The sequence below is a fragment of the Nesterenkonia muleiensis genome (genome assembly GCF_003600155.1).
In the GTDB taxonomy this organism is placed as follows: Bacteria; Actinomycetota; Actinomycetes; order Actinomycetales; family Micrococcaceae; genus Nesterenkonia; species Nesterenkonia muleiensis.
The window spans coordinates 110,636-219,794 of the sequence record NZ_QWLD01000040.1 but is presented as its reverse complement, the minus strand read 5'-3'; the positions used below and the strand labels follow the sequence as shown (position 1 = coordinate 219,794).

Annotated in this window: 125 protein-coding genes and 1 pseudogene (2 of these 126 cut by a window edge); 52 read left to right on the top strand and 74 right to left on the bottom strand. The window is 63.6% G+C overall.

Going from position 1 to position 109,159, the window contains the following annotated elements; translation table 11 throughout:
- The 12 genes from DVO78_RS12205 to DVO78_RS12150 form a co-directional block, all read right to left on the bottom strand.
- On the bottom strand, positions 1-748 hold the 5' portion of the coding sequence (locus tag DVO78_RS12205; protein WP_157984023.1) for a glycosyltransferase family 2 protein. 191 nt of this gene lie to the left of the window's left edge; the window shows 748 of its 939 coding nt (coding positions 1-748); the start codon lies at positions 746-748; its stop codon lies off the left edge, out of view.
- Positions 738-1,949 (bottom strand): LCP family protein, encoded by a 1,212-nt coding sequence (locus DVO78_RS12200; protein WP_157984022.1) that lies wholly within the window; start codon positions 1,947-1,949, stop codon positions 738-740. The genes DVO78_RS12205 and DVO78_RS12200 overlap by 11 nt, the downstream gene beginning before the upstream one ends.
- 16 nt (positions 1,950-1,965) lie before the next feature.
- Complete coding sequence (gene rnc / locus DVO78_RS12195; protein WP_120005158.1) at positions 1,966-2,703, bottom strand: ribonuclease III; 738 nt, start codon at positions 2,701-2,703, stop codon at positions 1,966-1,968.
- Positions 2,704-2,722: 19 nt separating this feature from the next.
- Positions 2,723-2,926: a 50S ribosomal protein L32 gene (gene rpmF / locus DVO78_RS12190; RefSeq protein WP_044494594.1), complete on the bottom strand. Its 204-nt coding sequence runs from the start codon at positions 2,924-2,926 to the stop codon at positions 2,723-2,725.
- 36 nt (positions 2,927-2,962) lie between these two features.
- Positions 2,963-3,541, bottom strand: coding sequence for a YceD family protein (locus DVO78_RS12185; RefSeq protein WP_238385279.1), 579 nt, complete (start codon positions 3,539-3,541; stop codon positions 2,963-2,965).
- 48 nt (positions 3,542-3,589) lie between these two features.
- Positions 3,590-4,498, bottom strand: a complete 909-nt coding sequence (gene galU, locus DVO78_RS12180) for a UTP--glucose-1-phosphate uridylyltransferase GalU (RefSeq protein ID WP_120005157.1) — start codon at positions 4,496-4,498, stop codon at positions 3,590-3,592.
- A gap of 9 nt (positions 4,499-4,507) precedes the next feature.
- Positions 4,508-5,002 carry a pantetheine-phosphate adenylyltransferase gene (gene coaD, locus DVO78_RS12175; RefSeq protein WP_120005156.1) on the bottom strand — a complete coding sequence of 165 codons (495 nt, stop codon included), beginning with the start codon at positions 5,000-5,002 and terminating at the stop codon, positions 4,508-4,510.
- 2 nt (positions 5,003-5,004) lie between these two features.
- The gene (locus DVO78_RS12170; RefSeq protein WP_157984021.1) at positions 5,005-6,234 is read right to left on the bottom strand and encodes a glycosyltransferase family 4 protein; all 1,230 of its coding nucleotides are present in this window, start codon (positions 6,232-6,234) and stop codon (positions 5,005-5,007) included.
- A 74-nt stretch (positions 6,235-6,308) separates the two neighbouring features.
- Positions 6,309-6,857: a 16S rRNA (guanine(966)-N(2))-methyltransferase RsmD gene (rsmD, locus tag DVO78_RS12165; protein WP_120005154.1), complete on the bottom strand. Its 549-nt coding sequence runs from the start codon at positions 6,855-6,857 to the stop codon at positions 6,309-6,311.
- 9 nt (positions 6,858-6,866) lie between these two features.
- Positions 6,867-9,185: an ATP-dependent DNA helicase RecG gene (locus DVO78_RS12160; RefSeq protein ID WP_120005153.1), complete on the bottom strand. Its 2,319-nt coding sequence runs from the start codon at positions 9,183-9,185 to the stop codon at positions 6,867-6,869.
- Positions 9,182-10,189, bottom strand: a complete 1,008-nt coding sequence (locus DVO78_RS12155) for a DAK2 domain-containing protein (protein ID WP_120005152.1) — start codon at positions 10,187-10,189, stop codon at positions 9,182-9,184. The genes DVO78_RS12160 and DVO78_RS12155 overlap by 4 nt, the downstream gene beginning before the upstream one ends.
- Before the next feature lie 48 nt (positions 10,190-10,237).
- The gene (locus DVO78_RS12150; RefSeq protein WP_120005151.1) at positions 10,238-11,323 is read right to left on the bottom strand and encodes an LCP family protein; all 1,086 of its coding nucleotides are present in this window, start codon (positions 11,321-11,323) and stop codon (positions 10,238-10,240) included.
- A gap of 67 nt (positions 11,324-11,390) precedes the next feature.
- Here DVO78_RS12150 and DVO78_RS12145 point away from each other — a divergent pair, with 67 nt between their 5' ends.
- A complete protein-coding gene (locus DVO78_RS12145) occupies positions 11,391-11,906 on the top strand; it encodes a DUF3515 family protein (RefSeq protein ID WP_157984020.1) in 516 nt (171 codons plus the stop codon).
- A 1-nt stretch (position 11,907) separates the two neighbouring features.
- Here the strand turns inward: DVO78_RS12145 and DVO78_RS12140 are convergent, their stop codons facing one another.
- Both DVO78_RS12140 and DVO78_RS12135 read right to left on the bottom strand, forming a co-directional pair.
- Positions 11,908-12,840, bottom strand: a complete 933-nt coding sequence (locus tag DVO78_RS12140) for a tetratricopeptide repeat protein (RefSeq protein ID WP_120005149.1) — start codon at positions 12,838-12,840, stop codon at positions 11,908-11,910.
- 11 nt (positions 12,841-12,851) lie between these two features.
- Positions 12,852-15,170, bottom strand: coding sequence for an ICP22 family protein (locus tag DVO78_RS12135; RefSeq protein ID WP_120005148.1), 2,319 nt, complete (start codon positions 15,168-15,170; stop codon positions 12,852-12,854).
- A gap of 257 nt (positions 15,171-15,427) precedes the next feature.
- Here DVO78_RS12135 and DVO78_RS12130 point away from each other — a divergent pair, with 257 nt between their 5' ends.
- Positions 15,428-15,760, top strand: coding sequence for a hypothetical protein (locus tag DVO78_RS12130; protein ID WP_238385278.1), 333 nt, complete (start codon positions 15,428-15,430; stop codon positions 15,758-15,760).
- Between the two features lie 87 nt (positions 15,761-15,847).
- On the opposite strand, the gene DVO78_RS12125 is transcribed toward DVO78_RS12130, so the two are convergent.
- Positions 15,848-16,405, bottom strand: a complete 558-nt coding sequence (locus DVO78_RS12125) for a dihydrofolate reductase family protein (protein ID WP_120005147.1) — start codon at positions 16,403-16,405, stop codon at positions 15,848-15,850.
- A 131-nt stretch (positions 16,406-16,536) separates the two neighbouring features.
- Between DVO78_RS12125 and DVO78_RS12120 the strand changes: the two genes are divergently transcribed.
- The gene (locus DVO78_RS12120) at positions 16,537-17,166 is read left to right on the top strand and encodes a TetR/AcrR family transcriptional regulator (protein ID WP_120005146.1); all 630 of its coding nucleotides are present in this window, start codon (positions 16,537-16,539) and stop codon (positions 17,164-17,166) included.
- 155 nt (positions 17,167-17,321) lie between these two features.
- On the opposite strand, the gene nucS is transcribed toward DVO78_RS12120, so the two are convergent.
- The 21 genes from nucS to DVO78_RS12015 all read right to left on the bottom strand — a co-directional run bounded on the left by nucS (position 17,322) and on the right by DVO78_RS12015 (position 40,070).
- Positions 17,322-18,014 (bottom strand): endonuclease NucS, encoded by a 693-nt coding sequence (gene nucS, locus DVO78_RS12115; protein ID WP_120005145.1) that lies wholly within the window; start codon positions 18,012-18,014, stop codon positions 17,322-17,324.
- A 110-nt stretch (positions 18,015-18,124) separates the two neighbouring features.
- Positions 18,125-18,388 carry a F0F1 ATP synthase subunit epsilon gene (locus DVO78_RS12110; RefSeq protein WP_120005144.1) on the bottom strand — a complete coding sequence of 88 codons (264 nt, stop codon included), beginning with the start codon at positions 18,386-18,388 and terminating at the stop codon, positions 18,125-18,127.
- 6 nt (positions 18,389-18,394) lie between these two features.
- Complete coding sequence (gene atpD / locus DVO78_RS12105; protein ID WP_120005143.1) at positions 18,395-19,852, bottom strand: F0F1 ATP synthase subunit beta; 1,458 nt, start codon at positions 19,850-19,852, stop codon at positions 18,395-18,397.
- A gap of 15 nt (positions 19,853-19,867) precedes the next feature.
- Positions 19,868-20,755: a F0F1 ATP synthase subunit gamma gene (locus tag DVO78_RS12100; protein WP_120005142.1), complete on the bottom strand. Its 888-nt coding sequence runs from the start codon at positions 20,753-20,755 to the stop codon at positions 19,868-19,870.
- A 41-nt stretch (positions 20,756-20,796) separates the two neighbouring features.
- Positions 20,797-22,419 carry a F0F1 ATP synthase subunit alpha gene (gene atpA, locus DVO78_RS12095; RefSeq protein ID WP_120005141.1) on the bottom strand — a complete coding sequence of 541 codons (1,623 nt, stop codon included), beginning with the start codon at positions 22,417-22,419 and terminating at the stop codon, positions 20,797-20,799.
- A 79-nt stretch (positions 22,420-22,498) separates the two neighbouring features.
- Positions 22,499-23,326 carry a F0F1 ATP synthase subunit delta gene (locus DVO78_RS12090; RefSeq protein ID WP_120005140.1) on the bottom strand — a complete coding sequence of 276 codons (828 nt, stop codon included), beginning with the start codon at positions 23,324-23,326 and terminating at the stop codon, positions 22,499-22,501.
- Positions 23,326-23,883, bottom strand: a complete 558-nt coding sequence (locus tag DVO78_RS12085) for a F0F1 ATP synthase subunit B (RefSeq protein ID WP_120005139.1) — start codon at positions 23,881-23,883, stop codon at positions 23,326-23,328. The genes DVO78_RS12090 and DVO78_RS12085 overlap by 1 nt, the downstream gene beginning before the upstream one ends.
- A gap of 80 nt (positions 23,884-23,963) precedes the next feature.
- A complete protein-coding gene (gene atpE / locus DVO78_RS12080) occupies positions 23,964-24,167 on the bottom strand; it encodes an ATP synthase F0 subunit C (RefSeq protein ID WP_120005138.1) in 204 nt (67 codons plus the stop codon).
- Positions 24,168-24,253: 86 nt separating this feature from the next.
- A complete protein-coding gene (gene atpB / locus DVO78_RS12075) occupies positions 24,254-25,063 on the bottom strand; it encodes a F0F1 ATP synthase subunit A (RefSeq protein WP_238385277.1) in 810 nt (269 codons plus the stop codon).
- A gap of 178 nt (positions 25,064-25,241) precedes the next feature.
- On the bottom strand, positions 25,242-25,655 hold the full coding sequence (locus DVO78_RS12070; protein ID WP_120005136.1) for a hypothetical protein: 414 nt from the start codon (positions 25,653-25,655) through the stop codon (positions 25,242-25,244).
- Positions 25,649-26,875: an MraY family glycosyltransferase gene (locus DVO78_RS12065; protein ID WP_120005135.1), complete on the bottom strand. Its 1,227-nt coding sequence runs from the start codon at positions 26,873-26,875 to the stop codon at positions 25,649-25,651. The genes DVO78_RS12070 and DVO78_RS12065 overlap by 7 nt, the downstream gene beginning before the upstream one ends.
- The gene (locus DVO78_RS12060; protein WP_420799091.1) at positions 26,872-27,576 is read right to left on the bottom strand and encodes an L-threonylcarbamoyladenylate synthase; all 705 of its coding nucleotides are present in this window, start codon (positions 27,574-27,576) and stop codon (positions 26,872-26,874) included. Before DVO78_RS12060 ends, DVO78_RS12065 begins: the two co-directional genes overlap by 4 nt.
- Before the next feature lie 13 nt (positions 27,577-27,589).
- Positions 27,590-28,594 carry a peptide chain release factor N(5)-glutamine methyltransferase gene (prmC, locus tag DVO78_RS12055; protein ID WP_120005376.1) on the bottom strand — a complete coding sequence of 335 codons (1,005 nt, stop codon included), beginning with the start codon at positions 28,592-28,594 and terminating at the stop codon, positions 27,590-27,592.
- A gap of 43 nt (positions 28,595-28,637) precedes the next feature.
- The gene (gene prfA / locus DVO78_RS12050) at positions 28,638-29,714 is read right to left on the bottom strand and encodes a peptide chain release factor 1 (RefSeq protein ID WP_120005377.1); all 1,077 of its coding nucleotides are present in this window, start codon (positions 29,712-29,714) and stop codon (positions 28,638-28,640) included.
- A gap of 191 nt (positions 29,715-29,905) precedes the next feature.
- Positions 29,906-31,780: a transcription termination factor Rho gene (gene rho / locus DVO78_RS12045; RefSeq protein ID WP_120005375.1), complete on the bottom strand. Its 1,875-nt coding sequence runs from the start codon at positions 31,778-31,780 to the stop codon at positions 29,906-29,908.
- Positions 31,781-31,984: 204 nt separating this feature from the next.
- Positions 31,985-33,022: a homoserine kinase gene (thrB, locus tag DVO78_RS12040; RefSeq protein WP_157984019.1), complete on the bottom strand. Its 1,038-nt coding sequence runs from the start codon at positions 33,020-33,022 to the stop codon at positions 31,985-31,987.
- Between the two features lie 20 nt (positions 33,023-33,042).
- Positions 33,043-34,125, bottom strand: coding sequence for a threonine synthase (gene thrC / locus DVO78_RS12035; protein WP_120005133.1), 1,083 nt, complete (start codon positions 34,123-34,125; stop codon positions 33,043-33,045).
- 15 nt (positions 34,126-34,140) lie between these two features.
- Entirely contained in the window at positions 34,141-35,496 is a 1,356-nt protein-coding gene (locus tag DVO78_RS12030; RefSeq protein ID WP_238385297.1) for a homoserine dehydrogenase, read from the bottom strand.
- 42 nt (positions 35,497-35,538) lie between these two features.
- Positions 35,539-36,993 (bottom strand): diaminopimelate decarboxylase, encoded by a 1,455-nt coding sequence (gene lysA, locus DVO78_RS12025; protein WP_120005132.1) that lies wholly within the window; start codon positions 36,991-36,993, stop codon positions 35,539-35,541.
- A gap of 58 nt (positions 36,994-37,051) precedes the next feature.
- On the bottom strand, positions 37,052-38,725 hold the full coding sequence (gene argS / locus DVO78_RS12020) for an arginine--tRNA ligase (protein ID WP_120005131.1): 1,674 nt from the start codon (positions 38,723-38,725) through the stop codon (positions 37,052-37,054).
- A gap of 43 nt (positions 38,726-38,768) precedes the next feature.
- A complete protein-coding gene (locus DVO78_RS12015) occupies positions 38,769-40,070 on the bottom strand; it encodes an aspartate aminotransferase family protein (RefSeq protein ID WP_120005130.1) in 1,302 nt (433 codons plus the stop codon).
- 179 nt (positions 40,071-40,249) lie between these two features.
- On the opposite strand from DVO78_RS12015, the gene DVO78_RS12010 reads away from it, so the two are divergent.
- Together DVO78_RS12010 and DVO78_RS12005 are read left to right on the top strand one after the other, a co-directional pair.
- Positions 40,250-40,531, top strand: a complete 282-nt coding sequence (locus DVO78_RS12010; protein WP_120005129.1) for a hypothetical protein — start codon at positions 40,250-40,252, stop codon at positions 40,529-40,531.
- Positions 40,532-40,535: 4 nt separating this feature from the next.
- Positions 40,536-40,928, top strand: a complete 393-nt coding sequence (locus DVO78_RS12005) for a PIN domain-containing protein (protein WP_120005128.1) — start codon at positions 40,536-40,538, stop codon at positions 40,926-40,928.
- 180 nt (positions 40,929-41,108) lie between these two features.
- Here the strand turns inward: DVO78_RS12005 and DVO78_RS12000 are convergent, their stop codons facing one another.
- The gene (locus DVO78_RS12000) at positions 41,109-41,477 is read right to left on the bottom strand and encodes a winged helix-turn-helix transcriptional regulator (RefSeq protein ID WP_238385275.1); all 369 of its coding nucleotides are present in this window, start codon (positions 41,475-41,477) and stop codon (positions 41,109-41,111) included.
- Between the two features lie 93 nt (positions 41,478-41,570).
- Here DVO78_RS12000 and DVO78_RS11995 point away from each other — a divergent pair, with 93 nt between their 5' ends.
- From DVO78_RS11995 to DVO78_RS11985, 3 genes are all read left to right on the top strand, one after another.
- Positions 41,571-42,449: an NAD(P)-dependent oxidoreductase gene (locus DVO78_RS11995; protein ID WP_120005127.1), complete on the top strand. Its 879-nt coding sequence runs from the start codon at positions 41,571-41,573 to the stop codon at positions 42,447-42,449.
- 90 nt (positions 42,450-42,539) lie between these two features.
- Positions 42,540-43,022 carry a DinB family protein gene (locus tag DVO78_RS11990; protein ID WP_120005126.1) on the top strand — a complete coding sequence of 161 codons (483 nt, stop codon included), beginning with the start codon at positions 42,540-42,542 and terminating at the stop codon, positions 43,020-43,022.
- A gap of 74 nt (positions 43,023-43,096) precedes the next feature.
- Positions 43,097-43,510, top strand: a complete 414-nt coding sequence (locus DVO78_RS11985; protein ID WP_120005125.1) for a VOC family protein — start codon at positions 43,097-43,099, stop codon at positions 43,508-43,510.
- A gap of 9 nt (positions 43,511-43,519) precedes the next feature.
- On the opposite strand, the gene DVO78_RS11980 is transcribed toward DVO78_RS11985, so the two are convergent.
- The 5 genes from DVO78_RS11980 to soxR form a co-directional block, all read right to left on the bottom strand.
- Positions 43,520-44,224, bottom strand: a complete 705-nt coding sequence (locus DVO78_RS11980) for a class I SAM-dependent methyltransferase (RefSeq protein ID WP_120005124.1) — start codon at positions 44,222-44,224, stop codon at positions 43,520-43,522.
- Positions 44,225-44,271: 47 nt separating this feature from the next.
- Positions 44,272-44,748, bottom strand: a complete 477-nt coding sequence (locus tag DVO78_RS11975; RefSeq protein WP_238385274.1) for a DUF4260 domain-containing protein — start codon at positions 44,746-44,748, stop codon at positions 44,272-44,274.
- Between the two features lie 86 nt (positions 44,749-44,834).
- Positions 44,835-45,407, bottom strand: a complete 573-nt coding sequence (locus tag DVO78_RS11970) for a TetR/AcrR family transcriptional regulator (protein WP_120005123.1) — start codon at positions 45,405-45,407, stop codon at positions 44,835-44,837.
- Positions 45,404-45,793: a DUF4267 domain-containing protein gene (locus DVO78_RS11965; RefSeq protein ID WP_120005122.1), complete on the bottom strand. Its 390-nt coding sequence runs from the start codon at positions 45,791-45,793 to the stop codon at positions 45,404-45,406. Before DVO78_RS11965 ends, DVO78_RS11970 begins: the two co-directional genes overlap by 4 nt.
- Before the next feature lie 55 nt (positions 45,794-45,848).
- Positions 45,849-46,298, bottom strand: coding sequence for a redox-sensitive transcriptional activator SoxR (soxR, locus tag DVO78_RS11960; RefSeq protein WP_120005121.1), 450 nt, complete (start codon positions 46,296-46,298; stop codon positions 45,849-45,851).
- Positions 46,299-46,382: 84 nt separating this feature from the next.
- On the opposite strand from soxR, the gene DVO78_RS11955 reads away from it, so the two are divergent.
- Together DVO78_RS11955 and DVO78_RS11950 are read left to right on the top strand one after the other, a co-directional pair.
- Positions 46,383-47,390, top strand: coding sequence for an NADP-dependent oxidoreductase (locus DVO78_RS11955; RefSeq protein ID WP_238385273.1), 1,008 nt, complete (start codon positions 46,383-46,385; stop codon positions 47,388-47,390).
- The gene (locus DVO78_RS11950) at positions 47,387-48,745 is read left to right on the top strand and encodes an MFS transporter (protein ID WP_120005120.1); all 1,359 of its coding nucleotides are present in this window, start codon (positions 47,387-47,389) and stop codon (positions 48,743-48,745) included. The genes DVO78_RS11955 and DVO78_RS11950 overlap by 4 nt, the downstream gene beginning before the upstream one ends.
- Before the next feature lie 52 nt (positions 48,746-48,797).
- On the opposite strand, the gene DVO78_RS11945 is transcribed toward DVO78_RS11950, so the two are convergent.
- Positions 48,798-49,205, bottom strand: a complete 408-nt coding sequence (locus DVO78_RS11945; protein WP_120005119.1) for a VOC family protein — start codon at positions 49,203-49,205, stop codon at positions 48,798-48,800.
- Positions 49,206-49,280: 75 nt separating this feature from the next.
- Here DVO78_RS11945 and DVO78_RS11940 point away from each other — a divergent pair, with 75 nt between their 5' ends.
- Positions 49,281-49,856: a TetR/AcrR family transcriptional regulator gene (locus DVO78_RS11940; RefSeq protein WP_120005370.1), complete on the top strand. Its 576-nt coding sequence runs from the start codon at positions 49,281-49,283 to the stop codon at positions 49,854-49,856.
- Positions 49,857-50,205: 349 nt separating this feature from the next.
- Positions 50,206-51,489, top strand: coding sequence for an MFS transporter (locus tag DVO78_RS11935; protein WP_120005118.1), 1,284 nt, complete (start codon positions 50,206-50,208; stop codon positions 51,487-51,489).
- Between the two features lie 76 nt (positions 51,490-51,565).
- On the opposite strand, the gene DVO78_RS11930 is transcribed toward DVO78_RS11935, so the two are convergent.
- Entirely contained in the window at positions 51,566-52,066 is a 501-nt protein-coding gene (locus DVO78_RS11930; protein WP_238385272.1) for a winged helix-turn-helix transcriptional regulator, read from the bottom strand.
- A 111-nt stretch (positions 52,067-52,177) separates the two neighbouring features.
- Here DVO78_RS11930 and DVO78_RS17585 point away from each other — a divergent pair, with 111 nt between their 5' ends.
- From DVO78_RS17585 to DVO78_RS11865, 14 genes are all read left to right on the top strand, one after another.
- Positions 52,178-52,498: a hypothetical protein gene (locus tag DVO78_RS17585; RefSeq protein ID WP_157984018.1), complete on the top strand. Its 321-nt coding sequence runs from the start codon at positions 52,178-52,180 to the stop codon at positions 52,496-52,498.
- A 5-nt stretch (positions 52,499-52,503) separates the two neighbouring features.
- Positions 52,504-53,124: a dihydrofolate reductase family protein gene (locus tag DVO78_RS11925; protein WP_157984017.1), complete on the top strand. Its 621-nt coding sequence runs from the start codon at positions 52,504-52,506 to the stop codon at positions 53,122-53,124.
- Positions 53,121-53,696: a dihydrofolate reductase family protein gene (locus tag DVO78_RS11920; RefSeq protein WP_120005115.1), complete on the top strand. Its 576-nt coding sequence runs from the start codon at positions 53,121-53,123 to the stop codon at positions 53,694-53,696. Before DVO78_RS11925 ends, DVO78_RS11920 begins: the two co-directional genes overlap by 4 nt.
- A gap of 141 nt (positions 53,697-53,837) precedes the next feature.
- A complete protein-coding gene (locus tag DVO78_RS17785; protein ID WP_202912181.1) occupies positions 53,838-54,647 on the top strand; it encodes an ArsR/SmtB family transcription factor in 810 nt (269 codons plus the stop codon).
- A 4-nt stretch (positions 54,648-54,651) separates the two neighbouring features.
- A complete protein-coding gene (locus DVO78_RS11905) occupies positions 54,652-55,041 on the top strand; it encodes a VOC family protein (protein ID WP_120005114.1) in 390 nt (129 codons plus the stop codon).
- A gap of 124 nt (positions 55,042-55,165) precedes the next feature.
- Positions 55,166-55,513, top strand: a complete 348-nt coding sequence (locus DVO78_RS11900) for an ArsR/SmtB family transcription factor (protein WP_120005113.1) — start codon at positions 55,166-55,168, stop codon at positions 55,511-55,513.
- Between the two features lie 28 nt (positions 55,514-55,541).
- Positions 55,542-56,519 (top strand): SRPBCC family protein, encoded by a 978-nt coding sequence (locus DVO78_RS11895; RefSeq protein WP_120005112.1) that lies wholly within the window; start codon positions 55,542-55,544, stop codon positions 56,517-56,519.
- A gap of 54 nt (positions 56,520-56,573) precedes the next feature.
- Positions 56,574-57,161 (top strand): dihydrofolate reductase family protein, encoded by a 588-nt coding sequence (locus DVO78_RS11890; protein ID WP_120005111.1) that lies wholly within the window; start codon positions 56,574-56,576, stop codon positions 57,159-57,161.
- Complete coding sequence (locus DVO78_RS11885) at positions 57,158-57,763, top strand: dihydrofolate reductase family protein (RefSeq protein WP_120005110.1); 606 nt, start codon at positions 57,158-57,160, stop codon at positions 57,761-57,763. Before DVO78_RS11890 ends, DVO78_RS11885 begins: the two co-directional genes overlap by 4 nt.
- Complete coding sequence (locus DVO78_RS11880; protein ID WP_120005109.1) at positions 57,763-58,164, top strand: VOC family protein; 402 nt, start codon at positions 57,763-57,765, stop codon at positions 58,162-58,164. Before DVO78_RS11885 ends, DVO78_RS11880 begins: the two co-directional genes overlap by 1 nt.
- 17 nt (positions 58,165-58,181) lie before the next feature.
- Positions 58,182-58,877: a DNA alkylation repair protein gene (locus DVO78_RS11875; RefSeq protein ID WP_120005108.1), complete on the top strand. Its 696-nt coding sequence runs from the start codon at positions 58,182-58,184 to the stop codon at positions 58,875-58,877.
- Positions 58,878-58,886: 9 nt separating this feature from the next.
- Entirely contained in the window at positions 58,887-59,021 is a 135-nt protein-coding gene (locus DVO78_RS18180) for a VOC family protein (RefSeq protein ID WP_274380762.1), read from the top strand.
- Positions 59,018-59,911: an MBL fold metallo-hydrolase gene (locus DVO78_RS11870; RefSeq protein ID WP_202912180.1), complete on the top strand. Its 894-nt coding sequence runs from the start codon at positions 59,018-59,020 to the stop codon at positions 59,909-59,911. Before DVO78_RS18180 ends, DVO78_RS11870 begins: the two co-directional genes overlap by 4 nt.
- A gap of 45 nt (positions 59,912-59,956) precedes the next feature.
- A complete protein-coding gene (locus DVO78_RS11865) occupies positions 59,957-60,349 on the top strand; it encodes a VOC family protein (RefSeq protein ID WP_120005106.1) in 393 nt (130 codons plus the stop codon).
- Between the two features lie 50 nt (positions 60,350-60,399).
- Here DVO78_RS11865 and DVO78_RS11860 read toward each other — a convergent pair whose 3' ends face one another.
- The gene (locus tag DVO78_RS11860) at positions 60,400-60,972 is read right to left on the bottom strand and encodes a DUF1700 domain-containing protein (RefSeq protein ID WP_157984016.1); all 573 of its coding nucleotides are present in this window, start codon (positions 60,970-60,972) and stop codon (positions 60,400-60,402) included.
- Positions 60,973-60,984: 12 nt separating this feature from the next.
- Entirely contained in the window at positions 60,985-61,323 is a 339-nt protein-coding gene (locus tag DVO78_RS11855) for a PadR family transcriptional regulator (RefSeq protein ID WP_120005104.1), read from the bottom strand.
- Positions 61,324-61,433: 110 nt separating this feature from the next.
- Here DVO78_RS11855 and DVO78_RS11850 point away from each other — a divergent pair, with 110 nt between their 5' ends.
- Complete coding sequence (locus tag DVO78_RS11850) at positions 61,434-62,018, top strand: DinB family protein (RefSeq protein ID WP_120005103.1); 585 nt, start codon at positions 61,434-61,436, stop codon at positions 62,016-62,018.
- A 256-nt stretch (positions 62,019-62,274) separates the two neighbouring features.
- On the opposite strand, the gene DVO78_RS11845 is transcribed toward DVO78_RS11850, so the two are convergent.
- Positions 62,275-63,222 (bottom strand): helix-turn-helix transcriptional regulator, encoded by a 948-nt coding sequence (locus DVO78_RS11845; RefSeq protein WP_120005102.1) that lies wholly within the window; start codon positions 63,220-63,222, stop codon positions 62,275-62,277.
- A 61-nt stretch (positions 63,223-63,283) separates the two neighbouring features.
- Between DVO78_RS11845 and DVO78_RS11840 the strand changes: the two genes are divergently transcribed.
- Genes DVO78_RS11840 through DVO78_RS11830 form a run of 3 tightly spaced genes read left to right on the top strand, consistent with a single transcriptional unit; the run spans position 63,284 to position 64,571 of the window.
- Positions 63,284-63,868: a DinB family protein gene (locus DVO78_RS11840; RefSeq protein WP_120005101.1), complete on the top strand. Its 585-nt coding sequence runs from the start codon at positions 63,284-63,286 to the stop codon at positions 63,866-63,868.
- Positions 63,865-64,326: a VOC family protein gene (locus tag DVO78_RS11835; RefSeq protein WP_120005100.1), complete on the top strand. Its 462-nt coding sequence runs from the start codon at positions 63,865-63,867 to the stop codon at positions 64,324-64,326. The genes DVO78_RS11840 and DVO78_RS11835 overlap by 4 nt, the downstream gene beginning before the upstream one ends.
- A 26-nt stretch (positions 64,327-64,352) precedes the next feature.
- On the top strand, positions 64,353-64,571 hold the full coding sequence (locus DVO78_RS11830; protein WP_120005099.1) for a helix-hairpin-helix domain-containing protein: 219 nt from the start codon (positions 64,353-64,355) through the stop codon (positions 64,569-64,571).
- Here DVO78_RS11830 and DVO78_RS11825 read toward each other — a convergent pair.
- The gene (locus DVO78_RS11825; protein ID WP_202912179.1) at positions 64,562-65,320 is read right to left on the bottom strand and encodes a DUF3626 domain-containing protein; all 759 of its coding nucleotides are present in this window, start codon (positions 65,318-65,320) and stop codon (positions 64,562-64,564) included. The two genes, DVO78_RS11830 and DVO78_RS11825, sit on opposite strands and share 10 nt — an antisense overlap.
- Positions 65,321-65,579: 259 nt before the next feature.
- Between DVO78_RS11825 and DVO78_RS11820 the strand changes: the two genes are divergently transcribed.
- A complete protein-coding gene (locus tag DVO78_RS11820) occupies positions 65,580-65,954 on the top strand; it encodes a nuclear transport factor 2 family protein (protein ID WP_120005098.1) in 375 nt (124 codons plus the stop codon).
- 136 nt (positions 65,955-66,090) lie between these two features.
- Here DVO78_RS11820 and DVO78_RS11815 read toward each other — a convergent pair whose 3' ends face one another.
- Positions 66,091-66,768 (bottom strand): DUF998 domain-containing protein, encoded by a 678-nt coding sequence (locus tag DVO78_RS11815; protein WP_120005097.1) that lies wholly within the window; start codon positions 66,766-66,768, stop codon positions 66,091-66,093.
- A 78-nt stretch (positions 66,769-66,846) separates the two neighbouring features.
- On the opposite strand from DVO78_RS11815, the gene DVO78_RS11810 reads away from it, so the two are divergent.
- The gene (locus DVO78_RS11810; protein WP_120005096.1) at positions 66,847-67,497 is read left to right on the top strand and encodes a TetR/AcrR family transcriptional regulator; all 651 of its coding nucleotides are present in this window, start codon (positions 66,847-66,849) and stop codon (positions 67,495-67,497) included.
- 118 nt (positions 67,498-67,615) lie between these two features.
- Here the strand turns inward: DVO78_RS11810 and DVO78_RS11805 are convergent, their stop codons facing one another.
- Positions 67,616-68,242, bottom strand: coding sequence for a TetR/AcrR family transcriptional regulator (locus DVO78_RS11805; RefSeq protein WP_238385271.1), 627 nt, complete (start codon positions 68,240-68,242; stop codon positions 67,616-67,618).
- A 57-nt stretch (positions 68,243-68,299) separates the two neighbouring features.
- Between DVO78_RS11805 and DVO78_RS11800 the strand changes: the two genes are divergently transcribed.
- The gene (locus tag DVO78_RS11800; RefSeq protein ID WP_120005094.1) at positions 68,300-68,707 is read left to right on the top strand and encodes a RidA family protein; all 408 of its coding nucleotides are present in this window, start codon (positions 68,300-68,302) and stop codon (positions 68,705-68,707) included.
- Between the two features lie 186 nt (positions 68,708-68,893).
- On the opposite strand, the gene DVO78_RS17580 is transcribed toward DVO78_RS11800, so the two are convergent.
- From DVO78_RS17580 to DVO78_RS11790, 3 genes are all read right to left on the bottom strand, one after another.
- Positions 68,894-69,088, bottom strand: coding sequence for a hypothetical protein (locus DVO78_RS17580; protein ID WP_157984015.1), 195 nt, complete (start codon positions 69,086-69,088; stop codon positions 68,894-68,896).
- A gap of 106 nt (positions 69,089-69,194) precedes the next feature.
- Positions 69,195-69,623 carry a TA system VapC family ribonuclease toxin gene (locus DVO78_RS11795; RefSeq protein ID WP_120005093.1) on the bottom strand — a complete coding sequence of 143 codons (429 nt, stop codon included), beginning with the start codon at positions 69,621-69,623 and terminating at the stop codon, positions 69,195-69,197.
- Positions 69,620-69,862, bottom strand: coding sequence for a CopG family transcriptional regulator (locus DVO78_RS11790; protein ID WP_120005092.1), 243 nt, complete (start codon positions 69,860-69,862; stop codon positions 69,620-69,622). The genes DVO78_RS11795 and DVO78_RS11790 overlap by 4 nt, the downstream gene beginning before the upstream one ends.
- A 156-nt stretch (positions 69,863-70,018) precedes the next feature.
- Between DVO78_RS11790 and DVO78_RS11785 the strand changes: the two genes are divergently transcribed.
- From DVO78_RS11785 to DVO78_RS11775, 3 genes are read left to right on the top strand one after another with little or no spacing between them, the layout of a single operon-like run.
- Positions 70,019-70,630, top strand: a complete 612-nt coding sequence (locus tag DVO78_RS11785) for a winged helix-turn-helix domain-containing protein (protein WP_120005091.1) — start codon at positions 70,019-70,021, stop codon at positions 70,628-70,630.
- Positions 70,631-70,665: 35 nt separating this feature from the next.
- Positions 70,666-71,568 carry an SRPBCC family protein gene (locus tag DVO78_RS11780; RefSeq protein ID WP_120005090.1) on the top strand — a complete coding sequence of 301 codons (903 nt, stop codon included), beginning with the start codon at positions 70,666-70,668 and terminating at the stop codon, positions 71,566-71,568.
- Positions 71,569-71,615: 47 nt separating this feature from the next.
- Positions 71,616-71,966 carry a DUF2200 domain-containing protein gene (locus DVO78_RS11775; protein ID WP_120005089.1) on the top strand — a complete coding sequence of 117 codons (351 nt, stop codon included), beginning with the start codon at positions 71,616-71,618 and terminating at the stop codon, positions 71,964-71,966.
- Positions 71,967-72,103: 137 nt separating this feature from the next.
- Here DVO78_RS11775 and DVO78_RS11770 read toward each other — a convergent pair whose 3' ends face one another.
- Genes DVO78_RS11770 through DVO78_RS11755 form a run of 4 tightly spaced genes read right to left on the bottom strand, consistent with a single transcriptional unit; the run spans position 72,104 to position 75,176 of the window.
- Positions 72,104-73,264 (bottom strand): amidohydrolase family protein, encoded by a 1,161-nt coding sequence (locus tag DVO78_RS11770; RefSeq protein ID WP_120005088.1) that lies wholly within the window; start codon positions 73,262-73,264, stop codon positions 72,104-72,106.
- Positions 73,261-74,229, bottom strand: coding sequence for a squalene cyclase (locus DVO78_RS11765; protein ID WP_120005087.1), 969 nt, complete (start codon positions 74,227-74,229; stop codon positions 73,261-73,263). Before DVO78_RS11765 ends, DVO78_RS11770 begins: the two co-directional genes overlap by 4 nt.
- Entirely contained in the window at positions 74,226-74,804 is a 579-nt protein-coding gene (locus DVO78_RS11760) for an ATPase (RefSeq protein WP_120005086.1), read from the bottom strand. Before DVO78_RS11760 ends, DVO78_RS11765 begins: the two co-directional genes overlap by 4 nt.
- A gap of 15 nt (positions 74,805-74,819) precedes the next feature.
- Positions 74,820-75,176 carry a TA system antitoxin ParD family protein gene (locus DVO78_RS11755; protein WP_120005085.1) on the bottom strand — a complete coding sequence of 119 codons (357 nt, stop codon included), beginning with the start codon at positions 75,174-75,176 and terminating at the stop codon, positions 74,820-74,822.
- A 133-nt stretch (positions 75,177-75,309) separates the two neighbouring features.
- On the opposite strand from DVO78_RS11755, the gene DVO78_RS11750 reads away from it, so the two are divergent.
- Positions 75,310-75,957 carry an NAD(P)-dependent oxidoreductase gene (locus tag DVO78_RS11750; RefSeq protein ID WP_120005084.1) on the top strand — a complete coding sequence of 216 codons (648 nt, stop codon included), beginning with the start codon at positions 75,310-75,312 and terminating at the stop codon, positions 75,955-75,957.
- A 33-nt stretch (positions 75,958-75,990) separates the two neighbouring features.
- Here the strand turns inward: DVO78_RS11750 and DVO78_RS11745 are convergent, their stop codons facing one another.
- The 4 genes from DVO78_RS11745 to DVO78_RS11730 all read right to left on the bottom strand — a co-directional run bounded on the left by DVO78_RS11745 (position 75,991) and on the right by DVO78_RS11730 (position 77,600).
- On the bottom strand, positions 75,991-76,293 hold the full coding sequence (locus DVO78_RS11745) for a winged helix-turn-helix transcriptional regulator (protein WP_120005083.1): 303 nt from the start codon (positions 76,291-76,293) through the stop codon (positions 75,991-75,993).
- A gap of 8 nt (positions 76,294-76,301) precedes the next feature.
- Positions 76,302-76,670, bottom strand: a complete 369-nt coding sequence (locus tag DVO78_RS11740) for a VOC family protein (protein ID WP_120005082.1) — start codon at positions 76,668-76,670, stop codon at positions 76,302-76,304.
- A 79-nt stretch (positions 76,671-76,749) separates the two neighbouring features.
- Positions 76,750-77,256 (bottom strand): SRPBCC domain-containing protein, encoded by a 507-nt coding sequence (locus DVO78_RS11735; RefSeq protein ID WP_120005081.1) that lies wholly within the window; start codon positions 77,254-77,256, stop codon positions 76,750-76,752.
- Positions 77,253-77,600, bottom strand: coding sequence for an ArsR/SmtB family transcription factor (locus DVO78_RS11730; RefSeq protein ID WP_120005080.1), 348 nt, complete (start codon positions 77,598-77,600; stop codon positions 77,253-77,255). Before DVO78_RS11730 ends, DVO78_RS11735 begins: the two co-directional genes overlap by 4 nt.
- 82 nt (positions 77,601-77,682) lie before the next feature.
- Between DVO78_RS11730 and DVO78_RS11725 the strand changes: the two genes are divergently transcribed.
- A complete protein-coding gene (locus tag DVO78_RS11725) occupies positions 77,683-78,198 on the top strand; it encodes an SRPBCC domain-containing protein (protein WP_120005079.1) in 516 nt (171 codons plus the stop codon).
- 66 nt (positions 78,199-78,264) lie between these two features.
- Positions 78,265-78,636: a VOC family protein gene (locus DVO78_RS11720; RefSeq protein ID WP_120005078.1), complete on the top strand. Its 372-nt coding sequence runs from the start codon at positions 78,265-78,267 to the stop codon at positions 78,634-78,636.
- A 14-nt stretch (positions 78,637-78,650) separates the two neighbouring features.
- Here the strand turns inward: DVO78_RS11720 and DVO78_RS11715 are convergent.
- A pseudogene (locus tag DVO78_RS11715) lies at positions 78,651-78,947 on the bottom strand (glutathione peroxidase); the annotation flags it as partial.
- Positions 78,948-79,110: 163 nt separating this feature from the next.
- On the opposite strand from DVO78_RS11715, the gene DVO78_RS11710 reads away from it, so the two are divergent.
- Positions 79,111-80,088 carry an LLM class flavin-dependent oxidoreductase gene (locus DVO78_RS11710; RefSeq protein ID WP_120005367.1) on the top strand — a complete coding sequence of 326 codons (978 nt, stop codon included), beginning with the start codon at positions 79,111-79,113 and terminating at the stop codon, positions 80,086-80,088.
- On the opposite strand, the gene DVO78_RS11705 is transcribed toward DVO78_RS11710, so the two are convergent.
- Positions 80,021-81,184: an NAD(P)-binding domain-containing protein gene (locus tag DVO78_RS11705; RefSeq protein WP_238385270.1), complete on the bottom strand. Its 1,164-nt coding sequence runs from the start codon at positions 81,182-81,184 to the stop codon at positions 80,021-80,023. The genes DVO78_RS11710 and DVO78_RS11705 overlap by 68 nt on opposite strands.
- 96 nt (positions 81,185-81,280) lie before the next feature.
- Here DVO78_RS11705 and DVO78_RS11700 point away from each other — a divergent pair, with 96 nt between their 5' ends.
- Positions 81,281-82,636: a M20/M25/M40 family metallo-hydrolase gene (locus DVO78_RS11700; protein ID WP_238385269.1), complete on the top strand. Its 1,356-nt coding sequence runs from the start codon at positions 81,281-81,283 to the stop codon at positions 82,634-82,636.
- Positions 82,633-84,132, top strand: coding sequence for an MFS transporter (locus DVO78_RS11695; protein WP_120005075.1), 1,500 nt, complete (start codon positions 82,633-82,635; stop codon positions 84,130-84,132). Before DVO78_RS11700 ends, DVO78_RS11695 begins: the two co-directional genes overlap by 4 nt.
- Positions 84,133-84,143: 11 nt before the next feature.
- Here the strand turns inward: DVO78_RS11695 and DVO78_RS11690 are convergent, their stop codons facing one another.
- The 3 genes from DVO78_RS11690 to DVO78_RS11680 all read right to left on the bottom strand — a co-directional run bounded on the left by DVO78_RS11690 (position 84,144) and on the right by DVO78_RS11680 (position 87,571).
- The gene (locus DVO78_RS11690) at positions 84,144-85,004 is read right to left on the bottom strand and encodes an Fpg/Nei family DNA glycosylase (RefSeq protein WP_120005074.1); all 861 of its coding nucleotides are present in this window, start codon (positions 85,002-85,004) and stop codon (positions 84,144-84,146) included.
- Between the two features lie 7 nt (positions 85,005-85,011).
- A complete protein-coding gene (locus DVO78_RS11685) occupies positions 85,012-86,943 on the bottom strand; it encodes a hypothetical protein (protein ID WP_120005073.1) in 1,932 nt (643 codons plus the stop codon).
- Positions 86,944-87,004: 61 nt separating this feature from the next.
- Positions 87,005-87,571, bottom strand: coding sequence for a MarR family winged helix-turn-helix transcriptional regulator (locus tag DVO78_RS11680; protein WP_238385268.1), 567 nt, complete (start codon positions 87,569-87,571; stop codon positions 87,005-87,007).
- A 69-nt stretch (positions 87,572-87,640) separates the two neighbouring features.
- On the opposite strand from DVO78_RS11680, the gene idi reads away from it, so the two are divergent.
- The 7 genes from idi to DVO78_RS11650 all read left to right on the top strand — a co-directional run bounded on the left by idi (position 87,641) and on the right by DVO78_RS11650 (position 93,417).
- Entirely contained in the window at positions 87,641-88,204 is a 564-nt protein-coding gene (gene idi, locus DVO78_RS11675; protein ID WP_120005072.1) for an isopentenyl-diphosphate Delta-isomerase, read from the top strand.
- Positions 88,204-89,091 (top strand): phytoene/squalene synthase family protein, encoded by an 888-nt coding sequence (locus DVO78_RS11670; RefSeq protein ID WP_120005071.1) that lies wholly within the window; start codon positions 88,204-88,206, stop codon positions 89,089-89,091. Before idi ends, DVO78_RS11670 begins: the two co-directional genes overlap by 1 nt.
- Positions 89,088-90,650, top strand: coding sequence for a phytoene desaturase family protein (crtI, locus tag DVO78_RS11665; RefSeq protein WP_120005070.1), 1,563 nt, complete (start codon positions 89,088-89,090; stop codon positions 90,648-90,650). Before DVO78_RS11670 ends, crtI begins: the two co-directional genes overlap by 4 nt.
- On the top strand, positions 90,640-90,981 hold the full coding sequence (locus DVO78_RS11660; RefSeq protein WP_120005069.1) for a lycopene cyclase domain-containing protein: 342 nt from the start codon (positions 90,640-90,642) through the stop codon (positions 90,979-90,981). Before crtI ends, DVO78_RS11660 begins: the two co-directional genes overlap by 11 nt.
- The gene (locus DVO78_RS17575; RefSeq protein WP_157984013.1) at positions 90,978-91,310 is read left to right on the top strand and encodes a lycopene cyclase domain-containing protein; all 333 of its coding nucleotides are present in this window, start codon (positions 90,978-90,980) and stop codon (positions 91,308-91,310) included. The genes DVO78_RS11660 and DVO78_RS17575 overlap by 4 nt, the downstream gene beginning before the upstream one ends.
- A complete protein-coding gene (locus DVO78_RS11655; RefSeq protein ID WP_157984012.1) occupies positions 91,307-92,164 on the top strand; it encodes a prenyltransferase in 858 nt (285 codons plus the stop codon). Before DVO78_RS17575 ends, DVO78_RS11655 begins: the two co-directional genes overlap by 4 nt.
- Before the next feature lie 62 nt (positions 92,165-92,226).
- Positions 92,227-93,417 (top strand): ferrochelatase, encoded by a 1,191-nt coding sequence (locus DVO78_RS11650; RefSeq protein ID WP_120005068.1) that lies wholly within the window; start codon positions 92,227-92,229, stop codon positions 93,415-93,417.
- 1 nt (position 93,418) lies between these two features.
- On the opposite strand, the gene DVO78_RS11645 is transcribed toward DVO78_RS11650, so the two are convergent.
- Both DVO78_RS11645 and DVO78_RS11640 read right to left on the bottom strand, forming a co-directional pair.
- A complete protein-coding gene (locus DVO78_RS11645; protein WP_120005067.1) occupies positions 93,419-95,569 on the bottom strand; it encodes an MMPL family transporter in 2,151 nt (716 codons plus the stop codon).
- Between the two features lie 134 nt (positions 95,570-95,703).
- Positions 95,704-96,510 carry a transglutaminase-like domain-containing protein gene (locus DVO78_RS11640; RefSeq protein ID WP_120005066.1) on the bottom strand — a complete coding sequence of 269 codons (807 nt, stop codon included), beginning with the start codon at positions 96,508-96,510 and terminating at the stop codon, positions 95,704-95,706.
- A gap of 356 nt (positions 96,511-96,866) precedes the next feature.
- Here DVO78_RS11640 and DVO78_RS11630 point away from each other — a divergent pair, with 356 nt between their 5' ends.
- On the top strand, positions 96,867-97,145 hold the full coding sequence (locus DVO78_RS11630; protein WP_120005064.1) for a metal-sensitive transcriptional regulator: 279 nt from the start codon (positions 96,867-96,869) through the stop codon (positions 97,143-97,145).
- A gap of 84 nt (positions 97,146-97,229) precedes the next feature.
- Positions 97,230-97,700, top strand: coding sequence for a helix-turn-helix domain-containing protein (locus DVO78_RS11625; protein ID WP_157984011.1), 471 nt, complete (start codon positions 97,230-97,232; stop codon positions 97,698-97,700).
- Positions 97,701-97,723: 23 nt separating this feature from the next.
- Here DVO78_RS11625 and DVO78_RS11620 read toward each other — a convergent pair whose 3' ends face one another.
- The 6 genes from DVO78_RS11620 to DVO78_RS11600 are packed head-to-tail and all read right to left on the bottom strand — an operon-like array spanning position 97,724 to position 108,446.
- On the bottom strand, positions 97,724-98,785 hold the full coding sequence (locus DVO78_RS11620) for a CHAT domain-containing protein (protein ID WP_120005062.1): 1,062 nt from the start codon (positions 98,783-98,785) through the stop codon (positions 97,724-97,726).
- A 7-nt stretch (positions 98,786-98,792) separates the two neighbouring features.
- Positions 98,793-100,202 carry an ATP-dependent nuclease gene (locus DVO78_RS11615; protein WP_202912178.1) on the bottom strand — a complete coding sequence of 470 codons (1,410 nt, stop codon included), beginning with the start codon at positions 100,200-100,202 and terminating at the stop codon, positions 98,793-98,795.
- Between the two features lie 3 nt (positions 100,203-100,205).
- Positions 100,206-100,685 carry an ATP-dependent nuclease gene (locus DVO78_RS17780; protein ID WP_202912177.1) on the bottom strand — a complete coding sequence of 160 codons (480 nt, stop codon included), beginning with the start codon at positions 100,683-100,685 and terminating at the stop codon, positions 100,206-100,208.
- The gene (locus DVO78_RS11610) at positions 100,682-103,627 is read right to left on the bottom strand and encodes a restriction endonuclease (RefSeq protein WP_120005061.1); all 2,946 of its coding nucleotides are present in this window, start codon (positions 103,625-103,627) and stop codon (positions 100,682-100,684) included. The genes DVO78_RS17780 and DVO78_RS11610 overlap by 4 nt, the downstream gene beginning before the upstream one ends.
- A 10-nt stretch (positions 103,628-103,637) precedes the next feature.
- Positions 103,638-105,530, bottom strand: coding sequence for a site-specific DNA-methyltransferase (locus DVO78_RS11605; protein ID WP_120005060.1), 1,893 nt, complete (start codon positions 105,528-105,530; stop codon positions 103,638-103,640).
- Positions 105,531-105,578: 48 nt separating this feature from the next.
- The gene (locus tag DVO78_RS11600; protein ID WP_120005059.1) at positions 105,579-108,446 is read right to left on the bottom strand and encodes an SNF2-related protein; all 2,868 of its coding nucleotides are present in this window, start codon (positions 108,444-108,446) and stop codon (positions 105,579-105,581) included.
- A 350-nt stretch (positions 108,447-108,796) separates the two neighbouring features.
- Here DVO78_RS11600 and DVO78_RS11595 point away from each other — a divergent pair, with 350 nt between their 5' ends.
- Positions 108,797-109,159 carry the 5' portion of a hypothetical protein gene (locus DVO78_RS11595; protein ID WP_120005058.1) on the top strand. It continues 240 nt past the right edge of the window, so the window shows 363 of its 603 coding nt (coding positions 1-363); it begins with the start codon at positions 108,797-108,799; the stop codon falls past the right edge of the window.

Below are 109,159 nucleotides of genomic sequence, written 5' to 3'. Positions count from 1 at the left end.
ACCCCGAGGCCCGCAGCCGGCGCTTGGCCGCCCGGACCTGTCCCCCGCGCAGAGCACGACGCCGCAGCCACTCCTTGGTCGCCCGCTCCGCTGGGACATGCTCGGTCACCACCGCTGTTGCGCACCACCAGTACCGGGCCCCGGCGGCCATCATCCGTTCGAAGAGGTCCGAGTCTGAGCCACCGATGAAGTTGAAGGTCTCGTCGAACCTGAATCCGTGTCCGCCCTGCTTCGGGGACCGGAACCATTCGGCGCGCACTAGGGTGTTGTTCGTAGCCAGCCGGCGGGGATGCGGGCCGGTAGGGAAATCCGTGCGGCGCACATAGCCATAGCTGGACGTCCATTCCGGCTCCCCGGCGGCGAAAACGGGAATGACCGGTCCGGAGACCGCGTCTGCCCCGGAGGCGGTGGCCGCCTCCAACAGGGCGGTGAACCAGCCGGACGTCACCCGTTCGTCGTCGTCCAGGAAGATCACCGCCTCGGCTGAGTCCGGCACCGCCTCGAGCGAGGCGTTGCGGGCTGCCGCGATGCCGGGGCGGGGCTGGTGGAGGTACCGGGCCTGGGGATAGGCGGAGGCGACCAGCCGGTCAGCGGTCAGCTCAGGAGCGTTGTCCACCACGATCAGCTGTGGATGTTCCACCGGGGAGTCCTCGGGCAACTGCAGCCCGCGCAATGACTCCAGAAGTGAGGCCAGCAGCTGATTCCGCTGGTAGGTGCAGACCAGAACCCAGATGTTCTCAGTCTTCACGGTTGAGCCCTTCTCCAATGAGACGACCCACCTGGACGCCCAGCGGCTCCTCGTCCTCCGTCACGGTGAAGGTGCCGTTCTCAGCATCTTCCAGTGACGTCATATAGGCCATGAAACCATCCATGTTCTCGCTGGAGAGCGAGCGCTGCAGCAGGGTCATCATCTCTTCGTCGGGGAGGATGACCTCTGCCCCGGCAGAGGTGGTGTGAGGCTCTCCCGCCGGCATGGTGAAGGTGTGGATGTCCCGGGAGCGCAGGCTGGTCATATCCAGGGCGTAGCTGATGATGGTGTTCTGATCCAGCCCGGTGTCCATCTCCATATACGGCAGAATCGCCTCCAGCACGTCGAGCACCCGGTCGGGGTTGGTCAGCGTGTCCCCGGAGAGGAAGCGTTCGGCGATGGCACGCATGACCAGCTGCTGGTTCTCCACCCGCACGTAGTCGCTCATCGGGAAGGACTGGCGTTCTCGCACGAAGCGCAGGGCCTCGGAACCCTCCAGACGAATGGTGCCTTCAGGGTAGAAGGAAGGGTTGATCTGCCCGGCAGAGAAGGACCGGGGATTATCCACATAGACTCCGCCGAGCGCAGCGGTGAGGTCTTCGAACCCGTCGAAGTCGATGGTCACCACGTGATCGATGTGGGTGTAGAGCAGGTTCTCCACCGTGTCGACGGCCAGATCGAGCCCGCCAGCTGACAGCGCGGAGTTGATCCGCCCCTGACCGTGGCCGGGAACCTCGACCCAGAGATCGCGCATGATGGACATCACGTATACCCCGGACCGGTCAGCGGGGATGTGCACCAACATCATCGAATCCGAGCGCTCCCCCTCCTCGCCGGTCCGGGCACGGTAGTCATCCTCATCCGCGCCGCGATTGTCTGAGCCCATCAGCAGGATGTTGATGGTGCCCTCTGCGGTCCGGTAGGCGGTCTCGTCATCGAGGCTGTCCAGCTCTTCGATGACGTTTCGCTCTTCCTGGAACACCGTCTGCAGGCGGTTCACATAGCTGTAGACCACGGCCGCGGCAACGATCGCCAAGACGGCAAGAATCGAGAGCACGATGAGTGTGATGCGGGACTTCCTGCTCAGGCGCCGCTTGCGTTCGGGCTTCTGGCCCGCCGCACCTCGGCGTGTGCCGTGGGTCCCTGACGGGGCGGAGACCACCCCGCCCTTGGCGCGACGGGGACGGTGCTGATCGTTCACCGGCACGGCCCTCCTCTCACTCTGCGGCCGGCAAGTACCGGTCCAGGACCAGAGTCAGGATATCGGCTTCTCCGCGTCCTGAGGTGAGCTCCTCAACGGTGACCCGGGCGGCGTCGCGCTCCGCGTCCTTCTTCGAGGTGCCGGTGCCCTGTCCGAACGGGGTGCCGCCAATCGCCACCGTGGCGCGAAAGGACTTGCTGTGGTCGGGCCCAAAATCCTCCACCATGTAACGTACATCGCCCATCGCTCTGGCAGCGGCAAGCTCCTGAACGGTGGTCTTCCAGTCCTTGCCCGCAGTCATGGCTTCCTTGTCGCTGAGCAGCGGAGTCACCAGACGCAGCACCACGCTGCGGGCCGTTTCGAAACCGTTGGACAGGTAGGCCGCCCCGATCACCGCCTCCATAGTGTCAGCGAGGATGGAGTCCTTCTCCGCACCCTGGGTGCGCAGCTCACCTGTGCCAAGCCTGATATGCGGACCTAACCCAAGCGTCCGTGCGATGCGGGCCAGGGCACGAGTGGACACCAGGGCGGGCCGCAGCTTGGCCAGCTCGCCCTCGGCGAGGTCCTCGAAAGTGCTGTAGAGGTAGTCGGTGACGACCAGCTGCAGGACGGCGTCGCCGAGAAACTCCAACCGCTCATTGGTCGGCAGGCCGGAGTTTTCATAGGCGTAGGAGCGGTGCGTGAGGGCAAGACGAAGAGCCCCGGGGTCGATGTGCACCCCAAGGCTCTTCATCAGCGTCTCTGATTCGGTCAATCCTTCCGGACCGGACAAATCAGGCGTCTGCGACTTTGCGGCCCTTGTACTCGTAGAACAGCGGAGTATCTGCAGAGTCTGTCACCAGCTTGGCCTGGTGCGGACGACTGTAGACGACACGGCCGTTCTCCACCGTCTTGACCAAGGTCGGCACTTCGGCCTTCCACTGGGAGCGGCGGTGACGGGTATTGGCACGGGACTTCTTCCGCTTTGGAACAGCCACGGTGTCCTCATCTCTCTGGGGTTGACTAACAGTTGACTACGACGGCGCAGGGCCGCCTTCATCCTCATCATTAAGTTTCTCTGCCAGGCCGGCTAGGCCGGCCCAGCGTGGGTCCAGCTGCTCGTGGACGTGGCCAGGGTCCTCCTCCATGCGAAGTCCGCATTGGGGGCACAGGCCCTGGCAGTCTTCTGCACACACCGGCTGAAACGGCAGTGCAGAGACCATAAGGTCCCTCAGCACCGGCTCCAGGTCGATCGTCTGGTCCTGGCTGACAACGCGTGTTTCTTCGTCGTCCCCATCAGCGTCCACTGCCTCCTGAACCCAGGAGTAGAGCTGCATGACATCGACCGTCAGCGGGTAGCTGATGGGATCAAGGCAACGTCCGCACTGGCCGGTGACCACTGCGGACGCAGTTCCGGAGAGCAGCACACCTTCATGCACCGATTCAGCTCTGAGGTTCAGGCTGAGCTCGCTGTGCTCGGCAATGCCGACCAGAACCGTTCCCAGCCCTTCAGGGGCCTCAACAGTGCGGGAAAAAGTATCCTGAGCTCCAGGGTGACCTTTAAGCTCCTTGACGTCCACGTGCAGCACATTCTCCTGCTGTGGATGTTTCACAGCTAGTCATCCTACAGCAGATCAGCGGGTCAGCCCAACTGAAACGCGCTAGAGATTCTCGGCAAAGCCCTTGAGCCACAGGCGGAGGTCGGGGCCGAGGTCCTCACGGTCCACCGCCAGGGTGACCACAGCTTTGATGTAGCTGAGCTTGTCGCCGGTGTCGTAGCGGCGGCCGCGGAAAATCACTGCGTGAACCCCGCCGCCCTCCTCCTCAGGCTTGGCGGCCATGGCCTGCAGAGCATCGGTGAGCTGAACTTCTCCGCCCTTGCCCGGGGGCGTGCGCTCCAGCTCGTCGAAGATCGCCGGATGCAGCACGTAGCGGCCGATGATGGCCAGGTTGCTGGGGGCCTCCTCTGCCGGAGGCTTTTCCACCAGCCGGTGGACGGGGACCACCTCGGCGCCGGGCTCCTTGTCCTTGCCACCGGCGTCGACCACGCCATAGGCCGAGACCGCATCCTCGGGAACCTCCATGACCGCGATGACCGAGCCGCCCAATCTCTGTTGGGTCTCCAGCATCGTGCCCAGCAGTTCATCCCTGGCGTCAATGAGGTCATCGCCCAGCAGCACCGCGAATGGTTCCTGGCCCACATGCTGCTTGCCGCAGAGCACCGCATGGCCTAAGCCGAGGGCCTGCCCCTGACGCACATAGTGCAGATCGCCGAGGTTGGTCGCATACTGGACCGCCTCCAACTTCTTGGTGTCCCCCTTGTCCCGCAGCGTCGCCTCCAGAGTCGGGGCCCGGTCGAAGTGGTCCTCCATGGCACGCTTGTTCTGCCCAGTGATCATCAGGATGTCGTCGAGGCCGGCTTTGGAGGCTTCCTCCACCACATACTGGATGGCCGGCTCATCGACCACCGGAAGCATCTCCTTGGGCATTGCCTTGGTGGCAGGAAGAAAACGGGTGCCCAGCCCAGCTGCAGGAATGACGGCCTTAGTGATGCGGTGATGGCTGCTCATAGCGCTACCTTATCGCGTGTGGCCGCGGTAACCGGCATCGGTCAGACGTTTCTGCACTGCACGGGGAATGAATTCGGCCACCTCTCCGCCCAGCGAATGCACCTCTTTGACCAAGGTCGAAGACAGGTGGCTGTACCGGCCGTCAGCGGAGAGAAACACTGTCTCCAGACTGGTCAGGTGGCGGTTCATCGTGGCCATGGAGGCCTCATAGGGAAGGTCGTGAGCGCCTCGAAGACCTTTCACCACCGCGGAGGCTCCGACCTCTTTGCAGAAGTCAGTGAGCAGCACCCCGGGCCGGAGTGGCCTGATGGTGACGCCGCGGAGGTAGGAGAAGGTCTCCCCCGCCATCTCGATCCGCTCCTCCAGGCTGAACATGGGAGTCTTGTGCATGTTCGCCGAGACTGCCACGACCACCTCATCGAAGAGGTTCGCAGCACGGGCGATGATCTCTACGTGGCCGTTGTGCATGGGGTCGAAAGATCCTGGGCACACTGCTGACTGCATGGTCATCCCACCTGTGTCGGCGTCGTCGGGGCATCTTCTGGGCTGCGGGCGCCGGCTGCGGTCTCCAGCACATGGAGGAACCGGCCGAAGAGCAGGTCTCGGTCAAATTCTCGCCGTGCCAGCTCCAGTGCGGCCCGGGACCCGGAGCTGCTGTCGATCCGGCCGGAGGAGATCCCCTCCAACAGCTGATCAGCGGCATCAGCCGGATTGCGCGAGAGCTGCCAGCCGGCGGCGCCGGTGTCCAGCACCTCGGGCAGCCAACCGGCATGGTTGAACAGCACCGGCCGGCCGGCGGCCAAGGCGTCGAAGACCTTGTTCAGCGAGTTGATCTCCAAAGCAGGGTTGTCCACCAGCGTGGAGACAGCAAAATCAGCGGCCGGAAGCATCCGTTCGATCTCGGTGCGCGGGATCTTTCCGGGCAGCACTTCAAGCGGGTTGAGGCCGTATTCGCGTGCCACACTGCGGCATTTCTTGGTGTCAGCGCCCTCACCATAGGCCACCACTCGGAACCTCGCGCCGCGGTGGTGGAGTTCACCGGCCAGGCGGATCAGCCACGGCACGTCATAGGTGACTCCGAAGCTGCCTGCGTAGAAGAGCACAGTCTCTTCCTCCGCCCAGCCGAGTTCAGCGCGGATGGCGGAGCGCGCAGCCCGGCCAGGGGCGAAGTTCTCCACATCAGAGGCGTTGGGCACCACCGTGGTCTGAGCCTGTGGCCAGACCCGTTTGATGCCGGCCTCCATCCCGGGGGACAGAGCGATGACCTGCTTGGCCGATCGGTAGGCGATCTTCTCCAGCGCCTCCGCTGCCCGGATCGCTGTGCGGTTCCTGAGGAACCCCAGCGCCACCGGGGCTTCGGGCCAGAGGTCGCGGACTTCGAACACGAAGGGCGCCCGACGCACCCTGGAGGCGATGATGCCTGGCACCGCGGTGGTCAACGGGGTGGAGGAGGCAAAGACGACATCTGCCTTGACCTTGGCGGCGAACCAGCTGGCCCGGGCCATGAAGAAGACGAAGGAGCGCACCCGCTGCTGGAAGACCATGGCATTCTCATAGGGCACAGCCAAACGGAGGACCTCAACCCCCTCCAGATGCTCGCTGACGGCTTTACGGCCGCCACAGATCACTGTGACCTCATGACCGGCCCGTGCGAGCCGGCGTGCGAACTGCCAGGGGCGCTGCCAGCCCGGCTCCCAGGGGAAGTTGAAGTGCTGATGGATATAGACGATGCGCACACGCACCAGTCTACGTGGCCACCGGCCGAATCAGCGCCTCAGCTGGGATGACCGGAGCCAGCAACAGGACAGACTCACCTCGGCTCGGCCAACCAGATGCACGTTGACCCGTAGTCCTTCTGGTGAAATCGCCGTAGGGCATCCGGCCAGGCCGGCTCCGGTGAGTGCGCATCGCGTTCGACCACCACGGTGGCAGCCGAGTCCAGCTGGGGCGCAGCTGCCTCGAGCACTCTGGCAAGCTCGGTCTCCGGCAGATCGTACGGGGGGTCCAGAAACAGCAGCTCGATGGCGGCACCGTCCCGGGCCTTGAGGTAGCGCAGCGCTGGTGCTTTGTGGACCGTGACCGCGCCCTCTGCCAGTGCGGAGTTCTTGACCAGGGCACGATAGGCTGCCTCGGCCAGATCCACCGCCTCTACACTGCGAGCACCGCGGCTGAAGGCCTCTAGGCCCAGTGCGCCGGAACCGGCGAAGAGATCGACGACGACGGCGTCATCAATGGCGTGATAGCCCTCGAGCCTTGAGAACAGCGACTCCTTGACCCGGTCGCTGGTGGGCCTGGTGCCGTTGCCGGGAACTGCCGAGAGTCTGCGGCCCTTATGACGACCGGCGATGATTCGTGCCACCAGCTCAGCCTACCCCTGGGCGACGTACTCGGCAGCGTCGTCGTGATCCTGCTCCCACTGTTCCACCGCGCGGGCCAGTTCGGGCGCACACCGAAGCTCCGGGTCTTCCTCGGTGAGCCGGCGGATGTATCCGGCGGCGCGTCCGATGAGCTTCTCATCACGGAGGATGCGCAGGTGCTTCAGCGAGCTGACCCTGCCGGACTGGCTGGCGCCGAGCACATCGCCTTCGCGGCGGCGGGCGAGATCGAGTTTCGCCAGTTCCATGCCGTCGCTGGTCTCCGCCACCTGGCGCAGACGCTCCACCGAAGGGTGTTCCTCGGGCATCCTGGTCACCAGGAGGCAGAGATTCGTGCTGGTCTGTCCGCGCCCGATGCGTCCGCGCAGCTGGTGCAGGGTGGAGACGCCGAATGACTCCGCGTCAAGGATCACCATAGTGGTGGCATTGGGGACGTCGACGCCGACCTCGATCACTGTGGTGGCCACCAGCACATCGATCCGCCCCGCTTCGAACTCTGCCATGGTGCCGGCGATCTCCTCAGCGGGCAGTTGTCCGTGCAGGGATCCGATCCTGGCCCCGGCCAGCTGCTGGTTGTCCTGCAGCCGTTGGGTGATGAGCTCCACGGAGGCGTCCTGTGAGACGAAGGCCGAGGCCCAGTCACGGGTGATCGGCTGTCCCTGCGCGCTCCCCCGGGGAACCTCCGCGGCAACGGCGGTTCTCTCCTGCCCGGGCAGCAGGCCGAAGCGGAACTCCAGCTGCCGGTCCAGCTCCTGGGCGGTGCGGTCGGCGGCGCTGATCCTGGGGCAGACCACGTAGACCTGATGACCGGCTCGGACCTGTTCGGCCATCCGCTGCCAGACCCGTTCGATCCAGGCTGGTCCGCGTATCAGCGGGGCCAGGTATGTCTCAGTGGGCGTGCGTCCGCCGGGCATACCCTCCAGGACCGTCAATTCCAGGTCGCCGAAGACGGTCATCGCGACCGACCGGGGAATCGGAGTGGCCGACATGACCAGCATGTGCGGGGTGGGATGATACCGTGCGCGCAAAGCTCTGCGCTGCTCGACGCCGAAACGGTGCTGTTCGTCCACCACCACCAGGCCCAGCTGCGCGAACTGCACGGCCTCGCTCAGCAGTGCGTGGGTGCCGACCACAATCCCGGCCTGGCCGGAGGCGATGTCGAGCAAGGCTTGCTTGCGCTGGCTGGTGCGCATGGAACCGGTCAGCAGGGTGACCTTCACCATTGGCTCAGAGACATCCGGAGCTGAGCTGAACAGCCCGTCATCGGCCAACGCGCCCAACGACCTCTTCAACGAACGGCTGTGCTGAGCGGCCAGGACCTCGGTGGGAGCGACCAGCGCGGCCTGTGCACCGGCGTCTACCACCTGAAGCATGGCCCGCAGCGCCACCAGGGTCTTGCCCGATCCCACCTCGCCCTGCAGCAACCGGTTCATGGGAGTGTCCAGGGCCAGATCTGCCGAGATCAGCGCTCCGCTGCTGCGCTGGCCCTCGGTGAGCTCAAACGAGGTCTGGGCGTCGAAGGCGCTGAGCGCGCCTGATGTCCTCAGCGGCGCGGCAGTGCCGGTGGACCGGGAAGCCTCACGCCTGCGGCGGTGCAGCACTGCCTGCATGACCAGAGCCTCTTCGAGCCGAAAGCGTTTCATGCCTGCTTCTTGGTCGTCCTGGCGCGGCGGCAGGTGCACCAGCCGGTAGGCCTCAGCCAACGGCAGGAGGTTCTCCTTCCGGGCTACCGCCTCCGGTACGGGATCCGGCCATCTGCCGATGTCTGCGGTCTGGAGCAGAGCTGCGATCCCACGGCTGATCTCCCAGCTGGTGATATGCCGGTTGGCCGGATAGAGCGCCAGCGGACCATCGGACGGCACCCCTGGCGAAAAGGGCTGGTCGCTTCCTCCGCCGGGCCTGAACTGCACCTCATAGTCAGGGTTGTTGAGCGTGAGCTGGCCGTTGAACGTGGTCACTTTCCCGTGGAAGAGGGCGCGGACTCCGGGGTTGAGATCTTTCCGGGCCTGGTAACCGTTGAAATAGGCCATCCGCAGGGTGTGCCCACGGCCGTCGTCGACCGTGACCTCCACGATGAGTCCTCGCCGCCGCTGCATGGACCGCTCGCTCTTCTGGGTGACCTTGGCCCGGAAGGTCACGTGCTCGCCCTCCTCGAGCTCGCTGAAGTCGGAAAGCGCATTGGTCTCGATGTACCGGCGCGGAAAGTGATCCAGCAGTTCCTTGGCGGTGACGATTCCCAGCGCCTTGTGGAGGCTCTTGGCCCCCTTCCCGAGAACCCGCTCCAAGGGGGTGTCCGGAAGAATCTCGGTCATCGGTGCAGGGGCGTGGTGGAGCTTTCCTCAAGCGGTCCGGCCTCCTTGACCGCGGCGAGGGTCGTCTCCACATCGTCAGTGTGCACATGGATACGCCAACGCAGGCTGCCGTTCTGATCCGGCTCTGCCCCGATGGGGGTGATGATCACCGACTCACCGAGTTCGTCGAGCCGGTGCCGCAGTGCGGCTGCGCCCAATGGATCCAACAGCACCGTGCACATCAGCTCCACACCCTCTGGTTCCGGCTGATCCGCAGCCTCTCCGGCCCCAGTCGCACCGAGAAACGACGACGGCGCATCATTCTGGTCTCCGTCAGGCAGCTCCCAGCCGGAGAGTCCGTCGAGGATGCTGTGATCGATCTCCTCACCTCGAACCGCAGCTGCCAGGGCCGCCAGCACGATCAGCAGACCCAGCCCTCCTGAATCGACCACACCGGCCCGTGAGAGCACCTCGAGCTGATGCTCAGTCTGGATCAGAGCGCCGCGTGCAGCCTGGACCACTGGATCCATGGCCTGCTCCAGGGCCGCACGTGAGTCAGGTTCCGCGGCGGCGGCCGCCTGGGAACGGGACTCGTCCATGGCGGCATCGAGCACAGAAAGCATGGTGCCCTCCATCGGCTGCGAGAGTGCCGACCAGCCGCGCAGGCTGGCACGTTCAAGCCCGCGTCTGAGCGTGGTGACGGTCAGCCGCTGGTGACCACTCAGCGGTTCAGCCAACCCGCTGATCAGCACAGCGAGAAGTGTTCCCGAATTGCCCTGGGCTGAGCCCATGGCTTCAGCGCCGGCTGAGGCCAAAAGCCTACCCAGGTCATCACTGTCAGTATTCTCCACCGCGGTGCGGCTGGAACGGATGGTCGCAAGCATATTGGCCCCTGTGTCCGAGTCGGCCACCGGATACACATTGATCCGGTCCAGACGGCTCTGGTGGGTCTGCAATGCCTCTTCGGCCAGAGCGAACCAACGCCGAACCGCGGCTGCCCCTTTGACCTTGCCCTTCACCGTCATCCCCCTACTCTGCTCATACGCGCTCTTGCATCAGGGGGCCATTCTTCCTTACTCGTCCTCGTTCATTCTGCTGATGTACTCGTTGAGCGTGCCGTCACGCATGGCTTGGGAGATATCTTCCTGCGCCGCGGTGTCCTGATGCCAGATCCACTGGCCGTCCGATGACCAGCCGGAACCTCCGTTGGGGAGGGTGGCGAACTGGATGTCCCGTACCGCGTCACGAGCTTCCCAAGCCAGTGTGCCGGCGCGGGTGGCGGTCAGATCTGGGTCGGTGATCAGATGCGAGGAGAACGTGGAGACGATGTCATTGGTCCGCATCGGATTGGCGAGGTTGGACGGGGTGGCAGTCTGACTGATCACTGCCCGGATCAATGCCTGCTGGTTGCGGATGCGCTGCAGATCGCCGTCGGGGAAGCTGCTGCGATGCCGAACAAAGCTCAGTGCCTGGTCGGAGTCCATATACTGCTGGCCAGGGCTGAAAGTGTATCCGTCATTGGTGGTGAAGGACTCACCGTAGCTGGAGTTGACCCGCACTCCGTCCACAGCGTCCACCAGACCGACGAAGCCCAGCATGTCGACTGCTGCCAAGTGATCTATCCGCACATCCAGCAGCTGCTCCACTGTTGCCACGGTGAGCCAGTGTCCCTGATCACCACCGAGGGCCAAACCAGCGTTGACCTTGTGCCAGCCGTAGCCGCCGGGGATCTCCACCCACAGGTCACGTGGAATCGAGATCACCTGCATAGAGTCTCCGGATTCGGGAATATGCGCCAGCATCAGGGTGTCGCTGCGGCCTCCGCCGGGAACACGCGGAAGGTCCTCGTCCTCGCCGGAGCCGCCGCCGACGTCCATTCCCATGAGCAGGATATTGATGGCCCCGGTCTCTTCTGGTCGCTCCTCATCCGGCGGCATGACCGGCTCGCTGGCGTTCTCATCGAGTTCAGGGAAGTGCGAGACATTGGTGCTGTAGGACCGCTGGAGTGAAAACAGGTAGGCCCCCGCCGCCACGAGCGCCAGGATCAGCAGTACGGCGGCACCGCCGAGTATCCAGCGGGCACCGCGGCGTTTCTGCCGGCGTGGCTGCTCATCATCGTCATAGATGAAGAACTGATCGGCGGGCCCGGCTGCGGTCATGGAGTGTCTCCTCGGATGCGAGTCGTGCAGATGGCGCACAGTAAAAGATTCCTACAGAATAAGACACGTGCCTGGAAACACCGACTTCACTGCCACGACACACCGGCTGCGGGCGGTCTCAGCGGCTGCTGTGATCCTTGCGGGACTGACAAGCTGCGCTTCGACGGCGTCCGTGGAGTCGGCGCCGGAAGCCCATGATCCGCTCTGCGCTGAGGTGATGCTGGCCCTGCCGGAGGAGGTGGGCGAGTTCGAGCAGCGTCGCACCACGTCACAGGGCACCTCTGTCTGGGGAGAGCCTTCAGCAGTAGTTCTGCGCTGCGGCGTTGAGCCGATAGGACCGACCGAGCATCCCTGTGTCTCCCCCGCCGGTGTGGACTGGGTGTGGATTGAGCACGATGACCACACCCAGCTGATCAGCTTCGGGCGGGAACCCTCGGTAGAGCTGCTGCTGGACCAGGACTACATCAACGAATCCACCATGATGAACGTTCAGGCTGCGCTCTCCGGGCCTGTGGCCCAGATTGAGCAGACACGCGAATGCGTCCCCATCGACCAGACCGCTGACGACGACGGCGCGGACTGACTCAGAACAAGGCCATGGCGAGCTTCTTACGCGCCGCCGCCACCCGCGGATCGGTGTCTCCGACAATGCTGAACAGCTCCACCAGGTGTTTGCGGACGGTTTCCCGGTCCTCTCCGGCGTGGGTCTGGATATAGCGGATCAGCCGGCTGAAGGCGTCTTCTACATGGCCGCCGAGCACATCGACATCAGCCACTTGAGTCTGCGCCTGTGCCTCATCGGGGTTCTCCGCAGCGCGCTGCCGCACCTGCGCCAGATCAACGTTCTGGGTGCGCCGCATCAGCTGGACCTGCGCGATGCCCAGCTTAGCCTCGGCGTCGTCGGGCTTTTCCCTGACCGCCTGCTCAAAGGCTGCCAGGGCACCGTCGTAGTCACCGTTCTCCAGAGCCTCATGGGCCTGAAGGTGAAGCGGCGGCACTTCCGGCTCGGCTGCCTCTGCACTGTCAGCGCCACGCTGGGACTGCGGGGGGACTGTGCCGGTGATGCCGTTCTGGGTAGCCAGCTGAAGGATTTGGCTGACCACCTGAGGCAGTTGGTCCACCGGAGCCTCGGCGTCGAACTCCCCAATGGCCTGACCAGAGAGAAAAGCCGTGACCGCCGGCAGCTTGCCGCCCTGCTGTGCGATCTCCGGTGAGGCGGCGGCGTCGATGCTTGCCAGGACCATCCGGCCCTTCTGCGCGTCAACGGCGCTCTCCAGTGTGGAGCGGAACTGCTCCGAGAGGGCGTCGCTGCCGTGGATCAGGACCAGCACCGGCACCTGAGCCGAAAGCTGGACAATCTGCTGTAGCTGCTGCGGAGCCGCTGCTACGGTCCAGGAATCCCGGGCAGCGCCCTGCTGCGGGGCGGCACTTCCTGTACTGCCGGCAAGGGCGGAGAGGTCTACGGCGCCCTGGGTGTTGGCACCTCGGGTATTGGCTGCGTCAGTATTAGCACTCATCAACCACCATCTTAGTAGCCATCGAACCAGTCCGGGGTGTCGATGCTGGCATCGGAGATCAGATTGTCCACTCCGAGCAGGACAATCTCCTCTTCGGAGTCCTCTGGCGGTATCTGCGCCACGACGAATTCCTGAGAGGTGATCTGGGTCGGGAACGTGGTCCAGTCGGTGCCCAGCAGCTCCTCCACCAGATCGTGCTCCAGGAAGATCGTGTCGCCATCGCTGATCGGAGACATCTGCAGGCTGATATCGAAGGCTCCGGCCACTACCACAGTCCCATCCGGAAGCTCCACTGCGGAGATCTCCTCGTAGTCCACCTCAGGCGAAGGGATCTCGATCTCCGTGTCGTCGGCATCCTCATTGAGCGCCTGGTGGTACTCATGCAGCTCCTCGATGTAGGCGCTCTCGGCCATCTGGTCGCCGAACTCGTGGCCGTCGTCTGCGAACCAGTTGGCGATGCCGCCCAAGGTGGCCGCCGGGGAGTCCTCTGCCTCGGCATCTCCTGGGTCTGCCACCGAGACTCCGCCCTGCTCCGGTGAGAACGCGGGGAACTCAGTGCCCGGTGCCATCATGGCGGTGTGCACCAGCTTGTAGTTCTCGCGTGCCGAAGTCTGCTCCAGCACCAGGATCTGCGGCACCTCTGTGTCGGGGTGCTCGACGATGACCACCGCCTGCCGCGGGAACTCCGGGTCCCCGGACACCGCGGCAGAGAGCACATCGGTGCCAATGGGCGCAGGCAGGGAGGTTTCTGCGAGGTCGTAGTTGCGGTAGGCCAGTTCACGGTACTCCAGAGCCTTGCCGCCCACTCGATCTTCCAGCAGCTCAGCGTCCTGCTCCTCATCCCCGGAGTCCACAGTCTCAGCGATATCCTCCAGGATGCGGTCCAGCTGGGAGCTCAGCAGCACGGAGTAACCCTCTGAGGGCATCTCTCCTTCAACGCCGGGCTCAGCACCCTCCTCGTCTAGCTCCTCGGCGTCCAGTTCATCGGGAGCCTCGTCCTGCTCGCCGTCCTGATCCTCCGGCTCCTCAGCCTCATCGGTCTGCTCGCCTCCGCCCTCGGAATCATCAGTCTCCTCATCGGAGTCCTCAGGCTCGCCGTCGGCGTCGTCGTCGCCATCCTCGGCGCCGTCGGCGTCCTCATCGGTCTGCTCAGTATCAGCCTCGGACTCGTCCTGCTCATCCTCAGCGTGGGCGGGGCCCGCCGGGCCGAAGGCGGAGGCCAGCGCCACCAGCATGGCCAGCGCCACCGCGAAAGGTGACTTGCCGCCGCCCAGCCGATCACGCAGTCCCTTGGCCCAGCCGGAGAGCTTCTCACCGGTCTCGGCATTGGTCTGCTCGGGAGTGTCGCCCGTGGTCAACGGACCGTCCTCATCCTCATCGTCGTCCTGGTCATCTTCGCGCACCTCATCTTTTGCTTCGCCGCTGTCTGAGTCCCCGGTGTTACTGCCACTGGCATCGTCTTCGGACCCAGCGTCTGCATCCTGTTCAGCAGGCTCCTCCGCATAGACGGGAACCAGCGCAGTGGGAGCGTCCTCGTCCTCCTCGACCGCAGCCTCCGCACTCGGCACGGTCCAGGCCGCTGCCTGTTGCGCAGGGCGCTCATGGTCTGAGTCAGCTTCCCGCTGCTCAGCTGGCTCGGCTTCCTCAGCTGTCTCTGCTTCCTCTGCTGCCGCGGGCTGTACAGCAGCGGAGGCCGCAGCCGCATCGTCCTTCTTCCGCCGCGGAGCGCTCAACGCCCGGTAGAACAGTCCCAGCGCCAGCAGAATCAGCAGTGCGCCGATCACCGTCAGAGCAATCCCTCCGACAGCGGAGAGGGTCACCGTCTCCGTAGTGGTGATGGCAGCCGGCGCAGGCTCATCGTCCTCCCGGTAGATCAGCAGCGCCCAATCACCGGCCTCATCCGGGGTGTCCCAGCGGTATGGCATCTCCCCCTCGGCGGTCTCCACGCTGACCCAGAGGTCGGAGGTGCTGGGATCGGGGACGTCGGTCTCACCGTCGATGAACTCGGCGACGAACCGCGAGGGCTGGTCAGGATCGTCGGAAGGCTCGAACCCGGTCAGCCTGTTGTGCGCGGCATCGTCGAGCCAGGCCTCAACATCATAGGTCCGTCCCAGGGCGATCAGGTACTCGCCCTCTGCCTCGATGGTGAACTCGTCACGGCCGTCTTCGGCATCGATCACGTCATCGGTGATGACGGTGAAGGGTGCTTCCTGCGCCCCTTCCGTTTCGACGGTGTAGGTCTCCTCCGTCTCAGCGGTCAGCTGAGTGATGCCCAGGCCGAGCAGCACGAGGCCCAGGAGGAAGGCAATGATGGCGTACACGAATCGCACGGGGGTGTTGTCCTTTGATTGGCGGCGCGGGGCTTCTTCAAGCCCCGAACGGGAACGTTCAGCGCTCCAGACTACAGAAGATAACGATACGGTTACAATTCAGGGTTTTTTCAGCTTCCTGGCGATCCTGGCGCTTGCTGCTATGGCAATTCCTTGCCTGAGTGCCTCTTTCATATCCCCGTGGGCTATCAGCGTCCCCGGAGGCCGAAGATCTGAACACCTCTCGATAATGACCGGGCACAACCGCGTAGGACCAGATGTCTGACTCTGGGATGATGGTGCGCGTGGGTAAAGGGAAGCGGCGTCGCGGCGGATCGAAATGGCAGCAGGAGCACCGGCCGCTGAGCACCCGGTTCCTGGCTCCGGGCGGGATCTCCGCAGGAAGAGTACGACGGCGCGACGGCGAGTACCACGTGCGGTACATCTCCGGGGCGGCGACAGCTAAGGAGTACAGCTGCCCCGGATGCGGACGTATCATTCCGGAAGGTCTTGCGCATGTGGTCGCCTGGCGTGCGGATTCGATCCTGGGTGACGAGCATGCCGCCTCCGAACGCCGCCATTGGCACAGCCACTGCTGGAAGATCGGCTAGGCGCTGCCCCTCGGCGGTCAGCAGCGCGGTCGTGAGCCCACCTGCGTCTTCGAGGCGCATGGTCGTTAATCAGGACACCGGTGGGATTCAACGGGTGTGGTAGCGCGCGTAGATCAGTCCGCTGTCGAAAGCGCGCTCCTCGACCAGTTCCAGATCAAGGCGAACGCCGTCGGGAAAGAACCGCGTGCCGCCACCTACCACGCTCGTTGTCATGAAGAGGTGGTACTCGTCCACCAGCCCAGCAGTGATCGCCTGGGCGGCGAGGTTGGGACCATCGACGGTGAGGTCTTGATCTGACTGGTCCTTGAGCTTGCGCACCTCGTCTGGATCAAAGGTTCGCTCGATCCGGGTCTTCGCACTCACCACCGACTCCAGCGTCGTGGAATAGACGACCTTCTGCGCGGCCTGCCAATCGCGGGCGTACTGCAGGATGTGCGGCGGCAGGTCGGGTTCGGTGTGCGCGGTCTCCCAAAAGACCATCGTCTCGTACATCCGCCGACCGTAGAGGTAGGTACCCACGTGGCGGAAAGTATCGCCGATGAAGGTATGCACCTCCGGATCCTCGGCCCCCCTGCCGAGGTTGCCCTCTGCTGCCTCGGCGTAGCCATCCAGCGAGGTGATCATGGAGTACATGAGCTTCGCCATACGTCTCCTCGGGGTGGCGTCCTTTATGTCCGGCTGCTTCTGTTGGAGGTGAGCCAGTTGACTCACCTCCAACAGAATATCGACCACTAGACGGTGAGTCAAGTAACTCACCTCTATGTCATACTAGGCGTATGTCACGCCAACACTCCGCGTACCATCGGCAAGTCGCTGCAACCAACCGTGCGGCGATCCTCAACGCGGCCCAAGAGCTGTTCCTCACATCCGGCTACGACCGGACTTCGCTGGCGAGCGTCGCCGAGAACGCCGGGGTCTCCAAGGCAACTCTGTTCAAGCAGTTTCCGACAAAGGCAAAGCTCTTCGAGGCAACGGTGCTCGCAGTGGGTGACACACCTGACACAGCGCTTGAAGACCCGCCGTCCGGAGATTTCCACGCCGGTTTGGTCGTCCTAGGTCTCGCATACGCAGAGTTGTTGTCCCGCCCTCAGATGACGGACTTGATCCGTACTCTGATCGCCGAATCCCCGAGATTCCCGGAACTGCGCGAGCGGACGTTCGATTTCGGCACGCTGCCCGCACTCACGGCGCTAAAACGCTACTTCCTAGCCGAAAGCGCTGCGGGAACCGCCAAGGTCGATGATCCGGACGTGGCGGCACCCCAGTTCCTTGGCATGATCGCCACCGTCATCTTCTGGCCCCGCCTCGTCCACGGCAACTGGTCACTCAGCGAGGAAGAGACGCTCCAAGTGGTAGAGGAGGCAGCTCGAACGATGGTCGCACGCTACAGCACGCCGGAGAGCTGAACGGGTTTCCCCGCCCGCGGGACCACCTTTAGGCGTGAAGGCCGGCGCAAGCCGGCCGAGAGCGTGGCGGGGTTTCCCCGCCCGCGGGACCAACTCTTCTTCGAAGGCGACCGGGAGATGCCTCCAACCGGGGTTTCCCCGCCCGCGGGACCAACTCAGAACAGGCGGGGAGCGCCGGATTCCTCACCCTTCATCTCTTCGTAGTCCAGCACCACACAGCGTATCCCGCGGTCCTGGGCGAGGGTCCTGGCCTGCGGTTTGATCTGCTGGGCGGCGAAGACCCCCTCCACCGGCGCCAGCAGCGGATCACGGTTCAGCAGCTCAAGATAGCGGGACAGCTGTTCGACACCGTCGATGTCGCCCCGGCGCTTGAGCTCCACGGCAACAGTCCCCGCCGGTCCCTTGGCCAGAATGTCCACCGGTCCAATGGGTGTCGCATGTTCGCGGCGAATCAGACTGTGCCCGTCCCCCAGGCGTTCGATCTGCTCTGCCAGCAGACGCTGCAGATCGGCCTCCACACCGTCTTTGACCAAGCCCGGGTCGGTGCCAAGCTCATGTGAGGAGTCATGGTGAACCTCGGAGATCAGGATCCTCAGCTCATCGTCGGTCTTCTCCGCCGAGACAGTCCAGATCTCTCGGATACCTGCTTCTGACTGGTGATCATCCGGTGCTGAAACCCGTAGGGACGCCGGAGGAGACATCCAGTTCAACGGCTTGTAGGAACCACCGTCGGAGTGAATGAGAACGGCTCCGTCCGCCTTGACCATGAGCAGGCGCTTGGCCAGTGCAAGATGAGCGTTCAAACGGCCGGAGTAGTTCACCGAACAGGTGGCAATGACGATTCGCACGGTGCACGATCTTACCGGAGAGGCAGTTCGCCCCGGGACCTGTGCAGGACCCGGGGCGAACCAGAGAGCAAGAGATGAGGACCGGACGGGGGCTCTGCCCGCTGGCGAGATTAATCCGCGATGTCGGCCTCGTCGGCGACGACGGTCACTCTGTCCTCGTCCACCGAGAAGAAACCGCCTTTGACGTGAGCCTTCACGGCACCGCCTTCGACCGGCTCAATGGTCAGCTCGCCCTCGGCCAGCACCGCCAGCACCGGGGTGTGTCCGGGCAGGATTCCCATATCACCGTCAACGGTACGCCCGGTCAGGGACTTGGCCTCCCCCGACCACACCGCGTGGTCGGCGGCGACAACCTGTACATCCAGAGTGGCCATGGCAGATCAGCCCTGCTTCTGCAGTTCGGCGTACTTGCGCTCCACGTCGTCGAGTCCGCCGATGTTGTAGAAGGCCTGCTCGGGGATGTGGTCCAGGTCGCCGTTGGCGATCGCGTTGAAGCCTTCGATCGTGTCCTTGATCGGCACAGTGGAGCCTTCCACACCGGTGAACTGCAGCGCGGTGTAGGTGTTCTGCGAAAGGAACTGCTCGATGCGCCGGGCGCGGGCCACCAGGATCTTGTCCTCTTCGGAGAGCTCGTCGACACCCAGGATCGCGATGATGTCCTGCAGCTCCTTGTTCTTCTGCAGGATCTGCTTGACCCGGGTCGCGCAGTCGTAGTGCTCCTGGCCGATGTACTGCGGGTCCAGGATGCGTGAGGTGGAGGTCAGCGGGTTCACTGCCGGATACAGTCCGCGGGAGGCGATCGCACGGTCCAGCTCGGTGGTCGCATCCAGGTGGGCGAACACATTGGCAGGAGCCGGGTCGGTGTAGTCATCGGCGGGCACGTAGACGGCCTGCATGGAGGTGATGGAGTGACCGCGGGTGGAGGTGATGCGCTCCTGCAGCACGCCCATCTCATCGGCCAGGTTCGGCTGATAACCCACTGCCGAGGGCATGCGCCCCAGCAGCGTGGAGACCTCGGATCCGGCCTGGGAGAAGCGGAAGATGTTGTCGATGAACAGCAGCACGTCCTGGTTCTGCACATCGCGGAAATACTCCGCCATGGTCAGCGCACTCAGCGCTACGCGCAGACGCGTTCCCGGCGGCTCATCCATCTGGCCGAACACCAGGGCGGTGTCCTTGAGCACCCCGGCTTCTTCCATCTCGACCCAGAGGTCGTTGCCCTCACGAGTGCGCTCACCCACACCGGCGAAGACCGAGGTGCCGCCGAAGTTGCGGGCCACACGGGTGATCATCTCCTGGATGAGCACCGTCTTTCCCACACCGGCGCCGCCGAACAGGCCGATCTTTCCACCCTGGATATAGGGGGTCAGCAGGTCGATCACCTTGATGCCGGTCTCCAGCATCTCGGTGGAGCCTTCAAGCTGGTCGAAGCCGGGCGCCTGACGGTGGATGGGCCAGCGCTCGGTGACCTCGAGCTCCTCAGTGGGGATGTCTAGGGTCTCGCCGAGGACGTTGAAGATGTGGCCCTTGACCGAATCACCCACCGGCACCGAAATCGGCGCGCCGGTGTCGTGGACCGGCACCCCGCGCACCAGGCCGTCAGTGGCCTGCAGCGAGATGGCGCGCACCAGGTTGTCGCCCAGGTGCGCCGCCACCTCGAAGGTGATCTTTGTGGTCTGGCTGCCCAGGGTCAGCTCAGCGGTCAGCGCGTTGTACATCCCCGGGATGGCATCGGCCGGGAACTCGATGTCAACGACCGGGCCGATCACACGCGCAACACGTCCGGTCGCACCGGGCTGCACGGCCCCTGCGGGCTGTTCTGCAGTAGTGGCAGTCATCTCTCTCACTTTCAATTACGACGACGCCAGCGCGTCGGCACCGGCGATGAGCTCGGAGAGCTCCTGGGTGATCTCGGCCTGGCGCGCGTTGTTGCGCAGCAGGGTGTACTTCTGGATGAGGTCGTTGGCATTGTCGCCGGCGGACTTCATGGCCTTCTGGCGTGCAGCGAGCTCAGAAGCTGCCGCCTCCAGCATGGCGGAGAAGATACGCGACTCGATGTACTTGGGCAGCAGCGCGTCCAGCACCTCCTCCGGGGAGGGCTCGAACTCGTAGAGGGGGTGAACGCCCTTGTTCTGCTCGGACTCCACCACGGCAAGTGGGAGCAGTCGTTTGACCACTGGCTCCTGGGTCACCATGGACTGAAACTCCGTGAAGACCAGATAGATCTCATCCACCCCGCCCTCATCGGTCGGCTGGATGAACCGGTCCACCAGGGTCCTGCCGATGTCTTTGGCCGTCTCCACCACCGGGCTGTCCGTGTTGCCGGTCCAGACCTGCTCGTACTCCCGACTGCGGAAGTCGTAGAAGGCCTGCACCTTCCGCCCATAGAGGTAGGGCCGCACCTCCACCTCATCATGCTTCAACCGGGCCAGCAGGGACTCGGACTGTTTGATGACGTTGGTGGAGTACGCACCGGCCAGACCGCGGTCGGAAGCCAGGACGAGCACAGCGGCCCGCTGAGGCTGATCGACCTTCTGGGTCAGCACGTGGTCGATGTCGTTCTGGGCGGCGACTGCGGCCACAGCGCGGGTGATGGCCTCAGCGTACGGTGTGGAGGCCTCCGCGTGGCTGCGCGCCTTGCCCACCCGCGCGGTGGCGATCAGCTCCATCGCTTTGAAGATCTTCTTCATCGACGAGGTCGATCTGATCTTGTCGCGATAGACCCGGATCTGGGCTCCCATGCGTGTCCTTCCTTAGGTTCGAGGAAATAGGCGTCGGCCGGTCAGGCCTTCAGCTCTTCCTGCTGAATCTCGTCGGCGTCCATGGCAATGGCCTCTTCAGTGCCGACCACGGAATCGGACTCACCAGCCACAAACTGGCTCTTGAAGTCCACGATCCCTGACTTCAGGGCTTCTGCAGTGTCATCTTCCAGCTTGCCGCTGGCAGCAACATTGGTGAGCACATCGGTCTTCCGACGCAGGTAGTCGATCCACTCCGCCTCAAAGCGCTTGATATCGGCGGTCTCGACGTCGTCCAGATGGCCCTGTGAGCCGGCCCAGATGGAGACCACCTGCTCCTCCACCGGGTACGGGGTGTACTGCGCCTGCTTGAGCAGCTCGGTCTGCCGCTCACCGCGGGTCAGCTGGGCGCGGGTGGCCGCATCGAGGTCGGAGGCGAACATGGCAAAGGCCTGCATATCCCGGTACTGGGCCAGGTCCAGCTTCAACGTGCCGGAGACCTTCTTCATCGCCTTGGTCTGGGCAGCACCGCCGACGCGGGAAACGGAGATGCCGACGTCTACGGCAGGGCGCTGGTTGGAGTTGAACAGGTCTGACTGCAGGAAGATCTGTCCGTCGGTGATGGAGATGACGTTGGTCGGAATAAACGCACCGACGTCATTGGCCTTGGTCTCGATGATCGGGAAACCGGTCATGGAACCGGCGCCCAGGTCGTCGGAGAGCTTGGCGCAGCGCTCCAGCAGGCGCGAGTGCAGATAGAACACATCACCGGGGAATGCCTCACGTCCCGGCGGGCGGCGCAGCAGCAGCGAGATGGCGCGGTAGGCCTCAGCCTGCTTGGAGAGATCATCGAAGATGATCAGTACATGCTTACCGCCGTACATCCAATGCTGGCCTATGGCCGAGCCGGCGAAGGGTGCCAGGTACTTGAAGCCGGAGGGATCGGAGGCCGGTGCCGCCACAATGGTGGTGTACTCCAGGGCTCCGCGCTCTTCCAGGGTCTGCCGGACCGAGGCGATGGTGGAGGCCTTCTGGCCCACGGCCACGTAGACGCAGCGGACCTGCTTGTCCACATCCCCGGAGTCCCAGTTGTCCTTCTGGTTCAGGATGGTGTCGATGGCGATGGCGGTCTTGCCGGTCTGGCGGTCGCCGATGATCAGCTGGCGCTGGCCGCGGCCGATCGGGATCATCGCGTCGATCGCCTTGATGCCGGTCTGCAGCGGCTCGTGCACAGACTTGCGCTGGGTGACCCCGGGAGCCTGCAGCTCCAGGGCGCGCCGGCTCTCAGCCTCGATCTCACCGAGTCCGTCGATGGGGGTACCCAGCGGGTCCACCACACGGCCCAGGAACTTGTCACCCACCGGCACCGAGAGGATCTCTCCGGTGCGGGTGACCTCCTGGCCCTCCTCGATGCCGGAGAACTCGCCGAGGATCACGACGCCGATCTCGCGGGTGTCAAGGTTCTGGGCGAGTCCCAACGTGCCGTCTTCAAAGCGAAGAAGTTCGTTCGACATGGCCGAGGGCAGACCCTCGACTCGTGCGATGCCGTCGGCCGCGGAGATCACGCGTCCGACCTCGGTGCGCTCAGCGCTTCCCGGGTCGTAGGACGCCGCGAACTCGCTCAAGGCGTTGCGGACGTCATCGGCGTTGATGGTCAGATCGGCCATCTGCAGTCCCTGCTCTCCTCTATCTGTGGCCGCTGCTTGGGCGACCGTTCGGTTCTGATGATGTTCTCGGGCCGCTGTCTCAGCGGGTGATGGTCTGGTTCAGGGTGTTCAGCCGGGCGGCGACAGTGCTGTCGACGACCTCGTCGCCCACCTGGACGCGGATACCGCCGACCACACTGGAGTCGACGACGACGTCGAGCTTCAGCTCCCTGCCGAAGTACTTGTCAAGGCTGACCGAGAGTTTCTCTAGGTAGTCGCTGCTGAGGTCTTTGGCAACGGTCACCTGGGCGATCCAGCGCTGCTGGCGGGCAGCGATCTGCTCAGCGAACCGCTCGATCAGCGCCGAGGGACGCAGCCCTCGCGGTGAGGTGACCGCCCGATCGATCAGCAGCCGGGACTCGGGCGACACCTGCGGACTGAGCGTAGCGGCCAACTTCTGCTTGGCAGCAGCCGGTGCCTGTCGCTCGGTGAGTGCGTGCTGCAGCTGGTGGGATTCGGCCACTGCGCGCCGGAAGCCCAGTAGGGCTGACTCCAGCTCCTCGAGGCCTTCGAGACCGTCACGCTCAGCCTTGGCCGCCACCACGGTCACTGCGAGATTCTCCACAGCATCCCCAAGATCCCGCTCAGCACTCCATCTCTGGGAGACCACAGCCTCCAGAACGCTGACGGCGGTCTTCTGCGCCTTGGAGCCGAACAGTGACCTGACTACAGCGGCGCGGTCAGCAGGCTCGCGGGCGGGATCGGTCAGCGAACGGCGCAGGGCAGCAGATCCATCGATCACATCCAGGGCGCTGAAGAGCTCATCGGCTACCGCGAGTTCTGCACCGGTGAGCGTCTCCGCAAGCTCACTGTGCAGTGAACTCAGGGATTCCCCGGACTTGCTGGAGCCGCTGAACTGGATTGCCATTACTGTGCCGCCCCCTGAACCTGCTCAGCATCCAGGTCGGCCAGGAAACGGTCCACCACGCGCTGGGAGCGGGCGTCATCGTCCAATGCCTCTCCCACTACTTTGGAAGCCAACTGGGTAGCCAGCGTCCCGACGTCGGCACGCAATGACACTGCTGCGGCAGCGCGGTCGGCTTCAATCTGGGCATGGGCCTGCTCACGGATGCGGGCGCTCTCAGAAGCGGCCTTCTCCTGGGCCTCGGCCACAATCTGGGCCGCTTCGGCACGTGCTTCCTCCCGCAGAGCCGATGCCTCGGCACGGGAGTCGGCCAGCTGCTTCTCGTACTGAGCCTTCAGCGCGGCCGCCTCAGCCTTGGCCTCTTCGGCCTGGTTGATGCCGCCCTCAATCGCTTCAACCCGATTTTCGTACGCCTGCTCAAAAGCGGGATAGATCCACTTGTAGACGATGAAGAGCAGCACCAGGAAACCCAACCCGGCAACCAGTGCCTCCCAGGGGTTGGGGAACAGCGGGTTGGCGTCCTCATACTCCGCTGCCTGGATCAGTGCTGTGCTGATCATGTGTTCACCCATCTTTTCTAGTCTGACGGTCTTATCGGGTCTGCAGCAATCACAGCCCGGAGAGGTTCATCGGATTGGCGTCAGAGCACGAAGGCGAAGACGAGTGAGATGATGAAGATCGCTTCGGCAAGGGCAACGCCCAAAATAGCCAGGGGCAGCAGGCTGCGCTGTGCCTCGGGCTGGCGTGCCACACCGTTCAGGAAAGCTGCGAAGATGAGGCCGACGCCGATGGCCGAGCCGAAGCCAGCGAGGCCCATACCGAGCATGTTCAGGGTGCCGTCCATGTGTTTCTCTCTTTCTGTCTCGCTCCTGGTGTCTTTCACCGGGACGTTACGCGGGAACTACTTAGGGGTATTGGTCTTACAAAGGTCTAGTGAGCGTCGGCTTCGATCGAGCTCTGGATGTAGATGGCGGTCAGCAGGGCAAAGATGAAGGCCTGAAGCACCATCATCAGCAGCTCCAAGAAGTACAGCGGAATGGAGCCGAGAAGAACCACGATGCCGAGGCCGGTGTTGGCGATGCCCTCCTGCTGGGTGATCAGGAACTCCGCGCCGGAGCCGGCCAGCATCACGATGATGTGTCCGGCCAGCATCACCGCCATCAGACGCAGCGAGTGCGTCATGGGGCGGATCAGGAAGTTGGAGATGAACTCGATCGGCACCAGCAGCGGCAGGATCCACTTGGGAACCCCCGAGGGCACTGTCATCAGCCTGACGAACTTCACGCTGTGCAGCCGGAAGCCGAGCACCACCCAGGTGATCCAGATGATGGCGGCCATGGCGTAGGCAGGCCCGGCGTGGCTGAAGGTGGGCATCTGCAGGAAGGGGATCGCGCCGAAGATGTTGTTGAACAGGACGAAGAAGAACACTGTGAACAGCAGCGGAACCCAGGGCTTGAAGTGTTTCTCGCCGAGAATGTCGCGTCCCAGGGTGTTGCGGGCGAAGCCGTAGCCGGATTCGGCCAGGAACTGCGCCCGGGACGGAACCAGCGCCTGCTTACGGATGGCCCACATGAACAGAAAGGCGATCAGAACGACGGCGAGGATCACCATCAGCATGTTCTTGCCGAAGCCCTCACCCCAGGGCTCCATCCACGGGAAGATCTCTGGAAGGTGGGTCTCGCTGATAGTGGGCGGCTGGAAGCCACCCTCTTCGGCGGCACTCAGGGCAAGCGATGACAACGCTGGTCCTCTCATCGGTCGTCGAATAATCGAGACATGGTGATCTCGGCTTCGGGCGAGGGAAGTCGGTGCAGCGATGATCTGCCGCGACCGCGCCAAGCCTACCAAAGCTCAGCACCGTCCTGGGCACGTTATCGCGCTGTGACAACACTACTACACGTCGTAGAAAATTTACGCATCACGACTCATCGACCGCAGGCGGGGAGAAGATGGGGACCCGGAGTCTCATGAATGTGAGCACCAGTGCCACCTGCCACACGATGAGCACACCAAGCGCTGTCAGGCCTGCCCATCCCGGACGAACCCAGTCCGGCACGGGGACGGACACGAACACCATGGCCGCTGCGGTGAGTTTCAGGGCATATGCTGCAATGGCCAGCATCAGGATCTGATGCGGCATATGCCGGTCAGCCCAGTCGATCACCGCCAGGGTCACGAAGGACAACGCGATGATCACGCCCCCACCGGCCGCTGCCGAGGCTGCGGCCTGCCACCCGTGCAGCACGGCCGCGGCGCCCGACGCCAGACCCAGGGCCACAAGACCTGCCGCCGTCGTCCCGGTCAGCACACGTCGCCATCCGGTGCCTACCATGGGCGCTCCTCCTTCGTCCCAGGTATCTGGTCTTTTCCAGATGTTTGAGCGCCTCCGTGCCGCTCATGCTTCATCCGGGCTTTCTTCTGATCCAGAGCTCGCCGGGCAGCGACACGGCGCTGGCGCCTGGCCCGGCGGCGCAGCCACGGCCCCAGGCTGAGCACAGTGGCGGCGCCGAGGGTTACCGTCATCACGGAGGAGACCAGCTGCCAGGGCAGGAAGTTGAAGGAGACGGAGCCGAAGGCGACCACCGCCGCCCACAGGTAGAGCAGCAGCACCGCCTGGGGATGGGAGTAGCCGGAGTCGAGCAGCTTGTGGTGGAGGTGGCCCCGGTCAGGTGAGAAGGGGCTCTGCCCGCGCCAGGTGCGCCGTATCACCGCGAGCACCAGGTCAAGCAGCGGCAGGACCATCACGGCCAGGGGCAGCAGCACCGGCATATACGCAGGAATGTTACGGAACCTGAACTGTTCCTGGTGGAGCTCCAGGGAGCTGGTGGCGATCAGCGCGCCCACGGCCATCACGAAGCCCAGCAGCATGGCCCCGGTGTCGCCCATGATGAGCTTGGAGGGGTGGAAGTTGTGCGGCAGGAAGCCCAGGCAGGAGCCGACCAGCACCGCCATGAGCAGGGTGGCCAGGTGCGAAGGCTCGAACTCCCGGATGGACAGCGTCAGCAGATAGCTGTACACGAAGAACGCGGCGCCGCCGATGGCAGCGACCCCTGCGGCGAGCCCGTCCAGCCCATCGATGAAGTTGAAGGCGCTGATGGTCAGCACCACCAGGAACACCGTCAGCAGCCCCTGCAGAAGCGGTCCGCCGACACCGAGCCAGCCCACCGGCATGACCTCAAGCTGAATGCCGTAGAGCACCAGGATGACCCCCGCACCCACCTGGGCGATGAGCTTGAGCAACCAGTGAATGTCCCAGGCGTCGTCGGCCATACCGGTGATCACGATCAGCGTCATAGCCAGGATGACACCGAGGACCTGGGTGCGGTCGGTGAAGATTCCGGAGAACAGCGGAATCAGCGCGGAGACGGCGATCCCGGCGAGCATTCCGACATAGATAGCCACTCCGCCCCAACGGGGTTTGACCTCGGTGTGGATGTCCCGGGAACGGATCCCGGTGTAGATTCCCAACCGCAGAGAGAGCTTGCGCACCGGCGGTGTCAGTGCATAGGTGACTACTGCCGAGACGGTCAGCACAAGCAGAAAATAGATCATCCGCGGGGTGCCGCCCCCTGGTCGGAATCATCCCCAGCAGAGGCACTCTCCTCGTCGCCGGGGCCCAGAACCTCCGGTACCACGGCCTGCAGCTCATGCAGGGGGATGGCACCGTCGCGCACCACCACAGGATTCTCCCGGGTGCAGTCGACGATGGTGGAGGCCCGCTGCCGGGCGCGTTCACCGTCATCGAGGTAGACGGCCACTGACTCGGCGAGCATCTCTTGGGCGGCAGCGGCAGTGGTGGCCGCGGCCAGCCCAGTGCGGTTGGCGCTGGAGACCGCCATGGGCCCGACGGCGCCCAGCAGTTCCAGGGCAGTCTCATCGGCGGGCATCCGCAGCGCCACGGTGCCCCTGGTCTCCCCCAGGTCCCAGGCCAGGGATGGCTGGGCGCGCAGGATCAGGGTCAGTCCCCCGGGCCAGAAGGTCTCAGCCAGCGCCCGGGCAGTCTCGGGGATGTCTGCGGCCAGGGCCTCCATCACCTCCGCCCGTGCGATGAGCACCGGAGGGGGCATGGTTCGGTTCCGGCCCTTGGCGGCCAGCAGCACGGCCACCGCCTGGGGGTTGAAGGCATCGACGCCGATCCCGTAGACCGTGTCTGTGGGCAGCACGACCGGTTCACCCCGGCCGATGGCCTGGCGTGCGGATTCGATGCCCGGCTCACGCTGCTGCGGCTGGGTCATGGCAAAGGTCTCACTCACGGGCTGTATTCTTTCACGCTGGTGCCGCCGGTCCGCCCACATCCGCGCCCTGCCCCAGTCCTGCCGCACCAAGGAAACCCGTGCCTTCCGGCTCGGCACTGGCCGCATCACTCTGACGAAGTCCCGCCCCAGCACGGAATGCGGGGCCAGCCGCGAACACCGCCGAAGTGGCCCGGGGACGGCCAGTGAGGTCCAGGTGGGACTGAACGTCTTCCAGATCCGGGTCGGCTCGGCAGATCTCAGCCAGCGCCACCGCCTGAACCTCTGCGTGCTCCAGGATGAGCCAGCCGCCGCCCACCAGTATCTGCTTGGCAGTACCGATCACCGCCCGGGGCAGGTCCAAGCCGTCGGCTCCCCCGCCGTAGAGCGCGATCTCGGGGTCATGTTCACGCACCTCCTGTTCCTGGGGCACCATATCGGGGGGAATATACGGCGGGTTGGAGACGACGACGTCGAATCTCACCTCTGGATCCATGAGATCAGGAAAATCGCGGAGATCACAGTGGTGCAGCGTCACGGTGGCCGAGCCCGGAGGCAAGGTGTCAAAATTCATCTCGGCCCAGGCTGCCGCCTCCCCAGAGACCTCCACCGCATGGATCTCCACAGCGGGAAACTCAGCGGCGATCGAGGCGGCGATCGCGCCCGAGCCGGTGCCGAGGTCCACCACCCGGGCACTGTTCTGCCCCAGGCCATCGAGCCGGTGCAGCTGTTCCAGCACCAGCTCCACGAGGGTCTCAGTCTCCGGACGAGGGATGAAGGCCCCGGGTCCCACCCGTAAGTCAAGTGTCCGGAAGGGCGCACGGCCGGTCAGATGCTGCAGCGGTACCCTGCGGGCGCGTTCCTGCTGCAGCGCCAGGAACCGTTCCACGTCAGTCTCCTCCAGGCTGGCCCCGGAGACCGCCTTGGCCTGGACCTCTCCCCTGCTGAGGCCCAGCACATGCCCGGCCAGCAGCTCAGCGTCCACCAGGGGGCTGGGAACTCCCGCCTGGGCAAGGCGTGCGGCGGCTTGACGAATCATCACTGAGATCTCCACTGACTCACTCACCTCCCACGCCGCGTCGTCAGCCCTCAGACAGTGCGGCCAGCCGCTCCTGCTCGTCCATCTGGATGCAGGAGGCGATGACCGCCTCGAGGTCGCCGTTGATCACCGCATCCAGGTTGTATGCCTTATACCCGGTCCGGTGATCGGCGATCCGGTTCTCGGGGAAGTTGTAGGTGCGGATCCGCTCGGAGCGGTCCATGGTCCGCACCTGGGACTTGCGGACTGCAGCGGATTCGGCGTCCAGCTGCTCCTGCTGGTGGGCCAGCAGCCGGGAGCGCAGCACCCGCATGGCCGCCTCCTTGTTCTGCAGCTGGGACTTCTCGTTCTGCATGGCCACCACGATGCCAGTGGGCAAGTGGGTGATGCGCACTGCGGAGTCGGTGGTGTTCACACTCTGCCCGCCCGGTCCGGAGGAGCGGTAGACATCAATCTTGAGGTCATTCTGACTGACCTCGATCTCCTCGGGCTCATCGACCTCCGGCAGCACCAGTACGCCTGCCGCAGAGGTATGAATCCGGCCCTGGGACTCAGTCTCCGGTACGCGCTGGACCCGGTGGACACCGCCTTCGAACTTCAGATGGGCGTAGACGCCTTCGGCCGGATCGTTGGTATTGGCTTTCACCGCGACCTGGACGTCCTTGTAGCCGCCGAGATCGGAGGGGGTGGAGGAGATGAGCTCGGTCTTCCACCCCTTGGACTCCGCAAAGCGGGTGTACATCCGCAGCAGGTCACCGGCGAAGAGTGCGGCCTCATCACCGCCGGCACCGCCCTTGATCTCTAAGATCGCGTTGCGGGCATCGTTCTCGTCACGGGGAATGAGCATCCGCAGCAGCCGCTCAGAAGCCTCCTCCAGCTCCTCCTGGAGCCGGGGCACCTCTGCGGCGAAGTCGTCGTCGTCATCAGCGAGCTCTTGGGCTGTCTCCAGGTCGTCCTGCAACTGTGTCCACCGGCTGTGGGCCTCCACGACTCCGTTGAGCTGGGCGTAGCGGCGGCCCAGCTTGCGGGCCAGGGCCTGGTCAGCATGGGTCTCCGGCTCCGCGAGCCTGGCCTGCAGGTCCTGATGCTCAGCCAGCAGCGTACCCACAGAGTCGAACATGCGGGGGTTGATCTCAGTGCTCATGAGGTAGTTCCTTTGTCCTCCCAGGCTTCAGTGGCCGATTGCGACGTTATTTCACTCTGTTTCGAGGGGAATTAGCGGCAGAATCGGCCACTCGACGGTGAATGTGGGGGCAGGATACAGCAGAACCCGGGCCGAGAACTGGCTCGACCCGGGTTCGTGTGAGGCTGCTAGTCGCCGTTGCCGCCCAGGGTGGTCTTCTGGGTCAGCAGCAGGAACTCTGCGTTGGAGCTGGTCTCCTTGATCTTCTTCAGCAGCAGGTCCAAGCCCTGCTCCTGCTCCAGACCGGAGAGCACCCGGCGCAGTTTCCACATGATCTGAACCTCCTGGGGGGAGAGCAGGTTCTCCTCACGGCGGGTGGAGGACTCGGAGACGCTGATCGCCGGGAAGATGCGCTTGTCAGCCAGCCGGCGGGAGAGCCGGAGCTCCATATTGCCGGTGCCCTTGAACTCCTCGAAGATGACCTCGTCCATCTTGGAGCCGGTCTCCACCAGTGCGGTGGCCAGGATGGTCAGCGAGCCGCCGTGCTCGATATTGCGGGCCGCACCGAAGAACCGCTTGGGCGGGTAGAGCGCATTGGCGTCCACACCGCCGGAGAGGATACGGCCCGAGGCCGGAGCCGCGGTGTTGTAGGCCCGGCCCAGGCGAGTCATCGAGTCCAGCAGAACCACCACATCCTTGCCCAGCTCCACCAGGCGCTTGGCGCGCTCGATAGCCAGTTCGGCGACCGTGGTGTGATCATCGGCCGGACGGTCGAAGGTGGAGGCGATGACCTCACCGTCGACGGTGCGCTGCATATCGGTGACCTCTTCAGGCCGCTCGTCGACCAGCACCATCATCAGGTGCACCTCGGGGTTGTTGGTCTTGATCGCGCTGGCCAGGGACTGCAGGATCATCGTCTTACCGGCCTTGGGCGGGGAGACGATGAGACCGCGCTGACCCTTGCCGATGGGCGCCACCAGGTCGATGACACGCGGACCGAGGTTCTTCGGATCGCCCTCCAGCCGCAGGCGGTCCTGCGGATAGAGCGGAGTCAGCTTGTTGAAGTCCACACGCTCGGTGTTGGCTTCGACCGGGCGGCCGTTGACTTTCTCCACCTTGACCAGTGCGGCGAACTTCTGACGTTTGTTCGGCTTCTGGTTCTCGTGGGGGGCCTTGATGAAGCCGGTGACCACATCACCCTTGCGCAGGTTGTTCTTCTTGACCTGCTGAAGGGAGACGTAGACGTCGTTCTGACCCGGCAGGTAGCCGGAGGTCCGCACAAAGGCGTAATTGTCCAGCACGTCGATGATACCGGCAATCGGGATCAGCTGGTCCTCATCAGTGACCTGTTCCTCGTCGTACTCAGGCCCGCGCTGACGGTCGCGGCCCCGCCGGTTGCGGTCGTTGCGCTGACGGCGGCGGTTGCGCCGGTCATTGCGATCGTCGTCAGTGCCGTCACGGTTCTGGGAGCCCTGGTCGTGGCGCTGATCCTGGCTGTCCCGCCCGTCGTCCTGACGCTTGTTCTTCTCCTGACGCTGATCCGATTTGTCCTGGGCCTGGCGCTTATCCTGCTGAGGCTGGTCCTGCTTCTCGGAGGGGGCGTTCTCGGACTTGGCGGGCTGGTTTTGTTCACCGCCTTCGCCCTTGGCCTGCTCACCCCGGCTGCGGCGGTGACGGTTATTGCCCTTGGACTGGCCCTTGGAGTCGTCTGACTGCTCGGGGGCCTTCTGGGAACGGCCGTTCTTGCCCGCCTTTTTCTCGGTCTCCTGCTCGGCAGGGGCCTCGGCGGTCTCAGACGCGGCGTTCTTCGGGGCGGAGCTGCGCTGCTTGTCTGGCTTCTGCTCAGTCTTCTTGCTGCGGTCGGCCACTGCGCCGCCGCGCTGGTGGGCGGAGATCGCCTCGACCAGATCGGACTTGCGCATCCGGGATGACCCTGCGATCCCGAGCTGGGAGGCCAATGCCTTCAGCTGCGCCAGTTTCAATCCGGCGAGGCCGCCGCCATTGCTGTCAACGTTGTTCTTCACGTCCTGAGCCTCAGGGGCTTCAGTGGAGGTTTCTGTCACGAAGGTTCCTTCTCCCTCGTCGGGCAGGCCGCGTTCAGATGCGGCCAACGGTTTCCATGTCAGGCTTTTGCGTCAATGCGTTGGAAAAATCCCCTCAGTACACTCAAGTACGCACACGGGCCACGCACATCAGGATGTGCAGGTCTCTTCAGCCCGGATTGGAGAGCGCGATCTGCGCAAAAGCTACTCGATGATAACTAGTGATCACCGCAGTGGTTCTACTGTAGCACCTGAGCGGGCTATTGGCAGATTCCGCGGCACGAAAGTGTCGTCGCCGGGGTGTTCAGCACAGAATGAGCGGATCGCTGACACGGCTGTCTCAGCCTGGTCGGCCAGAGTGAGCACCAGCACCGCAGGGCCGGCTCCGGAGATCACCGCGGCCAAGCCCTGATCACGCAGCGCCTCCACCAGTGCCAGAGACAGCGGAAAAGCCTGCCGTCGGTACTGCTGGTGCAGGTAGTCCTCGGTGGCGTCCAGCAGCAGAGCCGGCTCTGCGGTGATGGCATGCACAAGCAGCGCGGCCCGCGAGCTGTTCTTGGCAGCGTGTTCGTGGGAGACGCGGCCGGGCAGCAGGTCCCGGGCGATCTGGGTCGACTGCTGATACGTCGGCACAGCAAGCACGCAGGTCAGCTCCGGGTGCACCGCCAGCGGGGCGGTCTTGAACACCGGCTCGGAGGTGTCGCCGGTCGTCCACGACACCGCCACTCCTCCGCGCAGCGCCGGCACATAGTTGTCCGGGTGGCCCTCGATGCGCGAGCCGATCTGCAGCTGCTCATCCTCGGTCAGCCCCCCGGGGATCAACTGGTCGGCGGTCATCACCGCCGTGGCGATCGCTGCCGCTGAGGAGCCCAGACCCCGCGAATGCGGGATGGTGTTCTCGGCACGGACCTCCAAGTCGGGCAGCAGGTATCCTTTCGCCGCCAGAATCCGCTCCACGGCGGCGATGACCAGGTGGGAGGCATCGCTGGGCAGCTCGGCCGCCCCCTCACCGATGACGACGACGTCGACATCTGCATCTGCTGGATTCCGGCGGGGCCGTGCGATCACCTGGACCTGGTCGCGCCATTCCAGGGCCAGCCCCAGGCTGTCGTAGCCGGGACCGAGATTGGCGCTGGTCGCCGGTACGCTCAGCTGGAAACGGGTCTCGCGGCTCAACGGTTCACGCAGCTGTTCGCTCGGAGCCCCGGCCGCGGCACCGGGTGCTAGTCCCTGACCGAGGTGCCCTGCCTGTTGCGTGCTCACATGTGCTCCCATGCGGTTGTTCAGAGTCCCAGTGTGCGGGCGACGGTCTCTACGTCCTGCGGCACCTGGGTGGGTGCTGCCTGGTCTCCCTCCGCGTTCTTCAGCTCGGGGTTGTTGATGGCCCAGTCGGGGTCTTTCAGCCCGTGTCCGGTGACCGTGATGACCCACCGCTTTCCGGTGGGCACCTGCCCTGCCGCATGGTTCTTGAGCAGCCCGGCGACCCCTGCGGCGGAGGCTGGCTCCACGAAGATCCCCTCCCGGGCAGAGAGCCACCGGTGGGCGGCGAGGATCTGTTCATCGGTGACCGCCTCGATCACGCCTCCGGACTCGTCCCGTGCGGCCTCGGCGTACTCCCAGGAGGCCGGGTTGCCGATGCGGATGGCGGTGGCCACCGTCTCGGGCTCGGTGATCGGATGCCCGGCCACGATCGGGGCAGCGCCTGCGGCCTGGAAGCCCCACATCACCGGCAGCGAGGTGCTGAGCGTGTCGTCATAGTACTCCTGGTAGCCCTTCCAGTAAGCGGTGATGTTGCCGGCATTGCCCACCGGCAGCAGGTGATAGTCCGGGGCGTCCCCGAGTGTGTCGACCACTTCGAAGGCAGCAGTCTTCTGGCCTTCGATCCGGGCGGGGTTGACCGAGTTGACTAAGAACACCGGGTAGTTCTCGGCGAGCTTGCGCGCGACCTCCAGGCAGCCGTCGAAGTTCCCGTCGATCTGGATCAGCTCTGCGCCGTGGGCTACGGCCTGAGAGAGTTTGCCCATGGCGATCTTGCCCGCCGGCACCAGCACCGCGCAGGTCAGCCCGGCCTGGGTGGCGTAGGCGGCCGCCGAGGCCGAGGTGTTGCCGGTGGAGGCGCAGACCACGGCTTGGGCACCCTCGGCGACCGCTGCGGTGATCGCCATGGTCATGCCGCGGTCCTTGAAGGATCCGGTGGGGTTCATCCCCTCGACTTTCACATGCACTTCACCGTCGACCAGCTCAGAGAGCGCAGGGGCGTAGACCAGCGGGGTGCCGCCCTCGCCGAGGCTGATGATCCGATCACCCTCCTGCACCGGGAGCCGGTCGAAGTATTCGCGGATGACCCCGCGCCACTGGTGTGCCATCTCTTCTCTACTCCCTTATTTCTCGATTTCGACCCGCAGCACGGAGTTGACCACCTGGACCACGTCCAGCCCGCGCAGTTCCTGGACCGTGGCGTGGAGGTCCTTCTCACTGGCCAGGTGGGTCACGATCTGCACCTTGGCGCCGTTGCTGCTGTCCTCCACCTCGCCTTCCACGGTGACGCTGCCGGGTTGGCGCATCGACTCGATGGAGACGTGATGGTCGGCCAGCACCCGGGCGATCTCCGCGATCACTCCTTCGCGGTCGGCGACGTCCATATCGATGTAGTACTGGGTGGTGGCCTTCTCGATGGGCAGCGGTGGCAGATCGACTTCGCTGGAGATGGTCGGGGTGTAAGTCAGCGGGGTCCGCAGTTCTTTTCCGATGGACAGGGTTCGCGCCACCGCGACCACATCGCCCATGATGGCGCTGGAGGTGGGTTTGCCGCCGGCACCCTGACCGTAGAACATCAGTTCACCGGCGTTCTCTGCCACCACGAACACCGCGTTGAACGCGCCGCGCACACTGGCCAGTGGGTGAGTGCGCGGCAGCAGCGTGGGATGCACCCGCAGCACCACCCCAGGTGCTTGATCCTTGCTGTGGTTTTCGGCGATGGCCAGCAGCTTGATCACATAGCCGGAGGCCGCTGCGGCCTCGATGTCGTCCTGGGTGACCTCGGTGATGCCCTCACAGTAGACGTCGTCGAAGCTGAAGGGAGCATGGAAGGCCAGAGTGCCCAGGATCGCCGCCTTGGCCGCGGCGTCGTGCCCGGCCACATCCGCGGTGGGATCGGCCTCGGCATAGCCCAGCTTCTGCGCCTCGGCCAGGGCGTCGCCGAATACCGCACCGGTGGTGTCCATCTGGTCGAGGATGTAATTGGTGGTGCCGTTGACGATGCCCATCACTTTGGTCACCCGGTCACCGGAGAGTGACTCCTCGATCGGCCGCAGAATCGGGATGGCACCGCCCACCGAGGCCTCATAGCGCAGCATCGCGCCGGTCTCCGCGGCGATCGCGTTCAGCTCAGCGCCCCGGGAAGCCAGCAGCGCTTTGTTCCCGGTCACCACTGCGGCGCCCCGGCGCAGTGCGCGTTCGATCAGCTCCTCGGCAGGCTCCAGGCCGCCGATGAGCTCAATGACCAGATCCGAGCTGTCCACCAGCGCCTCGGGGTCTGTGGTGAGCAGCTCACCGGGGATCTTCCAGTCCCGCGGGGCTTCCGGATCGCGGACGGCGACGCCGCCCAGCCGCACCGGAGTGCCCACGCGGGCTGAGATCAGCTCGCGCTCCTCCACCAGGGTCCTGGCCACGTGGGCGCCTACGCTGCCGGCGCCGAGCAGGCCGATCGTGATTGTGTCCTCAGCCGAAACCATCATCACCTCTTAAGTGTTAAGCGTGCGAGTGCGGGTACAACGTCGTCAGGCCTGTCCGGTCGTGTAACCGGTGTCGCGGGCGAGCATCATCTCTTCGGTCTCCCGGCGGATGAGCAGCTGGGCCTGACCGTTCCGGACGGCGACCACCGCGGGCCGGGTCAAGTAGTTGTAGTTGCTCGACAGCGAGTGGCAGTAGGCGCCTGTGGCCGGTACTGCGAGGAGGTCTCCGCGGGACACAGCCGCTGGCAAGTATACGTTTCTGACCACGATGTCTCCGGATTCACAGTGCTTTCCCACAATGCGAGACAACAGGTGCTCACCGGTGACCTGCGCTGAGGCCAGCACGGCGGAATAGTCGGCGTCGTAGAGGACCGGCCTGGCGTTGTCGCCCATCCCGCCGTCCACGGCGATGTAACGCCGGGTGAGACTGTCCTTGACCACCACGTCCTTGGTGGTTCCAGCGGTGTAGAGGGTCACTCCGGCCGGTCCGGCGATGCTGCGTCCAGGCTCGATGCTGATCCGGGGGATGCCGATGCCGTGTTCGGCGCAGGCGCTGCGAACCGCCGCTGCCAGGGCTTGGGCGATCTCCTCCGGCGGCCTGGGGTGGTCGGCTTCGGTGTAGGCGATGCCGTGCCCGCCGCCGAGGTCTAGCTCCTCGAGTACGACGCCGTGATGTGCGGTGATCTGTGCCAGGAAGGCGATCAGCTTCTGGGCGGCCAGTTCGAATCCTGTGGGTTCGAAGATCTGCGAGCCGATATGGCAGTGCAGGCCGAGCAGCTCGACTCCCGGGGCACCGAGGGCGCGTTGCACCGCCGTCCAGGCCGGGGAGCCGAGGTAGGGGTTGGCGCTCGTGGTCTGGGTTCCCGGCGCCGGAGTCAGGGAGAGTCCGAACTTCTGGTCCTCGTGTGCTGTGGCGATGTACTCGTGGGTGGAGGCGTGCACGCCCGGGGTCAGCCGGAGCATCACCAGTGCGCTGCGCCCCAGGCTCGAGGCGATGGCGGAGATGCGGTCGATCTCCTCCACGGAGTCGGCGACGATCCGGCCGATGCCGAGCTCGACCGCGCGGGTGATCTCGGCGTCGGATTTATTGTTGCCGTGCAGGCCGATTCGGGTCGGTTCCACGCCTGCGGCCAGGGCGATGGCCAGCTCTCCTCCGCTGGCGGTGTCGATGTTCAGCCCTTCCTCGGCCGCCCAACGGGCGGCGTGGGTGGTCAGGAAGGCCTTGCCGGCGTAGAAGACGTCGACTGAGGTCTCGGGAGCGAAAGCGTGGCTGAACGCCTCGCGGAACCCGCGGGCCCGGGCCCGGAAGTCATTCTCTGAGACGACGTAGAGCGGGGTGCCGTAGCTGGCGGCCAGCTCGCTCACCGGCACCCCGCCGAGGATCAGCTCACCCTCGGGAGTGCGGGCGGTATCTGCCGGGAAGAGCTTGGCCTCCAGGTCATCGGTGCTCTCCCGTGCGGTCAGCCAGTCCGGGGCGAGGGGCGTTCGCTCGCTTCCCACAGCCCAAGACGGGCTGCGGGTCCCCTGCTCGCTCTCTGGCGTAGGCGGTGTCACGCGATCACATCTTTTCCGGTGCGGAGACGCCCAGCAGGGCCAGTCCGTTGCGCAGCACCTGCACGGCGGCGTCGTTGAGCCACAGACGGGTGCGGTGCAGATCAGTGACGGGTTCCATGGTGCCGTCCTCGTGGACACTGGGCGCGATCCGGCACTTGGCGTACCAGGCGTGATAGGCCGAGGCGAGGTCTTCTAGGTAGCGAGCCACCCGGTGCGGCTCGCGAAGCTCTGCAGCACGGGCGACCGTGTTGGGGAACGTGGCGAGGTGGGCCAGCAGCTCCTCCTCGCGGGCATGGGTAAGCAGGGCGGCGTCGAACCCTCCTCCGTCCGGTCCTGTGCGGTCCACTCCTTGGGCCTCGGCGTTGCGGGCGGCGTTGCAGGCCCGGGCGTGGGCGTACTGGACGTAGAAGACCGGGTTGTCATTGGTCTTGGACTGCAGTACTTCCGGGTCAACATCCAGCGGAGAGTCGGCTGGGGAACGGGCCAGGGTATAGCGCAGGGCGTCAGTGCCGAGCCATTCGATGAGGTCCTCGAGCAGGATGACGTTGCCGGCACGTTTGGACAGTCGCGCGCCTTTGACACTGATCAGCTGGCCAATGAGTACCTCGATGTTCTTCTCAGGGTCGTCTCCGGCACAGGCGGCGATGGCCTTGAGCCGGCCGATATAGCCGTGGTGGTCGGCGCCGAGCAGGTAGATCTTCGCCTCGAAGCCACGCTCGCGCTTGGACAGGTAGTAGGCGGCGTCGGCGGCGAAATAGGTGGGCTCCCCGTCAGCCTTGATGAGCACTCTGTCCTTGTCGTCACCGAAGTCGGTGGTGCGCAAGAACACGGCCCCGTCACGATCCTCGATATGCCCCTGTTCACGGAGGGTGGCGATGGCAGCGTCGATCTTGCCCTCCTCGTGAAGGGCGCGCTCGGAGAAGTAGACATCGAACTCGATGTGAAAGGCGGCGAGCGTCTGCTGGATCTGGGCCAGCTGCGCCCGGTAGGCCAGTTCCCGGACGACCGACAACGTCTCTTCACTCGGCTGCTTCCGGAGCTCGGGACGCTGGGCAGCCATCTGTCGGGCGAGGTCGTTAATGTACTCTCCGGGATAGCCGCCTTCGGGGGTCGGCTCGCCATTCAGGGCGGCGACGACTGAGTCAGCGAACTTGTTCATCTGATTGCCGGCGTCGTTGATGTAGTACTCGGTGGTCACGCTGGCCCCCGAGGCACGCAGCAGCCGGCCGATAGCGTCACCGAGGGCTGCCATACGGGTGTGGCCCATATGCAACGGGCCGGTGGGATTGGCCGAGACGAATTCAAGGTTGATGGTGTGTCCGGCCAGCGCCTGGTTGTGGCCGTAGCTGTCCCCGGCCTCGACGATGGTCCGGGCAAGCTGACCGGCGGCCGCGGCGTCGATCGTGATGTTGATAAACCCGGGTCCGGCGATCTCCACTGCTTCGACGCCCTGGTGCTCGGTGAGCCGGGCGGCGATGACCTCTGCCAGCTGCCGCGGATTCGTCTTGGCCTGCTTGGCCAGCTGCAGAGCGATATTGGTGGCCCAGTCTCCGTGCTCGCGGCTCTTGGGCCGCTCCACTCGCACCTCATCAGGGATGGCGTCGAGGGCGATCTCGCCGGCGTCGACCGCCTCGGCGAGAGTGGTTTTCACAGCGGAGGAGAGTTCTTCTGGAGTCACCCGGACAGTCTACCCACGGCACTGCACCGGAGAGCTCAGCACCTCACCCAACGACGGCGGTGATCGAGTCCCGGAGGATGTCGATGCCTTGGGCGAGTTCGGCCTCGCTGATGGTCAGCGGCGGTGCGATGCGGAAGACCCCGCCCATCCCCGGAATCTGCACGATGTTGATATGGAGCCCGCGCTGCAGGCTCTCGCGGGTGATGGAGGCGACAAGATCGTCCACAGTTCCCTGCTCGGGTGCTCCCAGCTCCAGCCCCTGCAGCAGGCCGCGGCCGCGCACATCGACCACCACCTCCATGGTGTCCTGCAGGTCGCGCAGACCCTGGGCGAGCTGATTGCCGAGCTTGACCGCCTGCTCCACGAGTCCCTCACGTTCGACGACCTCGAGCACTGTGCTGCCCACGCTGGCGGCCAGCGGATCGTTGAGATGAGTGGTGTAGAAGAGGAAGCCGCGTTCGGCGATGCGTTCCTCGATCTCGGCGGAGGTGACGACCGCGGCAACGGGGAGTCCCGCCCCGAGGGTTTTGGAGAGGGTGATGATGTCCGGCACCACGCCGTCGCGCTCGAAGGCGTACATGGTGCCGGTGCGCCCCACTCCGGTCTGGGCCTCATCGAGGATCAGCAGCCCGCCGCGGGCTTCGCAGTGCTCCTTGAGCCTGGCGAGGTAGCCCTCGGGCAGCTCGATGATGCCTCCGGAGGAGAGGATCGGTTCGACCAGCACGGCTGCGAGCGCCCTGGTGGACTGCTTGTCGATCAGCGAGAATCCGTAGTCGAGCTCGGTGGCCCAGTCGTGGCTGCCGTCGGTGTTCCGGAAGGGTGAGACGCCGGGGTGCGGGGTGGGCAGTGCGTAGCTTCCCGGCATCCAGGGTCCGTAGCCCCGGCGGCCTGCGGACATGGTGGCTGAGGCCGCCCCGTAGGTCATGCCGTGCCAGGAGCGGTCGAAGGTGATGACCTCATAGCCGCCGGTGTACATCTTGGCCATTTTGAGCGCGGCCTCATTGGATTCCGCTCCGGTGGTCAGCAGCAGGGTCTTGGTCAGCGGATCGGGCATGGTGGAGGCGAGCTTTTCGGCGAAGTCCACCACGGGCCGGCTCAGCATTCCGGAGAACAGATGATCCAGTGTCGTCACCGATGAACTGACCGCATCGACGATGGCAGGGTGCCCGTGTCCGAGGACGGCGCTCATCTGACCTGAGGTGAAATCCAGGATCGCTTTGCCGGTCTGGTCGTAGACATAGGATCCTTCAGCCCGCTCGATGACTGCCGGACTGAACGGTCCTCCGTAGTCCACCACATGCCGGGAGGCTCGTGTCCAGAAGTCTTCGGAGTTCGGCTGTGACATAAAGGCTCCTGCCTCTGGAATGTAGAGGTGCTGATGTGCCTCTATCCTCTCCGAACCGTGTAAGCGCCACAAGCAAGCAGCTTCGCCGCGGCGAACCTGGTCGGTGGGCCCAGCCCGCTCTCGATGCAGCTGAGCTATTCGACCTATCCGATGTCTGACACAGGTAGTGCATTAATAGTATGAAGACTTTCACCAAGCGAGATCTCAATCAGAAGACCGCTGAGGTCTTGAATGCCCTGGAGCTGGGCGAGGACTTGATCATCATCACTGAGCGTGGTGAGGAGAAGTATGAGATCCGGCGCCGGGAACCCTCCCTTGATCCGCTGGAGCGGCTTCGCCGGTCTGGGATGCTCATCCCGCCGTCGGATAACCCTCCGCCCATGCCACCCATCGACTACGACCGACCACGCAACCCTGAACGCGTCGATCGCCTCATCGACGAGATGAAGGGCGACCACTGAGGCAATGTGGTTTATCGACTCATCAGCCGCTCTGCACACAGTTGTTCCGGACGGAGACATCCACGCAGAAGAATGGTTTCAACACGCGATTGGGAACAAAGAAACACTACTTGCGTCCACGCTTCTGAGACTGGAGTTCACCCGAGTGCTGCGGCGGGACCGCCAACCTCTCGATGAGGGAGACTGGCTTTTGGACAGGACTGCCTTCATCCGCCTCGATGACCGAGTCCTGCGTTATGCCGCGAGCATCGAACCGCATATCCGTTCGCTGGACGCCATTCATCTGGCAACAGCGGTGCTCTCGGAGACGAATCCAACAGTGGTCACCCACGACAGCACCATGAAAGCAGCCGCCGAGCATCTCGGCCTGAGGACTTACGACCCGATGCAGGCGTAGTGTCAGCAACGATTAACAAGGGGTGGAGATGAACCGACAGTACAGTGACGGATCGGCAGGGGATGCCGACTACGGCCGGATCGGGACCGGCTACCGGAACTACCGGCAGTCTGAGCCAGCTTTCGAGGCCGCCATCGCTCAGGCGCTGGGTGAGGCGGAGACCGAGCATCCCGGTTCGCGTCAGACAGCCGCCTGGGTATCCAGCCGCTCGCGCTCGATGCGGTCCAGGCCCCACTCCCCCAGCGCCCCGAGCGCGGCGTTGAGGCTGCGGCCGTGCTCGGTCAGCGAGTACTCCACCCGGGGCGGAACCTCCGCGTAGACCTCGCGGTGCACCAGCCCGTCATGCTCCATCTCCCGCAGGTGCTGGGTGAGCATCTTCTCGCTGACCCCGGGAAGCCCGCGGCGCAGCTGGGCGAACCGCCGCACCCCGTGAGCCTCCAACTCCCAGAGGATGAGACCTTTCCACTTTCCGCTGACCACATCCATGGCTGCGTCGATACCGCAGATATACGGCCCACGGCGCAGATTCTTCGACAGAGCTACCGGCACAGGCCCTCCTTCTTCCATGACTTACGAATTGGGAAGTACCCCAGTAAATAGTGGGTACTTCCCAAAGTCTAGGTGCCCACAGAGCATGGAGCCATGACAACTTTCTCTCTCACCCTGCTCGGCCTCGGCGCGATGGGCCAGGCCCTGGCCGACACTGCACTCGACGCCGGACACTCACTCACCGTCTGGAACCGCACATCAGGCAAAGCCGGCGAACTCACCGGACGAGGCGCAACCGAGGCCGGGTCGGTCCGCGAGGCGATGACCGCCTCCGAGGTCATCGTCGTCTGCCTCTACGACCACGCCTCGGTCCAGGCGGTGCTGGACGCCGAGGCTGAGACCCTACGCGGACGCACCCTGATCAACCTGACCACCACCACACCGGAGGAGGCACGCGAGCACGCTGCCTGGTCAGAGCAGCGCGGCATCACGTATTTGGACGGCGCCATCATGGCCACCCCGTCAATGATCGGCTCCCCCGACTCCGTCATCCTCTACAGCGGCTCCCAGAATGCTTTCGACACCCACCGGGAGCTTCTGGACGCCTGGGCCACCAGCACCTACGACGGCGACGACGCCGGTCTCGCCTCGCTCTGGGATCTGGCCATGCTCTCCGGCATGTATTCGATGTTCGCAGGCTTCCTCCACGGTGTGGCCATGCTGCAATCGGTCGCCATCCCGGCAAGCAGCTACGCCCAACGCGCCGCTCCGTTCCTGGCCGCCATGACCGAACTGTTAGGACACTCCACCGAACACCTGGACACCGGCGACTACAGCCAACCGCTGCAGAGTCTGGAATGGACGACGACGCTGCTGGAGACAATTAACCGGGCCAGCCGCGAACAGGGCATCACCGCCGCACCGGTGGAGACGGTCCAGCGGCTCATCCAGCAACAGATCGACGCCGGGCACGGGGTGGAGGACTTCGACCGGATCATCGAATCCATGCGCGCAGCGACACAGGTACAGTGAATGTTAACGCCGAGCGCGATCCGTTAAAGCGCAGCTCTTGGCATCAGCACGATAAGTTCACCGGCACTACATTGAGAATGGCGCATCACTGTGGATCATGTGGAGTACGACGAGAAGTACACCGAGCAGTTTGTTCTGCTCGCTTACCTCAACCGTGTCCGAGGCTCCGTGATCCGCACTGCGGAAGGGGTGAGCGAAGAGGATCTACGGCGTCCGCAGGTCCCTTCCGGCACGAGTCTTCTAGGGATCGTCCACCATCTCACAGGCGTGGAGCACCATTGGTTCCAGCGCGTGTTTCTCGGCGAGACGATCGAGGCTGATAAGTCAATGATCGTGCCGGACGATATCGCGGCTGCTGACGTGGTTGAGGCCTACCAACGCGCGTGCCAACGGAGTGACGAGATCGTTCACGCCACGGCCGACCTCTCTGTCCGGGCGGCCATACCGAACCCCGGTGAGGACGCGCGAGACTCTCTTCGGGTGATCCTCGCCCATATGGTTGAGGAGACGGCTCGGCATGCTGGCCACGCGGACATTCTTCGCGAGCAGATTGATGGGACAACTGGACTCTGACCAGATGCTCCTCCCACGCCTCACAGGAAGATGCTGCTCGCATCGGAGACGGCTGGCGGAACTACACTGAGGATATGGAACAGCGCATCTCTCTGGTCACTCTCGCTGTCGCTGATGTCGCGCGCTCAAAGAGGTTCTATGTCGATGGTCTCGGCTGGCAGCCTGAGCTGGAGGCCCCGGGTGTGGTCATGATCAAAGCCGGCCAGCATCTGCTCTTCTCGCTTTGGGACGCCGCAGAGTTCGAAGAGGAGGTCGGCCCGATCGCCCAGGGCCCCGGAGTGGCTCCGCTGACCCTCGCCCATAACGTCGGCTCAAGAAGCGAGGTCGATGCCGTACTCCAGACGGCTCGTATGGCCGGTGCCGAGCCTGTCTCAGGGGCAGTTGACCGCAGTTGGGGCGGCTACAGCGGCTATTTCGGGGATCCGGACGGGTACCGCTGGGAGATCGCCTGGGCACCTCGCCAGGTCAACGCCATCGTCGTCCCCTAAACGTGCCGGTCAGACAGCACGCGCGATGTGACGCATGCCGAAGCCGTCAAAAACCTGTTCGGACTTCTCGATCCGGAATCCGCTGCGTTCAAGCATGGGTTCCAGCAACCAGGCGAACGTCGAGTACTCATCACTGATATGTTCGGCAAGTTCCGCGCGACTCCATTCCTCGCCAACAGTGTCGCCGCCGGCAGCGCACCATTGCTCGAATCGCTCGGTTGCCTCGGCAGGGTCAAAGTCGTAGACAACGTCCCAGAGTCTGAGGATGCCGCCTGGTTTCATCATCGAACGGATTCGTGCCAGAGCGATTGCTTTCCATGCGTCGGGAAGATGATGCAAAGCGTACCGGGAATACACAATGTCGGCTGGACGACGGGCATGGTCGTAGGTGAGGAAACCGCCGTGCACTGTGTCGATGTTGTTCAAACCCCCAGCAGCAATCTTCTCCCGGAGACAGGCCAGCATCGGCGGCGAGGGATCAATCGCGACGACGTGCTCAACAACCGACGCAGCGGCAACAGCGAATTGCCCGGTGCCTGAGCCGAATTCGAGAACGAGTGAGGACGAGTCAAGACCCAAGGAACGGAGCAGTTCGACTTCGCTCGTGGCTTCCGCATCCTCTTTGTCATCGTATCGAGCAACATGTGCGGAATCGAGGTTCTCGCGACCGACGAAAGCTGTTTCATCCAGCATCCAGTCAGGTCTCTTACGCATGTAGTCACTCTAGTACTGGGCCTAGGTTTCTGCTGATTGACCGTGCGTTATCTCTGGTCAGGAACTCTTCTTTGCTGCGGGGCAAGAGGTGAATCTGCGTCCTCCGGAATCTGTGGCTGCTTCCCGATGATGCCCAGGTGCGTGTGCTTGAACGGGCCGAGCTTCAGCCCGTAGCCCAGGGCGCGGTCGACGGCGACGTGGAACACCCAGCAGGCGGCCAGCAGCACCAGCCACGAAGCCTCGGCATCACGCCACTGCAGCACTGCCCACACGGCGATCAGCGCAGCCGGAACCGTATAGTTGTGTACCAGGTTGTAGCAGAGCGCTCCCGCACGCTGACTGATCAGATAGCCCAGGGCTGAGAGGTCAAAGACGAGAAACGCTGCCAGCAGCACCCACCACGGCTGCCCCAGGGCGATAACGACCAGAACGACGCCGAGGGCAATCGCTGTATTTTCGGCGCGCTGCCAGATAAGCGCCTGACGATGCGGCGTCTGTGATGTCGCTGATCCTTCTGCGGACAAAGCCGGCCTCTTCTCATGAGCTGTTCGAGCACTCTCACGCTATCCGCCCTGCGCCCGGCGCGAATCCTCCGGAAGGATGATTCAGGTCAGTCCCCGCGGATCATCGAGGAGATGCGTCGGATCTGATGGTCCAGGTGATGCTCCGGGATCCGGCCAGCGGAATGCAGGCTGGTCAGTCCGTGGCAGGTGGCCCAGAAGAGCTCGGTCAGAGCCGCGACGTCGTCGTCATCTGAGAAATTGGCCTCACGGGCGACAGCATCGGCCAGCACCTCGAATGAATCCCGCAGCTCAGCCGGGGTATCGGACTGCGCGAAAGGAAGCTCAGTCGGCCGAGTGAACATGGCCTCATACAGCGCTGGGTTGCGTGTGCCGAAGTCCAGATAGGCCCGGCAGAGGCTCTCCAGCGCCGGTCGCCCAGCCTCTGCGATATCGCGCACCAGAGCAGCCAGCTCGGCGAAGCCCTGTACGGTCACCGCACGGATCAGCTGCTCGCGGCTGCCGAAATGCTGGTAGATCACCGGTTGACTGTGGTCGATCTCCTGGGCCAGCCGCCGAGTGGTGACCGCCGGCCAACCTTCCTCCTCGGCGATCTTCCGGGCGAGTGCGAGGATCTGCTGCTCTCGAGCCCGGTACCTGCGCTGGCGTGGCGAATCCGTCACGAGGAGCCCCCTGATGAGACAGCCAGGAGCAGCCCGGCTCCCACCAGCATCAGTGCCGCCGTGCTGCCGTGAATCCCCCAGGCCGCACTCGGCCTCCCCTTGGCACTGAGCACGATGGCGGCATCGCCGACGGGGATCAGCGTGAATGCCAGCACGCACCAGCCGATCACCGCTGACGAGGCGGTCACCAGCAGGACGGCGGCCACAACCCCGGTGACAGCGTCCCGGACACCTTTGACTCGAAGCCAGGGCGTTGCCTGATCCTCCGGCAGCGCGGTGAAGCCAAAACTCGCCACCATGGCGCGCGGAATGGTCAGGTAGCACAGCCCGACGATGAAAATGGCCGCCCCGGCGGCAGCCGCAATGATGAGTCCCGCAGTCTCCACGGCTATCTCCTATCGACGATAGAAAATCTATCACTGATAGGACTTGCTGGCCATGTCACGGGAACCGGCGGGGCCCTTGGCCGCCTGCGCCCAGCGCATCATCGGGATTGGAGTAGGGGCAGGACTTCAGGGAGAGGCAGCCGCAGCCGATGCAGTCGGAAAACCGGTCGCGCAGCCCAGTCAGGTACTCGATCCTCTCAGTCAGCTCGTCATGCCATTGGCGCGAGATACGAGCCCAGTCCTTTGTGGTCGGCAGACCTTCACGTGGCAGCTGATCCAAAGCTTCTTTGACCCTGTCCAGGGAGACTCCGACCCTCTGCGCCGCACGGATGAAGGCCAGCACACGCAGCGTGTCGCGGCGGTACTCACGCCGGTTCCCAGCGGTGCGCCGGCTGCTGATCAGCCCCAGGCTCTCGTAGTAGTGAAGCGTGGAGACGGCCACACCTGCTCGTTCGGCCACCTCTCCGGGTTTGAGCCAACTTCGCCCTTCTGGAATCTGCGGCATCGATTCCCTCCTTGACGTCAAGTCCACTTGATGTAGTCAACTCTATATGAAGTTCGCTTGATGAAAGACGAAAGGATCCTGATCATGACTCTCCCCACCATGCGTGCCGCCGTCGCTGAGTCCTTCGGAGGGCCTGATGTTCTGCAGGTGCGCAAGATCGCCATGCCGGCGATCGCCCCGGACGAGGTGCTGGTGCGCGTGGCCTATGTTGGCCTCCAGCCGGCAGACGCTGCAGCCCGCGCCGGCTGGCAACCGCCTGGAGTCGCTGTTGAGCCGCCCCTGATCCCTGGCAATGAATTCTCCGGCACAGTGACAGCAACCGGCCGGTTGGCGACAGGTTTCGAGATCGGGGATGCGGTACTCGGCTTCCGAGTCTTCGGCTGCTCGGCAGAGTACGTGACGGTGCCAGCCTCCCAGGTGATCCGCAAGCCGGCCGCGCTGCCGTGGGACGCGGCAGGGGTGCTGTCCGCCTCCGGACAGACAGCGCATACCGCGCTGGAGACACTGGGTATCACCGCAGGTGAGACCGTGATCGTCCACGGCGCAGCCGGAGGCGTGGGAACGATTTTCGTTCAGCTGTCCCTCCTGGCAGGTGCGACGGTAATCGGGACAGCCGGTGCTGAGAACCAGGACTACCTGCGATGGCTGGGTGCAGTCGCCGTGGAGTACGGACCCGGCGAGCTCGGTCGCCTCCGCGCTGCCGTCAGAAAGCATTCAAGCTCGGAAAGCGCTGACGCCGTGCTCGACGCGGCTGGCCGCGGCAGTCTGCGCGCCGCCGTTGAGCTGACCCCGAATCGGTTCCGCATCGGAAGCATCGCGGAACCTCCCCTCGCCGATGAGCTGGGATGCCTCTTCATTCGCAGCCAACGTTCCTCGGAACGTCTCCGCGAACTGGCAGAGCTGGCCGCCAACGGGTATCTCAACGTGACGATCCGCAGGCGATACCGCCTGGAGGAGGTCGCAGCGGCGCACCGTGAGATCGAAACCGGGCACGGCAGGGGAAAGGCGGTCCTGGAGATTCACCAGCCGCAGGAGACCACCGAGTGGGGTGCCACCGGGCAGGATCTCGAATACATCGGCATCGAACTGTGAGCCTGGAGGAAGAGGCTCCGGCGGCCAAACTCTGGACATCTGCCTCATGGCCCTTCATCCTCAGCACGCTGCTGCTGATGACGCTCATCGCCTTCGAGTTCTTCGCCGTCACCACAGTGCTGCCTGTGGTGGCCGCCGATCTCGGCGGCACTGCATGGTACTCGCTGGCTGCTGCGGCCACAGTCTCCACAGGCCTGATCGGAATGATCGTCGGGGGAAATTGGGCAGACCGCAGCGGCACCAGCCGCCCGCTGACTGTAGGTGGCGCCCTGTTCCTGGGCGGTGTGGCGCTCTGCACGCTGGCGCCCTCCATGGCGGCGTTCATCCTGGGCCGGCTTCTCCAAGGCATCGGCGGCGGGGTCAACTCGGTGGTGCTGTATGTGCTCATCGCCCAGCTGGTCCCCGACGATGCCCGCCCGAAGATGTTCGGGCTGCTCTCCGCAGCCTGGGTACTGCCGTCCATGCTGGGACCTGTTGCCGCCGGCGCCCTGGCGGACCTGAGCTCTTGGCGGATGGTTTTCGCCATGGTCTTCGCCGGCTCCTTGGCAGCATTGTCGACGCTGCTCTGGCAGAGTCGACAAAGTCCAGCCGTTCAACGCTCAGGGACCGCGGTCTTCGGCCGCCGCGGACTGCTGGCCGTGCTGGCCTCGGCCACGCTGGTCATGGTGCATGTGGGCGGACAGCAGGAGCCCTGGCTTGCAGCCGTCGTGGTACCTGCCGGCGTGCTGATCCTCGCCTTGGCCGCGCTGAGGCTGCTGCCGGCCGGAACCTTCCGGATGCGCCTGGGGGTGCCGCGCTTCATCGGTCTCCGGGCGCTGCTGGGGGCGGTCGGCACCGCTTCGGAGGTCTATCTGGTTCTCTATATGCAGCAGCACCGGGACATTGCCCCGAGCATAGCCGGATTGGTGATTGCCGTGGCCGCCGGCGGCTGGGCAGTCGGCGCATGGCTCCAGAGCCGGAAGCCCGGTGAACCGGGATACGACCGCAGGATCATCGCAGCGGGCTGCCTAATGGTCCTTGCCGGTCCGGTGGTCAATCTTCTCTATGTGTGGCATGTGGCGCCGATGCCTGCGGTGTTCCTCGCCAGCGTGGCCACAGGGGCCGGCTTCGGCCTCGCATACCCGAGGCTCACCACCGCCACACTCCGTTCGGCTGCTCCGGAGCAACGGGGCACCGCCAGCTCATCGCTCCAGGCCGGGGAGAATATGGCAACGTCGGCCTTTCTGGCACTGACCGGCATCGTGCTGACACTCAACCTGACCTCTCCATGGTTTGGTGGACTGTACGTCATCATGGTGTGCCTGGCGACCCTCACCGCGGCAGCGGCCTTCGGGCTCAAGGCTTCGCATCGATGACAGGAGCAGTTCCGCATGGCAGCGGCGCCGAAGGCTGAGGCTGACCTCAGAGCTACTCGTCAAGGTAAGCATCTGCGTACTCAGCAGTGGGCTCAATGGGCTGAATCACGTCGATGAGCACATTATCCGGGCCTTCAAGGATGAAGTGCCGCTGTCCGAAATCCTCGCTGCGCAGTGAAAGCACGGGCCGGAGCCCCCGCTCGGTCACGAGCCGGCGATGGACCTCGTCCACGTCCTCCACTTCCAGATTCAGTATGACTCCCTGCGGGAGAGCGCGGCGGGGTTCCGGAACAGTCTCATGGTCATAGGCCAGTATGGCCAGTTCGAAGGCATCCAGCCGCAGACTCACGTACCAGGATGAGACGTACGTGGCGTCAAAGCCAAGGTGATCTCGGTAGAAGGCCGCGGCTGCCGGCACATCACGAGACATGAGGACGGGGTAGAAGCTAGTAGTGTTCATATGGGATCCCTTTACGTACGATGTGTATGTAACAACCCAAGAATACATACTATGTGTACGTAAAGGAAGATGCTGATGCCTCGCGCCAGCGCCGCAGCTGCCGCCCAGACTGCCAAGGACATCTTGACCGCGGCCTCCGACCTGTTCTCCACCCACGGCTTCGCCGCTGTCTCGATTGACCACATCGCTCGTCAGGCGGGTGTCACTCGTGGGGCGGTATATCACCATTACGGCAGCAAGCTCGGCCTCTTCAGTGCGACGGCAGAACAACTACAGGCCAAGGTTGCCCACACAGTGGTCACCGAGGCAGAAGCCGCAGGACATGACGCTGTAGCTCAGCTCAGGGCGGGGTGCCACGCTTTTCTGGAGACCATCACCTCCGAGTCCGCAGCACGCATTCTTCTCGCAGAGGCACCAGCTGTCCTGGGCTGGTCACAGTGGCGCCAGATGGATGCCGAGAACTCCGTGGTTCACCTGCGAGAGGCGCTCAAGAACGCCGGGACTCCGCGGCACCTGCTGGAGGCAGCCACGGCACAGCTGTCTGGAGCGATGAACGAAGCCGCCCTCTGGATAGTCGAGAGCAGCGGCGCACACCACCGTGATGCCGCCCATCAGACGCTGGACCTGCTGATCGACGCCGCTCTCTCCTGATGCCAAGCCGAAACCCACAGGACATTCGCGCTCACTACCGAGAAGCGACCTCCGAAGACGTCAAGGGATCATCACTGCGGGAACAGCTCCAGCAGCTCAGGCGGTCAGAAGGCCAGCTTCTGAATGGCCGAGGCTGATGAGCTGAGGACCGAATACCACAGTGTCGGCTCAGCGAACCTGGATCATCTTTGTTCTTGTTTCTGAGCAAGAACTATCCCCACCCTGAAAGCCCATAGCGGTGCCGCCCTGCTGGCCTCCCTTAGCGCATCGGGCACATGCTCCGCTTGCAGTCCCTCTGGCAGTAAGCTGGGGCCAACGGCACAGGGCGGAAGTGAGGTACAACCCCACGATGCGGCAGGAACGGGACTCACCATCCCCTCAGGAGCCGCTTCGCCGTCCTGGCTTCGCACAGTTCTGGTCGGGCAGTACGCTGACCTTCTTTGCCGCCTCCATGACCACCGTGGCGGTGGATGCCCTGGTGATCAATGAACTCGGCGCCTCGGAGGCGGAGGTCGGGCTCATCCGCGCGGTGCAGTTCCTGCCCTATCTTCTGGTCGGGCTCATCGCTGGCGCCCTGGTCGACCGGTGGCGGAAGAAGCCGGTGCTGGTCCTGAGCGCTCTGGGCAGCGGCGTCGTGCTGGCGGCGATTCCCTCCCTGTGGTGGGCCGGAAGCCTGTCTCTGGCCGCGGTGGCTGTGGTGCTGTTTCTGGCCGGCGTCTTCGGTGTCTTCACTGCGTCGGCTCAGCAGTCCGCTCTTCCCGCCCTGGTGGCACGCAGTGAACTGGTCCCGGCCAATGCGCGGCTGGGGCAGTCGATGACAGTGGCTCAGACCTCGGGTCCGCCGCTTGGTGGCGCGCTGGTCAGTCTGCTGGGTGCTGCGCTAAGCCTGGGCGCCGGCGCCCTGGGACACCTGCTGTCTGCACTGCTCTACGCTCGGATGAAAGTCCCCGAACCGGACTTCTCAGAGGCTGCACCATCGCATGCGGGTCGACCGAGCATCTGGCGGGACATCCGCGTGGGAATGGGCTTCCTCTACCGGCATCGCACACTCACACCACTGGCTGTTTCCACACATATCTGGTTCGTGGCCAATAGTGCGGCGGTGACCGTCTTCGCGCTGTTCGCACTGCGGCATCTGGGTGTCAGCCCGTTTCTTTATGGAGTCACGCTGGCACTGGCTGGGATCTCGGGACTGCTCGGCGCGCTGATTGCCCCGCAGATCGGCCGACGCCTGGGTGAGGGCAATGCTGTCATTCTGGCCAGACTGCTCTATCCGATCTCCTGGGCGCTGGTGGCCCTGGCTCCGCAGGATCCGGTCTGGGGCTTGGTGATGCTGGGGCTGGCGCAGTCGCTCTACGGGTTCTGTATGGGGTTTGAGGATCCCAATGAGATGGGCTACTGCCAATCCGTCACTCCCCGGCATCTGCTGGGCCGGATGCATGCCACCATGCGTTCGGCCAACCGCACCTGCGCCGTGATCGGCGCGCTGCTCGGCGGCCTATTGGCCGGAGTGATCGGGTATCACTGGACGCTGTGGACGATCGTGAGCGTATTCACCGCAGCAGCACTGGTCATCGGACTCTCTCCGATGAGAGGCGCCCGCACCTCCGATGCAGAAGACCCGCAAGATTGACTCCACTTGCGATCTTCTCGGGATTCCTGGGGGACGGCATCGCCAAGTCTGCGCTGATCACGCTGACCGCCGAGGCTCACACCTGGGCAGCCGCCGCATCCTGATAGGCCCACTCCAGCCTGTCAAGCACCGACCCCGCACCCTGAGGCGGTGCCCCGAGGTGCATCACGCGCAGCTCGTCCATGAAGTCTGCCCACAGCTGCGGCCCGCCTTCCTCCAGGATCTTGGCCCGGATGCTCAGCTCCCGGCTGACCGGCAGAAACTTCCGCCCCCAGGTGCCCAGCTGGACCAGCACCGGCACCAGCTGGATGGCCTGCTCGGTGAGGCTGTAGAGCTGGCGCTGCTTATGTGCGGGATCCGGTGCCTTGGTGACCAGTCCATTGGCGGTGAGCCTTTTGAGCCGGTCACCGAGGATATTGGAGGCGATGCCCTCCTCCGACTCATTCAGCAGCTGACGGTAGTGCCTGCGATTGCCGAACATGATGTCGCGGATGATGATCAACGACCAGCTGTCCCCCAGGACTTCCAAGGAGAGGTTGATGGGACAGCCTGAGCGGTGCTGATTCGGCTCAGTCACTGGGCTCCTTTCGAAAACTCCGACATTGACTGCTTGCATTCTACATCCAGTTGTGGTGCGATGGTTCTACCAGTTGCAGAGTGCAATCGGATAACTGATAGGAGGAACTTCATGGCAACCCCCACCCACCTTCTCGTCCACCGCTACACCCCCGGCACCGGGCCACAGGAGGGCACACCAGAGCTGGACGCTGAGATGAAGGTCTGGGCCCAGATTGATGCCGATCTGCGGAAGGCCGGACAGCTGGTCGAAGGATGGGCGCTGAACACCGCAACCGCCACCCTGGGGGCTGCGGAGTCGAATTCCGGCACGCACGTGACCTTCGCAGTACATGCCGTCGCAGTGGAGTCCGACGACGACGCCGAGCAGGTCGCAGCCCACATGCCGCACCTCAGCTACGGCTCCACCACCATCCACCCGCTGATGGACTGAACCACATGATCACCACTACCAGCACCACACGATCGCCGCAGGTCTTCGCCTTCATCTTCTGCTCCCTGGACGGCTTCGTGGAGGACGCGGAGCAGCGCTTGGACTGGAACACTGACGATCCCGAGCTCTTCGTCTGGAAGACCCGCCAGGCCCGGCAGTCTCCACACGTCGGCACCCTTCTGCTGGGGCGGCGCACCTACGATCATTTCGCGGAGTTCTGGCCCTCTCCCGAGGCTCACCAGCACTATCCGGAGATCGCGGCCTTCATGCATGAGGTGCCCAAAACCGTCGTGACCAGCCAACCGAATACGCTGCCGCCTTGGCGCGGGGCTGAGCCTGCCGACGGCACCGATCTGCCTGCTGTGGTGGCGAAGCTGCGCGAGCAGTACGAGGGCGATATCGCCGTCTTCGGCAGCTCCACACTGGCCGCCCAGCTGTTGGAGCAGGGGCTCCTGGATGAGCTGCGCATTCTGATCAGCCCGGTGGTATTGGGAAGCGGGACCGGGCTGTTCCAGGGACTCAGCTCACGGGTGCATCTCACCCCGGGGCCGACCACGACCTTCCCCTCGGGCAACGTACTGCTCACCTATACGTCGGAGTCGCCAGATGAGGAGACTGTCTCATGACCACGCTTCTCTACTCCGTGACCGCCTCAGCGGACGGCTATATCGCCGGGCGAGGAGGTGATATGTCCTGGCTGCTGGAGTTCTTGGGCGAAGAGCCGAACCCCATCTTTGAACTGGTCGGCCAGCGCACCACAGCACTGCTGGTCGGCCGCACCACCTTCGACGGTGACGATCCCCATGCTGGCGACCCTGAGAAGGAAGGTGCCTTCGAGGGTCAGTGGGAGGGGCCGCAGGTGCTGCTCACGCATCGTCCTGTGGACTCGCCTCCAGCCAACCTGCTGGTCCGCCATACGTTTGATGAGGCAGTGTCGACGGCGCGAGGTGCCGCAGGCGCAGACGGTCTGGTCAATATCATCGGAGCCGATATCGCCCGCCAATGCTTGGCGGCTGACCTATTGGATCAGGTCATCATCTCGACTGTGCCGATTCTGCTGGGCGCCGGCACACCCCTGCTCAGCGGAAGCATCGGTTCCTACGGCCTGGAGCTGACAGACGAGTCGCCCAGCAGGAGCCCGCGCGGGGCCCACACCCGCCACTACCGCGTCCTGCGACGCGGGCCCAAAGGGTCATAAACACGAGCGAGCCGCGGGTGGGTGTAATGCATATCACAGGCATATATCGGTCCAATCGTCCGGTGGGCGGGTGCGTGCCCTCCCAGCTGCGCCTCTCCCCTCCCCTTGACATGCAAGTATTCACTTGCCTATCGTCGAGCTGTGGGTGATGTATACAAGGCGCTGGCCGATGCGACTCGGCGAACCATCCTCGACGAACTCCTTGAGCGGGACCGGCAGACCCTGTTTGAACTGTGCGGCCGCCTGGCGTCGAGGCACGGCCTCACCTCCTCCCGTCAGGCCGTCTCCCAGCACTTGGAGGTACTGGAGGCGGCCGGACTGGTGATCGCAGCGAAGGAGGGACGGTACAAGTTTCACTCCATCAGCACCGCCCCGTTGCGCGAGATCACCGACCGTTGGCCATATCGAAAGAAAGCAGGAACCCCGATGTCCGATCCAAGGGCCTATGGAACTTTGCAGAGCATCGACGGCCGGCCGGCACTGCGTTTCGAGCTGGGGCTCGACTATCCCATCGAGCGAGTATGGCAGGCAGTCAGCGTGCCCGCTGAGCTGGCGCAGTTCTTTCCCGGTGCCGCAGACTGGACACCCGCCACTGGCGAAACCATCGACGCCGGCGGTATGTCCGTGGAGGTCACGCAGGTTGATGCACCGCATCGGCTGGCCTGGGTCTTCGCCGGCCAGCCGCAGAGCTTTGAACTGACTGAGGAAGGTGACGGGTGCCGGCTGGTCTTCACCCATCTCATCGACGACCTTCCTGCCGCGCAGACCGCGACCGGCTGGGAGACCTACCTGTCCCGACTCGAACCTCACCTCGCGGGCAGGCCACTTTCTGAAGAGCGCGCACACCGGCCGTGGGCAGAGATTCACGAACTCTACGCCGAGCGCTTCGGCGTAGACCCGGAGCCGGGACGCTTGTGGGCGGCCAAGCATCTTCCCGACCAGGCGGTCTGAGGTCATGCGAGTCTCCCTCACCAGTGTTTTCGTTGACAACCAGGAAGCCGCACTGACGTTCTATACCGAAACACTCGGGTTGGTGACCAAGGTCGACGAGCCAGTCGGTGAGCACCGATGGATCACCGTCGTCTCACCCGAGGATCCAGACGGCGTGGAACTGCTGCTTGAACCTGCAGCCCATCCGGCGGTGCCGCCCTTCCGGGAGGCGCTGGCGGCCGATGGGATACCGGTGGCCCAGTTCTCGGTGGACAACGTCCAGGCCGAGTACCACCGCCTGGGCTCCCTCGGCGTGAAGTTCACCCAGAGGCCGACTGACATGGGTGCTGTGATGACAGCGGTGTTCGACGACACCTGCGGAAACCTCATCCAGATCATCGCCCCCGCCCAGTAAGTCCTGCGGCAGCGTCACCACTCCCCGTTCAGCAGGGTCCCTAACACTCCCCGTGGCAGGTGACTGAGAGCCACTGGCACCCAAGTATTGACCGCGGTTTCGTCGTACCCTAATATGAAACCAAATGGTTGTATATCAAGCTCCGCAGATGGACCTCAGCAACGACGAGGTGGACCGGATCTTCCGAGCCCTCGCCGATGCCACACGCCGCGACATCGTCCGCCGCACACTCACTGAAGAGGCCTCGATCTCAGACCTGGCGCACCGCTACGACATGTCGTTCGCAGCAGTGCAGAAGCACATCACCGTTCTGGAAGGAGCCGGGCTCGTGACCAAGCACCGCAAAGGCCGCGAGCGCCGCATCCGAGGCAACCCTGAGGCCCTCCGCACAGCACAGACCCTTCTGAACGCCTACGAACGGATCTGGCAGGGCCGTATCGACCGGCTCGACGCCGTGCTTGCCGACAACTGACCCGCATCCACCACACGAAAGGCTCGCCATGCCCATCACCTCCGTCGACAAAGATCTTGAGAACCTGACGATGACGATCGTCGCAGACTTTCCGGTCCCCGTCCGCAGGCTCTGGGACGCCTATGTCGATCCGCGGCAGATCGAGAAGTTCTGGGGGCCTGAGGGCTGGCCGGCGACGTTCATCCGCCACGAGGTGCATCCCGGTGGACGTTCGCGCTATTACATGACCGGCCCCGAGGGTGAGCGCTCACATGGCTGGTGGGAGTTCCTGAGCGTGGAGGAGGGCAAGTCCTTCGAGGTCGCTGACGGTTTCGCCGATGAGAACGGTGAGCCGAATCCGGCAATGCCCACCATGCGCATGATCTTCCGCTTCGAGGAGACCGAGAGCGGGTCCCGGCTGGTCACCACCACGTACTTCAACTCTCTTGAGGAGCTGGAGCAGTTGCTGGGCATGGGGATGGAGGAAGGGCTCCGCTCAGCTATGGGCCAGATCGACGACGTGCTCGCCGATCTCACGTCTTTCGCCGCCGCTCGGGCCACCGAGGCCCAGCTGCTCAGCGACACCCAGGTCAGGATCAGCCGGACCATCCGCGGCAGCGTGCAGCAGGTCTGGGACGCCCACCACGATCCGGAGCAGCTCAAGCGCTGGCTGCTCGGCCCCGCGGGCTGGCAGTTCACCGACTGCCAGGTGGCCAACGCCGCGGGGCAGACCTACCGCTATGCCTGGGCGGATGCGAACGGCGAGAACGGATTCGCCCTCACCGGAGAGGTCGTGGAGTCCCAACCGCCCTATCGCGAGGTGACCACCGAATCCATGGAGGACGTCGAGGGTCCGGCCACACTCAACGAACAGACCCTGACACCGGTCGATGACGGAACACTGCTTTCCCTGGTCATCACCTATGACTCCAAAGAGCAGCGCGATGCCATCCTGGCCACCGGCATGACCGACGGCATGGAAGCCAGCTACGCCCGCCTGGAGTCTGCGGTCCTTGCCGCAGTCTGATCGGCGCCCGACCCGCTACCAGATCTCCAGCCGAACCAGACTGATAGGAAGCAGATGCGCACACTCATCATCACCGCCTTCGTCTCCCTCGACGGGGTCATGGAGGCCCCCGGCGGGGAGCCGGGATACCGCAACGCGGGGTGGACGTTCAAAGACGTCCCCTTCGACGAGTCCGCCTACGAGATCAAGGGCCGCGAGCAGGAGGAGGCTGAGGCGCTGCTGATCGGCCGTCGCAGCTACGAGGCCTTCTCCCCGGTCTGGCCGACGATGACCACGGAGTTCGCCGGCTACAACGCGCTGCCTAAGTACGTCGTCTCCACCACACTCCAGGAGAATGATCTTGTCAGAGACTGGGGTGAGATCACCATCCTGCGCTCGGTGGGGGAAGTGGCTCGGCTCAGGGAGACCAACGGCGGTCCGATCAGCGTGCACGGCAGTGCCACGCTCGGGCATGCCCTTGCCGATGCCGGACTGGTGGACCGCTATCACCTGCTGGTCTTCCCGCTGCTGCTCGGTGCCGGCAAGCGGCTGTTCAGCACGGCCGACAAGGACGCCGAAAAATTGGATCTGGTCGAGCACGAGGTCTACAGCAACGGTGTGCAGAAGATGATTTACGACGTCGTTCGGAAAGAGGACTCATGAGCACCGTCGTCGCCGATATCTCGATGTCCCTGGACGGCTATGTCACTGGACCCGAGCCTGATCTTGAGCACGGATTAGGCTTGGGAGGTGAAGCCATCCAGCAGTGGGTGTTCAACTCGCACAACTCTCCAGAGGATCGCCGTTTCCTCGAATCCGCTGGAGAGGGGACCGGGGCTGTGGTGATGGGGCGGAGAACTTTCGACTTCATCGATGGTCCGAACGGCTGGGACGACGACGTCGGCTATGCCTACGACCATAAGCCGCCCTCTCGGCCACCGATTTTCGTCGTCACTCATGAGGCACCGGAAACGCCTCGACTGACAGGATTCACTTTTATGACAGCTGGACTGGCCGCGGCAGTCAGCGCTGCCCAGGAAATCGCCGGGCAGAGCGAGACCGTCATCATGGGAGGAGCCGAGGTCATAGACCAGGCTCTGTTTGAAGCTCTGGCCGACACGCTGAGGATCCACCTCTCCCCTGTCATCATGGGTGGCGGAACCCGCCTGTTCGACCTGCTCGACGAACGCATCCTGCTCACCCAAGGCGATGTCACCGTCACCCCACACGCCACACATCTGACCTACCAGCTGAAGGAGACCTGATGTCTCGACTACTCACCATCAGCCTGCCGATTGCTGACCGCCAGCGTTCCTACGCCTTCTATCAGGACACGCTTGGCCTCGAGCCGTTCGGCGAACCTGCTGAGGACGGCGTACCCGAGCCGCTGCAGTTCCGACTGGATCAACGCACATCGCTGATGCTCGTTCCCACCGGCGGCTTCGACTGGGTGCTCGGGAGCCGGGACGTCGCACCGCCGGGAGTCAGCGAGGTCCTGCTGAGCCTGTCCGCCGCCTCGGCCGAGGAGGTCGGTGACGTTGTTGGCCGGATGCGTGACGCCGGCGGTGAAGTCCTCGCTGAACCCGCTCAGCAGGACTGGGGTTTCACTGCTGTGGCCACCGATCCGGACGGCCACGCCTGGCAGATCATCGCCGAGGTCGGGTAGGCCACGAGGTTCGTACCATGACATCCACTGCCGAAACGGTCTACGCGGAGCTGAAGAAGCTGCGCACCCAGTCGGAACGAGAGAAGATTACCCGGCGGCTGCCGACTGACAGCGGCCTGGAAGCAGTCGGGGTCCGGATGAAGGAGGTCTTCGACACGGCCAAGGCTCGGACTGATCTGCCGCTGTCGGAGGTGCAGTCCCTGCTGACCAGCCGGTGGTATGAGGTCCGCATGGTCGCTGTGGCCATCCTGGACTTCAAAGCCCGGCAACGCGGCTTGACCGACACGGACCGCAGAGACCTCTATGACGCATACATGGACAATCACCACCGGCTCACCGCATGGGACTTCGTGGACCGGGCCGCGCCTCGGGTCATCGGCTGGTATCTGCTCGACAAGTCCCGGCAACCACTCTTCGACCTCGCGAGTTCCGAGGTCGCGCTCGAACGCCGCACCGCCATCACGGCTGCGTTCTGGATCATCCGGCAGGGCGATCTCGACGATCCGCTGACACTGGCCGAGCTGCTGGCCGACGACGAGTCAGAGCTGGTCACCAGGCCGGTCGGCACAGCACTGCGAGAGGTCGGGAAGATCGACCAGGATCGACTGCCCGCCTTCTTGCGGAAGCATCACCGCCGCATGTCCCGCGCCTCAGTGCGACTGGCCACCGATCAACTCCCGGAGAACCTTCGCACTGAGTTCACGGGAGGCTAGGCTTGCCCTATGCCACCGAAGCCGTTCTGGTGTGAGATCTACGCTGAGGACATCGAGCGCGCCCGGGAGTTCAGCAGCGACGCCGGATCCTTCCTGATCATCGCCGATCCGGAGGGAACTCCCCTGGGCCTGTGGTGCCCGTGACAGGTAATTTCGATGTGCAGTGGATCCACGGGGCCCGGTCGAAGAACGACGACGCCGACCCACCCATCCAGGTGCACCGATACGACCACGACACCTACATTCTGCGCCAGAGCATGACGCTAAGCCATGAGGCGCCCTTCCTGTATCTGCTCTTCGGCCAGGACCGCGCCGTACTGTTTGACACCGGTGCCACCGAGGATCCCGAGACTTTCCCGCTGCGTGCGACGGTTGACCAGATCATGGATTCCTGGGGCGAGGGGAATCCGCGCGAGAGCTATGAGCTGATCGTCGCCCACACGCACTCACACGGCGACCACATTGCCGGCGACGATCAATTCGACCAGCGCCCGCTCACCAGAGTGGTCGGCACGGAGCTGGAGGCTGTGCAGTCATTCTTCGGTTTCACAGAATGGCCCCATGAAGTAGTCGCCTTCGACCTGGGCGGGCGCGTGCTGGAGGTCACCGGGATTCCCGGACACCATCCGACCTCCCTGGCCGTCTTCGACCCTGCCACGGGGTTCCTGCTCACCGGGGACAGCGTCTATCCCGGACGGCTGTATGCCTTCGATATGCCGGCCTTCACCGCCAGTCTGGACCATCTGGTGGACTTTGCCGAGGCCCGCCCGGTCACCCATGTGATGGGATGCCATATTGAAATGTCGCGCCAGCCCGGCAGGGACTACCCCGTCGGGGCGAAGTATCAGCCGGAGGAACCGCCGCTGCAGATGAGCATGCCTCAGCTGCGTGAGGTGCGGACCGCAGCACGGGCAACAGCCGCGAAGCCGGGAGTCTACCCCCATGCTGACTTCATCATCGTCAGCGGAATGGGCTTGAAAAACATCCTGCGGCTACTCATCCGCTCAGCCGTCCAGCGGCTGGGCATCCGATGACGCTGTCTGCTCGGCGGACTCTAGGGAACATGATGGGATAAGGGCATGACTGCATATGTGTCACACACCACCGACTCCCGAAACGCCTACGAGCTCTCCGAATGGAGGAAGAAGGTGCTGGGCTACACCGATATCCCCGGCGATCCCAATGAACCGGGACACCCGCAATGCGTGATCATCGATCCCGAATCTGGGCACCGGATCCTCTTCATCGAAGGCGCCCACGGCGAGAAAGCGGCGAAGAACCGGGTTCATCTGGATCTGGCATCGCGGGCCGGTCACCGGGACCAGGAGATTGGACGCATCCGCCAGCTGGGAGCTGCCGTCATCTCGGACCTGCGCGGCGAACACGGCCCCGGCAGCGGCTGGGTGACTTTTGCAGACCCTGAGGGCAACGAGTTCTGCGTGGTCCGTTCACCCCGTGAAATGACGCAATGAGGTCCTAGATTCGGGTTCCCCGGCTGGCGGACGGCAGTGCGGCAGCATTCTCAGGGACCTTCTTCGACCTCTCCTGCGTCGTCCTCGATAATTTCATAGGAGCTGTCCGTTTCTTGCCAAGCCAGCAGTCCGATGATCGCCAGCGCCACAAGTACCAGCACGATGGCGCTGAACACAATGCTCAGCACTGGCAGCACCTTCCCCATCCTGGAGGTGAACAGCTGCACGATTCCCAGCACAAACGTCACCAACGCAATGACCGCAGCGACAGGGAAGAACAGGAAAGTCGTCACCAGCGCAACACCAGAGAGAATCGTGGTTCCGATGACGAACCAGTCCTTCTGCCGGCCTGGTACCGCTGCCGGAGTGCCGGTGCCGTGCTCATCGGGCGAGGCGACCGCCGCGATGGCCTCCACGGAGCCCAGACGGTCAATGACCCGGCGAACTTCAGCGCCCTGCGGGTCAACGGCTTCAGCGTCCCGAAGCTGGTCCTCGATTTCGGCCAGGGTCTCTTCCCGCTCACGAGGGTCGGTGCCGGACAGGGCCCTTTCCAGGTCGCGCAGATAGGCTTCGGCTAGCTGTTGGCCCGGCGTCTCAGACATTTTCGACTTCTCGGTACTCATGGTGGTTCCTCCTCACCGAGTGGCGTTCAATACGGCGTCGACGTCGTCACGGAAGGGTGTCCAATCCTGTTCGAAAGCCTCCAGGGCACGGTGCCCCAGCTCCGTGAGCTCGTAGTACCGACGGGGCGGCCCGGACGCTGACTCTTGCCAGGCGGTCGAGACCCACCCTTGCTTGCGCAGTCGCGAAAGCAAGGGGTAGAGCGTGCCTTGACTCTCCAGAAGCCCGTGCTCCTCGCTGAGCTGCTGAGCAAGCTGCCGCCCGTATGACGCTCCCGGCCGCAGACAGGCCAGCACGCAGTACTGCAGGGCTCCTTTGCGCAGCTGCACCAGCACTCCGGAGAACTCGTCCATATCCTCACAATACCAGGTACCTTGTATTGCAATCTACTTCTACTTCTTCCCAGCTGCAGCAGGAACCCAAGCCCTATCCAACGCACTACCAGCACCATTAGAATCAGGACATGCCGACTGAAACCGAGATCCTGCTGCGCTACCTCCGGGACCTTCGGGGAGCATTTCTCTGGAAAGTGGACGGCCTGGATGAATACGACCTGCGCCGGCCACTGACACCCACCGGAACGAATCTGCTGGGCATCGTCAAGCATGTGGCCAGCGTTGAACTCGGGTACTTCAGCGAACCCTGCGGACGCGATCAGCCGGTCCCCACTCCCTGGATCGGACCCGACATGGGTTTCGAGGAGGACATGTTCGCCACTGCCGATCAGTCCTCGCAGGAGGTTCTCGAGCTCTACCGCGCCGCCGGGGAGAACACCGAGGCTGCCATCGCCGAACTGGACCTGGACGCCCCGGTCACTGTCCCCTGGTGGAGCGAGGACAAGCGGAACACCACCCTTCGCCAGCTGACCATCCACATCATCGCTGAGACCGCACGGCATCTGGGGCACGTCGATATCCTGCGCGAGCAGATCGACGGCAAGGCAGGCATGCTGGAGAGGGCGGGCAATCTTCCGGAGGCCGACGACGGCGCCTGGGCCCTCTACCGGGCCAAACTCCAGTCCATCGCTGACTCTTTCCGCAGTTCCTAGGCGCCCAAGAGACAGTTTCCGGATCCGGTCAGGATCATCGTGCCCAACACAACATCCACCAAACCGATGGCGCGACTCCGTCGCGGCTCACCGGGCAGCCCCAGCAACTTTGCGCAACGAATCGGATCCAGGCTCAGCCCGGCACCGATACCTACTGTGGTAGTCCCGATGACATCAGCCAGAGCATCGACCGTTCCACGCCGTCTCATAGGACCACGCTACAGGAGATCAGGCTGCCGGAGCTGCGAAACGAGCGCTAGGACATCATCATCAGTCGGTGGGCCAGAGCTGCTGCGGCCTCGCGGAGCTCCGGAGGCTCGAGGATCTCGGTCTCAAGGTCCAGCATCGCAATGTGCAATGCCAGCCAGTCGAGGTCATCGGCTCCAGCAGTGAGAATGCACCAGCCTTCAGTGTCCTCTTCGATCCGAGCCATCCGTGGCGGCACCCTGCGGCGTACCTCCTCAGCCGGAGCGTGCAGCCGCACCCGGGCCAGGTGGCTGTAGGGCGAGGCGGTCACCGACTCCTGGACATACTCCACCGGATCGGGGTGCTCCCGGGCGCGGAAGCGCCAGGTGGTGGCCACCACGCTCCTCATCCGATCCAGGCGGAAAGTCCGCCAGTCCTCCCGGTCCACGTCGTATGCCATCAGGTACCAATGCCAGCCAGCGGCGACCATCCGCACCGGCTCGACCCGCCGCTCCCGCTCCTGGGCCCCGTACCGGGTGTACAGGAAGCGAACACGGACCCGGTCGCGGCAGGCACGGGAGAGCACAGTGAGAATCTCGACATCGATCTCCTGGGTCCCGTCAAGGGTCTCTGTGGCCTCATAGACTGCGCGCACCCCGCCGCGCAGCCTGGGCGGCATCACCTGATCGAGCTTGGCCAGTGCGCGTAAGGCGGCGTCTCCGATCCCGGAGATCGTCCCGCCTGCGGCCATCCGTAATGAGACTGCCGTGGCGGTGGCCTCCTCATCATCCAGCAGCAGGGGCGGAAGCTCCTTGCCTGCGCCCAGACGGTACCCGCCGCCCACCCCCGGCACCGCATCCACCGGATACCCCAGACTGCGCAGCCGCTCGATGTCGCGGCGCACCGAACGATCGGTGACACCCAGCTCAGCTGACAATTCGACAGCCGTCCACATGGCGCGCCGCTGCAGCAGCGCCAGCAGACGGAGTACGCGTTCTGTGGTTCCTTCTGAGGGCATACAGAGATTCTCTCACTCATCACGGACACAAACTGTCCGCTATTGCTGAGAGACTGATGCCATGACACACGACACATGGAATGAAGTTCTGCGAGACCAGATCGACTGGCACTGGAGGCATCAGCTGCGGCCGCGGCTGGAGGGACTCACCGACCAGGAGTATTTCTGGGAGCCGGCCCCAGACTCCTGGAACGTGCGCCCTCATGGCACTGGCAACGCACCCATTCAGGCAGGTTCGGGAAACATGATCATCGAATTCGCCGCTCCCCCGCCGGAACCGGAGCCCTTCACCACCATCGCCTGGCGGTTGGGGCATGTCATCGTCGGGGTGCTGGCGATGCGCAACGCCTCACATTTCGGGCGTGCGGCCACCGACTACCGATCCTTCAACTATGCCGCCACCGCACGGGAGGCTCTGGGACAGCTCGACGCCGAGTATGCGACGTGGCTGACCGGCGTGGAGTCACTCGGCGAAGAAGGGTTGCACCGGCCCTGTGGAGAGGAACACTTCGAGGAGGACTCCATGGCCCGGCTGGTGCTCCACATCCACCGCGAACTGATCCATCATCTCTCTGAGGTCTGCCTGCTGCGCGACCTCTACCTGCACACCCACGGTACGTTCAACCAGGAGGAGGCACGGAAATGAGCCGCATGGTCCAGATCACGTTCGACGCCCATGACCCACAGGCACTTTCTACTTTCTGGGCTGAGGTGCTCGACTATGTTCATCCGGCCCCGCCCGGGGTGAAGCTGCAGCCAGGTGAAGACATCTGGTCAGCATGGGACGAATTCCTCGAAACATCTGGTGTGCCGGAGGATCAACGCAACCGCGCCTCCGCCCTGGTAGATCCCGAAGACAAAGGCCCGCGGCTCTTCTTCCAGAAGGTCCCGGAGGGCAAGACAGCGAAGAACCGCGTGCACCTGGATGTGCGTACCGCCTCGGGCCTGCATGATGAGGAACGGATGGCAGCACTGGAAAAAGAGTGTGACCGTCTGGTGTCCCTGGGTGCCACACGTCTCGAGCGGCATGAGCCTCAGCCTCCGATGAGCACCGGGTTCATCATCATGGCCGACCCTGAAGGCAATGAGTTCTGCCTGGACTGACCGCGAAAGTAGGAGATAATCACAGCATGAGCAACACTCCCGATATCCGCCCAGTGGGCGATCTTCCCCACTCGATGGGCAAGACCGCGCCGCGTGAGCTGAAGTACGCCGGCATCGATTCCCTGCAAAAGGCCAGCAAGCACACCGAGAAAGAACTGCTGGCGATCCACGGCGTCGGCCCCAAGGCCATCCGGGTCATGAAAGAAGCGATGGCGGAGAAGGGCCTCAGCTTCCGTCAGGACTGAGTCTCACTGTGCTGCCGCCCGAAGCGGGCGAGTAGGTGCCAGAGGCGTTTAACGGTCTGCGCAGGATACTCTCCGCTACGGGCAGCGCCAGCCAGCAGGTCAGGGGTGATCACCTCACCGAGCTGGCGGGCGAGCGCTGCCGGTTCAGGACCTCGGAAGCTCACATCCAACTCTGCGGTGGCAAGCCGGAAGCCAGGATGATATTCCACAGCACACCCAAGTTGCCCCACAACCTCGGCAACAGCTCCATCACGGTGACAAGGGTCGAGCACCACCGCCTCGACAGCCTCAGCGATGCTCACACCCGAATGAACGTGCGCTTCGACGTAGTCGTCCAGGTAGTCGTGTCCAGCCGATTCGGCCAGCACGCTGAGCCGGTCCAGCGCATCGGCATTCCCTACCTCCGCCGGCTCGAAGACGCTGTCCGGGAAGCAGAAGGTGGCCCGTTCCATCACATGGGACCGGAGCCTCAGATGTGCTGAGCCGAACCGCGGAGAGCCGCCGTAGACGTCGTCGTTCCTGTTCCACGCACCATAGACGGGCCGGGCGGACGGGTCCAGAACGTCGTACCTCCCAGCAAAAAGACGGCTCTCCCAGCGCCAGCGGTCACCACCTGGATAGGCGGTCAGCCCGCCGTTGCTGGACCCGGTCTCAAACTGAGAACGGTAGCTGCCATCACGCGCGATCGCTTCGATCACCAATCCACCCTGATGCGGCCAGTCTGGGTGGAACTGCAGAGTCAGACTCATGCCTGAAGTGTAGGAGAAAGCTGCTTCAGCAGCAGTGCCAGAGTTCCATCGCACAGAGCGGCACACGCTATCCTGCGGCACAAAGGGAGCAGTGGAATGTCACGCGTCTGGGCTCTGCGGCACTGGTGTCGGCACTGTTTTCGAACCGCGCCTTACGTGGTCCGCCACATAAGGCCTATACACTGGGGAATCAAGAACCGGTGGCCTCACTGCGCCGTCACGCGGATGGTCACCTCCACAAGATGACTGAAAGTGCGTGATGGAAACTCATTTCCCCACCGACTGCGGTCATGCTCCACGAATCGGGATAGTCGGCCACTTCATCACCAACTGGGCAAAGGGCAACATCGATGCTGTCGCCGAGCAGCTGACCGACGACGCGACCTGGACGGTGGCGGGCGAAGAAACCTACAGCGGCACCAGTGAGATGGACAGGGTGTTTCCACGCACCGCGCCTGAACTCCTGAGTGTCACCTCCATCATTACCCACGGGCGGCTCGCCTCCTGCGACGGTTTTCTCAAGAATGGCTCAGCCCGAATGCATTTCAGCCACGTGTTCCGGTTTGCGAGCACGTCAAAGGCCGCCAAGATCAAGGACGCACGAAGCTACTACATCGAGACTCTCACTCGGTAGTTCCCGTTCGGGCGCCTCGAGGGCGCCGTGGAGCGTCTGTCCGCTCAGGCCCCGGCCGCACCGCACCAGACCAGCCGCTACTTCGGTAACCCAGGTGCTTTCGCGGGCCGGGCCCTTCTGGTCATCGCCAGAGCTATCACGCGGTGCCGTCACCATCAGGATGCGGGACGGTTCGATAGGCGTAGACTGACGCGCCCATAAGCCAGACGAACCCGGCGACGACAGCTACCCACAGCAGGATGACACCTGCCCCCATCGTGGCAAACACAGCACCACCGATGAATCCGAGAATCACCACAATGCCGGCGACGATCGATAGGTGAGCGCCGCGAGAGCACCCCCGGGCTCGGCACCATCGGGCGAAGACAAGGGCACCGACGCTCAGACACAGGAAGCCGAGAGCACCGAATGCCAGATGCACGATACCACTCCATGACGCTGCCGCCTCGGTTCCGGGAGGGAAGCCGTCAACGGGATCCGGGGCAAAGCTTCCGCTGCCGAGGAGCGAGACGCCGTATCCTGCCACCAGGGCAGCGACCCACGGCACTCGAGTACCTCCTTCGACGATTCGGCCGAAGCCCCATGCCGCAACAAGGACCATGATCCCGACAAGGATGAGGCAGGCCCGGTGGAGCCACCCGGTGTCAGTGAGCATCAGCAGACTGAGCGCATGCTCGGTGAAATCGAACTCCGGTCGCAGAATCGCATGGACCACGGCGCCGATGAGATAGACCGGCCCTGCGACGACGCCCCAACCCAGCATCGACCGGGTAATGGCGGCTCGCTTATTGAAGGTTGGCGTGAGGTTCGTCATGGCTGAAGCTCATTTCTATTACACTATTGAGTGTATTTAAAAAGTTAGCAGTTCCGGTTCTGCGGCACAAGGAGTCACGTGGGGAAGTCCAGCGGCGGGCTTGATCCGAGGATTGAGCGGTCCCAGAGCGCCATCATCGCCGCTGCATTCGACCAGTTCATGGCACGCGGCTACGTCAGGGCGAGCATCGACGACATAGCTGAGCAGGCCGGCACATCGAAGAAGACCGTATACAACGTCTTCGGAGACAAGGAGCGACTCTTCCGCGCCGTCGTCGGGCAGGCGATTCGCATCGCCGAGGACTACTCCTCGCACACAGCGAAAGCCCTGTCGGAGGTATCCGATGTCGAGCCGCACCTGAGGACGGCGGTGGTCGAACTCGCAGAGACCGTTCTCACCGGACCGGTGATTGGCCTGCGCCGCCTGCTGATCAGTGAGGTCGACCGTTTCCCCGAGTTCGCCGCCGAATACTACGCACGGGCCCCGGGCCTGGTGATGCGGACCCTGGCCAGCACTCTCCACACCCTCTCGGCGGAAGGAAAGCTGGACATCGGGGATGATGCTCTGGCTGCGGAGCAACTGGCGTTTTTGGCCATGGGGCCGGGGATCGACCGCGCACTCTTCCGTCCTTCGAGTCACCCAGCGGAGAGCATCAGCACGATCAGAGAAGCCGCACACGCTGGAGTGGACGCATTCCTCTCCATCTACCCACCTCAGCGAGATCGCTGACCACGATGGCGGTCCGCGCCACATGCTCACCCAGCGAAGGCGGATCTCGGTGCGCAACAAGCGATCTGACGTAGATCTCCACTACGTCGGAGCCCGGTCAATACGTTGGCGAACGGTCTCAGCCACCTTCGCCAAGACCGCGTACCCAGCCGTAGTCCAGGGAGCGTCTAGCTGAGTCTGGATCGTCACCGGCAGCACCGTAGAGACGCACCAGTCCAGACGTCACCATAGGCTCGACCTGGTCGAAGGACAGGACTCCGGTGGTGAAGAGCATGCACGCCCCGTGTCCGAGCATCCACAGCTCATTGGCGAACACCACAGCATCGAGGCCGGGATCGACACGTTCGGAGTTCATCGCTCGCTGGACGATCTCGATGAGGCACTGGAGTGTGGCGCCAGCTGCTTGATCATCGGGCAGCGGCAACGAACCATCGAACATCAACACGTACAGCTCGGGATTCTCCCGGGCCGAGGCTGCGTAGGCTGCTCCGGCTGCGGCCAGATCGCTGATCGGATCATCCGTGGCTGGCAATCCATTCAGACGAGTGGCAAGACGGCTGAACCCCTCCTGACGCACCGCGCCACGCAAGCCATCCATCCCGTCGAAGTAGGTGTAAACGGCCATGGTCGACACCCCCGTTCCAGCGACGAGTCTGCGCAGAGTGATCGTCTCACGGCGGGCGAGCATGGCCGCGGCGCGTGCGATCAGCAGACTACGGACTTCAGGACGAGAAGGGCGGACCACTTGACTATTCTATATCAACGTTATGAAATGGCAGTGTTATCGAATGAGGAGGCTGTCATGTCGGTCCAACTGCTCAACCCGTCCGCGCTGCCGCAACCCGAGGCCTATGCCCAGGTCTCGGTGGCTGAGGGCTCCAAGCTGGTGTTCATCTCAGGCCAAGTAGCACGCGACGCCGACGGCAGCCCAGTGGGTGGCGGCGACCTGGCGGCACAGGCCGAGCAGGCCTACACCAATGTGCACAGCGCTGTCACAGCCGCAGGAGGATCGTTCGAGGACATCGCCAAACTCACGATCTACGTCGTCAACTGGGAGCCGGCCAAGATGGCTCAACTGGGCGAAGGGGCCATGCGGGCAGCACAGCGCTTGGGCTTCGACCTCGTACGGCCCATTACCCTCTTGGGCGTCTCAGCCCTTGGAGAACCCGACCTGCTCATCGAAGTCGAAGCCATCGCCGTCCTTCCCTGAGCCCTTGCGCTTGGTCTCTTGCTTGCATCTCACGTCGCGTGAGGTCGCAGGCTTTGGGACATGGGGACAGCGAAGGAGCCGGCTCTCCGCCTCCTTCGCGAGCTGCGCGCTCACGTGAAAGAGCACCTACAACAGATGGCCGATCCACCCAAAGATGCTCAATGAAATCAGCGAACCCGACATTGCTCAAGCCTGGGCTCTCACCAACGGTGCCCCAGCACCAAGCGCGGAGACATAGGCCACTTCGGCGGCCTCGCCTGAGACGCTCTCAACCAGGCCGGAAAGCTCGAGGCTGACAAGCCCGTGGACATAGGCCCACACTCGCTCGGCGCGCCTCGGCGCCGTCTCAGCGGCGCGGCACACTCCTGCAGCAATTGGCATCAGAGCGACAAGCAGGCACTCTGACGCCGGCGCTCACCGGAACATGCTGTTCCGGCTCCTCGCCCTCCACAGCGGGCGGATCACCCGCACCGAGTGTCCGGCAGTGTCACTGGCGGTCGGGACTCACCCAGTGCAGGTCTTTGAACCGTGCGAAGTCGCTGTCGAACGAGCAGATGCCGGTTCCGTGCTCGATGGCGAGTGCGGCGAGGTGGGCGTCTGTGACGAGGTTCCCGTGGAGGTTGCCGTCAAGGAGAAGCTGGCCGAGGATGTCTCGGTGGCGGGCACCGGGTGTCGGTAGCCATGCCTGGTGGGCGTCGAGCCAGTCGGTGATGTGGCCCCACGCCTCCGCCGGAGCCAGAGGGCGCGCGGTGACGCGTGGGTGGGTGATGATCCGTTGGAATGCCATCAGCGACACCCATGGAAGCCCGACGCGTTCGACGCCGTTCATGGCCGATTCCAGCCAGGTCCGTGCCATGGTGTGGAAGTGCGACCGGTCATCGACGGCGTAGAGCAGGACGTTGGCGTCGACGATCAACGGGAGGCCTCGGCGTCGTGCTCATCGAGCAGCTCGAGTGCCTCAGCGATGTCAGTGACGTCGATCTTCAACCCGACACTCGCTGTCCGCTGTCGGAAACGTGTGGTCTTCTCTCCACCGCACGCGAGGCCCATACGGGCGAGCTCGTTGAGGGCCTCGCCGAGCCCGATGTGTCGTTCCCTGCTTAGGCGTTCGGCGGCTGCCGCGACCTCCGGGTCGAGCCGTACCGTGGTTCTCATACCAGCATGTTAGCACCAGTGGTGCGAAATATGTGCACCACTGGTGCAGGCGGATTAAATCTTGTCGACGGGGACGCTGACCAGGCGACGATGCGCATCAGAGCAATCCACGGCGAACCCTTGACAAATAAAACTTTCAATGGGAGATTACTTCTCATGTTGGACGTGAACGTGATCGACGATCCGGCCACTGCGTTGGTGGCCATCGACCCGGTGCGCAGTCGGCTGTTATCGGAAATACGCGAGCCGATCTCCGCAGCGACGCTGGCTCAGCGCGTGGGCATGTCACGCCAGAAAGTCAACTACCACCTGCGGTCCTTGGAGTCCCACGGTCTCGTAGAAGTAGCAGAGACCAAAAAGTGGGGCGGTCTCACAGAACGGCAACTGGTGACCACAGCAGCATCCTTCGTCGTTTCACCCGGAGTGCTTGGCCCAGTGGCGGCCGACCCCGAGCGGGAGCTGGACCGCCTCTCGGCGAGTTACCTCATCGCACTGGCCGCCCGGGCGGTGCGCGAGGTCGGCGACCTGTTCCGCCGTGCCGGTGAAGCAGGACAGCACCTGGCGACGTTGTCGGTCGACACAGTCGTGCGCTTTCGCTCCGCCAAGGATCGCGCCGCATTCAGCCGTGAACTCACCGAGGAGATCAATCGTCTGGTGGCGAAGTATCACGACGACTCCGCCCCGGGCGGGCGCTCGCATCGGCTGACGCTGATGGCCCACCCACTGCCTGCACCAGGGACTGGAACACCGAACCCAGAGACGAACTAGAAATATAGAACCAGAGTGAAGGAGACCAGGGCGCCATGCCGGTTGAAAAGGACGAAAACGGCCAGCGACGGGTCCAAGCCGAAGTAGACGTGCCGGGCACACCGGAGGAAGTGTGGCAGGCGATCGCGACCGGCGAGGGCATCTCCTCATGGTTTGTCCCCACCCGCAGCGATGAACGCACTGGCGGTGAGGTGGTGAACAGTTTCGGGCCGGGCATGGACTCGGTCGCACGCATCACCCACTGGGATCCGCCGACGAGTTACACGGCGACTGCCCAGGAGGCAACTGAGGCAGAGGCTCAGGACGGCCCGGGATCCATTGCCACTGAATGGATCGTCGAGGCTCGGGATGACTCGACCTGCGTGGTGCGGGTGGTGCATCGCTGGTTTGCCGACTCCGACGAGTGGGACGGCGAATTCGAAGGTCACGCCTACGGGTGGGCCTCCTCGTACTTCCGCATGCTGCGCCTCTACCTCGAACATTTCGCGGGACAGACATGCTCGGCCTTTGATCTTGCCGCCTTCAGCAAGTCCACCCCGCCGCAGACCTGGGCCACCCTGGCGGAGGCATTCAGCATCGATGAGTCCTCACTCCGGGTCGAATCGGCCCCTGGTGCCCCGAAGCTCTCCGGCGTGCAGCAGAGCACGGAGATCACCGACCCCGCACTGCTACGGGTCAGAGAGACTTCCCCGCTGATCAAAGCCACCCTTGAAGGCATGGACGGGACGGAACCGGAACTGCTACTGCGTCTGGAGCGGCCGGCGCCGGGCTTCGCCCACCTGTTCATCATGCCGATGGGTGAGCAGACCATGGTCTCTTTGCGAGTGTTCCTCTTCGGCGATGAGGGCACTGAGATCGCCTCGGATCTCGAAAGCACTTGGAACCACTGGCTGACAACGAGGTTTCCGCCGGAGGAGCTGCCACATGAAACGCCATAAGCGTGAGAGTGTCCAGAGACAGACACCAACACAATGAAAGGAAATTCATGGCAGACAACGGCATCTATTCAACAAGTGTCGCAAGCGTTTACCCCCTCTACGTCGCGAAGGCGGAGCGAAAGGGACGCACTCAAGCTGAGGTCGATGAGATCGTCCGCTGGCTGACCGGGTACAGCCAAGAGGAATTCGAGTCGCAGCTGGAGAAGGAAACAGATTTCCAGACTTTCTTCAGCGAATCACCCCAGCCGAACCCCTCGCGTTCCTTGATCACCGGCGTGGTCTGCGGCGTTCGCGTGCAGGACATCGAAGAACCCATCATGCGTGAGATTCGCTATCTGGACAAGCTCATCGACGAACTCGCCAAAGGAAAAGCGATGGAGAAGATCCTACGGGAGTAGTCACGTAACTCTTCTGGCTGCTGGGCTTGTATACACCATCGCCTCACTCACCAGCCCGTCGCGGTAGGGCCAGTCAGCGTGGAACTGCAGGGTCATGCTCATGCCTGAAGTGTAGAAAAACTGAGGCAGCAGCAGCGCTAGGGCACATCCTGTGCCCAAATAACGCGTCCGGAGCGGATGGTCGCCAGGACGTCGGCCAGCTGAGCAGGACTGTCCAACTGCCTATGGTCGATCACCACCAGGTCCGCCGGCTCCCCCGCATCGAGCCGACCTGACCCGACGCCCAGAGCTTCCGCCGGCGCGGTGGTGAGCATGGTGAGCACATCGGCAACGGTCAACCCGCAGGCATCCAAAGCCTCCAGCTCCCCACGAGTCCGGCGGTCGGTCAGGTACCCCACGTCAGTGCCGAACAGCAGCCTTCCTCCTGCTTCCACGAAGACACCCAATGAGTTGTAAATAGGGTCCAGGTAGCTGGGATCACGGGCCACCGTCTGCGCGAACATCTCCAGAGTCGGTACCATCCACATACCGCGCCGGGCCGCCTCCTGCAGCAGCGGCTCGGTTCCCTCCGGAGTGTCGGGAACATGGGCGATGACGTCCACCCCCGCCTCCACCGCGATCCTCAGGCCCTCTCGACCCGAGGTGTGTGCGAAGACCAGCCGACCCTGTCGATGCGCCTCCTCCGCGGCGACGCGGGCGATGCCCAACGGCATCGGCTTGATCCGATCAGGCTGCACATACGAGCCGGTGAACAGTTTGGCGACCTCGGCACCGCGGCGCTGGGAACGGGCCATCGCCCGACGGGCACCGCCCTGGGTGCTTGGCTGTGGCAGCAATGACCGGATGTACCACGGCAGATCAGCGCGTACGTAGAAAGGCAGTCCGCGCGGCGGGTACAGTCCCATCCCCGCAGTGAGCAGTCGCGGACCAGCCAGCTCCCCGGAGCCGATGCGGTGCTTCACCGCGGCATGGTCACGTGGGTGGGAGCCCAGGTCGACCGCGCCGGTGAATCCTCGGACCAGGAACATATCGTCGAGCTCCTGCTGCAGACGGCCGGCGGTCGCCGTGGCTGCCCGCGCCCAGACATGCTCGGTCAGGTGGACATGGCAGTTCCAGAAACCGGGGACGACGACGCGGCCGCCGGCGTCGTATTCCTCACCCCCGGCAGGTGCCGGACCCCGCTCGATCTGGGTGATCACTCCGGAGCGAATCCGAACTGTCGCTCCGGTGAGCGGGTCCGCACCGGGTCCCGGGATGAGGGTGGCATTGGTGATGTCCAGATCCCCGATCGGGCTCATGCACTCTCCCACCAGCGCAGCACGCGCAGGGCTTTCAGGGTGATCCAGCGTGAAGGCTGCCCGGCACTTGGGTCCATCTGGAACCAGGAGCGCCCGCGGTAGGTCTTGTCCAGTTGCCAGGTCCCCTCTGGCTGCTGGCGGGAGCGCAGGCGTTCCACGGCTCCGGCGAGTCTTGGGTCCGGGGAGGCACCTGCGAAGACGCTGGCCTCGCGGAAATAGTCGAGAGCACGCAGCATGTCGTAGCGCCAGCGGGATGGGCAGCTGAAGTCAAGATATTCCTGGTCCACCAGTTCGCCTGTGCTGCGCCGGTGCAGGAGGCGGCGGGCCAGCAGGTACTCCTCCCCCGCAGCCCGGGCCTCCCGCGAGTCTGGGGTGCCGCCGGTGGCACGCTCGAACTCAAGCAGGCCTTCGAGCACATTGATCGTGGAGTCGAAGGATGAACGCACTGAGCCGTTCTCGCGTTCGCAGTTCCAGCCGCCGTCTTCCATCCGCTGGCTCACCAGGTTCTCGACGATGGGGGCGACATCGACCCCGAAATATGCCCCTTGTGCCACCGTGCGGCCATTGATGCACTCCTCCACCTCGCCCTCCCAGTAGGGCTGGCCGTCGTTTTCCCAGCGGGAGTTCTCCCCCACCAGCTGCACTGTGCGGCGAGCGCTCGGCGACCCGGGGTCCAATCCCAGCTCCCGCAGTTCGGCCAGCGCCCAGCAGGTGGCGGTCCAAGGCTGCCCCTCACTGCGCATCTGCTCCCAAGCGAAGACAGCGGGAAGGTAAGCACCGCCGTCCCACTGTCCGTCCGCATCCTGGAGTGCGAGCAGCTGCGCGCCCCATCCTTCGGTCTCCACAAGACTGCGCTCAGCGCGCCACTGGTCCTCCGGGGCATCCAGCAGATCGCGCATCACCTGCCAGCGAATGGCCGGGTCCCCTGCCATCAACCAGTCGCTAGCTGTGCTCGTCGAATTCATAGAAGCTCCTCAGGTGTCCACTGCGGCCATTGGGGATGACCGATAAGTACACCGCGCTCATAGGAGGCAACGTGCCGATGAGGAGTGCGGGGAATGCTGTTGTCGTAGAAATCTGTCCAGTGCGCAATGCGCCGAGCTTCAACGACCAGTCGCCACAGCCTGGCGTATCTCCCCCTGATCTTGGGCTCAGGCACGCGATGCCCACCGCGTCGAACTCGTTCTGAAACGCGCTGGACCGCAAGGTCAGCCGGCACCATGATCACGTGGAGGTGCACCAAGAAACCCGCTTCGGCAGTCCGCTCCACCAAGTCCACCTTGCTGGGATGGCTGAACACTGTTTCCGAGATGAAGGAGCGCCTGCGCTCCAGGTGCCGATCACGCTCCTGCGATGCCGCCCGAGAAGCATCATACGCATGCTCCGCCTGGGCTTCAGGCCAACGCTCTGCGGCAATAACGTCGGCGTTGATGAACGGCAATCCGGTCTCCGGCAAAAGATACCGATCGACGAAAGTCGACTTACCGGCACCGTTGGGGCCAGCCAGCAAATGCAGTACGGGATCGCTGTACTGGACCATGTCACTGGAAGGCTATCAGCGTGCCGGATCCGCGTCCCGGATGACGAGATTGCCCTCTTTGTCAGCCTCCGACCAGGACTCGCCCGAGACTCTGAACTCCTGCTCAAAATCAGTCTGCGCAATGCGGCGCTGCACGCCTTCCATCCACCGTGCCCGCACCACAGATTGTTCGCGGGGACCGAGCTCGTCATAGGACATACGGTGTGAGAGCACTTCCTCGATGTCACGCTGACTGGCTGCCGGGGACTGCTCCAGCTGCCGGCCGATACTCGCCCAGTGCGCGATCTGCTGGGCCGCACTGCGGCTGTTGATCGCCCCACTGGCTTTCGCTGCCTCGTAGAGCTCTTCGTCCACCCGTGTTGGAACGCTCATACTTCGAGTGTAGCGAAGTGCTACAGGTCAGGGAAGAGCTGCTGAGCGCCGGGAAGCGAACCGGCGTCGTCGTTGTTCGTCCCAATGACAGTACGACGACGTCGTCTCTGTTTTCTCACGAAGGAGTTCACCTATGGCACATATCACCGTTCTGGGCGGCACCGGATATGCAGGAGCGGCGATCGCCGCTGAGGCTGCCGCACGCGGGCACAGCATTGTCGCAGTCTCGCGCACCGCACCGGGATCCCCAGTCAACGATGTCAGCTACGTCTCCGGAGACGCCACAGACGCCGATTTCCTTGCCGACCTGATCGCCAAGACAGAGGTGGTGATCCTGTCCCTGTCTCCGCGCGGCTCCATGCTCGGGAAGGTCAAGGAAACTGCCGAGAAGCTCATTCCCCTGGCCGCTGCGCACGGCGTGCGCATCGGTGTCATCGGAGGTGCCGGATCGCTGAGGGTGGCACCTGATGGCCCGCGGCTGTTCGACACCGAGGCGTTCCCCGAGGCTTTCAAACCAGAGGCTTTTGAACTGACCGCGGTCTGGGACCAGCTGAAGGAGACAGGGGATGATGTGGACTGGTTCTACGTCTCGCCCGCCGCCGGCTTCGGTGCCTACAATCCCGGTAGTCGCACAGGCATGTTCCGCACCGATGCCTCCGGTGTGCTGCTCACTGATGAGGACGGCAACTCGAATCTGTCTGCTGAGGACCTGGCGGTCGCCGTGGTCGACGAGGTGACGGATCCGCGGTACCGCCGCACTCGCTTTGCCGTGGCCTGCTGACCGAATCCCTAGTATCAGGGGGTTGTTCGGATTTCAGCCCGGCAGATCTTCGCCCCATTGCCTCAGGACTTCAAGCGCGGGGAGAACGGCCCGACCCCGCTCGGTAAGCTCGTAGCTCGACGCCGAGACTCCCGGCGTCCTCCGGACAATCTTGTGGGCAACCATTGTTCTGAGTCGTTCAGTCAACAGGTTCGTCGAGATGCCTTTGAGCGACGTCGCAATCTCTGTAAACCTCAGCGGGCCGTCGGAGAGCCGATCCACGATCAGCATTGTCCAGGGGCGCGCCAGCAGCTCGGAAGCCCTGGCTAATCCCGATTCTTCGGACAGCTTGTTCATGTGAGTGCTCACCCTAGAGCTTGGGTCAGGAAAAGCGGGAAACCATCCGGGTCCAGGACAGCGGCGTCGCGCTCACCCCATGGCTGCTCAGCGACTTCCTGAATCACCTCAGCTCCCTCTTGGCGCAATCTGTCCAACGACGCATCAAGGTCATCCACCATGAAGTACACCTCCGTGCGGCCATGCCTCGCTGAGGCCCGATCTTGTTCATCGACGCTTGTCGGATGGAGCAACAGGCGCGTTCCACCGACATCGAACTCCACTCGACCGCTGTTGGTACCACTGGCCTCGAGGCCAAGGGCATGCTCATAAAAACGGCGGGACGCCGACGTGTCCGAAACATAAAGAACGATCGAACGAATAAACGGTGTGTTCATAACCCCACCTTCACTTCATTTTTTGAACCTTACTTCAATTATTGAAGTAAGAACATCTCTTGTCAACCCGAGACGAACCTCAAGAGCCCCTGAGGAGCGCCTCGTAGTGCGGTTTGAGCTGGTTGTAGCGGGTATACCAGTCGAACCCTGAGTCTCCGTCCGGGAGGCGGTCGAGATAGGTGTGCCAGCCAGGGCCGTACTGGGTGAGATCGGCAGAGAGCAGCTGCTCGTGCTCCAGGACCAGCAGTACGCCGCCGTCCCCGGGGACCAAGGTCACCCGCAGCACGGTGTCTGAAAAAGGTTCATTGGCGGTGCTATCCCGCCAGCTCACCTCGAGGAGCCGCTCGGGATCACAGCGCAGAACCTCGCCCTTGGCATACTCGCGCCCGTCGTCCCAATACGTGACCCATCCCTTGCCCTCAATCGTCACCGGGGCGAACCAACGGGCGATCCGCTCCGGCTGGCTGATCACGCTCCACGCGTCAGCCAGACTCGTTTCCAGCCGACGCTCGAAGCGCACACTCCCCCGCTGGCCGTCGCGCGTCACTTCGGCGAATCCTGCGGGCACCTTTGCTTCCACTGTCATGATCTGTTCCTCTCAACGTTCCGCCGCGCGGCCTTTCCGCGGGCGATTTCGGTTTCCAAGGCGTCCAGTCGCTGGTTCCAGAACCGGGAGATGCGCTGCGCCCAGGCTGTCACGTCCTCAACTGCCTCCGGTTTCAGCGAATAGAGCCGCCGCTGAGCGTCGACTGCGCTTTCGACGACGCCTGCCTGCTTCAGCACGCGCAAGTGCCGCGAGGCCGCCGGCTGACTGATGCCGAACTCCACATGAAGCACCTCGGCCAACTCTCCTGCAGGACGGGCACCGTCGACCAGCTCCTCCACAATGCGGCGCCGAACCGGTTCTCCCAGGACATCCAATGCGTGCATATGAGCATCATTGCACTCGCAGTTATATAATGCAATAGTTATAAATGGCAGAGGAGGTTACACCACAGAGAAGAGGTCCGTCATGGATACGCTTGAACAGTTCACCCGCTCACTCCAGGGCACAGCGGAAGAACCCTCACTGGTCTTCGAGCGGCGTTACCGGAGTTCACCGCAGGATCTCTGGGACGCCATCACCACTCCCGAGAGACTCGCCCGCTGGTTCGGAGCTTTCGAAGGGAACCCTCCGGCAGCTGTTGGAGACGACTTCCGTGTCGACCTCGGCGGTGGTGCAGAGGACATGGGCCGCGGCACCATCACCGCATGCAAGTCACCCGTCCACCTTTCCTACACCTGGCAGTGGCAGAACGAAGATCTCAGCCAGGTGACCGCCGACCTGGCTCCCGATGGAGACCAGACAGTGCTGCACCTCACCCACTCAAAGGTCGAACCGGCCCATGTAGTGGGCTACGGAGGCGGCTGGGAACAGTGCATGCTGGCCCTCGACGACGAACTGACCGGCACCAACACCTATCAGTCGCACTTCCAAAACCATGAGACCGCAGCCAATTCGATCTGGCTCGAACTGCAGAACAGCTGAGCTTACACACTAAACGTCACTTTCTTAGACTTGGCATCATCATCTCCCACCCACGAGGAGCCCGTCGTGAAGATCAATCACCAAGTCGTGGTCTTCGACGCCTCTGACCTGCACGCCGAGAGTCAGTTCTGGGCTGGGGTGCTCGACGGCACCGTGGATGCCGAGGACGACTGGCATATGGTCCTGGTGGACCGCGCTCCGAAGATCGGCGTTCAGCTGGCCCCGAACCATGTGCCGCCGCAGTGGCCCGACGGTGAGCCCCAGCAGATCCACCTGGATCTCTGGGTTGAGGACATCGAGCCAGCGCACCAGAAAGTCATGGACCTCGGAGCATCACTGCTGAAAGCCGAAACCGACGAGGACCCGCAAGCAGCCTTTAGGGTCTATTCCGACCCTGCAGGCCACCCTTTCTGCCTCTGCTGGGTCAAAAAGCCCTGACTGACTTCTGAGCCAGCCGGGAGCCAGTCTTCGATGGCGGAGACGATCTCTGAGGCCTCCGGCTCGGTGCGCGGGCGGAACCGTTTCACCTCACCGCAGGGGCTGATCAGGAATTTCTCGAAGTTCCAGGCCACCCGGCCGGCTTTGCCCTGAGCATCAGCCACCTGAGTGAGCCGCTGGTAGAGCGGGTGAGCGCTACGTCCGTTGAGCCGGACTTTCTCCGTGATCGGGAAAGTCACGCCCCAGGTGGCCGAGCAGTATTCGGCGATCGCCTCGTCTTTGCGGAACTCCTGGAGGAACTGGTTGCTGGGTGAAGAGTGACGACCTCAATCTCCGCCAAGTCCATTGCGTCTCCTGCCGCACATCGACGCCGAATCCAACTGGATGTTGGTTCAGACTCAGCCTACGCCGGATATCCGATGGGCAGATGACAGGACGGGAAGCTTTCGCCGGTTCCAGCGGTTGGCCGGAAGTGTGAGACTGTCTCTGCTGGATCGATCGCGTACCCGCGCCGGCTATCCGGAGGCTGCAGCGCTGCGGCACTCTGTTGAGCGGGCTGCGGCTGCCGAAGCGCTGGGATACCACCGTTTCTGGGGCGCGGAGCATCATGCTGTGCCCGGAATCGCCTCTGGGTCCCCGGCCGTGCTGCTGGCCGCGGCGGGAGCACACACCTCTCGCATTCGCCTCGGCTCTGGCGGCGTGATGCTGCCCCACCACCAGCCGCTGGTAGTTGCCGAGCAGTTTCTCATGCTGGAGGCCCTCTATCCGGGGCGAGTTGATCTCGGGATAGGACGCACTCTGGGCTTCACGGAGCCGGTGCGCCGGGCGCTGAGGCAGGAGACCGACGACGTCGAGCAGTTCTCAGCTGATATCGCCGAGCTGCGCAGTTTCCTGGAGCGGGAGGCACCGGTGACTGCCCGGCCCGTGGCAGCGACGATGCCGCAGCTCTTCCTCCTGGCCACCGGTCGGGGCATCACCACCGCAGCCCGGCTCGGGCTCCCCGTGGTGATCGGAGGTCCCGTACTGCACTCCCCCGACTTGCCGGAAATGCTCGCAGCCTATCGCCGAGATTTCCAGGGATCAGCGGCTGTGCCGGAGCCTTCGGTCATGGTCTCGCTTGATGTGTTCATCGCAGACACCCGGGAAGAGGCTCACGAGCTGGCCCTGCCGGAGGCCTGGGCTATGGCCCGTTCCCGTGAGACCGGTCAGTTCGATCCGCTGGAACCGGCGGAGAAGATCCGCTCCCAGAAATGGAGTCCGCGCACGCGCAGCCGCGTGGATGAGAGCCTGCAGCGGGTGATCGCCGGACCCCGCGGTAGCGTCAGTTCCGAGCTGGAGCAGCTGATCGGCCACACTGCTGCTGAAGAGCTGCTTGTCTCGACCTCTACCTATGACCGGGAGGCACTGGCTGGGCTGGACGCTGATCTCGCCGAGCTGATCCTGCGCCGCTGAACATGGCCAGCAGCGACTTGGTGGCCTCCCGGCCGGCCCGATTGGCTCCGACGGTGGACTGCGAGGGGCCGAAGCCGATCAGATGGATGCGCGGATCCGCGACTACCTCGGTGCCCCGGACCTGTATTCCGCCACGCTCGTTACGCAGCCCCAGAGGCTCCAGATGCTTCAGATCGGGTCGGAATCCGGTGGCCCACACAATGGTGTCCACGGAGGTGAAGGAGCCGTCAGACTCCCGGACTCCGTAGGGTTCCAGGGTGATGAACATCGGCCGCCGCTGCAGAACGCCCCGCTCCTCAGCTGCCCGAACATAGGGGGTCCGGATCAACCCGGTGTAGGAGACGATGCTGCCAGTGGGTTTACCGGACTCGGCGTCTGCGGTGACCTTCTCGATGGTGCGCCGGCCCTCGATCTCGGGACGGAACTCTTCACTGTGGAAGACCGGCTCACGACGGGTGTACCAGTGGACGGTGGCCACCCGGGAGATCTCCTCGAGCTGCTGCAGCGCAGAGATGCCGCCGCCTACGACGGCGACTCGCTGACCGGTGAACTCCTCCAGCGAGCTGTAGTGGCGAGTATGAAGCTGACGCCCTAGGAAGCGCTCGCGCCCGGGGTATTCGGGCTGTACCGGATTGTTCCAGGTGCCTGTTGCGTTGAGGATTGCCCGAGTCTGCCATAAGCCGCGGTCGGTGGTGACCAGGAGATCCCCGTCAGGGGCATCATCAACACGGTGCACCTGCTCCACCCGCACCGGGCGGAGGATCGGCAGCCCGGTGACCGCCTCGAAGTTGGAGAAGTAGCGCGGGACCGCGGTGCGGCTCGGTTCCTGGGGATCAAGGGACGGTTTGGCGTAGTCGGGGAGGTCGAAGATGCCGTTGACCGTTTCCATCCGCAGTGATTCCCACCGGTGCTGCCATGCTCCGCCGGGCCTGTGGTTGGCGTCGAGAATGACAAAGCTGCGCAGCTCCTCAGGCTCTGCAAGGGCGCTGGCGAAGCCTGATCGCTGCAAGTGGTAACCGGCGGAGAGCCCGGCCTGCCCTGCCCCGATCACCACCACGGTGGCAGACATTTCCCCGGTCTGATCAGGAGCATTCATCGGATCAATCATATGCTCTCCCCCTCACGGACTCCGCAGAACGTCACAGTAAGTCTGCGGCACACGAGGGCTCCGAGAGAGGTCTAAAATGCGTTCATGGCACTGGATTCTCCGAACGGCACACCTGTACTTGATGGTCATGCGATGGCCGAGCGCCTGGCGCGCATGATCCAGCTGCCCACCGTCAGCGCCGAGCTTGCTGAGCGCGGATCAGATCCGTTCGAGGACTTCATCAGCCTGCTCCGGGACCTCTATCCGCTGACTCACGGCCATCTGGAGCAGGAGCGGATCGGCGAGCTCGGCCTGCTGCTCCGCTGGCGCAGCACAGCGCCCGAGGCCGACCCGGTGGTCCTCATGGCGCATTTCGACGTGGTGCCCGCCGATGAAGCGGCCTGGACCCATCCGCCGTTCTCCGGTCACATCGAAGAGGGCTGGGTTCATGGCCGCGGCGCCCTGGACGACAAAGGGCCACTGTTAGTGATCCTCGAAGCGGTCGAAACGCTCCTGGCCGAGGACTTCACTCCTGAGCGCGATGTCTTCCTCAGCTTCGGCGGGGACGAGGAGATCTACGGCAGCGCGGCGGCCGGTATCGCCCAGAGCTTCCAGGATCGTGGCGTCACGCCCTGGTTGGTGCTCGACGAGGGCGGGGCGGTGGTCGAGGCACCCCTGCCGATGGTCTCGGGCCAGACCGCGATGATCGGCCTCGGCGAGAAGGGCCTGGCCAGCATCCGGCTCAGCTGCAGCGCCGACGCCGGGCACGCCTCCGCACCCGATGGGCTGACGGCAGTGGCCCGGATCGGCCGGGCGGTGGGACGGCTGACCCCCTCGACGTTCCCACCTAAGGCACCGGAGGCGGTGACCCGAATGCTCCAGGTCCTCTCCGAACGCGCCACTGGGCCTGGTCAGCGGGCGCTAAAGCTGCTGGGCTCCTCGTCGTTCCTGACCGGACAGGCGCTGCCCCGGGTGGGGCCGGAAGCCGCCGCCTTGGTGCGGACCACCGTTGCGGCCACCCGTATCGAGGGCGGGACCGCCGACAATGTGCTGCCCTCCAGCGCTTCGGCGGTGCTGAACCTCCGGCTCATCCCCGGGGACACCACCGAAGGTGCGGTCGAACGGGCCCGGAACCGGATCGACGACGCCCTGATCGACCTCGAGCTGATCAGCGGCAGCGATCCCTCACCCCAGTCCCCCGCTGAGGGACCACAGTTCCATGCGCTGGCAGAGGCCGTGAGGGCCAGTTACCCGGAGGCGCTGCCCGCCCCGTATCTGATGATGCAGGCCTCCGACGCCCGGCACTTCCACCGGTTCGCTCCTGCGGTCTACCGTTTCGCTCCCCTGGAGATGAGTGCGGAGCAGCGCCGCAGCATCCACGGCGTCGATGAGCGGGTGCATACCGACTCGCTGGTCCGCGGCACCCTGTTCCACCGGCAGCTGATCAGGAATCTGCTGTGAAGGCCGCACCGCGCCCCGGCAGGCGCAGCAAGGCGAAGCTCGGCGCACTCACCGGGCTGGTGGTGGCATTGGCGGTGGTGGAGTTCGTCTCCGGGGTGCTCCAGGGCTACTACACCCCCATGCTCACCGATATCGCCCGGCATCTGGGGATCCATGACGCCGATGTGAACTGGCTGGAGGGCTCGCAGCTGATGCTCTCGGCCCTGGTGGTGCCGGCTTTCGCCAAGCTCGGGGACATGGTGGGGCACAAGAAGATGCTGCTGATCTCCACGGTGCTGACCGCCATCGCCTCGCTGGTCTTACCGTTCACCGAGAACTTCACGCTGTTCCTCATCGCCTGGGCGCTGCAGGGGTTCTACGTGGTGTGGCTGCCCCTGGAGATCGCGCTGATCTGGACCCGGTCCAGGGCCTCTGGGGCGCCCGCGGCGATCACCGCAAAGGCCGCCGGCATCCTGGTGGCCGCACTGCAGGCCGGAGCGATCACCGGAGCCCTGGTCGGCGGCCTGCTGGTGGACATGTTGCCGCTGTGGCTGGTGCTGCTGATTCCGGCGCTGACCGTGGTGGCCTGCTGCTTCGTCATCGGATTCGGCGTGGAGGAGTCGCCCGAGGTCCAGGGCGGCAGGCTGGACATTGTGGGCCTGAGCCTGGTCTCTTTCGCGCTGATCGCTTTCACAGGCGGCCTGAGCCTGCTGCGGCTCAACGGCCCGGCCGATCTGTTCGCCTGGTCGGTGACAGCACTCGGCGTCGCACTGCTGATCCCATTCGTGCTGTGGGAGCTGCGGCATCCGGACCCGCTGATCGATGTGCGGATGTTCGCCAATCCGGCCCTGGGCCCGGTGTTCCTCACCGCAGGGCTCTTCGGAGTGAGTGTGCTGGGAGCACAGGCACCGCTGTCCACCTTCGCCCGGACTGACCCGGAGATCTACGGCTACGGGCTGGGCACCACCGGGTTCACCACCAGTCTGATCATCGGGTTCTACCTGATCGCCATGATCATCGGAGCCTTGGTCTATCCGGTGGCGGCCCGGGCTTTCACTCCCCGGTATGCGCTGCTGGGCGCCACTCTGCTGGTCGGGCTGGGGTATCTCATGTTCCTTCCCTTCCACGGTAGCTACACGCAGGTGACCACGAATATGATCATCGCCGGCATCGGCTCCGGCGCACTGGTGGCCGCGCTGCCGGCCACCGCCGCGTCTGCAGCACCGCGGACTCAAACCGGAGTGGCCACCGGGCTGACCAATTCGGTGAAGACCGTCGGTGGGGCCATCGCCTCCTGTGTGTTCGGCATCGCTCTGCTCCAGGGGGCTGCTGAGACGGTGGAATCCACCGCCGGGACGTTCTCCGGCTATGTCACCGTGTGGCTAGTCTGCGGACTGACCGGGATCGTGGCGGCAGCCTCGCTGCTGTTCGTGCCCAAGCAGGCTTTCACCGACCGGCTGGCCACCGCCCCGCCGTCACCAACCACACCGCCGTACGCTGTGCCGGAGAGTCTCTGAGCTCAGGCCGCTCAGAACAGGCGATCCATCCCGCGGTCGGAGAAGGACTTTCCCTCGTTCTGGCAGACAGGGCAGTACTGGAAGCTGGAGCCGCTGTAGACCACCTGTTTGATGGCCTCCCCGCATTCGGGGCAAGGCTCGCCGAAGCGGCCGTGGACCCGCAGTGCGGTCTTCTTCTCCCGTTTCAGCTCACTGGCCGAATGTCCCTCGGCCCGGGCCATGGCCTGTAGGAGGGTCTGACGCATCACCGTGTAGAGACGGGCGACGTCCTCGGGCTCCATATTCGCCGGTTGGAAAGGCGACATCTTGGCCGCGTGAAGGATCTCATCAGAATAGGCATTGCCGATTCCGGCGATGTTCCCCTGCGTCTTGAGCACATTCTTGATCCGGGCCCGCCCTGCGGACTTCAGGATCTCGGCGAAACCGGCCTCATCGACCTCCAGGGCATCGGGGCCCAGTTTGGCGATGCCTGGCACCTCGGCTGGGTCGCGCACTATGTGCAGGGCCAGGGCTTTGCGGGTGCCGGCCTCGGTGATGTCCAGTCCGGTGCCGTCCTCGAGCACCAGCCGTGCGGCGATCGGGCTCTTCCGAGACGGCATTCCCGAAGGTGCCTTGTCCCGCCAGCGGATCCAGCCGGCCAATGAGAGGTGGATGACCAGGTGCAGCTGAGCCTGCTGGTCGCCGAGGACGATCTCCAGCCACTTCCCGTGCCGTCCCACCCGATGCACGGTCTGACCGGCCACTGCGGAGACCGGCGGGTCAAAGGTCTTCAACGCGTGGAAGGCGAGCACGTCCAGCCGGTCGATCCTCCGCCCGGCCAGGCGGGACTCCAGATCGACGGCGAGCGCATGGACCTCTGGCAGCTCCGGCATAGTGATTTCATCCTAATGCGGCCCTGAAGTCACCGACAGCCTGTTTGTAGGCGACCTCCTCGCGGTAGATCTGGTGGCCGGCCACATCGGCCCATACCGCGCGCAGCGGTTCGGGGTCATCAGGCTCCAGTGGGAAGGACGACGGCGCCGCCTCGGCAGGGTCTGGAACCTCCAGATCTGTAGCCGGCGCCCCTACGCCGATGACCGGTCCGCCGATCTCATCGGTGAGCCGGTAGAGATTCCGCCAGCCGCCGCGGCCAGAGATGAGCCGGTCCCGCAGATCCTCCACCGCCTGCTGACCGAAGTAGGCGGGGAATGCCTGTCCGTAGAGCGTGGTGACCGGAGAACCGTAGCTCAGCAGCCCGCACCGGTGCAGCATGGCTGAGCCCATCGGTGCCAGTGCGGCGAAGGCCAGCGCTGATCCCTGGGAGTGGGCTGAGACGATCAGTCCGCTGTGGTCCCGGATGCGCGTGGTGATCAGCCCCTGGAACTCCGGTACTGCGCGTTCGGTGAAGGGCCTGACCGCGAATGGGTGGTACCGGCGCGGCCAGAACGTCAGCACGTCCCATATCACCGCCACGGCCCCGCGCAGGGCCTGCCATCGGCTGGAGAGCCAGACCAGGCAGACAGCTGCGACCGCCAGTCCTGGCAGCAGCACCACGGCAATGCCGGAGAGGAACCCGCGCCCGGGAGGCTGGATCCAGTCGATGACTGGTCCCTCTGGCTCAAACCGCAGAGCCATGGCGATCAGCGACGAGGCCAGGAACAGCCCGGCGAAGATACTGATCAGCCACGGGGCCTGCCGGGCCGCCTGGGCCCGTCCACGTCGGGCAGCCACCTGGGCACGGAGCTGGTCACTCACGCCGTCGGGCTCCAGCGTCCCACCGAGCTCGGCCTGTTCGGTGCTGCGTGCTGGTAGTTCCTCGGCACTGCCCCGGCCGCGCCAGACCAGGCTCCATACCGCCAGCGCTGCGGCCCAGAGCAGCACCGTGATCACGAACGACTCGATCAGCGCCAGCTCCTGGCCCCAACGGTCCCACGGTATCCCGGCCAGTTGGGCGGTCAGCAGCGCCAGGCCGGCCCAGACCCCGTTGCTCAGCGCCGCCGACAGTGTCACCGCCGCGGCCGGAAGCGCCCGGGGAGCGGACTGATGGGGGTACCGACCACCGGGGTTCCAGCAGCATCCGGCCAGCGCCGCCACCACGAGGAACTGGAGAAGGCCCACCACCAGAAATGCCCTTCCCAGCCCGAGGTTCACCTGTCCCCAGTTGGCCCAGGCCAGAACCACTGCCGCGCCCACAGTCAGCGCCACGGCACTGAGGTGCCAGCCCAAAAGCTTCTTCAGGCTGCGGTCGTGGGCGAAGAAGTGTTCGCTGGTGAGGCCTTCACGGTGCTGCCAGCGGGCCTGGCCATCGCGGCGTCCCAGACCGTATCCGGGCTGCACCCGCTCATAACGACGGCGGGTGAGATCAGCGATCACCGTCAGCAGCAGCAGCACGCCCACCGACAGGAGGAAACCGACCACGACGCCGATGACTCTGGCTGCTTCTCCGAATCTGCCCAGCGTCTGATACCCGAGATAGTCGACTGCGATGATCGCGGCCCACAGCACGTAACTGGCAGTCAGCAGCGCTGCGGCTGTGTGAACAAGAATGCGAGTCAGCCAGATCCGTCTGCTGCTGCCGGAGAAATGCTCATGGGCCCAGCCGGCCACATTAACCAGGGTGAACGGCAGCAGCAGGACCCAGAGCGGCTGGAACCGGGAATCGGTGGTGAGCCGTCCCCAGTCATAGCTCTCCACCTGCGGATTCTGGCGGCGGGCCAGGACCTCTGTGCTGCGTCCGCGCTGGATCACCACAGCCTCTTGTGGCTCCACCCCCAGCAGGGAGGATCCCGGGGACCCTCCGACCCCATGAATCCTCAGCTCATGACACCCCATCCTGGCCCATTCTACTGAGCGCGTCTCAGCCAAGCGGACAAGGCCGCTACCTGGAGATGGGTTAGGACGAAGGCTGCTGCTGAGCAGGCTGGGTTGCTGCGAGTGCCTCCAGGAACCGGATGACCACCTGACGCTCTTCGGGGGTTAGGGCGGCCGCGGCGTAGAAGCGCCCAGCGTGGGTGCGCCCTACCGTCTGCTGTGCCACCCGCCGAGTTTCCTCGGTGACTTCGACCGCTGTGCTTCTGCGGTCCTCAGGGTGGGGAAGGCGCCGGATGTGGTGATGCTCGGCCAGGCGGTCGAGCATCTTCGTCACCGATGCTGTTGAGATCCCCAGATGCTGGGCCAGCGCGCCGGGGGTTGCCAGGTGATGACTCTTCTGGGCCGCAATGATGTAGCGCAGCGCGCGCATATCGGTTTCGCCAAGCTTCATGTATTTGCGCGAGGCCTCGCTCATGCGTCGTTCAGCCTGACGCCAGTTCCGCAGTGATTCAAGCACCTGGACGATCTGATCCAGCTCGTGGTCATCATAGGAACCGTACTGCACGATCTCCTGGCCGGGGTCGGTCACGCGCGGATCGAGCATGGAGAAACCCTCGTCACTGCCCTGACCTGGGCGCTTCTTCATCATACGTTTTCCTTAGGCTACTATTAGCTAAGCTATTTACTAGCTAAGCTAACTATAAGAGATGGGGTTCCGATGTCGAGTCCAGCACGGCAGGTGGTCCTTCTTGCCGAGGACGGCGAGCCCTGCGGCACTGTGCCGAAGGAGCGCGTACACACTGCGCAGACCCCTCTGCATCTGGGCTTCTCCTGTCATGTTCTCAATGGTCAGGGACAGGTGCTGATCACTCGACGCTCGCTTCATAAACATACCTGGCCAGGGGTGTGGACAAACTCCTTCTGCGGTCATCCGCAGCCGGAGGAGGGCCTGGAGGACGCCGTGCACCGCCACGCCCGCTACGAGCTGGGACTGAGTCTGAGCCGGGTGCAGCTGGAGCTGCCGGAGTTTCGGTACCGAGCCACCGACGCCTCCGGGATCGTGGAGAACGAGATCTGCCCGGTCTTCACCGCCTCAGCCCAGGGCGCCCCACAGATCAACCCCAGCGAAGTCTCTGAGGCCACCTGGGTGCAGCCGGAGAAGCTCACCTCTGCCGTCACCGCCGCACCATGGGCCTTCTCCCCCTGGTTGGTGCTGCAGGTTCAGCAGATGCCGCTGTACCGCTCGGCCGGCCTCGGATCCGATCAGGAACCGGCGCATTGATGAGAGACTCCGCATTTCCCTCACCCCTGGGCCTGTACTCCAAGGCAGCGCAATCAGCCTCCTCCCGGGTCATCCGCGAGTATTCGACATCGTTCAAGCTGGCCACTGCCCTGCTGCCTGCCCAGACTCGTGCGGAGATTCGCAATGTCTATGCACTGGTCAGGGTCGCCGATGAGATCGTTGACGGCACCGCCGAAGAAGCAGGGCTGGACGCCGACTCCAGGAGGGCGGTGCTCGATGATCTCGAAGAGGAGACGCTCTCGGCGCTGCGCTGCGGGTTCAGCACCAACCTGGTGGTCCACTCCTTCGCGGTGACCGGCAGATCCGCGGGAATCGAAGAAGTCCTGGTCGAAGCCTTCTTCCGCTCCATGCGCCGGGACCTCACCCCGGTGGTCTCGCTCAGTGAGGAGCAGTACCGCACCTACGTGCACGGCTCAGCCGAAGCCGTGGGGCTGATGTGCCTGCGGGTTTTCCTCAACGGCCATCAGGTCCCCCGGGATAAACTGTCCCGCATGGAAAGCGGCGCCGCGAGTCTGGGAGCAGCGTTTCAGAAGATCAACTTCCTGCGCGATTTCGCTCAAGACTCCCAGCAGCTGGGCCGCACCTACTTTCCCAGAACCTCCCCTGGTGTGCTCAATGAGCACCGCAAGGGTGAGATCATCGCTGATATCGACGCCGATCTCGCCGCTGCCCGCAAAGCGGTACCCCTGCTCCCGCCTGGCCCGCGCCGTGCCACCGCGCTGGCCGCTGCACTGTTCGGTGAGCTCAACGAACGGCTGCGCCGCACCCCTGCTGCAGAGCTTCACCGCCTCCGCGTCTCGGTGCCAAGAAGAGCTAAAGCCCGCATTGTGGCCTCCGCACTGCTGCCGGCGGGGGGACCACGATGAACAAGACCGTGACCCCGCCACGCACAGCAGTGGTCATCGGTGCCGGATTCTCAGGACTGGCCACCGCCGCTCTGCTGGCCCGCGAAGGGTTCCAGGTCACCGTGCTGGAGGCCCAGGAGACGGTGGGCGGGCGGGCCGGTCAATGGCAGCACCAGGGCTTCCGGTTCGAAACAGGACCGTCCTGGTATCTGATGCCGGAGGTCTTTGAGCACTTCTTCTCTCTCTTCGGCACCTCCGCCGAGCAGGAGCTTGACCTGGTGGAGCTCAACCCCGGATACCGGGTCTTCTTCGAAGAGGAGGACGACCCCTTCGACGTCCCGGCGCGCTCAGCCGCAGAGGCGCTGGTGGCTCTGGGGGCCGATGAAGCCGCGCTGCAGTCCTATCTCGACTCAGCCGCTGAGACCTACCGGCTGGCGGTGGGCACATTGCTCTACTCCACCTTCACCTCAGCCCGCAGCTTCCTGGAGCCGAAGGTGCTCAAGCAGCTGCCCCGGCTGCTGCAGCTGCTCACCGAGCCGCTGGATACGTTCATCGCGCGGCATACCGCTGATCAGCGTGTGCAGAAGATTCTGGGCTACCCGGCAGTCTTCCTGGGCACCTCACCCTCAGCCGCGCCGAGCATGTACCACCTGATGAGTCACCTGGATCTCTCACAGGGCGTCCTCTACCCCCGTGGCGGGTTCAGCTCGGTGGTGGCTGCCGTGGCCCGCCTCGCTGAAGACCACGGCGCGGTGGTGCGCACCGGCTGCCAGGCTGAGCACATCACTGCCGCCAAGGGCAGAGCCACCGGTGTCCACTTCACTCTCCGGGGTGGGGGTCGGGAGTTCCTCCCGGCCGACGTCGTCGTCTCCACCGCGGATATGCATGTCACCGAGACCAAGCTCCTGACACCAGAGCACCGCCTCACCTCTGAGCGCAGCTGGCGGCGGCGGGACCCGGGGCCCAGTGCGGTGTTGGCCATGCTCGGGGTCCGGGGGCCGCTTCCTGAGCTGGGGCACCATTCACTGCTGTTCACTCAGGACTGGCAAAAGGGATTCGACGAGATCAGTGGTAAGCGGCCGGCAGGCGGCCCACCGCGTTCCCTCTACGTGTGCCGGCCCAGTGCCACCGACGACGTCGCTCCGGCTGGTCATGAGAACCTCTTCGTCCTGGTCCCGATCACCGCCGACACTGCCCTGGGCGCAGGCGGAACAGACGGGGGCGGAGACCCCCAGGTGGAGAACGTGGTAGATGAGTCCATCGAGCAGATCGCCGCCTGGGCAGGGATTCCGGACCTTCCTGAGCGTGTCGTGGTCCGGCGCAGCATCGGTCCAGCAGATTTCGAACGCGACTTCGGCGCCTGGCGGGGCGGGGCGCTGGGCCCTGCGCATACGTTGCGACAGAGCGCTTTCCTGCGGGGGCCGATCGCCTCGTCCAAACTCGCCGGAATGTTCTACGCCGGGGCCACCACTATGCCGGGAATCGGTGTGCCGATGTGCCTGATCAGTGCGGAGTTGGTGCTCAAGGCCCTTCGCGGAGACACCACCTCCGCCCCTATGGAGGCCGCCGGTGCCGGCTGAGCTGACGAGTCTCCTCTACCTGGGCGCCCTGCTGATCTCCACCGGGTGCATGCTGCTGATCGACTGGCGGTACCGCCTGTTCCTCTTCGCTGAACCCCTCCGTGCAGTCCTGGTGCTGGTGATCGGCACCGCCTTCTTCCTGCTCTGGGACCTAGCCGGCATTGCGCTGGGCATCTTCCTTCACGGTCCCGGGCCGTATATGACCGGTGTCATGCTCGCCCCGGAGCTTCCCCTGGAGGAGCTGTTCTTTCTGCTGTTCCTGTGTCACCTCACCATGGTCTTGGTCCTGGGCTCACAGCGGCTGCTGGAAACCCGGGTGAGCCGGCGATGACCTATCTTGTGCTCTCCTGCGCCTTCATGGCTGCAGCGGTGCTCACCGCGCTCTGGGCTGTCCGGGTGCATCGCCGCGTCGCAGCAGAGGCGCCCTTCGGCTGGGCGGCTGTCTGCGCTGCGGCGCTGGCGCTGCTGGTGCTGACCGCGGTCTTCGACAACATCATGATCGGGGTCGGGCTGTTCACCTACGCTGATGCGCAGATCTCCGGGATCCGGCTTGGTCTGGCACCGATCGAGGACTTCAGCTACCCGTTGGCCGCAGTCGTGCTGCTTCCAGCGCTGTGGGTCCTGGTGGGGCCTCTCGGCGCGAAAGGGAACCCACGGTGATCGGTCATCTGCTGCGGTCCTCCCGTCCGCTGAGCTGGATCAACACCGCCTATCCCTTCGCCGCGGCCTATCTGCTCACCGGCGGTGGCTTCAGCCCCGCCCTGCTCATCGGGACGCTCTTCTTCCTGATTCCTTACAACCTGGCCCTCTACGGCATCAACGATGTCTATGACTACGCCTCCGACGCCGCGAATCCGCGCAAGGGCGGGGCCGAGGGCGCCCTGCTGCCGCCGCGGCTGCACCGGGCCACCCTCATCGCCTCCGCAGTCATCTGCCTGCCGTTTGTGGTGGTACTGGTGATCATCGGCTCCTGGCCGTCCTGGATCGCGCTGGGTGTCAGCCTGATCGCCCTGGTCGCCTACTCTGCTCCCCCGCTGCGTTTCAAAGAGGTCCCGGTGCTGGACTCTGTGACCTCCAGCCTGCACTTCGTCACCCCGGCTGTCTATGGGGTGGTGCTGACCGGCGGCGGGTTCGGGCCTGCTGCGGCATTCGCGCTCGGCGGGTTCCTGCTGTGGGGCATGGCCAGTCACGCCTTCGGGGCGGTGCAGGACATCGGTCCTGACCGGCAGGCCGGCATCAGCTCTGTGGGCACTGCGCTGGGGGCCAAGGCGACGGTCCGGCTCGCCTTGGCCCTCTGGAGCGCCGCCGGAGCGCTGATGCTGGGCACCGGGTGGCCGGCGGCACTGGCGGGGCTGCTGGCGCTGCCCTACCTTGCCGCCGCGTGGCCCTTCCGTGACCTCACCGATCAGGATTCGCCGAAGGCCCATGGCGGCTGGCAACATTTCCTGTGGATCAACTACGCCGCCGGGGCAGCGCTGACCATGCTGTTGATGGCCATGCACCTGCCTGACTGATCAGCACCACCGGCTGCCCCAGCCCGGCTGTCCCCACCACCTACCAGGAAAGGAATTCGCGCATGACCGAGACTCACCCCGAGACCACTGAGGTGCCGCACGCCGCTGAGGCCTCAGCCGGCGGCCACCCCTTTGCGGCTGCCCCCCAGGAGTACGACGCCATTCTGCTGGCGAGCTTCGGCGGACCGGAGGGGCAGGATGATGTGATTCCGTTCCTGCGCAACGTCACCCGGGGCCGCGGCATCCCCGATGAGCGGCTGGAGGAGGTGGCCCATCATTACCGCCACTTCGGCGGGGTCAGCCCCATCAACGCGCACAACAAGCAGCTGCGGGAGGTGCTGGAGAAGGAGCTGCGCAGCCAGGGAATCGACCTTCCGGTGTACTGGGGAAACCGCAACTGGGGGCCCTACCTGGAGGATGCTGTCAAAGAGGCTGCCGCCAATGGGCACACCCGCCTGCTGGCTGTGGCCACCAGCGCCTACAGCTCATACTCCAGCTGCCGTCAGTACCGGGAGGACTTCGCCCGGGTCCTGCTCGACACCGGCCTGGCCGGGACAGTGCTCATCGACAAGATCGGCCAGTACTTCGACGCCGCCGGCTTCGTCCAGCCCTTCACAGAAGGCGTGGCTGAGGCTCTGAGCGAATTCTCTGCAGCCGGCTTCGCTCCCGAGGAGATCCGGGTCCTGTTCTCCACCCACAGCATCCCCACCGCCGATGCCGAACGCTCCGGTCCGCGCGACCAGGACTTCGGGGACGGCGGAGCCTACGCCGCTCAGCACCAGGCGGTCGGTGCGGCCATCATGGAGCAGCTGGCCGCAGAGTCCGCCGCACAGCCGGGCACTGAATGGCAGGTGGTCTACCAGTCCCGGTCCGGCCCGCCCACCCAGCCGTGGCTGGAACCCGATGTCTGCGACCGGATCGCCGAGCTGCCTGCCGAAGGAGTGAAGGCGGTGGCTGTGGTGCCGCTGGGGTTCCTCAGCGATCATATGGAAGTGCTCTGGGACCTTGACAATGAGGCCATGGAGGCCGCGGAAGAGGCAGGGCTGCGGGCGGTCCGCACTCCTACCCCAGGGGTCCACCCGGCTTTCGTGACCACGGTGGTCGATCTGATTAAGGAACGGATGCAGGCTGTGCCGGCTGATCAGCGCCCACGCCTGACGGAGCTGGGACCGTGGTACGACGTCTGCCGGCCCGGATGCTGCGAGAATGTCAGGCTGGGATTCCGTCCCGCCGCAGCCGGCTTGGCGCCCTAATCTAAGCGGGCTGAGGCTCTGGTCGCTGTGTCAGAGAGGATGGCCACCAGAGCTTCCCTCCGGCGTCCACGCCTAAGGCGGGGACGTGGAGAGTCCGGACCACAAAGGTGTCGATGAGCACCCCGACCGCCACCAGGAATGCCAGCTGAACCATGAACATCAGCGGCAGCACCGCCAGCGCGGCGAAAGTGGCTGCCAGCACGATGCCGGCACTGGTGATGACTCCCCCGGTGACCACCAGTGAGTGCAGGAGTCCTTCGCTGGGCCCGCGCGAGGGGGTCTCCTCCCGTGCACGCGTGGCCAGGAAGATGTTGTAGTCCACCCCCAGGGCGGTGAGGAAGACGAAGCCGAACAGGGGCACGGTAGGGTCAGCGCCGGGGAACCCGAAGATGTAGTTGAACACCACCGCTGAGATGCCCAGGGCCGTGAAGTAGGACAGCACGGTGGTGACCAGCAGGATCACCGGAGCGGTGAGCGCACGCAGCAGCACGATGAGGAAGACCAGGATCACCACCAGTATCAGCGGGATGATGGTGATCAGGTCACGCTGTGCGGTCTGGTTGGTGTCCAGCTGAGTCGCAGAGGTGCCCCCTACCAGAGTCTCTCCCTCCAGCTGGGCCAGCTGCTCCCGCAGTTCGACCACGGTGCTCTCCGCCGCCAGGGAGTCAGCGGCGTCGGCCAGGGTGACCGAGAGCTGGGTATAGCCCTCCGCTTGCGCTGCCTCCTGCGGCGATTCTGCCGGGGAGCCGTCCTCGGTGACCGCATAGACGGTGCTCACCCCGCCGAGGGGTTCAACGATCTCCAAGGCCAGTTCTGTCTCACCAGCGGGCACATAGACCTCAGCCGGGGCACCTGTGCCGGCGTCGAAGTGCCGCTCCAGCATCTGCTGGCCGGCTTTGACGTCAGTCTCCCCCAGCACCAGTTCGGACTGCGGGACACCTTCGGCCCGCAGATCCAGCACCCCGGCGGAGCCGATCACCAGCAGGAGGGTCACCACCAGCCATATCCGCCGCGGACGACGCCGCACTGCGTCCGCCACCGCTGCCCACAGTCCGGTACGTTCGGGGCTTTCCCGCCGCTGCCGCCTGCCCGGCTGCTCTGCCGAAACCAGATTCAGCGCTCTGGGGATCTTCGGCCAGAAGGCAGGGCGGCCCAGCAGGGCAAGCAGGGCCGGCAGAAAGGTCATCGTGGCCAGCACGGCGAAGACTATTCCGGTGGCGGCCACCGGCCCCAGTGCCCGGTTCGAGTTCAGGTCTGAGACCAGCAGGCACAGCAGCGCGGCGGCCACCGTCCCGCCGGAGGCCAGAACCGGTGGCAGTGAGCGTCTCCAGGCCCGCCACAGCGCGGAGAACCTGTCCTCATCGGCCAGCAGCTCCTCACGGTAGCGGGCCACCAGCAGCAAAGAGTAGTTGGTGGCCGCACCGATGACCAGGATGGACAGAATCCCCTGTGCCTGGCCGTTGAGCTGAATCCAGTCATTGCGGGCCATCTGGAAGACGACGATGATGGCCGCGCACAGTGCCGCGACCGATGAGAGCAGGACCAAAAACGGCAGCAGGACCGAGCGGTAGACCAGCACCAGGATGATGAACACAGCGGCGATGGCCACCACCAGGAGCAGACCATCGATGCCCGCGAACGCCGCAGCGAAGTCCTCCGAGAGTGCCGCCGGCCCGGTCACATGTGCTGTCCATCCGGGCTCTTGCAGTTGCCGATCCACGGTAGTGCGCAATGCCGCGACAGCACCGTCTTCGGCCGCCTGCTCATCCAGCAGAACCAGGATCTGCACCGCTTCGCCGTCCTCTGAGACTTCCGGAGGCAGGGCCTGGAGCACCCCGTCCAGTCCAGCGATCGCCTCCACCGCCTCGTCCAGTTCGGGCCCCTGCTCATCGGCGATGGCACCTGCTGCGGATTCGGCGATGACCGTGGCCGGTACGGCGTCGTCGTCGGAGAACTGCTGGCGCAGCTCAAGCGCCTGAGTGGACTCTGCCTCAGCGGGCAGGAAGGTGACCTGGTCATTGGAGACGACTTCGGAAAGCTTGCCGAAGGTCTGACCGCCCACGGCGGTCAGGCCAAGCCACAGCAGCACCCCGAGGACCGGGAGGAGGCGGATCCAGCTGGATGGGCCGCTGTGGGCACGTTTCGCTCTCATGCGCCGCCGCTATTCATCACCGGAACCGATGCTGGGGCAGAAACGCTGCGCGGAGGGGTGGTGGCGCTCAGCAGCCTGGGCCTCTGGGCTTTCATATATCCGGGATTCGCTGGTCTGCTCGTTTCAGCAGGCACTTATGCCAGCTGAACCCGCTCATCGCGGTCCTCGGTGGGCAGTGAGTCTGCGACGGCAGTGACCTCGATGCTGTTCAGCGTGGGCCCTGCCCCCGAGGCCGTCATGAAAGCAGTGTCTGCGGCGTCGCGGCCGGTGGCGATGCGGACCAGTGATGCTCTCGGGGCCAGACGCGTCGCGTCCACCGCGTACCAGCGTCCTTCCGCGTAGGCTTCGACCACGGCGTGGAAGTCCATGGGTGACAGTCCTGGAGCATAGACCGCGGCCAGGCGGGCCGGGACATCCATAGCCCGCAGCAGGGCGATGACCAGGTGGGCGTAATCCCGGCATACTCCCTGGCGGCCCAGCAAAGTTTCGACCGCGCCGTCGGTGGGGCCGCTGGAACCTGGCACATAGAACAGCTGGGAGTGGACCCAGGACTCCACGGCGTGGATCACCTCATGCCCCTTCAGGCCCTGGAACTCGTAGTGTGCGGTGGGAGCCAGCACATCGGACTGGCAGTAGCGGCTCGGCCTGAGGTAGCGCACCAGATCGGCCTGGTCGACCGGCTCGGGCGTCGGATCTCCGGCAACCGTTGCACGGTAGTCCAGCGTCAGCCGCCCGGTCGGGGCCCAAGCACGGTGCATCCGGGTCCCATGGAGGTCCCGGATCTCGGTGAAGCTCAGGTCAGCGCCATCGTGGAGCAGCTTCAGCGTTTCGTCAATCCTTGGGGTAGGCACAGAATCCGCCGCAGCCGCAGCGACCACGAAAAAGATCTCGGCCGGGTCTTCGACGGTGATATCGAGGTGCGCGCTGACCGTTCTCTGCATGGCACTAACAGTGCCACAGTCCCCCGGGCTGGGCAATTGCTGGCTCTCACACCAAAACAGCTAGCTGACCTCCCCCTAGTCCCATTGGCGAAAGGCCTCCCATGACCGCCGCCTACTGCGCGCTCCCCATAGGTCCTTTGACCAAGCTCCTTGTCGGCTGGGCTGCGCTCATCGGGATATCTCTGGCCCTGCCCCTGTTGGCCTACGTGGTCGGAAAGAACACCACAACGACCAACATCCGACCCTTGAACCAGCGCCCTTTCACCACTGCAAGTCAGCAGAAGGCATCGTCCTCACACCCATGGGATGATGATTAATCGTGTTCTATCAACCCGACGCCATCCGAAGGAAGCCTCATGCGTAGCGCGGACCCCGAAACTCAGCGCAAGATCATCAACAGACTCAAACGGGCCCGCGGCCAACTGGACTCCGTCATCAACTCGGTTGAGGACAAGGGTTCATGCCGAGAGGTGGTCACCCAGCTTGCCGCAGTATCCAACGCCCTTGATCGTGCCGGTTTCCTCATTGTCTCTGGAGCCATGCAGCACTGCATCACAGACCCCGAGACTGCTGCTGAGGAAGAGGACGGCCTCACCATCGAGGAGCTGGAGAAACTCTTCCTCACCCTCTCGTGACAGGAAGGTGCCACGCAGGTGTTCAAGGAGGACGTTTGATCTTCCTATAAGATCCAGCCCACCGGGCACCCTGCCAGCGGGGTCGTGACTAAAGACATCGTTAGTTTGAACAACGACGTTCTGGTGCGCCTCTCGCACTGTGATGCGACAAAACTCCACCAGATCAGGGGTGCAGTCGAGGCGACCTCCAAGATCAAGCAGAAGTATCGCCATGTCGCGTATACGCCAATCAAACCCACACTGCCACCGAAAAAGCAACGGGGACGCCGTCCGCGCAGCTTCACGCCAGAGGAGACCAAGAGCCTCATCGCGGAATACCGGGCCGGGGTGCCAGTGATCACGATCAGCAAGAAGTTCGGATGCCATCGCTCCACTGTGCAGCGCATCCTGCAGGTCAACGGCGTCGAGCGACGAACGCCCGATCTGACAGCTGAGCAAGTGGCCGCCCTCCGTAAACGCCGGGCCGAGGGAGCCACCTACGCCCAGTTGGTCAAGGAGTTCAACGTCAGCAAACGCACGATCTCGAAGTACACGGCATCTCGGGAAAACCTATAGAACGACAGAAGAGTATTCAGCGTCTATTCTGCAGGCTTCACGAGTACCGTACTTGAGGGGTCAACCCCTTCGGATGTAGCCAGAGTCGGCAAGTCGTGTCCCTCCAGACCAGCAAGTTCTAACGCGGCTTGGCCCGAAGCATGTGCTGAACGTACAGACTGGCCATTGGCAATGGCAGCGTAGAACTGCGCGGCATAGACAATGGCGTCCCCGTCCTGGATGCTGTCGGACATGCCGATGGCCAAAGGGACTACGTCCTCAACAAGCTGGTCGATTTGCGCTGCAGATTTACAGGCATTCAGAAGAACAAGAAGTGGAGGCTCATCGGTTGCAGCTATAGCGCGGACGAAGGCCTGGGCTGGAACCGGATGGCCATGATGGCGATTATCCTGTTCGCGCTCGAACACAATCAGATCCTCGTTACTGTGTCCTGAAAAGTGGACAACGTGAGGACGGAACTTCGCAATTCCGTCGAGCAAGTCCTCCGTAGTCGCGGCTGGCCTGACATCGAGCTCAACAAGATCCCGGTGGAGCGCGGACTCGACCGCGGACCGGATCCGCTTTTGCTCCCGCCCAACCCGCAAATCACCCTCGGAAGCGGATCCAAGAAGCAGAATCCGAAGCTTCTCGGGCTTCGGGGCACGGAGCATAGTCATCACGTTGCCTACGGTCTGTTCAGTTCGGGCCAGCGGTGCCTCAGATTCAGCGCGTTGAGCGACTTCACGACGCTGCGCCAGTGCCGATTCACGCTTCTGCCGTCTCTCGGCTACAGCAGCTTCAGATGCTTCGGCTCGAGTCAGCTTCTTTTGGGCATCCGCCTCTTGTTTTGCGTAGTCCGAAGCTTTCTTCTGCCACCTGCTGGCTTCTTTGCCTGCAGTAGCCGCTTCTTTGTCTCGTTGATCCGCTCGTCTGAGCTTCATCCTGATAGTCGAAGCGTTCTTAGACTTCCCGGCCTCCTGCTGCGCCTTATCTGCCTCAGCGCGCTTCTTGGACTCTTTGGTCCTGCACTCTCCGGCTTTAGCTTCGGCATCGATCCGCTGCTTACGCTTACGGTCAAGCTCTCTACGGTATTGAGCACTGCTCATGTGCCGGTCAGTCTCCTCGCCCTTCAGCTTTGGCGATAACTTGTTCAAGCATCTCTGGCACCTTGCCTTCAGCAGTGACCGTCGCCGACCTATATACGGACTGGTTCTTCCTCAAGGAGACACCCGTATCCTTCTCGATAGTCGTGCAGGACTCTGCCCACTTGGGCCATTCTTTGGTCAAGAACGTTTCCAAATGATCTTCAAATACGGCAGCAGACTCTCCGATCTGAGAAGGTGGAAAATCAGTAACGTCTAGCCCGAAATATTTGAGAACAGATCGGTTCGCCGCAACGTGCCCATTCTTCTCATTTTCAATCTTGTCCTGGTCTTTGCCATTAGCTTTGGCGCGAGCTTCGAAGCCTCCATCGCCATCAAATAGGGCATATGCCGGGATGCCCATACAACTGAGGATCGCATGTGCCAGGGGGATAGAACTTTTTCCTCCAGCAGGAACAACAGCGACGCCCTTTGCTTCGAGAGAACCAGCGCCAGCTCTGTCCGCGATTCCGTGGAACACTGCTGATTCGGTGGTTCCTTCAACGACTAGGGCTCTCTGAGCGAACAACGCCACAGGTAATTGATTGGCTATGACACTATCCAACTGGCTCTCGACGGATACTGCCTTTGTGACACCATCCAGCTTCTCCTTAACCTCATCGACGGTGGCCGAATGTACCGTTACGGAGGGGGTCGGATTCTCAGTTCGAGTCAGCCGTCGCACCTGGTTGAAGTGACGCGTCTCTACGAAGTAAGGACTGTGCGTCGCATATGTGATCTGGATACGTTTACCTGAATCTTCCGCAAGTGTTCGTAGCACTTTGGCGAAAGTCTGCGCCTGGATGGGATGCTGAAACAGTTCTGGCTCTTCGATAGCCAGGCAAATAACTCCTTGGTCTCCCGCTGTGCCCGATTCCGCCAGAACCTGAAGCGCCGATACAAGAAGCGTGCGTTGAAATCCATGCCCCTGGTTCTCAACGGGAGTTTGATCTTCACCGTCCAACACGGACACTGAGAAAGTCGTGCGCGGAGCTTTGAGTTCTACCTCTGAAGGTGTAACTCTCACTTCGCGATCTGGCGCATAAGTGTGGACAACCTCGTTCAGCTGTGTGGTGAGCCCTTCAAGCTGATCATTGAACTTTTCCCTATAGACGTCTTGTTGCTTCTGGCGGCTCTCTTCGACGATCCTGGCGATGTCCTCATCTGCGGCAGTGCGGTCCACGGATCGTTCTAGGATGCGTCCGATAATGCTGGACTTACCATCCGTCGATTCTTCACTCGCACGCAGATCTGCCGTCACAAGAACAAAGTCGAAGAGGCCGCTCATCTTGCCGCCACTGTTGAACCCGAAAAAGTTTGTTTCCAGCGCTTCCGGGGCATCGACTAGCTGGTCGACGTGGTCAGCCTCCCATTCAGTCATCGCCTACTCTATAGCTGCTTTCGTGGTTGCCGAAGGCAATTCGAGCTCCGGTCGATCAGATCGCAATCCACTGTAGAGTTTGCGCATGTCAGCGACCTTGGGCTCTGACCTAATGGGTGTAAAGTCTGGGTACCCTTTAGCATTAGCAGAGAGAATCTCCTCGCCGTTCGATGCACGGTGGATCTTCCAGGCGGTGAAGGTAGTAGTTCCTTCAGTTACGTACTTGCCCAGCGCTTCACGGTCCGTGACAGTGAGGTCTGTAAAAGTAACCCGAACTGATATGTCCTCGTGCGCCACCCCAAACGAGTAGTCGTCCTCTGTAAGCTCCTGGCCCTTGCCACGGTTGAAGAACCAGTCAAGTGCACGGAGAACAGTCGACTTACCAACTCCGTTCGGCCCTATGAAGGTAGTGACTGAGTCGAACTCAATCTCAGCGTCCCTAAGCGCCCGAAAGTTCTTGATTCCTACCGACTTGATCCTCACAGATTCCGCCCCTCTGGACTTGATTTGGCGTAGTTGACGCCGATGGCGGCGAAGTGCTTCTTGGCTGAGTCGATCTTGGCTTGTTCGGTTGGGCGCAGCTGGTTGGCATCGCTGGTGCTCTTGGTCTCGCGGATCATGTAGAGCTTCTGCTGGCCGTCCTCGACCTTCACGATCGCCCAGTCCGGGTTGTACGGGCCGACCGGGGTGTCGATCTTGAACTTGTCAGGTAGCTTCATGAACAGGCGAATGTCCTCACGGGAGTCCAGCATCTCGGCGAACTGCCGCTCCACACTCGAGTCGTAGACAACGTAGTCAAAGTCAGTCTTCTGCTGGTTCTTGACCTCGTACATCTGGTCGATGAAGCGGTCCTTCTCCTTCTCGCCATCCTCCTGGAGCTCGCGCAGTTCATAGACGCTTCCGGCGATCGGCTCGTACTGAATGCCTTCGACCACGATCTTCGACAGCTCGGTGGTGATGCATCGCTTGACCATCTGGATGTAGTCGTTCGGGTTGGAGATGAACTCCCCCAGCCGTCGGGACTGCACCAGGATGTCGATGATCGTCTTGCGGGTCAGCGAGGTTGCTTCCTGCAGCTCGGAGATGACATCCGGCAGGTCGTACCCACCTCGCAGGTCTGCCTGGCGGCTGCTGAGCTCTTGGCCTTTCGCTCCGCCGCGGAGGATCTGCACCCCGGCCTTAGTCACCTGAATGCGCAGCGGCTGAATCTCGGACTCCTTGCTGATCGCCGCCACAGCGTTGCGGATCAGTTCGCCGCGCTGGACCTCCACACGGTAGGTGGTGCGGCGAGAGATGGCGTCCCAGAAGTCCTGGAACTCCTCACTCATGTACAGCTGCTTGTTGAGCTTCCGTGGTCGGCGATTCTTCCGCTGCTTGACCACGTTCTCCAGCTTGCACTTATTCACCGCGGCGATGACTGGCTGCTCGGCCCAGGCGAAGTCCGCATTGAATCCGAGTGTGAAGCCCTCGTTCTGCGGCGCGAAGTTGGCCAGCACCTTGCCGTCCTTGTCCAGGAATCCGCGCTGGACCAAGTGCTCCCAAATTGACGCGGACTTCTGGAAGCCAATACCGCGTTCATCGGGTGCCTCGGGGTGAATGATCTTTGAGAACTCGCCCTTACGCACGAAGCCGATCTGCACCCCGGCCTTGGCGTAGTCCTGCTGGAGGCTCTTGGCGAACTGCTGGTATGACTCGTTGGCGATCACGGTCAGCTGAGCTATCCCGCGGTCGCTGATGCGCTCACCCTTGTAATTGACCGGCAGGCGCAGGCCGCGCCCGATTGTCTGACGGCGTTCGGTCTCGGCACCCATCTCGCGCAGGGTACAGATCTGGAAGACGTTCGGGTTATCCCAGCCCTCGCGCAACGCGGAGTGGGAGAAGATAAACCGCACTGGCTCATCCTGACTGAGCAGTCGCGCTTTATCCCGCATGATCAGGTCGTAAGAATCATCATCAGCCTTGGTGGAACCGGAGGTGTCCTTGTACTCGACGGAGTTCTTCTTCCGGATCGCGGAGAAGTAGGCCCGACGCAGCTCAGTTGGATCTTGCGGCAGCAGCTCCTGGTAGATCGGTGACTTGTCGCGTTCCTCGCGGAATAACTCATCGAACCACTGGGCGAACTGCCCATCGGCGTCTTCATTGCTGGTGCCCTCGCCCATATAACTGGCGACCTTGTCGATGAAGAACAGGCTCAGCACCTTCACGCCTTGCTCGCGGAGGATCATTTCCTTGCGCAGGTGCTCACGGATGGTCTCGCGGATCATCTCGCGATAGATCGCCTGAGCGTTACCACCGATCTCCTCGCCCAGCTGAAGCATGCCATGGTTGGTCAGCTCCACGTACGCAGGCTCCAGGCTGATCTCATTAACCCGCCAGTTGTTCTCATACGCGGAGTTGTCGGTGACGGTAGCCAGATCCTGGTTCTGACGTACCCACTTCTGGGTGCGGGCCAGTGAGCCATCCTTCTTCCGCACGGATAGCTCGAGCTTGGCCTCCCAGCGCGGCTCGCGGCGCACGTCCACCAGCTTGATATACGGCGTCGCATCCGAGCCGTGCTGCGTGGTCTCGGCCACCACGATCTGCTTAACTAAATTCATGTCGTGCGCATCCACCGGATCAAGCCGGTAAATCACGTTCCTTTGCTTACGGTGCGTTGCTGAGTAGCGCAGCGTACAGGTCGGGTCAAGTTCGCTGACGGCACTCTGCGAGAGCAGAGACTCCATGTTCTGCGGCTCGTCCATGACCACCACAGGGCGAGTAGCTTTCAGATAGTCGATCGGACGCAGACCGTTGAGCTTGTCGCGCTCCTGGTGAATGATGCGAGTGTTCTTATCGCCACGCACAGAGTCAATGGTCATCACCATGATCTGCACGTTCGTCGACGTCGCGAACGACTGGACCTCCTCAGCGGTCTGCCCACTGTAGACGGAAGCATCGAACGGCAGCGCCGGGTAGAGCTTGCGGAAGTGTTCGCGCATCAGCTCGATGCTGGTGTTCACACCCTCGCGGATCGCCACGCTCGGCACCAGGATGACGAACTTGCTGAAGTTATACCGCTGCGCCAGCTCGAAGATTGTGCGCAGATAGACGTAGGTCTTGCCGGTACCGGTCTCCATCTCAATATCGAAGTCCAGCGCACCATCCGCTAGCTCCTCCGAGACTGGCAGACCATTACGGTCCTGCACCTCTTGAAGGTTCTTCAGTACCGAGTCGTGGTCTAGCACCAGGTTGTTGCCAACTGCGCCGACCTCTTGGCGGAGGTCAATATCCAGCGCGGCCTGGGAATTAGAATCCATGTCTGGCAGCTGGCCGCGGAGACGCGTGGCAAGCTTCTCGGCATCCTGCGGTTGACCATCGAACAGATCAACCACCGAGCTGATGGCGGCTAACTGGTAAGGCAGGTCGTCTTGAAACTTGAACTTCATCACCAGCCCCTTACGCCGTCCACAGCTCAATACCCTTGGACTTACACAGCTGCGCCAGGTTGGTCTTCAGCTGATCATCGCCCAGGAAGGCATCCTCCAGGATCACGATCTGCGCCTCAGCCGCGTCCACCAATGCACGCAATTGCTCCAGCGTTGGCTTCTGATGCTCGTTCAGATATGCCAGCAGACCGTAGTCACCCTCAGCATCTTTGACGCCGTGAATCTCCAACCCAGACACGTCGAACACGTCAACTTGCTCGGTCAGTGAGTATCCGCGCTTCAGCAGAAGCTCTGTCAACAGAGCCTCCTGCGTGGCCTGGTCATCCGCGCTCTCACGCAAGCTCAGCAGATGCTGCTCGAGTTCCGTCTCCGCAACATCACTGGTGAGTCGCCACTTGGCGAAGTTTGTATCAGAGAGTTTGTAAGCTCTGAACCCAGCGTCCAGCGGCTTATCCCGCTCAGCCAGGATATCCGAGTGCTCTTCTTCGATAGTGTCTGTTGCTCTTCGTAGACGTTCGCGAGAAATATCCGCAATTGTTCTAAAGCCTGCAAGGTGAGCCTGTGAAGTACTGGGAACAGGCTCGGGTAATTGGACCTGAATGACCCTACGCGCTCCTCCGTCAATAGCATTCAACTTCATGGCTGCATGTCCAAGAGTCCCCGAGCCGGCAAAGAAATCCAGTACGAGTGAGTCAGCCGCACTGGCATGTTCCAATACTCTCTGCAGAAGCCTCACGGGCTTCGGGTTGTTGAATACATCGCGACCGAAGAGCTTGCTCACATCTCGGGTGCCCTCGTCCGTGTTCCCCGCGTATGAATGTTCCCAGAAATTGACCGGTGTAAGGCCTCGAGCCTCGGAGAGAAACATCTTTATGGAAGGCACTGCGGACGTGCCATCCCTACCCCAATACAGGCGGCCTTCTTGCTGGAGCTTGTTGAATTCACTTTCTGAGCGCCGCCACGCCTTCCTGTCCGGCATTGTCACGTTGCCAGTATTTGGGTTGATAAGCGGATAGCTGAGGTTCGGGCGTTCAGCCGGTGTCGCAGGATTCAAGAACGAGGCACCTTTCCAAGGACCACGTGGGTCATTGTCTGGATTCGCGTACCGTTCATCCGCTTCCCCGGTCCGAGGCAGCAAGTTCACGACGAAACTTTCGGATCGTGAATAGACGAGAAGGTGCTCGACTACAGTGGTGAAGTCTTGTGTGTTGTTACTGCGGGTGTAGCGTTTCTGCCAAGAAATATCGGCTTGAAAGTTCGCCTCACCGAACATCTCGTCACACAGTCTCCGAAGGTTCCCTGACTCATGATCGTCAATTGAGATGAAGATGGCGCCATCGTCCGTGAGCAAGTTCCGAGCGAGCTTCAGCCGCGGATACATCATGTTCAGCCAGTTGGAGTGGTAGCGGCCTGCCTGGTCACTGTTGGTGCTGAGTTTCTTGCCGCCCTCGTCCACCTGTTTGGTGAACTCCAGGTAGGACTTCAAACCCTCCTGGTAGTTGTCCGGGTATACGAAGTCCTGGCCGGTGTTGTACGGCGGATCGATGTAGATCATCTTGATCTTGCCGTGATAGTGCTTCTGCAGGATCTTCAGCACTTCGAGGTTGTCGCCCTCGATGAACACGTTCTGAGTGGTGTCCCAATCCTTGCTGTTATCCTTATCCGGCACCAGGGTTGCCGTGGTCGGCTCCTGAGCAGCGCGTAGAGCGCGCTTCTTGCCGGGCCAGAACAAGCCGAAGCGTTCGCGAGTATCAGCTGCGTCGCCGTCGAGCAGCTCCTCTAGCTTCTTGGTGTCAATCTTGCCGTCAGCTACCGCCTCGGGCACCAGCTCCGCCAGCTTCTCGGCTAGCTCCGTGCGGAAGTCCGGAGTCGCACCGGGAATCTCATTCAGTTCGTCATGCATATATTTTCATCTTTCTGAATATATATTAACAATTATCAAAGTTTCTGACTAGGCTTCCACGCGCCATCGGATGGCGAACAGATGCTCAGTTGCCTGGGTGCCGCGCAGGGCTTGCTCGATGAGTTCAAGGTATTCGTCTGCTTGGTCGCGCAGACGTCGTCGTTCTACACGGAAGTCATCCTCGGCCTCGTGGATGCGCTGGCCCCACTTGCGGGCATGCTTCTTGTGCTTCAGCTGCTCGGCGGGGTCGTCAGCGTTCTTGGCGAGTTTCCGGGCTTCCTTCTCCTTGGCCTCGTACTCGCGCAACTTGGCGTTGCACTCAGCACGCTTGTCCTGGATCTGACGGTCGAGGACTTCCTCCTGCTGGTTGTAGTACTGCGCATTCCGCCCCTGGACCTCGTGCTCGAGCTCGGCCTTGCGTTCGTCAAGCTTCTCAGCGAATCGCGAGGCGTCGATGGTGACGTCACTGCCGACGTGAGTGCAGGTGAGGTCGAGCAGGTCGGCGACGTGCTCCTCGTCAATCCAGTCACCGTCGTCGGTGTAGCCCCCTGCCAGGATGTAGGACTCGGAGATGTCCTGCTCGCCTGCGGTCATGCTGAAGGTCACCAGGTTCACGGTCAGTTCGCCTGACTTTCCAGCCAGGCTCTTCGCGCCGCTGGTAACGCGCTCAGACTGACCGAGGCTGAACGTCAACTCCCGAGGCGGAGTATCGGTGGCCTGTGCCGTCTCAATGACGTGCCGTGCCAGCGGGCTGGAATAGCGGTACTGATGGCCGTTCTCCAGCGGTTTGGACTTGAAGAAGTACTGCCCAGTCGGCACATCGGCAACCGGGGCGGAGCGCAGGATGAACTGCCGTCCATCCCCGTGGAAGTCCGCGTAGTCGCGTAACTGATAGCGGGTCAGTGCCAGCAAGAGACGCTCGAACTTGTTCAGCACCTCACCCGACTGGGCATCGTAGGCTTTCAGCCGATCCTGGACGTGCGGGTCGAGATTGTCGAAGACCTTGGCCTTCGCGTTGGCCATCTCCTGCGAGATCTCGGAAGCGTACTGCTGCTCCAACTGCTTGAAGGCGGCGTCGATCTCTTCGGCAGTGCGGTGGCGGTTAAGGATGTCGGAGATCTTCTTCTCGAAGTCCAGGCCATCCTCGATAGCACCAAGCACCTCGTCGCTAGCACCGAAGACACTCTCAAACAGGTGGAACTTAGTCTCCAACAGCTCCAGGATCCGCTGCTCAGCGACGTTGCCCTTATTGGAGAAGTTGACCACCACCACGTTGTGCTTCTGCCCGAAGCGGTGCACACGACCAATACGCTGCTCCACACGCTGCGGATTCCACGGCAGGTCATAGTTGACCAGCATCGAGCAGAACTGCAGATTGATACCTTCTGCCGCCGCTTCGGTAGCGATCATGATGGTGCCCCGGTCACGGAAGTAGTCCACCAACGCCTTGCGCCGATCCATCGCCGGGATACCAGTGACCATGTCGGACTCGCGGTGGCGCTTCAGCCACTCCTGATAGATCCGAGTGGCCCCGGGTGAATCGTTGGTGCCGTTGAACACCACCAGCCCCTCACCGCGGCCGTTCTCCTGGAGCGTGCGAGCCAGATACTCCTGGGTCTTAGTGCTGTCGGTGAAGATGATCGCCTTCTCAGGGGCACCAATCTCGCGCAGTTTCGCGAAGCCCTGATCCAGCGCGTCGCCCAGCTTGACCGCCTTTTGATTGACCGTGATCGAACGAGCCAAGGCGGCGTAGTCGCGCAGCTCTTGGACCTCCGCACGGATCGCCCTGGTGATCGACTGGTTATTCGGGTCGAAGCGATCCTCCCGACGGCTCTCCTCGGCTTCTTCCAATTCATCGCTGGTGAGATCGTCGACGACGAACAGCCCGCCGCGGCCATCACGGCGCTGACCAGTTGCCAACTCGTCCGCCAGTCGGTTGGCGATGTTCTCCAGCGTGCTCGCCACTGCATAGGTCGAGGATCCCAGGCGCTTACGGATAATCAGAGCGCTCAGGTGCCGCTGGGAACCAGCGAATGCGAACAGTTCATCACGCTGGAGGTAATCGTTGACCAGCTCGTAGAGCCGTTGTTCTTCTACCGATGGGGTGAACTCCACGGTCAGCGGCATACGTTTGGTGAAGCGGATGTACTTCTGCGCATCCCGACGCAGCGTGCGCTTAGAGAGTGCGGCAACGCGAGCGACTAGATCATCATCGCCGGTGAAGTCGCGGTTCTTGATGTACCGCTCGCGGAAGGCATCCAGCGAGGTGAAGTAATTCGGGTCAAAGACCGAGACCAGCCCGTAAAGCTCTTCCAGCCGGTTCTGCAACGGCGTCGCCGTTAGAAGCACCGTCTTCGTCGCTCCGCGCACCACACTGGAGACGGCGTCAGCGATCTTGGCCTTGCTGGTGTAATGATTACGCAGCCGATGCGCCTCATCGGCAACCACCAGATCCCAATGACGAAGCAGCGCATCCTGGTGGCGCAACACGAACTCGTAGGAGCAGATGATGATCTCCGCCCGAGACGTGTTGGCCTCGGCCAGCAGAGCATCCTTGTTCTTGCTGTCGGCTACTTGGGCCGGGAGCAGGAACTTCTCGTGCAGCTCCTGCTTCCACTGCTGACGGAGACTCGACGGGGCGATGATCAGTACCCGGCGCTTACGCTCAGCCGAGAACTGCGAGATGACAATCCCAGCCTCGATGGTCTTCCCGAGGCCGACCTCATCCGCAAGCACTACGCCCTTGAGGAACGGCGTCTGCAGCGCGAACAGTGCCGCATCGATCTGGTGTGGCTTCGGCTCCACCTGCGCATCGAAGAGCAGCCCCGCCAGCTTGCCGACATGATCGTTGGCATAACTGCGCTGGAGCTCATGAGCGAAATACTTCGCCTGATACTCAGTGAGTCTGCTGCTCATGCGATTGTGCGTCTCCCTCACCCGCAGGTGTGTTCAGTGATTCGTGATCCACACTACCGGCGACCTCGGACATGCAGATGTGCACCGCACCGATCTGGCCTGGAGTTGGATCCTCGCAGAGCGGGAGTTGACGAGCTCAGAACCGCTAGTTGCGAACTGTTCTTATTATCGCACATCAAGTCTTCGCTGAGAAGACTGCGGGCGGCGACGTTGGTAACGCGGCCCAATAACAGGAGCCGCGTCCGACCCGCAGATTAGGCTACTCAGGGACATCGCCACCACGAACGAGGGAGCTGTAGATGGGCCGAGCATCGAACGCTAAGAAGCGCCGGAGGGAACGCCCGGCTCTCGTGGAGAAGCTGAAGACACAGCTCAGATTCCTCGAACGATCTGCGGAGTCATACGACCAGGGCTTTGAAGATGAAGCTCTCCGACTCGCCACGATTGTGCGCGTGCTGGTCCATGACACGGACAGATCGCACTCGCTCCTGGGGCAACTCGAGATCAAGGACAAGCTGAAGTGGATCGACACGGCCGGACCGATCGAGCCTGGAAACGAAATGGCCGATCACGGCCTTGTCGGCATCTCATATGATGGCCAGGGCGGCTGGAGCTACTCGGCCGGGCTGGACATCATGCCAGTGAAGAGGGAGGCATCATTCACTGCCTGGTGGGAGGAGCCGGTCATGCGGCTTGATGACGACCGGAAGTGG

What these genes read in the sequence shown, in the direction of transcription:
- DVO78_RS17580 (WP_157984015.1), bottom strand. Translation starts at nt 69,088, where the DNA reads ATGCCAATTGCTGCAGGAGTGTGCCGCGCCGCTGAGACGGCGCCGAGG.
- DVO78_RS11730 (WP_120005080.1), bottom strand. Translation starts at nt 77,600, where the DNA reads ATGCACGCATTGGATGTCCTGGGAGAACCGGTTCGGCGCCGCATTGTG.
- DVO78_RS11985 (WP_120005125.1), top strand. Translation starts at nt 43,097, where the DNA reads ATGGAACAGCGCATCTCTCTGGTCACTCTCGCTGTCGCTGATGTCGCG.
- DVO78_RS11840 (WP_120005101.1), top strand. Translation starts at nt 63,284, where the DNA reads ATGACACACGACACATGGAATGAAGTTCTGCGAGACCAGATCGACTGG.
- DVO78_RS12085 (WP_120005139.1), bottom strand. Translation starts at nt 23,883, where the DNA reads ATGATCAGCACAGCACTGATCCAGGCAGCGGAGTATGAGGACGCCAAC.
- DVO78_RS12150 (WP_120005151.1), bottom strand. Translation starts at nt 11,323, where the DNA reads ATGACCGCAGCCGGGCCCGCCGATCAGTTCTTCATCTATGACGATGAT.
- DVO78_RS11800 (WP_120005094.1), top strand. Translation starts at nt 68,300, where the DNA reads ATGTCGGTCCAACTGCTCAACCCGTCCGCGCTGCCGCAACCCGAGGCC.
- DVO78_RS11765 (WP_120005087.1), bottom strand. Translation starts at nt 74,229, where the DNA reads ATGAATTCGACGAGCACAGCTAGCGACTGGTTGATGGCAGGGGACCCG.
- DVO78_RS11945 (WP_120005119.1), bottom strand. Translation starts at nt 49,205, where the DNA reads ATGAACACTACTAGCTTCTACCCCGTCCTCATGTCTCGTGATGTGCCG.
- DVO78_RS11875 (WP_120005108.1), top strand. Translation starts at nt 58,182, where the DNA reads ATGACATCCACTGCCGAAACGGTCTACGCGGAGCTGAAGAAGCTGCGC.
- DVO78_RS11725 (WP_120005079.1), top strand. Translation starts at nt 77,683, where the DNA reads ATGGATACGCTTGAACAGTTCACCCGCTCACTCCAGGGCACAGCGGAA.
- DVO78_RS11980 (WP_120005124.1), bottom strand. Translation starts at nt 44,224, where the DNA reads ATGCGTAAGAGACCTGACTGGATGCTGGATGAAACAGCTTTCGTCGGT.
- DVO78_RS11955 (WP_238385273.1), top strand. Translation starts at nt 46,383, where the DNA reads ATGACTCTCCCCACCATGCGTGCCGCCGTCGCTGAGTCCTTCGGAGGG.
- DVO78_RS11940 (WP_120005370.1), top strand. Translation starts at nt 49,281, where the DNA reads ATGCCTCGCGCCAGCGCCGCAGCTGCCGCCCAGACTGCCAAGGACATC.
- DVO78_RS11880 (WP_120005109.1), top strand. Translation starts at nt 57,763, where the DNA reads ATGTCTCGACTACTCACCATCAGCCTGCCGATTGCTGACCGCCAGCGT.
- DVO78_RS11785 (WP_120005091.1), top strand. Translation starts at nt 70,019, where the DNA reads ATGTTGGACGTGAACGTGATCGACGATCCGGCCACTGCGTTGGTGGCC.
- prfA (WP_120005377.1), bottom strand. Translation starts at nt 29,714, where the DNA reads ATGTTCGACTCTGTGGGTACGCTGCTGGCTGAGCATCAGGACCTGCAG.
- DVO78_RS11640 (WP_120005066.1), bottom strand. Translation starts at nt 96,510, where the DNA reads ATGCAGAGAACGGTCAGCGCGCACCTCGATATCACCGTCGAAGACCCG.
- idi (WP_120005072.1), top strand. Translation starts at nt 87,641, where the DNA reads ATGTCGAGTCCAGCACGGCAGGTGGTCCTTCTTGCCGAGGACGGCGAG.
- DVO78_RS11690 (WP_120005074.1), bottom strand. Translation starts at nt 85,004, where the DNA reads ATGCCGGAGCTGCCAGAGGTCCATGCGCTCGCCGTCGATCTGGAGTCC.
- prmC (WP_120005376.1), bottom strand. Translation starts at nt 28,594, where the DNA reads ATGATTCGTCAAGCCGCCGCACGCCTTGCCCAGGCGGGAGTTCCCAGC.
- DVO78_RS11650 (WP_120005068.1), top strand. Translation starts at nt 92,227, where the DNA reads ATGACCGAGACTCACCCCGAGACCACTGAGGTGCCGCACGCCGCTGAG.
- DVO78_RS12120 (WP_120005146.1), top strand. Translation starts at nt 16,537, where the DNA reads ATGTCACGCCAACACTCCGCGTACCATCGGCAAGTCGCTGCAACCAAC.
- DVO78_RS12070 (WP_120005136.1), bottom strand. Translation starts at nt 25,655, where the DNA reads ATGGTAGGCACCGGATGGCGACGTGTGCTGACCGGGACGACGGCGGCA.
- DVO78_RS11605 (WP_120005060.1), bottom strand. Translation starts at nt 105,530, where the DNA reads ATGCATGACGAACTGAATGAGATTCCCGGTGCGACTCCGGACTTCCGC.
- DVO78_RS11885 (WP_120005110.1), top strand. Translation starts at nt 57,158, where the DNA reads ATGAGCACCGTCGTCGCCGATATCTCGATGTCCCTGGACGGCTATGTC.
- DVO78_RS18180 (WP_274380762.1), top strand. Translation starts at nt 58,887, where the DNA reads ATGCCACCGAAGCCGTTCTGGTGTGAGATCTACGCTGAGGACATCGAG.
- DVO78_RS11890 (WP_120005111.1), top strand. Translation starts at nt 56,574, where the DNA reads ATGCGCACACTCATCATCACCGCCTTCGTCTCCCTCGACGGGGTCATG.
- DVO78_RS11740 (WP_120005082.1), bottom strand. Translation starts at nt 76,670, where the DNA reads ATGAACACACCGTTTATTCGTTCGATCGTTCTTTATGTTTCGGACACG.
- DVO78_RS11670 (WP_120005071.1), top strand. Translation starts at nt 88,204, where the DNA reads ATGAGAGACTCCGCATTTCCCTCACCCCTGGGCCTGTACTCCAAGGCA.
- DVO78_RS11760 (WP_120005086.1), bottom strand. Translation starts at nt 74,804, where the DNA reads ATGGTCCAGTACAGCGATCCCGTACTGCATTTGCTGGCTGGCCCCAAC.
- DVO78_RS17575 (WP_157984013.1), top strand. Translation starts at nt 90,978, where the DNA reads ATGACCTATCTTGTGCTCTCCTGCGCCTTCATGGCTGCAGCGGTGCTC.
- thrC (WP_120005133.1), bottom strand. Translation starts at nt 34,125, where the DNA reads ATGGCACACCAGTGGCGCGGGGTCATCCGCGAATACTTCGACCGGCTC.
- DVO78_RS11790 (WP_120005092.1), bottom strand. Translation starts at nt 69,862, where the DNA reads ATGAGAACCACGGTACGGCTCGACCCGGAGGTCGCGGCAGCCGCCGAA.
- coaD (WP_120005156.1), bottom strand. Translation starts at nt 5,002, where the DNA reads ATGCAGTCAGCAGTGTGCCCAGGATCTTTCGACCCCATGCACAACGGC.
- DVO78_RS12065 (WP_120005135.1), bottom strand. Translation starts at nt 26,875, where the DNA reads ATGATCTATTTTCTGCTTGTGCTGACCGTCTCGGCAGTAGTCACCTAT.
- DVO78_RS11780 (WP_120005090.1), top strand. Translation starts at nt 70,666, where the DNA reads ATGCCGGTTGAAAAGGACGAAAACGGCCAGCGACGGGTCCAAGCCGAA.
- DVO78_RS12100 (WP_120005142.1), bottom strand. Translation starts at nt 20,755, where the DNA reads ATGGGAGCCCAGATCCGGGTCTATCGCGACAAGATCAGATCGACCTCG.
- DVO78_RS11920 (WP_120005115.1), top strand. Translation starts at nt 53,121, where the DNA reads ATGACCACGCTTCTCTACTCCGTGACCGCCTCAGCGGACGGCTATATC.
- DVO78_RS12030 (WP_238385297.1), bottom strand. Translation starts at nt 35,496, where the DNA reads ATGATGGTTTCGGCTGAGGACACAATCACGATCGGCCTGCTCGGCGCC.
- DVO78_RS12010 (WP_120005129.1), top strand. Translation starts at nt 40,250, where the DNA reads ATGAAGACTTTCACCAAGCGAGATCTCAATCAGAAGACCGCTGAGGTC.
- DVO78_RS11680 (WP_238385268.1), bottom strand. Translation starts at nt 87,571, where the DNA reads ATGATGAAGAAGCGCCCAGGTCAGGGCAGTGACGAGGGTTTCTCCATG.
- DVO78_RS12160 (WP_120005153.1), bottom strand. Translation starts at nt 9,185, where the DNA reads ATGACCGAGATTCTTCCGGACACCCCCTTGGAGCGGGTTCTCGGGAAG.
- DVO78_RS12090 (WP_120005140.1), bottom strand. Translation starts at nt 23,326, where the DNA reads ATGGCAATCCAGTTCAGCGGCTCCAGCAAGTCCGGGGAATCCCTGAGT.
- DVO78_RS11855 (WP_120005104.1), bottom strand. Translation starts at nt 61,323, where the DNA reads ATGGACGAGTTCTCCGGAGTGCTGGTGCAGCTGCGCAAAGGAGCCCTG.
- DVO78_RS11905 (WP_120005114.1), top strand. Translation starts at nt 54,652, where the DNA reads ATGCGAGTCTCCCTCACCAGTGTTTTCGTTGACAACCAGGAAGCCGCA.
- DVO78_RS11935 (WP_120005118.1), top strand. Translation starts at nt 50,206, where the DNA reads ATGCGGCAGGAACGGGACTCACCATCCCCTCAGGAGCCGCTTCGCCGT.
- DVO78_RS11700 (WP_238385269.1), top strand. Translation starts at nt 81,281, where the DNA reads ATGGCACTGGATTCTCCGAACGGCACACCTGTACTTGATGGTCATGCG.
- DVO78_RS12155 (WP_120005152.1), bottom strand. Translation starts at nt 10,189, where the DNA reads ATGACGGTGAAGGGCAAGGTCAAAGGGGCAGCCGCGGTTCGGCGTTGG.
- DVO78_RS12015 (WP_120005130.1), bottom strand. Translation starts at nt 40,070, where the DNA reads ATGTCACAGCCGAACTCCGAAGACTTCTGGACACGAGCCTCCCGGCAT.
- atpD (WP_120005143.1), bottom strand. Translation starts at nt 19,852, where the DNA reads ATGACTGCCACTACTGCAGAACAGCCCGCAGGGGCCGTGCAGCCCGGT.
- DVO78_RS12005 (WP_120005128.1), top strand. Translation starts at nt 40,536, where the DNA reads ATGTGGTTTATCGACTCATCAGCCGCTCTGCACACAGTTGTTCCGGAC.
- DVO78_RS11845 (WP_120005102.1), bottom strand. Translation starts at nt 63,222, where the DNA reads ATGCCCTCAGAAGGAACCACAGAACGCGTACTCCGTCTGCTGGCGCTG.
- DVO78_RS12110 (WP_120005144.1), bottom strand. Translation starts at nt 18,388, where the DNA reads ATGGCCACTCTGGATGTACAGGTTGTCGCCGCCGACCACGCGGTGTGG.
- soxR (WP_120005121.1), bottom strand. Translation starts at nt 46,298, where the DNA reads ATGCCGCAGATTCCAGAAGGGCGAAGTTGGCTCAAACCCGGAGAGGTG.
- DVO78_RS11610 (WP_120005061.1), bottom strand. Translation starts at nt 103,627, where the DNA reads ATGAAGTTCAAGTTTCAAGACGACCTGCCTTACCAGTTAGCCGCCATC.
- DVO78_RS11615 (WP_202912178.1), bottom strand. Translation starts at nt 100,202, where the DNA reads ATGACTGAATGGGAGGCTGACCACGTCGACCAGCTAGTCGATGCCCCG.
- DVO78_RS11995 (WP_120005127.1), top strand. Translation starts at nt 41,571, where the DNA reads ATGACAACTTTCTCTCTCACCCTGCTCGGCCTCGGCGCGATGGGCCAG.
- DVO78_RS11830 (WP_120005099.1), top strand. Translation starts at nt 64,353, where the DNA reads ATGAGCAACACTCCCGATATCCGCCCAGTGGGCGATCTTCCCCACTCG.
- galU (WP_120005157.1), bottom strand. Translation starts at nt 4,498, where the DNA reads ATGAGCAGCCATCACCGCATCACTAAGGCCGTCATTCCTGCAGCTGGG.
- DVO78_RS11735 (WP_120005081.1), bottom strand. Translation starts at nt 77,256, where the DNA reads ATGACAGTGGAAGCAAAGGTGCCCGCAGGATTCGCCGAAGTGACGCGC.
- DVO78_RS12130 (WP_238385278.1), top strand. Translation starts at nt 15,428, where the DNA reads ATGTCTGACTCTGGGATGATGGTGCGCGTGGGTAAAGGGAAGCGGCGT.
- DVO78_RS17585 (WP_157984018.1), top strand. Translation starts at nt 52,178, where the DNA reads ATGGCAACCCCCACCCACCTTCTCGTCCACCGCTACACCCCCGGCACC.
- atpA (WP_120005141.1), bottom strand. Translation starts at nt 22,419, where the DNA reads ATGGCCGATCTGACCATCAACGCCGATGACGTCCGCAACGCCTTGAGC.
- DVO78_RS11895 (WP_120005112.1), top strand. Translation starts at nt 55,542, where the DNA reads ATGCCCATCACCTCCGTCGACAAAGATCTTGAGAACCTGACGATGACG.
- DVO78_RS12140 (WP_120005149.1), bottom strand. Translation starts at nt 12,840, where the DNA reads ATGAGTGCTAATACTGACGCAGCCAATACCCGAGGTGCCAACACCCAG.
- DVO78_RS11825 (WP_202912179.1), bottom strand. Translation starts at nt 65,320, where the DNA reads ATGAGTCTGACTCTGCAGTTCCACCCAGACTGGCCGCATCAGGGTGGA.
- DVO78_RS11860 (WP_157984016.1), bottom strand. Translation starts at nt 60,972, where the DNA reads ATGAGTACCGAGAAGTCGAAAATGTCTGAGACGCCGGGCCAACAGCTA.
- DVO78_RS11645 (WP_120005067.1), bottom strand. Translation starts at nt 95,569, where the DNA reads ATGAGAGCGAAACGTGCCCACAGCGGCCCATCCAGCTGGATCCGCCTC.
- DVO78_RS11775 (WP_120005089.1), top strand. Translation starts at nt 71,616, where the DNA reads ATGGCAGACAACGGCATCTATTCAACAAGTGTCGCAAGCGTTTACCCC.
- DVO78_RS11815 (WP_120005097.1), bottom strand. Translation starts at nt 66,768, where the DNA reads ATGACGAACCTCACGCCAACCTTCAATAAGCGAGCCGCCATTACCCGG.
- DVO78_RS11835 (WP_120005100.1), top strand. Translation starts at nt 63,865, where the DNA reads ATGAGCCGCATGGTCCAGATCACGTTCGACGCCCATGACCCACAGGCA.
- DVO78_RS11685 (WP_120005073.1), bottom strand. Translation starts at nt 86,943, where the DNA reads ATGGGGTGTCATGAGCTGAGGATTCATGGGGTCGGAGGGTCCCCGGGA.
- DVO78_RS11770 (WP_120005088.1), bottom strand. Translation starts at nt 73,264, where the DNA reads ATGAGCCCGATCGGGGATCTGGACATCACCAATGCCACCCTCATCCCG.
- DVO78_RS11750 (WP_120005084.1), top strand. Translation starts at nt 75,310, where the DNA reads ATGGCACATATCACCGTTCTGGGCGGCACCGGATATGCAGGAGCGGCG.
- DVO78_RS11600 (WP_120005059.1), bottom strand. Translation starts at nt 108,446, where the DNA reads ATGAGCAGCAGACTCACTGAGTATCAGGCGAAGTATTTCGCTCATGAG.
- DVO78_RS11820 (WP_120005098.1), top strand. Translation starts at nt 65,580, where the DNA reads ATGGAAACTCATTTCCCCACCGACTGCGGTCATGCTCCACGAATCGGG.
- DVO78_RS11850 (WP_120005103.1), top strand. Translation starts at nt 61,434, where the DNA reads ATGCCGACTGAAACCGAGATCCTGCTGCGCTACCTCCGGGACCTTCGG.
- atpE (WP_120005138.1), bottom strand. Translation starts at nt 24,167, where the DNA reads ATGGACGGCACCCTGAACATGCTCGGTATGGGCCTCGCTGGCTTCGGC.
- DVO78_RS12125 (WP_120005147.1), bottom strand. Translation starts at nt 16,405, where the DNA reads ATGGCGAAGCTCATGTACTCCATGATCACCTCGCTGGATGGCTACGCC.
- DVO78_RS11705 (WP_238385270.1), bottom strand. Translation starts at nt 81,184, where the DNA reads ATGAATGCTCCTGATCAGACCGGGGAAATGTCTGCCACCGTGGTGGTG.
- DVO78_RS11620 (WP_120005062.1), bottom strand. Translation starts at nt 98,785, where the DNA reads ATGAGCAGTGCTCAATACCGTAGAGAGCTTGACCGTAAGCGTAAGCAG.
- DVO78_RS11865 (WP_120005106.1), top strand. Translation starts at nt 59,957, where the DNA reads ATGACTGCATATGTGTCACACACCACCGACTCCCGAAACGCCTACGAG.
- crtI (WP_120005070.1), top strand. Translation starts at nt 89,088, where the DNA reads ATGAACAAGACCGTGACCCCGCCACGCACAGCAGTGGTCATCGGTGCC.
- DVO78_RS11900 (WP_120005113.1), top strand. Translation starts at nt 55,166, where the DNA reads ATGGTTGTATATCAAGCTCCGCAGATGGACCTCAGCAACGACGAGGTG.
- DVO78_RS11745 (WP_120005083.1), bottom strand. Translation starts at nt 76,293, where the DNA reads ATGAACAAGCTGTCCGAAGAATCGGGATTAGCCAGGGCTTCCGAGCTG.
- DVO78_RS11755 (WP_120005085.1), bottom strand. Translation starts at nt 75,176, where the DNA reads ATGAGCGTTCCAACACGGGTGGACGAAGAGCTCTACGAGGCAGCGAAA.
- DVO78_RS11630 (WP_120005064.1), top strand. Translation starts at nt 96,867, where the DNA reads ATGCGTAGCGCGGACCCCGAAACTCAGCGCAAGATCATCAACAGACTC.
- DVO78_RS11925 (WP_157984017.1), top strand. Translation starts at nt 52,504, where the DNA reads ATGATCACCACTACCAGCACCACACGATCGCCGCAGGTCTTCGCCTTC.